This window comes from Leclercia sp. Marseille-Q4284 (assembly GCF_916618945.1).
In the GTDB taxonomy this organism is placed as follows: Bacteria; Pseudomonadota; Gammaproteobacteria; order Enterobacterales; family Enterobacteriaceae; genus Enterobacter; species Enterobacter tamurae.
Window position 1 is genome coordinate 1 of sequence record NZ_CAKAKG010000001.1, and the last position, 115343, is coordinate 115343.

General features: G+C 57.0%; 103 protein-coding genes, 2 tRNA genes, 2 rRNA genes, 3 pseudogenes and 1 riboswitch (1 of these 111 running past the window's edge). Of the genes and pseudogenes, 61 read left to right on the plus strand and 49 right to left on the minus strand.

Going from position 1 to position 115343, the window contains the following annotated elements:
- Together LG383_RS00005 and LG383_RS00010 are read left to right on the plus strand one after the other, a co-directional pair.
- Window positions 1-2112, plus strand: a 2112-nt coding sequence (locus LG383_RS00005) for a hemagglutinin repeat-containing protein (RefSeq protein WP_304608143.1), incomplete at its 5' end; no start/stop codon positions are given.
- Complete coding sequence (locus LG383_RS00010) at window positions 2112-2429, plus strand: hypothetical protein (RefSeq protein ID WP_225758033.1); 318 nt, start codon at window positions 2112-2114, stop codon at window positions 2427-2429. The genes LG383_RS00005 and LG383_RS00010, both read left to right, overlap by 1 nt.
- 45 nt (window positions 2430-2474) lie before the next feature.
- Here LG383_RS00010 and LG383_RS22950 read toward each other — a convergent pair.
- Window positions 2475-2651: pseudogene (locus LG383_RS22950) on the minus strand (SymE family type I addiction module toxin).
- A 126-nt stretch (window positions 2652-2777) separates the two neighbouring features.
- Here LG383_RS22950 and LG383_RS00020 point away from each other — a divergent pair.
- Complete coding sequence (locus LG383_RS00020; protein ID WP_225758034.1) at window positions 2778-2978, plus strand: hypothetical protein; 201 nt, start codon at window positions 2778-2780, stop codon at window positions 2976-2978.
- A gap of 36 nt (window positions 2979-3014) precedes the next feature.
- On the opposite strand, the gene LG383_RS00025 is transcribed toward LG383_RS00020, so the two are convergent.
- Window positions 3015-3152, minus strand: a complete 138-nt coding sequence (locus LG383_RS00025; RefSeq protein ID WP_225758035.1) for a SymE family type I addiction module toxin — start codon at window positions 3150-3152, stop codon at window positions 3015-3017.
- A 62-nt stretch (window positions 3153-3214) separates the two neighbouring features.
- Here LG383_RS00025 and LG383_RS00030 point away from each other — a divergent pair.
- Together LG383_RS00030 and LG383_RS00035 are read left to right on the plus strand one after the other, a co-directional pair.
- Window positions 3215-4023, plus strand: a pseudogene (locus LG383_RS00030) (hemagglutinin); the annotation flags it as partial.
- 590 nt (window positions 4024-4613) lie between these two features.
- Window positions 4614-4916 carry a hypothetical protein gene (locus LG383_RS00035; protein ID WP_225758036.1) on the plus strand — a complete coding sequence of 101 codons (303 nt, stop codon included), beginning with the start codon at window positions 4614-4616 and terminating at the stop codon, window positions 4914-4916.
- A 45-nt stretch (window positions 4917-4961) separates the two neighbouring features.
- On the opposite strand, the gene LG383_RS22955 is transcribed toward LG383_RS00035, so the two are convergent.
- Entirely contained in the window at window positions 4962-5069 is a 108-nt protein-coding gene (locus LG383_RS22955; RefSeq protein ID WP_225759487.1) for a SymE family type I addiction module toxin, read from the minus strand.
- A 92-nt stretch (window positions 5070-5161) separates the two neighbouring features.
- Here LG383_RS22955 and LG383_RS00045 point away from each other — a divergent pair.
- From LG383_RS00045 to LG383_RS00060, 4 genes and pseudogenes are all read left to right on the plus strand, one after another.
- Window positions 5162-5398, plus strand: a pseudogene (locus LG383_RS00045) (hemagglutinin repeat-containing protein); the annotation flags it as partial.
- Between the two features lie 16 nt (window positions 5399-5414).
- Window positions 5415-5834: a deaminase domain-containing protein gene (locus LG383_RS00050; protein WP_225759488.1), complete on the plus strand. Its 420-nt coding sequence runs from the start codon at window positions 5415-5417 to the stop codon at window positions 5832-5834.
- Complete coding sequence (locus tag LG383_RS00055; RefSeq protein WP_225758038.1) at window positions 5834-6202, plus strand: hypothetical protein; 369 nt, start codon at window positions 5834-5836, stop codon at window positions 6200-6202. Before LG383_RS00050 ends, LG383_RS00055 begins: the two co-directional genes overlap by 1 nt.
- A 603-nt stretch (window positions 6203-6805) precedes the next feature.
- A complete protein-coding gene (locus tag LG383_RS00060; RefSeq protein WP_225758039.1) occupies window positions 6806-7120 on the plus strand; it encodes a hypothetical protein in 315 nt (104 codons plus the stop codon).
- A gap of 45 nt (window positions 7121-7165) precedes the next feature.
- Here LG383_RS00060 and LG383_RS22960 read toward each other — a convergent pair whose 3' ends face one another.
- Window positions 7166-7291: a SymE family type I addiction module toxin gene (locus tag LG383_RS22960; protein WP_370635152.1), complete on the minus strand. Its 126-nt coding sequence runs from the start codon at window positions 7289-7291 to the stop codon at window positions 7166-7168.
- 577 nt (window positions 7292-7868) lie between these two features.
- Here LG383_RS22960 and LG383_RS00065 point away from each other — a divergent pair.
- From LG383_RS00065 to LG383_RS00110, 10 genes are all read left to right on the plus strand, one after another.
- Window positions 7869-8546, plus strand: coding sequence for a CsgG/HfaB family protein (locus LG383_RS00065; RefSeq protein ID WP_225758040.1), 678 nt, complete (start codon window positions 7869-7871; stop codon window positions 8544-8546).
- A gap of 12 nt (window positions 8547-8558) precedes the next feature.
- Entirely contained in the window at window positions 8559-8903 is a 345-nt protein-coding gene (locus LG383_RS00070; RefSeq protein WP_225758041.1) for a DUF4810 domain-containing protein, read from the plus strand.
- An 11-nt stretch (window positions 8904-8914) separates the two neighbouring features.
- Window positions 8915-9577, plus strand: coding sequence for a DUF799 domain-containing protein (locus LG383_RS00075; RefSeq protein ID WP_225758042.1), 663 nt, complete (start codon window positions 8915-8917; stop codon window positions 9575-9577).
- A gap of 474 nt (window positions 9578-10051) precedes the next feature.
- Window positions 10052-10657: a cellulose biosynthesis protein BcsO gene (bcsO, locus tag LG383_RS00080; protein WP_225758043.1), complete on the plus strand. Its 606-nt coding sequence runs from the start codon at window positions 10052-10054 to the stop codon at window positions 10655-10657.
- Window positions 10648-11454, plus strand: a complete 807-nt coding sequence (gene bcsQ, locus LG383_RS00085) for a cellulose biosynthesis protein BcsQ (RefSeq protein WP_106995877.1) — start codon at window positions 10648-10650, stop codon at window positions 11452-11454. The genes bcsO and bcsQ overlap by 10 nt, the downstream gene beginning before the upstream one ends.
- 20 nt (window positions 11455-11474) lie before the next feature.
- Complete coding sequence (gene bcsA, locus LG383_RS00090) at window positions 11475-13595, plus strand: UDP-forming cellulose synthase catalytic subunit (RefSeq protein WP_225758044.1); 2121 nt, start codon at window positions 11475-11477, stop codon at window positions 13593-13595.
- On the plus strand, window positions 13592-16057 hold the full coding sequence (bcsB, locus tag LG383_RS00095; RefSeq protein ID WP_225758045.1) for a cellulose biosynthesis cyclic di-GMP-binding regulatory protein BcsB: 2466 nt from the start codon (window positions 13592-13594) through the stop codon (window positions 16055-16057). Before bcsA ends, bcsB begins: the two co-directional genes overlap by 4 nt.
- Window positions 16058-16070: 13 nt before the next feature.
- On the plus strand, window positions 16071-19943 hold the full coding sequence (locus LG383_RS00100; RefSeq protein WP_106995874.1) for a cellulose biosynthesis protein BcsC: 3873 nt from the start codon (window positions 16071-16073) through the stop codon (window positions 19941-19943).
- A complete protein-coding gene (gene bcsD, locus LG383_RS00105; protein WP_106995873.1) occupies window positions 19943-20410 on the plus strand; it encodes a cellulose biosynthesis protein BcsD in 468 nt (155 codons plus the stop codon). The genes LG383_RS00100 and bcsD overlap by 1 nt, the downstream gene beginning before the upstream one ends.
- Window positions 20411-20419: 9 nt before the next feature.
- A complete protein-coding gene (locus tag LG383_RS00110) occupies window positions 20420-21409 on the plus strand; it encodes a glycosyl hydrolase family 8 (protein WP_106995872.1) in 990 nt (329 codons plus the stop codon).
- Between the two features lie 40 nt (window positions 21410-21449).
- Here LG383_RS00110 and LG383_RS00115 read toward each other — a convergent pair whose 3' ends face one another.
- On the minus strand, window positions 21450-22703 hold the full coding sequence (locus tag LG383_RS00115; protein ID WP_106995871.1) for a PTS ascorbate transporter subunit IIC: 1254 nt from the start codon (window positions 22701-22703) through the stop codon (window positions 21450-21452).
- 636 nt (window positions 22704-23339) lie between these two features.
- On the opposite strand from LG383_RS00115, the gene LG383_RS00120 reads away from it, so the two are divergent.
- A complete protein-coding gene (locus LG383_RS00120; RefSeq protein ID WP_225758046.1) occupies window positions 23340-23792 on the plus strand; it encodes a hypothetical protein in 453 nt (150 codons plus the stop codon).
- Window positions 23793-23859: 67 nt separating this feature from the next.
- Here LG383_RS00120 and LG383_RS00125 read toward each other — a convergent pair.
- Window positions 23860-23935 (minus strand) — tRNA-Ile (locus LG383_RS00125).
- A 125-nt stretch (window positions 23936-24060) separates the two neighbouring features.
- On the opposite strand from LG383_RS00125, the gene mug reads away from it, so the two are divergent.
- Window positions 24061-24567, plus strand: a complete 507-nt coding sequence (gene mug / locus LG383_RS00130; protein WP_225758047.1) for a G/U mismatch-specific DNA glycosylase — start codon at window positions 24061-24063, stop codon at window positions 24565-24567.
- A 100-nt stretch (window positions 24568-24667) separates the two neighbouring features.
- On the opposite strand, the gene rpoD is transcribed toward mug, so the two are convergent.
- From rpoD to rpsU, 3 genes are all read right to left on the minus strand, one after another.
- On the minus strand, window positions 24668-26557 hold the full coding sequence (rpoD, locus tag LG383_RS00135; RefSeq protein WP_225759489.1) for an RNA polymerase sigma factor RpoD: 1890 nt from the start codon (window positions 26555-26557) through the stop codon (window positions 24668-24670).
- 111 nt (window positions 26558-26668) lie between these two features.
- Entirely contained in the window at window positions 26669-28414 is a 1746-nt protein-coding gene (dnaG, locus tag LG383_RS00140) for a DNA primase (protein WP_370635108.1), read from the minus strand.
- 236 nt (window positions 28415-28650) lie between these two features.
- Window positions 28651-28866 (minus strand): 30S ribosomal protein S21, encoded by a 216-nt coding sequence (gene rpsU, locus LG383_RS00145; RefSeq protein ID WP_001144069.1) that lies wholly within the window; start codon window positions 28864-28866, stop codon window positions 28651-28653.
- A gap of 236 nt (window positions 28867-29102) precedes the next feature.
- Between rpsU and tsaD the strand changes: the two genes are divergently transcribed.
- Complete coding sequence (gene tsaD, locus LG383_RS00150; protein WP_225758048.1) at window positions 29103-30116, plus strand: tRNA (adenosine(37)-N6)-threonylcarbamoyltransferase complex transferase subunit TsaD; 1014 nt, start codon at window positions 29103-29105, stop codon at window positions 30114-30116.
- Window positions 30117-30133: 17 nt separating this feature from the next.
- Here tsaD and LG383_RS00155 read toward each other — a convergent pair whose 3' ends face one another.
- Complete coding sequence (locus LG383_RS00155; RefSeq protein WP_225758049.1) at window positions 30134-30781, minus strand: response regulator transcription factor; 648 nt, start codon at window positions 30779-30781, stop codon at window positions 30134-30136.
- Between the two features lie 263 nt (window positions 30782-31044).
- On the opposite strand from LG383_RS00155, the gene LG383_RS00160 reads away from it, so the two are divergent.
- Complete coding sequence (locus tag LG383_RS00160; RefSeq protein WP_225758050.1) at window positions 31045-32994, plus strand: S8 family serine peptidase; 1950 nt, start codon at window positions 31045-31047, stop codon at window positions 32992-32994.
- Between the two features lie 31 nt (window positions 32995-33025).
- Here LG383_RS00160 and ureG read toward each other — a convergent pair whose 3' ends face one another.
- The 10 genes from ureG to plsY form a co-directional block, all read right to left on the minus strand.
- Window positions 33026-33643: an urease accessory protein UreG gene (gene ureG, locus LG383_RS00165; RefSeq protein ID WP_106995862.1), complete on the minus strand. Its 618-nt coding sequence runs from the start codon at window positions 33641-33643 to the stop codon at window positions 33026-33028.
- 9 nt (window positions 33644-33652) lie between these two features.
- Window positions 33653-34324 carry an urease accessory protein UreF gene (locus tag LG383_RS00170; RefSeq protein ID WP_225758051.1) on the minus strand — a complete coding sequence of 224 codons (672 nt, stop codon included), beginning with the start codon at window positions 34322-34324 and terminating at the stop codon, window positions 33653-33655.
- Window positions 34324-34863, minus strand: a complete 540-nt coding sequence (locus tag LG383_RS00175) for a HupE/UreJ family protein (RefSeq protein WP_225758052.1) — start codon at window positions 34861-34863, stop codon at window positions 34324-34326. Before LG383_RS00175 ends, LG383_RS00170 begins: the two co-directional genes overlap by 1 nt.
- A 9-nt stretch (window positions 34864-34872) precedes the next feature.
- Entirely contained in the window at window positions 34873-35337 is a 465-nt protein-coding gene (ureE, locus tag LG383_RS00180) for an urease accessory protein UreE (protein ID WP_225758053.1), read from the minus strand.
- Window positions 35338-35346: 9 nt separating this feature from the next.
- Entirely contained in the window at window positions 35347-37050 is a 1704-nt protein-coding gene (gene ureC, locus LG383_RS00185) for an urease subunit alpha (RefSeq protein ID WP_225758054.1), read from the minus strand.
- Window positions 37043-37357 carry an urease subunit beta gene (locus LG383_RS00190; RefSeq protein ID WP_225758055.1) on the minus strand — a complete coding sequence of 105 codons (315 nt, stop codon included), beginning with the start codon at window positions 37355-37357 and terminating at the stop codon, window positions 37043-37045. The genes ureC and LG383_RS00190 overlap by 8 nt, the downstream gene beginning before the upstream one ends.
- A 9-nt stretch (window positions 37358-37366) precedes the next feature.
- A complete protein-coding gene (locus tag LG383_RS00195; RefSeq protein ID WP_103822891.1) occupies window positions 37367-37669 on the minus strand; it encodes an urease subunit gamma in 303 nt (100 codons plus the stop codon).
- A 10-nt stretch (window positions 37670-37679) separates the two neighbouring features.
- A complete protein-coding gene (locus LG383_RS00200; RefSeq protein ID WP_370635153.1) occupies window positions 37680-38492 on the minus strand; it encodes an urease accessory protein UreD in 813 nt (270 codons plus the stop codon).
- A 690-nt stretch (window positions 38493-39182) separates the two neighbouring features.
- Window positions 39183-40649, minus strand: a complete 1467-nt coding sequence (locus LG383_RS00205; protein ID WP_225758057.1) for an MFS transporter — start codon at window positions 40647-40649, stop codon at window positions 39183-39185.
- A 109-nt stretch (window positions 40650-40758) separates the two neighbouring features.
- Window positions 40759-41373 (minus strand): glycerol-3-phosphate 1-O-acyltransferase PlsY, encoded by a 615-nt coding sequence (gene plsY, locus LG383_RS00210; RefSeq protein ID WP_106995854.1) that lies wholly within the window; start codon window positions 41371-41373, stop codon window positions 40759-40761.
- 107 nt (window positions 41374-41480) lie between these two features.
- Between plsY and folB the strand changes: the two genes are divergently transcribed.
- Both folB and bacA read left to right on the plus strand, forming a co-directional pair.
- Window positions 41481-41849, plus strand: a complete 369-nt coding sequence (folB, locus tag LG383_RS00215; RefSeq protein ID WP_106995853.1) for a bifunctional dihydroneopterin aldolase/7,8-dihydroneopterin epimerase — start codon at window positions 41481-41483, stop codon at window positions 41847-41849.
- A gap of 106 nt (window positions 41850-41955) precedes the next feature.
- Window positions 41956-42774 carry an undecaprenyl-diphosphate phosphatase gene (bacA, locus tag LG383_RS00220; RefSeq protein ID WP_106995852.1) on the plus strand — a complete coding sequence of 273 codons (819 nt, stop codon included), beginning with the start codon at window positions 41956-41958 and terminating at the stop codon, window positions 42772-42774.
- A 13-nt stretch (window positions 42775-42787) separates the two neighbouring features.
- Here bacA and LG383_RS00225 read toward each other — a convergent pair whose 3' ends face one another.
- Both LG383_RS00225 and LG383_RS00230 read right to left on the minus strand, forming a co-directional pair.
- Complete coding sequence (locus LG383_RS00225; RefSeq protein ID WP_225758058.1) at window positions 42788-44029, minus strand: multifunctional CCA addition/repair protein; 1242 nt, start codon at window positions 44027-44029, stop codon at window positions 42788-42790.
- A gap of 61 nt (window positions 44030-44090) precedes the next feature.
- Window positions 44091-44711, minus strand: coding sequence for a TIGR04211 family SH3 domain-containing protein (locus tag LG383_RS00230; RefSeq protein ID WP_106995850.1), 621 nt, complete (start codon window positions 44709-44711; stop codon window positions 44091-44093).
- Window positions 44712-44949: 238 nt separating this feature from the next.
- On the opposite strand from LG383_RS00230, the gene LG383_RS00235 reads away from it, so the two are divergent.
- The 3 genes from LG383_RS00235 to hldE are packed head-to-tail and all read left to right on the plus strand — an operon-like array spanning window position 44950 to window position 50599.
- Entirely contained in the window at window positions 44950-46251 is a 1302-nt protein-coding gene (locus LG383_RS00235; RefSeq protein WP_225758059.1) for an inorganic triphosphatase, read from the plus strand.
- 18 nt (window positions 46252-46269) lie between these two features.
- Window positions 46270-49128 carry a bifunctional [glutamate--ammonia ligase]-adenylyl-L-tyrosine phosphorylase/[glutamate--ammonia-ligase] adenylyltransferase gene (glnE, locus tag LG383_RS00240; protein ID WP_225758060.1) on the plus strand — a complete coding sequence of 953 codons (2859 nt, stop codon included), beginning with the start codon at window positions 46270-46272 and terminating at the stop codon, window positions 49126-49128.
- A gap of 40 nt (window positions 49129-49168) precedes the next feature.
- Window positions 49169-50599: a bifunctional D-glycero-beta-D-manno-heptose-7-phosphate kinase/D-glycero-beta-D-manno-heptose 1-phosphate adenylyltransferase HldE gene (gene hldE / locus LG383_RS00245; RefSeq protein WP_225758061.1), complete on the plus strand. Its 1431-nt coding sequence runs from the start codon at window positions 49169-49171 to the stop codon at window positions 50597-50599.
- Between the two features lie 136 nt (window positions 50600-50735).
- Here hldE and LG383_RS00250 read toward each other — a convergent pair whose 3' ends face one another.
- Window positions 50736-51032 (minus strand): accessory factor UbiK family protein, encoded by a 297-nt coding sequence (locus LG383_RS00250; protein WP_225758062.1) that lies wholly within the window; start codon window positions 51030-51032, stop codon window positions 50736-50738.
- A gap of 120 nt (window positions 51033-51152) precedes the next feature.
- Window positions 51153-51303, plus strand: a riboswitch (FMN riboswitch).
- Between the two features lie 104 nt (window positions 51304-51407).
- Here LG383_RS00250 and ribB point away from each other — a divergent pair.
- Window positions 51408-52061 (plus strand): 3,4-dihydroxy-2-butanone-4-phosphate synthase, encoded by a 654-nt coding sequence (ribB, locus tag LG383_RS00255; protein ID WP_106995845.1) that lies wholly within the window; start codon window positions 51408-51410, stop codon window positions 52059-52061.
- Window positions 52062-52103: 42 nt separating this feature from the next.
- On the opposite strand, the gene zupT is transcribed toward ribB, so the two are convergent.
- Window positions 52104-52877, minus strand: a complete 774-nt coding sequence (gene zupT / locus LG383_RS00260) for a zinc transporter ZupT (protein WP_106995844.1) — start codon at window positions 52875-52877, stop codon at window positions 52104-52106.
- A gap of 196 nt (window positions 52878-53073) precedes the next feature.
- On the opposite strand from zupT, the gene ygiD reads away from it, so the two are divergent.
- The gene (gene ygiD, locus LG383_RS00265) at window positions 53074-53865 is read left to right on the plus strand and encodes a 4,5-DOPA dioxygenase extradiol (RefSeq protein ID WP_106995843.1); all 792 of its coding nucleotides are present in this window, start codon (window positions 53074-53076) and stop codon (window positions 53863-53865) included.
- 103 nt (window positions 53866-53968) lie between these two features.
- On the opposite strand, the gene LG383_RS00270 is transcribed toward ygiD, so the two are convergent.
- The 3 genes from LG383_RS00270 to tolC form a co-directional block, all read right to left on the minus strand.
- Window positions 53969-55129 (minus strand): glutathionylspermidine synthase family protein, encoded by a 1161-nt coding sequence (locus LG383_RS00270; RefSeq protein WP_225758063.1) that lies wholly within the window; start codon window positions 55127-55129, stop codon window positions 53969-53971.
- Window positions 55130-55131: 2 nt separating this feature from the next.
- Entirely contained in the window at window positions 55132-55797 is a 666-nt protein-coding gene (locus LG383_RS00275) for a DUF1190 family protein (RefSeq protein ID WP_106995841.1), read from the minus strand.
- Window positions 55798-55970: 173 nt separating this feature from the next.
- Window positions 55971-57401: an outer membrane channel protein TolC gene (tolC, locus tag LG383_RS00280; protein WP_225758064.1), complete on the minus strand. Its 1431-nt coding sequence runs from the start codon at window positions 57399-57401 to the stop codon at window positions 55971-55973.
- Window positions 57402-57604: 203 nt separating this feature from the next.
- On the opposite strand from tolC, the gene nudF reads away from it, so the two are divergent.
- The 5 genes from nudF to parE are packed head-to-tail and all read left to right on the plus strand — an operon-like array spanning window position 57605 to window position 62013.
- Entirely contained in the window at window positions 57605-58237 is a 633-nt protein-coding gene (gene nudF, locus LG383_RS00285) for an ADP-ribose diphosphatase (protein ID WP_106995839.1), read from the plus strand.
- On the plus strand, window positions 58234-58656 hold the full coding sequence (locus LG383_RS00290) for a DUF1249 family protein (protein ID WP_032614182.1): 423 nt from the start codon (window positions 58234-58236) through the stop codon (window positions 58654-58656). Before nudF ends, LG383_RS00290 begins: the two co-directional genes overlap by 4 nt.
- 27 nt (window positions 58657-58683) lie before the next feature.
- Complete coding sequence (gene cpdA / locus LG383_RS00295) at window positions 58684-59511, plus strand: 3',5'-cyclic-AMP phosphodiesterase (RefSeq protein WP_166184037.1); 828 nt, start codon at window positions 58684-58686, stop codon at window positions 59509-59511.
- The gene (gene yqiA / locus LG383_RS00300; RefSeq protein ID WP_106995837.1) at window positions 59511-60092 is read left to right on the plus strand and encodes an esterase YqiA; all 582 of its coding nucleotides are present in this window, start codon (window positions 59511-59513) and stop codon (window positions 60090-60092) included. The genes cpdA and yqiA overlap by 1 nt, the downstream gene beginning before the upstream one ends.
- Before the next feature lie 28 nt (window positions 60093-60120).
- A complete protein-coding gene (gene parE / locus LG383_RS00305; RefSeq protein WP_225758065.1) occupies window positions 60121-62013 on the plus strand; it encodes a DNA topoisomerase IV subunit B in 1893 nt (630 codons plus the stop codon).
- Window positions 62014-62067: 54 nt separating this feature from the next.
- On the opposite strand, the gene LG383_RS00310 is transcribed toward parE, so the two are convergent.
- Entirely contained in the window at window positions 62068-62904 is an 837-nt protein-coding gene (locus LG383_RS00310; RefSeq protein WP_225758066.1) for an AraC family transcriptional regulator, read from the minus strand.
- 166 nt (window positions 62905-63070) lie between these two features.
- On the opposite strand from LG383_RS00310, the gene LG383_RS00315 reads away from it, so the two are divergent.
- Genes LG383_RS00315 through LG383_RS00325 form a run of 3 tightly spaced genes read left to right on the plus strand, consistent with a single transcriptional unit; the run spans window position 63071 to window position 67371 of the window.
- The gene (locus LG383_RS00315) at window positions 63071-64879 is read left to right on the plus strand and encodes a DUF2264 domain-containing protein (RefSeq protein ID WP_225758067.1); all 1809 of its coding nucleotides are present in this window, start codon (window positions 63071-63073) and stop codon (window positions 64877-64879) included.
- A 31-nt stretch (window positions 64880-64910) separates the two neighbouring features.
- Entirely contained in the window at window positions 64911-66155 is a 1245-nt protein-coding gene (locus LG383_RS00320) for an oligosaccharide MFS transporter (RefSeq protein ID WP_225758068.1), read from the plus strand.
- Window positions 66156-66183: 28 nt separating this feature from the next.
- A complete protein-coding gene (locus tag LG383_RS00325; protein WP_225758069.1) occupies window positions 66184-67371 on the plus strand; it encodes a glycoside hydrolase family 88 protein in 1188 nt (395 codons plus the stop codon).
- 22 nt (window positions 67372-67393) lie between these two features.
- Here the strand turns inward: LG383_RS00325 and LG383_RS00330 are convergent, their stop codons facing one another.
- The 6 genes from LG383_RS00330 to qseB all read right to left on the minus strand — a co-directional run bounded on the left by LG383_RS00330 (window position 67394) and on the right by qseB (window position 71521).
- The gene (locus LG383_RS00330) at window positions 67394-67921 is read right to left on the minus strand and encodes a hypothetical protein (RefSeq protein ID WP_106995831.1); all 528 of its coding nucleotides are present in this window, start codon (window positions 67919-67921) and stop codon (window positions 67394-67396) included.
- A gap of 23 nt (window positions 67922-67944) precedes the next feature.
- Complete coding sequence (lysM, locus tag LG383_RS00335; RefSeq protein ID WP_106995830.1) at window positions 67945-68385, minus strand: peptidoglycan-binding protein LysM; 441 nt, start codon at window positions 68383-68385, stop codon at window positions 67945-67947.
- A gap of 98 nt (window positions 68386-68483) precedes the next feature.
- A complete protein-coding gene (locus LG383_RS00340) occupies window positions 68484-68798 on the minus strand; it encodes a putative quinol monooxygenase (RefSeq protein ID WP_225758070.1) in 315 nt (104 codons plus the stop codon).
- Window positions 68799-68827: 29 nt separating this feature from the next.
- On the minus strand, window positions 68828-69409 hold the full coding sequence (locus LG383_RS00345) for an NAD(P)H-dependent oxidoreductase (protein ID WP_166184023.1): 582 nt from the start codon (window positions 69407-69409) through the stop codon (window positions 68828-68830).
- A gap of 106 nt (window positions 69410-69515) precedes the next feature.
- A complete protein-coding gene (gene qseC, locus LG383_RS00350) occupies window positions 69516-70865 on the minus strand; it encodes a quorum sensing histidine kinase QseC (protein WP_225758071.1) in 1350 nt (449 codons plus the stop codon).
- Window positions 70862-71521 (minus strand): quorum sensing response regulator transcription factor QseB, encoded by a 660-nt coding sequence (gene qseB, locus LG383_RS00355; protein ID WP_225758072.1) that lies wholly within the window; start codon window positions 71519-71521, stop codon window positions 70862-70864. Before qseB ends, qseC begins: the two co-directional genes overlap by 4 nt.
- A gap of 138 nt (window positions 71522-71659) precedes the next feature.
- On the opposite strand from qseB, the gene LG383_RS00360 reads away from it, so the two are divergent.
- The 5 genes from LG383_RS00360 to LG383_RS00380 all read left to right on the plus strand — a co-directional run bounded on the left by LG383_RS00360 (window position 71660) and on the right by LG383_RS00380 (window position 79109).
- Window positions 71660-72061, plus strand: coding sequence for a YgiW/YdeI family stress tolerance OB fold protein (locus LG383_RS00360; RefSeq protein ID WP_106995826.1), 402 nt, complete (start codon window positions 71660-71662; stop codon window positions 72059-72061).
- A 119-nt stretch (window positions 72062-72180) separates the two neighbouring features.
- Window positions 72181-74439 (plus strand): DNA topoisomerase IV subunit A, encoded by a 2259-nt coding sequence (gene parC / locus LG383_RS00365; protein ID WP_225758073.1) that lies wholly within the window; start codon window positions 72181-72183, stop codon window positions 74437-74439.
- Window positions 74440-74561: 122 nt separating this feature from the next.
- On the plus strand, window positions 74562-75299 hold the full coding sequence (plsC, locus tag LG383_RS00370; RefSeq protein WP_106995824.1) for a 1-acylglycerol-3-phosphate O-acyltransferase: 738 nt from the start codon (window positions 74562-74564) through the stop codon (window positions 75297-75299).
- A 59-nt stretch (window positions 75300-75358) separates the two neighbouring features.
- Entirely contained in the window at window positions 75359-76771 is a 1413-nt protein-coding gene (gene ftsP, locus LG383_RS00375) for a cell division protein FtsP (RefSeq protein ID WP_225758074.1), read from the plus strand.
- A gap of 163 nt (window positions 76772-76934) precedes the next feature.
- Entirely contained in the window at window positions 76935-79109 is a 2175-nt protein-coding gene (locus tag LG383_RS00380; RefSeq protein WP_225758075.1) for a YgiQ family radical SAM protein, read from the plus strand.
- A gap of 100 nt (window positions 79110-79209) precedes the next feature.
- Here LG383_RS00380 and dkgA read toward each other — a convergent pair whose 3' ends face one another.
- Together dkgA and yqhD are read right to left on the minus strand one after the other, a co-directional pair.
- On the minus strand, window positions 79210-80037 hold the full coding sequence (gene dkgA, locus LG383_RS00385; protein ID WP_225758076.1) for a 2,5-didehydrogluconate reductase DkgA: 828 nt from the start codon (window positions 80035-80037) through the stop codon (window positions 79210-79212).
- A 105-nt stretch (window positions 80038-80142) separates the two neighbouring features.
- Window positions 80143-81306, minus strand: coding sequence for an alcohol dehydrogenase (gene yqhD, locus LG383_RS00390; RefSeq protein WP_225758077.1), 1164 nt, complete (start codon window positions 81304-81306; stop codon window positions 80143-80145).
- Between the two features lie 183 nt (window positions 81307-81489).
- Here yqhD and LG383_RS00395 point away from each other — a divergent pair, with 183 nt between their 5' ends.
- Entirely contained in the window at window positions 81490-82386 is an 897-nt protein-coding gene (locus LG383_RS00395) for an AraC family transcriptional regulator (RefSeq protein ID WP_106995819.1), read from the plus strand.
- Window positions 82387-82442: 56 nt separating this feature from the next.
- Here the strand turns inward: LG383_RS00395 and yghB are convergent, their stop codons facing one another.
- Both yghB and metC read right to left on the minus strand, forming a co-directional pair.
- On the minus strand, window positions 82443-83102 hold the full coding sequence (yghB, locus tag LG383_RS00400) for a DedA family general envelope maintenance protein YghB (RefSeq protein ID WP_106995818.1): 660 nt from the start codon (window positions 83100-83102) through the stop codon (window positions 82443-82445).
- Between the two features lie 141 nt (window positions 83103-83243).
- The gene (metC, locus tag LG383_RS00405) at window positions 83244-84431 is read right to left on the minus strand and encodes a cystathionine beta-lyase (RefSeq protein WP_225758078.1); all 1188 of its coding nucleotides are present in this window, start codon (window positions 84429-84431) and stop codon (window positions 83244-83246) included.
- 251 nt (window positions 84432-84682) lie between these two features.
- On the opposite strand from metC, the gene exbB reads away from it, so the two are divergent.
- A complete protein-coding gene (exbB, locus tag LG383_RS00410) occupies window positions 84683-85414 on the plus strand; it encodes a tol-pal system-associated acyl-CoA thioesterase (protein WP_106995816.1) in 732 nt (243 codons plus the stop codon).
- 6 nt (window positions 85415-85420) lie between these two features.
- The gene (gene exbD / locus LG383_RS00415; protein WP_106995815.1) at window positions 85421-85846 is read left to right on the plus strand and encodes a TonB system transport protein ExbD; all 426 of its coding nucleotides are present in this window, start codon (window positions 85421-85423) and stop codon (window positions 85844-85846) included.
- Between the two features lie 136 nt (window positions 85847-85982).
- Here exbD and LG383_RS00420 read toward each other — a convergent pair whose 3' ends face one another.
- The 3 genes from LG383_RS00420 to LG383_RS00430 all read right to left on the minus strand — a co-directional run bounded on the left by LG383_RS00420 (window position 85983) and on the right by LG383_RS00430 (window position 87848).
- Window positions 85983-86879 (minus strand): SDR family oxidoreductase, encoded by an 897-nt coding sequence (locus tag LG383_RS00420; RefSeq protein ID WP_225758079.1) that lies wholly within the window; start codon window positions 86877-86879, stop codon window positions 85983-85985.
- A gap of 119 nt (window positions 86880-86998) precedes the next feature.
- A complete protein-coding gene (locus tag LG383_RS00425; RefSeq protein ID WP_106995813.1) occupies window positions 86999-87451 on the minus strand; it encodes a cytoplasmic protein in 453 nt (150 codons plus the stop codon).
- The gene (locus LG383_RS00430; RefSeq protein WP_106995812.1) at window positions 87444-87848 is read right to left on the minus strand and encodes a hypothetical protein; all 405 of its coding nucleotides are present in this window, start codon (window positions 87846-87848) and stop codon (window positions 87444-87446) included. Before LG383_RS00430 ends, LG383_RS00425 begins: the two co-directional genes overlap by 8 nt.
- Before the next feature lie 105 nt (window positions 87849-87953).
- Between LG383_RS00430 and LG383_RS00435 the strand changes: the two genes are divergently transcribed.
- Together LG383_RS00435 and LG383_RS00440 are read left to right on the plus strand one after the other, a co-directional pair.
- On the plus strand, window positions 87954-88457 hold the full coding sequence (locus LG383_RS00435; protein WP_225758080.1) for an ESA_00282 family adhesion-associated protein: 504 nt from the start codon (window positions 87954-87956) through the stop codon (window positions 88455-88457).
- Between the two features lie 81 nt (window positions 88458-88538).
- A complete protein-coding gene (locus LG383_RS00440; protein WP_106995810.1) occupies window positions 88539-89027 on the plus strand; it encodes a TIGR00645 family protein in 489 nt (162 codons plus the stop codon).
- A gap of 39 nt (window positions 89028-89066) precedes the next feature.
- Here the strand turns inward: LG383_RS00440 and LG383_RS00445 are convergent, their stop codons facing one another.
- Complete coding sequence (locus LG383_RS00445) at window positions 89067-90107, minus strand: aldo/keto reductase (protein ID WP_225758081.1); 1041 nt, start codon at window positions 90105-90107, stop codon at window positions 89067-89069.
- An 83-nt stretch (window positions 90108-90190) separates the two neighbouring features.
- On the opposite strand from LG383_RS00445, the gene yghX reads away from it, so the two are divergent.
- Window positions 90191-91078, plus strand: coding sequence for a YghX family hydrolase (gene yghX, locus LG383_RS00450; RefSeq protein WP_225758082.1), 888 nt, complete (start codon window positions 90191-90193; stop codon window positions 91076-91078).
- 43 nt (window positions 91079-91121) lie between these two features.
- On the opposite strand, the gene LG383_RS00455 is transcribed toward yghX, so the two are convergent.
- A complete protein-coding gene (locus LG383_RS00455) occupies window positions 91122-93689 on the minus strand; it encodes an autotransporter domain-containing protein (RefSeq protein WP_225758083.1) in 2568 nt (855 codons plus the stop codon).
- Window positions 93690-94221: 532 nt separating this feature from the next.
- Between LG383_RS00455 and LG383_RS00460 the strand changes: the two genes are divergently transcribed.
- Window positions 94222-95769 carry a methyl-accepting chemotaxis protein gene (locus LG383_RS00460; RefSeq protein WP_225758084.1) on the plus strand — a complete coding sequence of 516 codons (1548 nt, stop codon included), beginning with the start codon at window positions 94222-94224 and terminating at the stop codon, window positions 95767-95769.
- Here LG383_RS00460 and fucR read toward each other — a convergent pair.
- The 3 genes from fucR to yghU form a co-directional block, all read right to left on the minus strand.
- Window positions 95766-96482: an L-fucose operon activator gene (gene fucR, locus LG383_RS00465; RefSeq protein WP_225758085.1), complete on the minus strand. Its 717-nt coding sequence runs from the start codon at window positions 96480-96482 to the stop codon at window positions 95766-95768. The two genes, LG383_RS00460 and fucR, sit on opposite strands and share 4 nt — an antisense overlap.
- Window positions 96479-97462 carry a sensor domain-containing diguanylate cyclase gene (locus LG383_RS00470; RefSeq protein WP_225758086.1) on the minus strand — a complete coding sequence of 328 codons (984 nt, stop codon included), beginning with the start codon at window positions 97460-97462 and terminating at the stop codon, window positions 96479-96481. The genes fucR and LG383_RS00470 overlap by 4 nt, the downstream gene beginning before the upstream one ends.
- Before the next feature lie 205 nt (window positions 97463-97667).
- Window positions 97668-98537 carry a glutathione-dependent disulfide-bond oxidoreductase gene (gene yghU / locus LG383_RS00475; RefSeq protein ID WP_225758087.1) on the minus strand — a complete coding sequence of 290 codons (870 nt, stop codon included), beginning with the start codon at window positions 98535-98537 and terminating at the stop codon, window positions 97668-97670.
- Between the two features lie 256 nt (window positions 98538-98793).
- On the opposite strand from yghU, the gene LG383_RS00480 reads away from it, so the two are divergent.
- Genes LG383_RS00480 through LG383_RS00500 form a run of 5 tightly spaced genes read left to right on the plus strand, consistent with a single transcriptional unit; the run spans window position 98794 to window position 104191 of the window.
- Window positions 98794-100383, plus strand: a complete 1590-nt coding sequence (locus LG383_RS00480) for an ABC transporter substrate-binding protein (protein ID WP_225758088.1) — start codon at window positions 98794-98796, stop codon at window positions 100381-100383.
- 58 nt (window positions 100384-100441) lie between these two features.
- A complete protein-coding gene (locus tag LG383_RS00485; protein WP_166183981.1) occupies window positions 100442-101395 on the plus strand; it encodes an ABC transporter permease in 954 nt (317 codons plus the stop codon).
- Between the two features lie 6 nt (window positions 101396-101401).
- Window positions 101402-102247 (plus strand): ABC transporter permease, encoded by an 846-nt coding sequence (locus tag LG383_RS00490; RefSeq protein WP_225758089.1) that lies wholly within the window; start codon window positions 101402-101404, stop codon window positions 102245-102247.
- Window positions 102240-103217: an ABC transporter ATP-binding protein gene (locus LG383_RS00495; RefSeq protein ID WP_225758090.1), complete on the plus strand. Its 978-nt coding sequence runs from the start codon at window positions 102240-102242 to the stop codon at window positions 103215-103217. Before LG383_RS00490 ends, LG383_RS00495 begins: the two co-directional genes overlap by 8 nt.
- On the plus strand, window positions 103214-104191 hold the full coding sequence (locus LG383_RS00500) for an ABC transporter ATP-binding protein (RefSeq protein WP_225758091.1): 978 nt from the start codon (window positions 103214-103216) through the stop codon (window positions 104189-104191). The genes LG383_RS00495 and LG383_RS00500 overlap by 4 nt, the downstream gene beginning before the upstream one ends.
- A gap of 62 nt (window positions 104192-104253) precedes the next feature.
- On the opposite strand, the gene LG383_RS00505 is transcribed toward LG383_RS00500, so the two are convergent.
- Entirely contained in the window at window positions 104254-104883 is a 630-nt protein-coding gene (locus LG383_RS00505; protein WP_166183973.1) for a DUF2238 domain-containing protein, read from the minus strand.
- A 119-nt stretch (window positions 104884-105002) separates the two neighbouring features.
- Window positions 105003-107885, minus strand: coding sequence for an autotransporter domain-containing protein (locus tag LG383_RS00510; RefSeq protein ID WP_225758092.1), 2883 nt, complete (start codon window positions 107883-107885; stop codon window positions 105003-105005).
- A 188-nt stretch (window positions 107886-108073) separates the two neighbouring features.
- Here LG383_RS00510 and LG383_RS00515 point away from each other — a divergent pair, with 188 nt between their 5' ends.
- Both LG383_RS00515 and LG383_RS00520 read left to right on the plus strand, forming a co-directional pair.
- Window positions 108074-108913: an alpha/beta hydrolase gene (locus tag LG383_RS00515; protein WP_225758093.1), complete on the plus strand. Its 840-nt coding sequence runs from the start codon at window positions 108074-108076 to the stop codon at window positions 108911-108913.
- 36 nt (window positions 108914-108949) lie between these two features.
- Window positions 108950-109669 (plus strand): GntR family transcriptional regulator, encoded by a 720-nt coding sequence (locus LG383_RS00520; protein ID WP_106996096.1) that lies wholly within the window; start codon window positions 108950-108952, stop codon window positions 109667-109669.
- Here LG383_RS00520 and LG383_RS00525 read toward each other — a convergent pair.
- Entirely contained in the window at window positions 109657-110856 is a 1200-nt protein-coding gene (locus tag LG383_RS00525; protein WP_225758094.1) for an enolase C-terminal domain-like protein, read from the minus strand. The two genes, LG383_RS00520 and LG383_RS00525, sit on opposite strands and share 13 nt — an antisense overlap.
- 274 nt (window positions 110857-111130) lie before the next feature.
- On the opposite strand from LG383_RS00525, the gene LG383_RS00530 reads away from it, so the two are divergent.
- The 4 genes from LG383_RS00530 to LG383_RS00545 form a co-directional block, all read left to right on the plus strand.
- Complete coding sequence (locus tag LG383_RS00530) at window positions 111131-112504, plus strand: PTS transporter subunit EIIC (RefSeq protein WP_106996098.1); 1374 nt, start codon at window positions 111131-111133, stop codon at window positions 112502-112504.
- A 441-nt stretch (window positions 112505-112945) separates the two neighbouring features.
- Window positions 112946-114485: ribosomal RNA gene (locus LG383_RS00535) — 16S ribosomal RNA — on the plus strand.
- An 87-nt stretch (window positions 114486-114572) separates the two neighbouring features.
- A tRNA-Glu gene (locus LG383_RS00540) sits at window positions 114573-114647 on the plus strand.
- 219 nt (window positions 114648-114866) lie between these two features.
- Window positions 114867-115343 (plus strand): 23S ribosomal RNA (locus tag LG383_RS00545); it runs 2429 nt beyond the window's last position.
- Together the 16S and 23S rRNA genes with 1 tRNA gene alongside form the textbook arrangement of a ribosomal RNA operon.

The window sequence follows — 115343 nt, forward strand, 5'->3', positions numbered from 1 at the left end:
GGGCTCAGTATCTCCGCGAACGCCAACAGCAGCAAAGGACACGAGAAAGGTAACGGGGTCTGGCAGAACGAGACCACGGTGGATGCGGGTAATCAGCTCACGATTAACAGCGGGCGTGATACCACGCTGGCCGGCGCCCAGGTGAGCGGCGAAACCGTGGTGGCGGATATCGGGCGCAACCTGACGATAACCAGCCTGCAGGACAGCGACCACTACGACAGCAGGCAGCACAGCGTCAGCGGCGGCGTGGGGTACACCTTCGGCGCGGGCGGATTCTCCGGCAGCATCAGCGCCAGCCGGGACAAAATATCCAGCGACTACGACTCGGTCCAGGAGCAGAGCGGGATTTTTGCCGGGAAGGGCGGCTTTGACGTGACAGTGGGCAACCACACTCAGCTCGACGGCGGGGTGATCGCCTCGACGGCGGAGGCGGGCAGGAACCGCCTCGACACCGGCACGCTGGGCTTCAGCGATATCCACAACCAGGCAGAGTTTGAGACCGGACATCAGGGGGCGGGGATCAGCTCCGGGGGCAGCATTGGCAGCCAGTTTGCCGGGAACATGGCGAACGGCCTGCTGGCCGGGGGCGGTAACAGCGGTGATGCAGAGGGCACCACCCGGGCGGCGGTGAGCGAAGGGACGCTGACCATCCGTGATACGGCGAACCAGCAGCAGGATATGGCGGACCTGAGCCGGGATACGGAACATGCGAACGGCAGCATCAGCCCGATATTCGACAAGGAGAAGGAGCAGCAACGTCTCCAGGAAGTGCAGCTGATTGGTGAGATTGGCTCGCAGGCGGCAGACATTGCCCGCACCCAGGGCGAGATAGAAGGCCTGAATGCGGCCCGGGCTAAGCTGGCGAAAGACGGGAAGCATGAGCCGGAGCCGGATGCCAGTGATGATACAAAAGCTGAGTATCAGAAGGCGCTGCGCGAGACGTCCGAATACAAGACGGCCATGGAGAAGTACGGCACGGGCAGCACCATCCAGCGGGGTATCCAGGCGGCGACGGCGGCGCTGTCGGGGCTGGCAGGCGGGGATATCGCCGGTGCCCTGGCGGGGGCGTCGGCACCGGAGCTGGCGCATATGCTGAAAGCCACCGAGGGTAATACGGCGGTTAACACTATTGCCCATGCCATTCTGGGCGGCGCGGTGGCGGCCATCCAGGGTAACAGCGCGGCAGCAGGTGCCGCAGGCGCGGCCACGGGCGAGCTGGCGGCGAAGGCGATAGCGGGTGTGCTGTATCCTGGCGTGACCGACCTGTCGAAGCTGACGGAAGAGCAGAAGCAGACGGTCAGCGCCCTGGCAACGATTTCGGCGGGGATGGTCGGAGGGCTTGCGGGGGACAGCACGGAGTCTGCGGTTGCGGGGGGACAGGCCGGGAAGAATGCGGCTGAGAATAACTTTTTGGGTGATAAGGACATCACGACCTTCACCGAACAGTACGCAAATGCGAAGACGGATGTCGAGAGAGAGCAGCTTCTGTCTGACCTGAAAAAACAAGATGTAGCGCAACAGGCGAAGGCGCTGGCGACAGGTATTCCAGTTAATGAGCAAAAGGCAGAGCTGGAGAAACTGAAGGTTCTACAAGCCTCGCCGGAGTGTAATGCCCAATGTCAGGGACTGGTTGCTTATTCGATTTCAGAACTGGAGCCAGTGGCGAATAATACTGAGCTGCACAAAAATAATCTGAGTAAGGCGGTACTGGCGGGTGTGATATTTGGATTAACGGTTGAGAAGCCGGCTGCAAATAATCCTATATCGCATCTGACAAGGGAGCAGCAGCAATTAATCTGGAGTGCTGAGACTATCACGACGGCTAAAGGGATACAGAATCCCTTCCCACGAGATCTGAATGAGAAAGTATTATGGAATCAGGTTAAGAAAAGCCCTTCACAGGGGCAGATATTAGACAATATGAATAAAGACTCGCGCTTTCCAAAAACTGCTGGGTTCCAAAAAATGCAGGTGAATCATGAGTTACCTGATGGTTCTAACATTACAATCCATTACCAATATAACTCTTTTACTGGTAAGGCTTATGATATGAAGATAACTACACCACAGCGGAATCCATTGCAGCCAGGCCCATCATTAAAGGATAAATAATGAAAATAAGACCTAACAAATCGGCCTATGTTATTGATGTTTATGCAATATATTGGGTGGGGAAAGAAACTTTATTTTTGGGCATGCCAAGAAAACATGGTGGTCTGATAGCATATAAAGCCCAAGATGTAGAACTCATAGACCCTGACTTATCGGGGAATTTTACGTACTTCGAAAATAACTGTAGAGGTATTTATCATTCGTCACTTATTAAAGAAAGATTACTTGATGATTTACTTGAAAATGATGAAGCAGCCTATAAACGCTTCCTTGAAATCCTGAAAGCAGAAGGCCGGATAGATCCAGATTTTTACTAACTGCAGAAGATCCCGGCCCCTGCGCCGGGATCTTCTTTTTAGCCGTCAGAACTTAAACTCAAGCTCAATAGTCAGCCGTCCCTTCTCAGCCGTCACAATCACCGGCTGCCCGGTCCGGAATCACAGTTCTTCCAGCCAGCGGCCCTTGATGGTGAGCTGGGGTAGCGGGTTGGGTCTGCCCTGGTTGGGGTGATAATCGACCTCTACTAAAGAGTTGAGCAATGGTCGTTCAGCTTATTGGGATCAATCTACTGGTAATGTTGTAATCCGCAATCCTAAAGCAGCAGATGGTGGAACAGCTTTAGGCCTGTAAACGGTAGGGCATACTTCGATAATTTGAGGTGATGAATGGATGTAATATCTGTTGCTGGAAAACAAGCTCAATTAACCATTGATGAAAATGAGTTATTGATCCTGAACTCAGCTTTGAATGAAATTTGTAATGGCATCTCTGTTCCTGAATTTGAAACCAGGATAGGGGCTTCTAAAGAAGATGTCTGTGCCTTACTTAATGATGTAAGCCATATTTTAGACAAAATGATGGCTTGAGAAGATTCCGGCCCCTGCGCCGGGATCTTTTACCCGTCAGCCCTTAACCGGCTCGATCACCGGTTTTCCCTGCTCAACGCTGACCATGACCGGCGTGTCGGTGCTGAATCCCGCTTCTGCCAGCCAGTTACCGTTCAGTCGCAGGCAGGGGCTGAATGAATACCAGATGGTCATGCAGATACAGGCTCTTTAACAGCTTTGGGAAAAATGGAACGCCGGGCATAAAACCGCGTATCGGGCGTGGGGTCACCTTCGGCAGTATGACCGGCTCGGGCTACGTCAGCGCCAGCCAGGACAAAATGAACAGCACCTTTGATTCGGTGCAGGAGCAGAGCGGGCTGTATGCCGGTGACGGTGGCTTCGATATCACGGTGGGCCGCCACACGCAGCTGGACGGGGCGGTGATAGCCTCCACGGTACAGGCGGATAAAAACCGTCTGGATACGGGCACCCTGGGCTTCAGCGATATCCATAACGAAGCCGATTATAAGGTCAGCCACAGCGGTGTCAGCATGAGCGGGGGCGGCAGCTTCGGCAAAGATACGTTCACCGGCAATATGCCGGGCGGAATGGTCTCCGCGGGTGGCAGCAGCGGCCATGCAGAGGGCACCACTCAGGCGGCGGTCGCAAACGGCACTATTACCGTGCGTGACACAGCGAACCAGCAGCAGGACGTGGCGGACCTGAGCCGGGATACGGCGCATGCGAACGACAGCCTCAGCCCGATATTCGACAAGGAGAAGGAGCAGAAGCGGCTCCAGGCCGTGAGCCTTATCAGCGAGATTGGCAGCCAGGCCATGGATATCGCCCGATCCAGCGGGGTATCCAGGCGGCCACGGCCGCGCTGTCGGGGCTGGCAGGCGGGGATATCGCCGGTGCGCTGGCGGGGGCGTCGGCACCGGAGCTGGCGCATATGCTGAAATCAACCGAGGGTAATACGGCGGTTAACACTATTGCCCATGCCATTCTGGGCGGCGCGGTGGCGGCCATCCAGGGTAACAGCGCGGCAGCAGGTGCCGCAGGCGCGGCCACGGGCGAGCTGGCGACAGGTATTCCAGTTAATGAGCAAAAGGCAGAGCTGGAGAAAATGAAGGTTCTACAAGCCTCGCCGGAGTGTAATGCCCAATGTCAGGGACTGGTTGCTTATTCGATTTCAGAACTGGAGCCAGTGGCGAATAACACGGAGCTGCATAAAAATAATCTGAATAAAGCGGTACTGGCGGGGGTGATATTTGGATTAACGGTTGAGAAGCCGGCTGCAAATAATCCTATATCGAATCTGACAAGGGAACAGCAACAGTTAATCAGAAGTGCTGAAACTATCACGACGGCTAAAGGGATACAGAATCCCTTCCCACGCGATCTGAATGAGAAAATCGTTTGGAATCAAGTACGGAGTAATCCGGCTTCTGCTGGAGAGCCGCTTAAGGGAATGAATAAGGATCTTCGTTTCCCAACATCTGCGGGATTCCAGAAAATGGAAGCCAAGCAAAAACTATCTGATGGCTCAACAATAACAGTGCATTATCAATATAATTCATATACTGGTAAGGCTTATGATATGAAAATTACTACACCCCAGCGACATGTTAGTGATCCGGCTAAGGTGATTGATTTTATTAAGGATGTTGTTAAATGAAAATAAAAGAAAATGACGGAACACTAATAGAAATCTACGCTATTTACTGGATGAAGGGGAAAACTTATTTTTATGGTCTAATCAAAGGATATGGCTTGTCTGTATTCAACGCGGATAAAGTAGAAATAATTGACCCTACAATATCAGGTGACTTTATTTTTTTTGAAGATGGTGTTTTTTTTAAACCCCTCATAGCAGAAAGAATATTGGATGATCTGGTTGAAGGGGATCCTGAAACTTATAAGCGTTTTATTGAAATCCTGAAAGCAGAAGGCCGGATAGGTCCAGATTTTTATTAACCGCAAAAGATCCCGGCCACTGCTCTGGGATTTTCTTTTTACCCATCAGCCCTTAACCGGCTCGATCACCAGTCGTCCCTGCTCCACGATGACCGTGACCGGCGTTTCGGTGCTTAATCCCGCGTCTGCCAGCCAGTTACTGTTCAGTCGCAGGCAGGGGCTGAATGAATATCAGATGGTCATGCAGATACAGGCTCTTGAACAGCTTTGGGAAAAATGGAACGCGGGTCATAAAACCGCGTATCGGGCGCGGGGTCAGCATCGGCGGCGGTACCAGCGGCTACGGTATCGGCGTCTTTGCCAACGTCAATGCGGCTAAGGGCCACGAGAAGGGGAGCGGTACTGCCTGGACGGAGACCACCCTCGACAGCGGCGGCACGGTCTCAATGACCAGCGGACGCGATGCCATCCTCGACGGCGCGCAGGTGAGCGGTAACGCCATCGTGGCGGATATCGGACGCGACCTCCTGATGCGCAGTCAGTAGGACAGCAACGATTATAAGTCGAAGCAGAACAGCGTGGCGGCGGGAGGCAGCTTCTAAGCGTTCGGGTAATGTTGCTGTTGCCGATGTGGATATCCCAGGTATGCCAGTGCAGATGGCGGCGCATAGTAGTTTTAATGAAGCAGGCAAAGGGTTAGTAGGTAAAGGAAGTCAGAATTTCCAATCCCAAACGTTGCCAAATAAAGAAGGCGCTTTGATTCCAAGAAATACGGATTCTGAATATAAAATTCTTGATAACTTGGCCGATCAGCTAGGCAATAACACATCAGCAAGAGGCACAGTTACAATTTTCACGGAACGTTCGGCATGTGGCAGTTGCTTAGGTGTAGTTGATCAGTTCCAGCAAAAGTATCCTGGCATTCGGGTCAATGTCCTCGATAACAATGGTGTGCTACTAACCCCGAGGAAGAAATAATGAATGATGAACGTATTGATTATTATGAAATTAAAAGAGATTTTTTAGAGTGTTGTTATGAAGGTTGTCGCGTGAAATTGGATGATATTGCCAGCGGAAACTCTCAGTGGCCAGAGGGTGCAGATGGAAGAGGTTATGCATCTTATCAATATGAAGGTGCCTATCAGCTCCCTATTGAACAATTAATGTTAGCTGTTATTAATTTAATACTAATGGCGGCGCGTGGCCCTGAACATGTTGAAGCGTATCACCAAAAAGAAATTAATCAGATCTTATCAGCTCATCCTCTTGAGGAACTGTTGAAAGAGTTGGGTGAAGAAGAGCGTAAAGATCTTCTTTACGATATGAAGTTATTAAAAATAATATGATGCCTGAATAAAAAACCCAACCTTGGTGGTTGGGTTTTTTTATCTATAACTTGACATATCCATTTTTCTAGAAGTGGCTTTTTTTTGATAATTATAATAAAATCATTGCATTGACTCTGATTTTGAGCGGAGATCTTAAGAGATTTTCAGCTTCTTCTTAACGTCCGGTTCCGGCTGAATTACCCATTCCTACCTCGCCAGCATCGTAAAGAGAACCGCTAATGACAGTGGAGAAAGCGTTGCTAAAATGCACTGTGCAGACAGGGACGTCACGGCAGGGCGGTAGCGTATCTACGGGGTAACGTGGTGGCAGATATCGGGCGCGACCTGACGATATCATCGATAACAAAATTCTGATCAGTGCCGCAGAGAAAATATCGACGGCGAAACCGGGTAAGCAATTTACAGCGCCCAGGGATTTGAATGAACAAATTGTATGGAAACAAGTGCAGGTAGTCCAGAAAAATGCCAAAGGAGAATCAATAACTATTCATTATCAGTACAACTCTACTACTGGTAAAGCTTACGATATTAAAATTTATACTCCACAAAGGGTTAGCTCTAATCCGGCAGATGTCATCGAAAATATTAAAGGGCTAGTTAATGAAAGTCAGAGAGAAAGATGGAACAGTTATAAATGTGTTTTCAATTTATTGGTTTGGTGAAGAAACATATTTTTATGGGCTTCCCAAAAACTATGGAGGCTTGACTGCATATAGAGCGAGTCAAGTGACTGTAATTGAATCAGAAATACATTTTAAGGCAATGTATTTTGAAAATAATGCTAAGAGCATTCATCATTGGGCACTGATTAAAGAAAAGTTGCTGGATGATATATTAGAACGAGATGAAGATGCCTATAAACGCTTCCTTGAAATCGTGAAAGCTGAGGGTCTGGTAGAGCCAGATTTTTATTAACTGCAATAGATCCCGGCCTTAGCGCCGGCATCTTCTTTTTACCCGTCAGTTCTTAACCGGCTGGATCACCAGTGGTCCCTGTTCCATGCTGACCGCAACCAGCGCGTCGGTGTTGAATTCCGCTTCTTCCAGCCATTTACCGTAAAAATGTGCAGGTTGGGCTGATGGAATACCAGACGGTCATGCAAGTACAGGCTCTTTAAAAGCTCTGGAGAAAATGGACGGTGCTCCAACACTGAATTGCCGTGTTTTTATACTTCCAGTGAAAGGATCCCTGTGGCTTCAAATAATATCTGTAGTTCATCTTTTTGACGCTTTTCGCTTTTATCAAACTCTTTTGGATACGTCTAAGCCGTTGCCTAAATTCATATCGTTACCTGTATAAGTCATTTTCTTCTGAAAAGGGATTAATTAGTCTGTTGTTTAGACTTGTCTCGTCACATCATTTTCATGGAGCGCATAATTGTTTTGCGTAGCCGATCCCGTTAAAAATGCGTTATTAACCTGACCAGGATTGAATGTACCTGGCCTCAGCATGTGCCCACGTTCAGGTCGTTAAAGTAAAAACACCGCACCGCTGCAAAAAATTCCCTCAAATCTAAAGAAAATCCAAAAAACACGATAAATATTAACTAATTGAATGACTTCCTGTCATAATGGATGCCGCTCTCTCCATAATAATACTTGAGAGAAAAGGTAATCAAATTACCCATCGTCTCGTCTATTTTTATAAGGAAATTCAAATATCATGGTCAATAAACGAATCGTCAGTTCGCTCTGCTTTAGCGCGTTATTACTCACGGGTTGTGCAACGGAATCCTCCCGTTCCGTCGAAGTCGCGAAAGTCGCTACCTATAACACCGCCTGGCAGGGCCAGCGCAGCCTGATATCGGTCGGCAAATTTGATAACCGCTCCAGCTATATGAATGGAATATTCTCCGACGGTGTCGACCACCTGGGGAACCAGTCCAAGACCATTTTGATCACCCACCTGCAGCAAACCGGCCGCTTCAACGTGCTGGATCGCGCGAACATGGAAGAGATCAAAACCGAGTCCGGCATCAGTGGTCAGCGTCAGCAGCTGAAAGGGGCAACCTACGTCATCACCGGTGACGTGACGGAGTTTGGTCGTAAAGAGACCGGTGACAGGGCGCTGTTTGGCATTCTGGGACGCGGCAAATCGCAAGTGGCTTATGCGAAAGTTGCCCTGAATGTGGTCAATGTCCGCACCTCTGAAGTGGTTTACTCCTCGCAGGGCGCGGGTGAATATACGCTCTCTAATCGTGAAGTGCTCGGCTTTGGCGGCACGGCCAGCTATGACGCCACGCTGAACGGCAAAGTGCTGGATCTCGCCATTCGCGAAGCGGTCAATAACCTGGTGGCCGGGACTGAGAACGGTGGCTGGAACCCGTCAAATACACATTAAAAGGAATTGATGATGGCAACTGTAAATAAGCTCGTAACTGGCGCAGCACTATTACTGCTGGCAGGGTGTGCAACCAACACGCCGCAAAAGATCTACACGTGGGGGGATTATCAGGAGTCGGTCTATGACTACTACACCAATAAAACCAGCCCGCAGGAGCAAATTGCCTCTCTACAGAAATTGATTGAAACGTCACGGGCAAGCAGCAAGCCTGTTCCTCCTGGCGTGCATGCCCAACTTGGGATGCTCTACAGCAATACGGGTAACAGAGAGCTGGCGATGGCTGAATTTAATGCCGAAAAAACGCAGTACCCGGAGTCGGCTTCATATATTAATTTCCTGACCACGAAAAAATAAAGGGACGTAACATGAAAGGAATTTCAGCCCTCCTGACTCTGGCATTGACGCTTATCGTTACGGGTTGCACCACTAATAAAACACCGCCCGCTGATTATTCTGCCTTCCGGGAAAGCAAACCGCGCAGCATCCTGGTGCTGCCGCCGAAAAATACGTCGCCGGACGTGAACGCCAGTCACGGCTTTCTGAGCAGCGTCACTCTGCCTCTTGCTGAATCCGGTTACTACGTGTTCCCGGTTGCGGTCGTGGAAGAGACGTTTAAACAAAACGGCGTAACTAACCCGGACGATATCAGCGCGGTGCCGCTGAAAAAACTGCACGATATCTTTGGCGCTGATGCGGTGATGTACATCACCCTCACCGATTATGGCACCTCATACCAGGTGATCAGCAGCGACACGCGCGTGAGCGCAGCGGCGCGTTTAGTGGATCTACGCACCGGGAAAGAGCTGTGGAAAGGCGTTGCCACGGCCTCAAGCAATGAGGGCCAGAGTAATAATGGCGGTGGCATAGTGGGGATGTTGATAAACGCGGCGGTGACCCAGATTGCGCATTCGGCCACGGATAAAGCGTATGATGTTGCTCAGGTGACCAGCGCTCGTCTGTTCAGCGCGGGCCCTGGTGGTTTGTTATACGGGCCTCGTTCGCCAAAATACGGACAGACTGCCCTGTAATGACCTCCGATCCCGGCCAGCGTGCCGGGATCATTTTCACTCCTTGCGGTTACCAACCCATCACCCGATCTTCTTAGTGTCCCTTAAAACGTCCGCTCCCACCCGAGGCGGATAATGTTTTTTCATAAACCCTGCTTATAGTTACTCTCCGGTATTTAACCGCAATCACATCATTTTTTTGGTCAAATGTTTCACTTAAGTAACGCAAAGCAAAATTTTATGTTTAAGTTGTAGGTTGTTAATGGCGAAAAGTGGAGAAATTGCGTTATCTGTCGATAAGCTTGTAGATAGTATTACCTCTACGTAATATGCATTAGAATATTCGGTAAACAAATATTAGCGCCAGCAATGGCGGGGGCGATGATGGTTGTTAACCCTTCACTCCCTTTACATGCTCGTAACCCCACAAACTGTTGTCCCTGGCAAAGTCATGCAGGAAACAAAAATACTGACTTGTGAATCAAGAGTAATACCATGAAAAATTATGATGATTTACAGCGTTTCAAGGATAAAACGCGCACCGGTGACATCCATTTCAAGGATCTGTCGGCGCAAAACAAACAGGCGTCGAACAGCGGCTGGGCGATTATCAACCAGCTGGCAGGTGTAGACAGTGACGCGGCGCTGGCGAAGGCCGGCAGCGTTGCGGTACCCGTGCCGCAGGCCGTTAAACCCGGCGAACTGGATGCGGCGTTTGCCAGCCTGACGAAGACGCCCGTGGCGGAGCCTGCCGGTTCAGCCCCGTCTATCATGCAGAGCTTACAGGTTGAAAGCGCAGATAACACCGCACAGACGCAGCTTAATCCGGCCGCACCTTCTCTGTTCGATCAGCTGCGCCCTGAGGCAACCCCCCACGCGACCGTGAAAGAGACGCCTGTCGCGGCGGCGCCATCTGCATTCCATCCAGCACCTGCGCTCGCGCCTGTACAAGCGCCTGCTGAGACAGTGACTCCGCCAAAACCGGCGGAGCCGGTTCGCTTTGAGCAGCTGTTCGCGACCAAAACCTCCGCGACGGCCAGCCATCCGGTCAAGGACCTTCCGTTACAACCGCTCCTGGAGAAAATCGCTTCATGCCGTTAGTGTGTATTTGCTCGCCAAAAGGCGGAGTAGGGAAAACCACGGTCACGGCCAACCTCGCTTATGCTCTGGCACGTGCCGGCAATAAAGTTCTGGCCATTGACTTCGATGTTCAGAACGCGCTGCGTCTGCATTTTGGCGTGCCGTTATCTGACGGGCGTGGCTACGTTGCGCGTGCCAATGAGTCGGCGGACTGGAGCCAGTCGGTGCTAACGGCGGGCAGCAATATGTTCGTCCTGCCCTATGGCGAAGTGACGGAGGAACAGCGCCTGATCTTTGAGCATAACCTCACCAGCGACAGCAATTTCCTGGCGCGAGGCTTAAGCTCTCTGCTGAACTATCCCGGGCTGATTATCCTGGCCGACTTCCCTCCAGGGCCGAACCCGGCGCTGAAGGCGATCTCGCCGCTGGCCGATCTGCATCTGGTGACCCTGCTGGCCGACACCGCCTCCCTGTCCCTGCTGCCCCACATCGAAAATCATCGGCTGACCGGCGGCGCACCGCCAGATAACAAGGCCGGATACTATTTCCTGGTGAACCAGAGTGACAACCGGCGCCATATCAGCCGTGATGTCACCGCCTTCTTACAGCAACGCCTCGGTGACCGCCTGCTGGGTGTGATCAACCGGGATGAAAGCGTGCCTGAGGCCAATGCCTCACAGCAATCGATACTGGATTTCAGTGCCACCTCGGCGGCGGCGTTTGATATCGAGCTGGTGAGTAAGCGTATCGCGGGTATTTTGGGTATCCAGGTCGGTGACGGCGCCGTGCACGCCAACCTGAGAACCTCCAGTTTCTGACGACAATTTCAGGACGTCCTATGAAAAAGGCGCTGTTTTATTTACTGCTATTGGTCTTAGCACCCATCGCCGTATTAATTATTATCACCCCAATGGATAGCCAGAAGCAGTATATCTTCGGCTTAATCAGCATTGGGGCGCTGATGCTGCTTGGCTTTAGCAAACATCACCGTGTGTCGGTCATTATGATGATTGTGGCGGTCTTAATGTCCACACGATATATCTGGTTCCGGGCCACACAGACGCTGCACTTTAATTCCGAAATAGAAGCCATACTGGGGATCGGGTTATTTCTTGCCGAACTCTATATCTGGATAACCATTATTTTGAGTTATCTGCAAAACCTGTTTCCTCTTCAGCGCAAAATCGTACCGCTGCCGGATGATATGGCGCAGTGGCCGACGGTGGATATCTATATTCCGTCGTACAACGAAAGCCTGGACGTGGTGCGCGATACGGTGCTGGCGGCGCAATGCCTGGATTACCCGGCAGACAAGCTCAAGATCTACCTGCTGGATGACGGTAAGCGCAACGAGTTTGCGGTATTTGCCGCCAACGTCGGGGTAGGGTACATCACGCGTAACGACAACTCCCACGCCAAAGCGGGTAACCTCAACCACGCCATGAAGCTCACCAAGGGCGAGCTGATCTGCGTTTTTGACTGCGACCACGTGGCGACGCGTATCTTCCTGCAGGCGACCGTCGGGGCCTTCCTGCAGGATCCGCGTCTGGCGCTGATGCAGACTCCGCACTACTTCTACTCGCCGGATCCGTTCGAGCGTAACCTCTCCGCGGGCCGCGATATTCCCAACGAAGGTCAGCTGTTCTACGGGCAGATCCAGCGCGGCAACGATAACTGGAATGCCACCTTCTTCTGCGGCTCCTGTGCGGTGATCCGTCGCAGCGCGTTAGAGGAGATTGGCGGCTTTGCAGTAGAGACCGTGACCGAAGATGCCCACACCGCGCTGAAGATGCAGCGTCTGGGCTGGAAGTCGGCCTATCTCGATATCCCTCTGGCGGCAGGGCTGGCGACCGAGCGTCTGGTGGTGCACGTCATTCAGCGTACCCGCTGGGCGCGCGGCATGACGCAGATTTTGCGTGTCGATAACCCGCTGCTGGGCCGGGGTCTGAAGTGGCAGCAGCGTCTTTGCTATCTGAACGCCATGCTGTCGTTCCAGTTTGCGCTGCCGCGCGTGGCGTTCCTCACCGCGCCGCTGGCGTACCTGCTGTTTAACCTGAACATTATCCACTCCTCGGCGAGCCTGATTTTCGCCTACATGTTGCCGCACCTGTTCCTCTGTATCTATGTGAACTCGCGGGTCAACGGGCGGTTCCGCTACAGCTTCTGGGGGGAGATCTACGACCTGGTGCTGGCTTTCCACCTGGTGTTGCCGACGGTGATTACCCTGATCTTCCCGAAACGCGGCAAGTTCAACGTGACCGATAAAGGCGCGCTGCTGGATGTGGGCTATTTCGATTTCAGCATTGTCCGCCCGCACCTGATCATCGCCGTGCTGCTGGCGGCAGGGGTTGTCGCCGGGATTGTGCGTGCTGTCGGCCATGACTACTTCGGGGTGGACCCGATGGTTATCGCCCTCAACGTCGGCTGGGGTCTCTACAGCCTGATCTTCCTGCTGGCCGCCATTGCCGTGGCGCGGGAGACCCGTCAGACGCGTAAAACCATCCGTATTGATGCCACCGTGCCGGTGGTAATTCACTACGCCAGCGGCATCTCCTCGCGCAGCCATACCCTGGATCTCTCCATGGGCGGCTGCCGTATTGCGGTGGTGGATGACCGTCACCTCAACGACGAGATCGAAGAGATAGAGCTGCAATTGCAGTCCGGGGCCATCAGTATTCCGGTGAGCGTGATTGCCCACGACGAGCAGTACATTCGCCTGATGTTTGACGAGATCCCGCTGGACCGCCGTCGCGAACTGGTGCGCGTAGTACTGGCCCGCGCCGATGCGTGGATCAACCCGCCAAAAGCGCAGGACAACCCGTTCCGCTCGTTGTTTATCATTATTCGCAGCGTATTCGATCTGTTCTGGCTGACCTGGAAGGACCGTCGTGAAAAGCGCCGTCATCGCCATGATGACGCCCGCCGCGGGAATAAAGTCAACGAGGATACCGCTGTATGAAAGGGATGACCCGTAAAGCGCTGCAGATGGCGCTGATGTTCGGCGTGCTGGTGCAGCCGGTGACGGCGGAAGAGCCGACCACCGTGGAATCGCTGCTGCCGGTGGATCTCCCGCCGCCGGTAACGGACGCGGCCCAGCCTGCGGCTGATGCAACGCCTGCTGCGGCTGACACGGCTCCGGCCACGCTGCCCGCCCCCGACACGCTGCCTGCCTTCCAGACCCCGCCGGTCGAGGAGACGACCCCGGTGCCTGAGGCTGCGCCTGCGATACCGACACCCGATGCCGCGTCTGCGGCACCGATGGGCATCACTCCCGGCACCACCACCAGCATCTCCGTTGCCCAGATGGGTCAGCCAAACGGCGTGATGCTGAGCGGCGGCCAGCTGCAGGGCGGGATCGACTTTACCCTCTCGGCGGACCAGGTGATCACTAATGCGCAGCTGGAGCTGAACCTCAAGGTCTCTCCGGCGATGGCGGCACGTAATACCACCCTGCAGCTGATGCTCAACGGCCAGCCGCTGGGGACGGTGCCGCTGGGCTCCGCCGACAGCAATGTCTCCAGCTATCAGCTTGATATTCCGGCGGCGATGGTGGTATCCCGCAACAACATCAGCTTCAAAATTAACGACGGCGATGCGCTGCTGTGCCAGCGCGATCTGTCCGACAGCTACCAGGTCACCATCATGCCGAACACGCGGCTGGACCTGGAGGCGCAGCAGCTGAACATTGCTGCGGATCTCAGCCACTTCCCGCGTCCGTTCCTCGACGAAATGCAGATGACGCCGACCACGCTGACCTTCGCGTTCCCGGCCAAAACCCTGCCGGAGCAGGTGGGTGCCGCGGCGCTGATCGCCTCCTGGCTGGGTATCGAAGCGGACTATCGCGGCATCGCCTTTGATGCATTACACGATCAGCTGCCGGAGAAAAACGGCATCCTGTTTGGTAAACCGGGCGAGTCCATCGGCGGCTTAACGCTGCCGGCCTCGAACGGAGCCACGCTGCAGGTGGTGGATAACCCCGGCAACCCGATCTACAAGCTGCTGCTGGTGGTAGGGAACAACGAGCAGCAGCTGAAAAGCGCCGCGTACCGTCTGACCCGCGGGCAGTTCAACGGCCAGACCACCAGCCTGCCGGTTGAGGCGCAGAACATCCCGGTCAGCAAACCTTACGATGCCCCGCGCTGGATCTCGACCGATCGCCCGGTGCTGCTGAGCGAGCTGATGCGTAAGGATCAGAGCCTGACCGTGACCGGCATCTGGCACGAACCGCTGACCCTGGCCTTCCGTGCTGCGCCGGATCTGTTTATGTGGGATGGGGACACCATTCCGCTGAAAGTGGCCTACCGCTTCCCGTCCGAAAGCTGGATTGACGAGCAGCGCTCATACCTGTCGATGACCTTCAACGGCGCGTTCCTGCGCAACCTGCCGGTCAACAAGCAGGGGCTGCTCGAAGGGCTGTGGCATAAGCTCGGCGGCGATGCGCGTCAGGAGAATGTGGAGGTGCCGCTGGAGCCGTACCTGATTTACGGCGACAACCAGCTGCAGCTCTATTTCAACATCCAGACCAAAGAGACTGCGCCGTGCAGCGTCCTGCTCAATAACAACATCAAGAGCCGTATCGACGAAGACTCGAGTATTGATCTGAGCAACACGCGCCACTTCACGCTGCTGCCAAACCTGTCGTACTTCGTGGGTGCCTCGTTCCCGTTCACCCGTCTGGCGGACTTCTCCCAGACGGTACTGCTCCTGCCGGAGAACCCGAGCGAAAGCGAGATCGGCACCCTGCTGGATCTCTCTGCCCGTTCCGGTAACGCCACTGGTACCGCGCTGAACAATAACCGCGTGATGTTTGGTCTGCCGTCCGGCGGCGCGAACCTGATGCGCCTGAGCAACAGCGACGTGCTGGCGGTCTCCTCGCTGGATCAAACCGCCTTTAACCGTGCCCTGCTGGCGCAGTCGCCATTTGTCAGCAACGAGCACACCTTTGGCGTGCGGGAACCGAAACTGTGGGAAAAAGCGCAGCGTCTGCTGGAGGGGGACTGGAACGCGTCCGGCGTCGATGCCGACCGCTACTTCTCGTCCAACGAATCCTGGCGCGGCTTTGTCAGCTTCCGCTCCCAGTGGAACCCGGAACGTCTGGTGGTGATGGCGATTGGCAGCGATGACGCCCAGCTGGCGCGTCTGCATACCGACCTCAACTCCGCCCGCATTAACGCCGGGATCCGCGGCGATACCGCGATCATCACCGATGAGAACGGCGTACGCAGTTTCCGCGTCGGCCCGCAGTTCCCGAGCGGCCAGATGCCCTGGTACATGATGGTGGTGTGGTATGCCACGCAGCACTCCGCCATGCTGGCGATTTTTGGACTGCTGTTCGCGACGATTATTGGCCTCAGCCTCTACTCGTTACTGAAAAAACGCGCGCACAAACGTCTTAACCCACAGGATTCAGATCGTGAGTAAGGGTGGTAACACTATGGAAAATAAAAACAAAACCGCCGGACATCTGCCTGTACTTTGCCTGGTCAGCGGGCTGGCGATCGGGGGCATCCAGGGTGCCCAGGCGGCGGATGCCGCCCAGTCGGCCAATAACCCGGCGCTGAAAGCGCTGTTCGATCAGGCCAACTACTGGCACGAAAAGTCTCACGATAATCTGGCGATGGAATCGCTGAAAAAAGTGCTGATGGTCGACGCCAACAACACCCAGGCGTTGTACCTGATGGCCCTCTGGTCGCAGCAGGCTGGCGACATCAAAGGGGCGGCCCAGTGGCGCGAGCGCTTAACGGCGGTCTCGCCGCAGGATGCGAATTTGCAGGCGCTGGATAACGCCAAACAGATGCAGCAGGTGCCGCGAGGGCAGCTGGAGCTGGCCCGTCAGCAGGCGCGCAGCGGCAACATTCCCGCCGCGCTGGCCACCTGGCAGAGCCTGTTTACCGGCAATCAGCCGCCGCCGAGCCTGGCCCCGGAGTACTATCTGACCATGGCGGGGGACAAGTCCCTCTATCCGCAGGCGGTGAGCGAGCTGCGTCAGCTGCGCGTCCAGTATCCGCAGGATAACAACGTCAAAATTGCGCTGGGTAAAGTCCTGACCTATCAGGAAAGCACCCGTCGCGAGGGGATGAACATCCTGCAGGATCTGGCGAGCGGCAGTCAGGATGCGGATAAATCCCTGCGTCAGGCCCTGCTGTGGCTGGGCCCGCAGGCGGGGGACGAAGCGTACTACCAGACCTTCCTCCAGCGTCATCCCAACGATACCGCGGTGCAGGATCACTACCGCAAGAGCATCGGTGGGGCGGCAAAAGGCGAAGGCTATGTGGCGCTGAACAGCGGCAATACCGATACCGCCCGCAACCAGTTTGAGCAGGTGCTGAAGGCCAACCCGGAAGATGCCGATGCGCTGGCCGGGATGGGCTATGTGGCCCTGCGCAAGGGCGACTATGCCGCAGGCGCGCAGTACCTGAACCGCGCGGCCAGCCTTGGCGGTGCCGCTTCTGACGAGCGTAAACAGCAGGCGCAGGACGCCGAATTCTACGGCCAGCTGGCCCAGGCGCAGGCGGCTTACAAGCAGGGTAACGTCAGCCAGGCCCTGGCGCTGAGCGCGCCCCTGACCCAACGCAGCGGCGAGCAGGGGGCGGCGGCGAAGCTGTTCCGGGCCGACGTCCAGCGGCATAACAAAGATTACACCGCGGCAGAGCAGACCCTGCGCGGCCTGCTGACCGAGCAGCCAAATAACGGCGCGGCGCGGGAAAACCTCTACTACGTCCTGCGTGAGCAGAACAAAACCGCCGAAGCCCAGGCGATGTTGCAAACTCTGCCTGCCAGCCTGCAGGCGAGGCTGCAGCCGCGCGTCTCCGGGGGCAACCCGACCGATCCGCTGCGCCGTCAGGCCCAGCAGGCGGTGGCCAACGGCGATCCGCAGCGCGCTATCGCCCTGTTACAGCAGGGTACGGCCCGCTATCCATCCGATCCCTGGCTGCGACTGGATTTAGCCCGACTGCTGCAGAAGCAGGGGCGCAGCGCGGAGGCAGCTAACGTTATGACGCCTGCCTTCCGCCCGAACGCCAGTAACAGCGAACTCTACGCGGCGGCCCTGTTCGCCAGCGAAAACAACGCCTGGCAGCAGTCGCAAACCCTGCTGTCGCGCATTCCGGCCTCCAGTCAGAACGGCGATATGCGCGAGCTGTCCCAGCGGGTGAATTACAACCTGCAGATGGATGTTGCCGAACGCTATCTGGCTCAGGGCGACCGGACCGCGGCGGCCAACACCCTGAAAGCCCTGGCGTCACGTCCGCCGCAAAGCCCGGCTGACGCCGGCAAGCTGGCGCGGATGCTGGCCCAGAGTGGCGATGTCACTACCGCGGTGAGCGTGGTCCACGACAACATGCGCCGCGGCGTGCAGGGTAACGCCGGGGACTATGCCGATCAGGTGGCGGTCCTGAACCAGGCCGGACTGGGCAGCGAAGCTCAGGCCTGGCTTGCTAACCCGGAACTGCAGTCGCGCAGTACCCCGACCCAGTTGGCGAGCATTCGCAACGGCTATGTGATCAACGAGGCCGATCGTCTGCGCGTGCAGGGCAACTATGCGGCGGCTTACGACAAGCTGATCCGCGCCATGCAAAACGATCCGCAGAACACCGATCTGATGTTCGCCATGGCCCGCGTCTATCAGTCCGGGAAGATGAACAAAGAGGCCGGGGTGGTTTACGACTACCTGATGACCCGCGACACGCCGCAGCAGGACGCGCGCGCCGGGGCCATCGACGTGGCGCTGGCCAGCAACAACGTGGATAAAGCGAAGCAGCTTTCCGCCGGGCTGACCAACGACAGCACCCCGGAACGCTTACTGCTGCTGGCCCGGGTCTCCGAGGCCCAGGGCAACCATCAGCAGGCGATGAGCTATCTGCGCACCGCCCGCGGCAAGCTGCTCGGCCTGCAGAACAACAACGGCGAAACCGCCCCGATGCTGGGTGGTCTGGCCCTGGCCGACAATCCGTTTGTCGGTACCTCCAGCCAGGGCGTGGAGGCGGCCTCACCGTCGCTCTACGGCCAGGCGATGCCGTGGCAGGTGGCCCAGCTGGCGCGTAATCCACAGACCGCGCCGCCGGGCACCGTGCGCACCGATCTGCCGGTAGAAACTGCCCAGGCGGGCACGCTGCGTCAGGTGGATAACATGATGGAGATGCTGGTTGACAAAACCGCCACCTGGGCGCGGGGTTCAACTGCCCTGCGCGCGCGTGACGGCGAAGAGGGGCTGAGCAAGCTGACGGAGATCAAGGCCCCGCTGCAGTGGTCCACCGTGCCGTTCGGCGATTCGCGTCTGGATGTTAACGTCACGCCGATCAGCCTCGATGCAGGCACCTCGTCCGATGAATCCAGCCGCCGGTTTGGTACCGGGGCGCTGATCCAGGGTGGGGTGGCCGAGGAGCTGTATAACGCCTCCACCACCACGCCGCCTGAGCTGCCGAACATCGACAAAATCAAGGTGCCGTCCCAGGGATCGCAAAGTGCCCAGGGCGTCGAAGTGGCGATGGCGCTCACCGGGGAGCAGTACAAAATTGATGTCGGCTCCACGCCGCTGGGCCAGGATCTGAATACCCTGGTAGGGGGCGTGCAGTGGTCACCGCAGCTGACGGATTACCTCAAGCTGATCCTGACCGGCGAGCGTCGCGCGGTGGTGGACAGCCTGCTGTCGTATGTTGGGGTGGAAGATAAGTACAGCGGCAAGAAGTGGGGCCAGGTCACCAAAAACGGCGGCAGCGCCCAGCTGAGCTATGACAATACCGATGCGGGCTTCTACGCCGGGTTTGGCGTGTATGACTATATCGGGGAGAACGTCCCGAGCAACACCAGCGTCAACGGTTCGGCGGGGGTCTATTTCCGTCCGTACTATGCTGCCGATCGCGAGTTAAAAGCCGGCATCAACATGAACTACATGAACTTTGACAAGAACCTGAGCTACTTCAGCTACGGTCAGGGGGGCTATTTCAGTCCGCAGGATTACATCAGCGTCTCCTTCCCGGTGGATTACACCCAGAAATATGACAACTGGAAGCTGGGCTTAGGGGCATCGGTGGGGTATCAGTCCTACTCTCAGGATGAGAGTCCGTACTTCCCGACGGATTCCGCCATGCAGCGACAGCTGGAAGATTACGTCTCCCGTGGTTTTGCCAAAGAGGCGTTCTACAAAGGCAGCAGTGAGAACGGCCTGGGGTACACCCTGCGCGCGTCAACGGACTACAAACTGAACAAAGACATGACCATCGGCGGACAGGTGGGTTATGACACCTTTGGTGATTACAACGAAAGTACCGCGAGCCTCTACTTCCGCTACCTTCTGGGGAATAAGTAATGAATGATCAACAGCTTTTGCAGTATTACCAGCATCAACAGACGCAGTCGGGTTGGTTTTCGCTGATCCACGTGATGATTGAGAGTATGGTAGCCAACGTCGGTGAGGCGCAGAGCCGCTCGTTCCTCGTGCAGATGGGCGACTCGCTGGGCGAGCGTTTCCCGCTGGCGCTGGCCCACACCGTGGGCGAGCTCGAAGCGCAGATCAATGCCCGGCTCGCGGCCTTCAACTGGGGCTATATTGATATTGACGCCAGCGAGACGGCGATCCGCATCGCCCATACGGCGTTGCCGGTACCACCGGAAGAGCCAAAGCAGATGGCGTGGAACCACGCCTTCAGCGCGGTACTGGAGGGGCTCTACGCCCGCTGGCTGCGCGAGCAGGGCGGCAAATCACACGTATCACTGTGGCGGGAGGCATCCCCCTCGGCTACGGTTATCCATTTCAGATATCAAAACAATCAATAAGGATCGGCCATGTGGCAGCGAAGTAAAACCCTGGTTCTGGTGCTGGGACTGTTGTTAAGTCATCAGGCCTTTGCCGGCCCCGCCTGGGACAGCTACAAAGCACGATTTTTGATGGCGGATGGTCGCATCATTGATACCGGCAACAACAGTGTGAGCCACACTGAAGGGCAGGGCTTCGCCATGATGATGGCGGTGCGTAACAACGATCGCGCCGGTTTTGACAAAATCTGGAACTGGACGAAAAAGAATCTGCAAAATCCCGAGACCGGACTGTTCTACTGGCGTTATAACCCGGTGGCACCGGACCCGATCGCCGACAGAAACAATGCCACCGACGGCGATACCTTTATCGCCTGGGCGCTGTTAAAAGCGGGTACCCAGTGGAATGACAACAGCTATCTGAACGCCTCGGACGCCATCACCAAATCGCTGCTGGCCCGCAACGTGATCAGCTTTGCCGGTTACCGCGTGATGCTGCCTGGCGCGAAGGGCTTTAACCTCAACAGCTACGTGAATCTCAACCCGTCCTATTTTATCTTCCCGGCGTGGGAGGATTTCGCGAAGCGCAGTCATCTGACGGTGTGGCGTGACCTGATTAATGACGGACAGAAGCTGCTGGTGAAGATGCGCTTCGGCAATACCCAGCTTCCCGCAGACTGGGTTTCATTGTACGCCGACGGTCGCGTGACCCCGGCCAAAGAGTGGCCGGCGCGCTTTAGCTACGATGCGATCCGCGTCCCGCTGTATATCAAGTGGGCGAATGCCTCCAGCCCGCTGATGGCGCCTTATACCGCGTACTGGGGACGGTTTGCCCGTACCCAGACGCCTGCCTGGGTGAATGTCACCACCGGCGATCCGGCGCCATATATGATGGCGGGCGGGTTGCTGGCGGTGCGTGATTTGGCGCTGGGGCAACTTCCGGCGGGCGATCCGCAGATCACGACGCAGGAAGATTACTATTCTGCGAGTCTGAAGATGCTGGTGTCGTTAGCGAAATAAAGGCAGGAAAAACCGGCCCGGGAACGGGCCGGTGAGAGGATTAATGGCCTAAGCCGAAGGTGTATTTGATGATGGCGGACAGGAAAGTGAAGTCCGGATCGGCAAAGGTCACCGCACTCACGCCCAGATGGTTAAACAGCGGCAGGACCAGCGCTGGCAGGAAGCACAGCAGCAGACCATTCACGAAACTCGCCAGTACCGCCCCACGGAACCCACCGGTTGCGTTACCAAAGATCGCCGCACTACCGCCGGTAATAAAGCTCGCCATAATGCCCGGGATAATGATCGGCAGACCGATGAACGGGAAGATCGCCACGCAGCACAGCTCCGCCACAAAGCTGACCAGGAAGCCCACCAGTACCGCGTTCGGGGATTTGTCGAACAGCACCATCGGATCCACGGCCGGAACAGAACCTGGCGCCACCACCTGAGAGAAACCTTTGAAGGCAGGCACGATCTCTTCGGTGAACATCACCACGCCTTTCTTGGCGATATATAACCCGCCTGCGAAGGTCGCAGATTTTTCCAGCAGCCAGACAAAATAAGGTTTATTCGCCAGTACATTGTTGAGGAAAGCCTCTTCCGCAAAGATGGAGGAGATGCCCAGCAGGAAGAACATGGTCACAAAGGTCGCTACGTCCGGGTTTTTCAGGAAACTGAATTTACCGCTGACTTTGACCTCTTCAACGTTGACCGAGGTATCACCAAACCATTTCCCGAGATACGAGCCGATAATATAGGAGCTGGACGCGGCGTGGGCGATGCAGTAATCGTTGTGGCCGATAATTTTACGGCTGAAGCGCGACAGGATCGTCGGGAACACTGCCATATAGGTGCCGATCACCAGCGAGCCGAAAATAATGGCGAACTGCTCGCTGTAACCTAATCCCACCAGCGCGGCGGTCACCGAGAAGGCCATAAAGACGATCAGGTGCAGTGACAGATAAATGGATTTAAAGCGGGTGTAGCGGGCCAGCAGCACGTTAATGATCATCGCGAAGAACAGGATGAACGCCGCCGGTCGGCCCAGCGTATCAATGGTCAGCGCCATAATCGCTTCGTTGCTGGGCACCACCCCGCGCAGACCAAATGCATTGGTAAATATGTCGCTGAACATGGTTAAGACGCCGCCGAGAATACTCCCGCCGGTTTTAATTAAGACAAAACCAATAAAGGCAAGAAGGGTGCCTTTAATAATATCGGTGAGGCTGCTTCTTTGTAACGCCAGACCTAAAAAAGCAATAAACGCGACAATAATCGCGGGTGTGCCAAGTATTTTAATAATGTAATCCACGATAGTTTTCCGTATTTAAGAGAGTATCAAAATAGTCAGTTAAAATTTTCAGGCCGAACGCATCCCCGAGAGTTATCCCGATAGTTATTTTCTGGCGCTGTAAAATAAAATGTTAAATCCGTGTGTTGGTTTTAAATAAAAGCGCTAATGCATGCTCCTCGTTTCTCACACCGGTTAGTTATCCACACAAAAACCTTACTGTTTATCTGGTCTGATATCTTAACGATTTCCGGGAAGTAAATTGTGATGAACATATCTAAAACGCCATTTCATTTTACAAAAAATGACGATTCGTTTTTGCTGGGGGCGTTGAGAGTGGGATTCTGGAAGGCGGCTCGCAGAGATGAAAACGAGGTTGGGATTTTGCTTTTGGCGGGATGGAGAGAGGAGTAGGGTGAGGGCGTTGCAGAAGAAACTGCAACCGGGCGTAGGAACCCGATTCAGTATAAGGTGACCCAGATTCACTTTCTGGTGTCCTGCCAGCGCGTATACCGATAAGATTACGGTGGCGCTGGCGGAGCAGCCGAAAGGCTGGCCGATCCCCTTGTACGTCGGCATTCCTACCTCCGTCAGCGTCACCCCCCGAGCGTAGGAACTCTGGCGGTGATCTCATTCTTTGTACAAGGAGGATGCCTTATGGCTACGATCCCAACCCTGTCTTATCCCGAATTTGACGAAAGCGTTATTCATCATCTGCTCACCGCGCCGCTCCCCGCCACCGCTGACCTGTTTGAGGTAACGGACCTGTGCACGGCCTATGTGAATGTCTTACTGGAAACAAAAGATCTGTCTGTGCGTCTTGCGCTTTGCGGACGGGTATCTCATGTGCTCGCTCGTCTGGCGCACCTGTGCGATGAAGATTTACCCCCGGAGCTGGTGGCGCAGCTTACGGTTGACGAGCCGCCCGAATCCGTCATGCCAGACTGCTGGCAGGACACGTATCTGATGGTGGGATATTTGCGCTCGCTGAATCAGGCGTTACTGGCGAATAAGCTGCCGGGTAAGGTGGCGGAGGATCTGGCGGGACTGCTGCATGACATGGTGTATATCCTGCGGGATTATGTAAGGGAGCCGTACCGGACACACTAATATTGCCTGAACAAAGGCTGAACGAAAAAGGCGTCAGATAATTTCTTATCTGACGCCTTTTTTTATCTGGTGGCCCCTGCTGGACTTGAACCAGCGACCAAGCGATTATGAGTCGCCTGCTCTAACCACTGAGCTAAGGGGCCGTGGCGGAGGATTATAAAGTAACTCCTCGCTGCAATCCAGACATACCCACCTGCCTGCTGTTTTTATAAACAACCCATTTTCAATCTCTTATACTTAGAGCCTGAACCATTAAGCGGGAGTAATCATGATCAACGACATCCTTGCGCCAGGCCTGAGGGTGGTGTTCTGCGGCATCAATCCGGGCAAGTCCTCTGCCCATACCGGTTTTCACTTTGCCCATCCGGGAAATCGCTTCTGGAAGGTGATCTACCAGGCCGGGTTTACCGAGAAGTTACTCAAGCCGGAAGAGGAGCAACAGCTGCTGGATACCCGCTGCGGCATCACCATGCTGGTGGAACGTCCTACGGTGCAGGCGAGCGAGGTGAACCTGCATGAGCTGCGCAGCGGCGGGCGGGAACTGATTAAGAAGATTGAGGACTATCAGCCGGCGGCGCTGGCGATCCTCGGCAAGCAGGCGTATGAGCAGGCGTTCAGCCAGCGGGGCGTGCAGTGGGGAAAGCAGAGCATTACCATCGGCGCGACCCAGGTGTGGGTGTTGCCTAATCCGAGCGGGCTTAACAGGGCGACGGTGGAGAAGCTGGTGGAGGCGTATCGGGAGCTGGATGAGGCGCTGGTGACGCGAGGGCTTTAAATACGGTGCGGCCTGATGCCCTCACCCTGACCCTCTCCCACAGGGAGAGGGAATAAACAAAAAAAGCTCCCGATTGGGAGCTTTTTGCTGTTTACCTGGGTTAGTCGTCCAGGAAGCTACGCAGCACTTCAGAGCGGCTCGGGTGGCGCAGTTTACGCAGCGCCTTCGCTTCGATCTGACGGATACGTTCGCGGGTAACGTCGAACTGTTTACCCACTTCTTCCAGCGTGTGGTCGGTGTTCATATCGATACCGAAACGCATACGCAGGACTTTTGCTTCACGGGCGGTCAGGCCAGCCAGCACGTCGTGCGTGGCGGCACGCAGGCTCTCGGTGGTCGCAGAGTCCAGCGGCAGCTCGAGGGTGGTATCCTCGATGAAATCACCCAGATGCGAATCTTCATCATCACCGATTGGTGTTTCCATGGAGATTGGCTCTTTGGCGATCTTCAGCACTTTACGGATCTTGTCTTCCGGCATCAGCATGCGCTCGGCCAGCTCTTCTGGCGTCGGCTCGCGGCCCATCTCTTGCAGCATCTGGCGGGAAATACGGTTGAGCTTGTTGATGGTCTCAATCATATGCACCGGAATACGGATGGTGCGCGCCTGATCCGCGATAGAGCGGGTGATAGCCTGACGGATCCACCAGGTTGCGTAGGTGGAGAACTTGTAACCACGACGGTATTCGAACTTATCAACCGCTTTCATCAGACCGATGTTACCTTCCTGGATCAGGTCCAGGAACTGCAGGCCGCGGTTGGTGTATTTCTTGGCGATAGAGATAACCAGACGCAAGTTCGCTTCAACCATCTCTTTCTTCGCACGGCGGGCTTTCGCTTCACCGATGGACATGCGACGGTTAATGTCTTTTACCTGCTCAATGGTCAGGCCGGTCTCTTCTTCAATCTGCTGCAGCTTCTGCAGACCACGGTGGACGTCGTCAGCCACATCACGCAGCTTTTCAGACCACGGCTTGTTCATCGCGATAGCCGCGTTGAACCAGGTTTCGCTGGTTTCGTTGCCGGTGAACAGGGTGATGAAGTTCTTCTTCGGCATTTTGCACTGTTCAACGCACATTTTCATGATGATGCGTTCCTGGGTACGGACGCGGTCCATCATGACGCGCATGCTGTTAACCAGGTAATCGAACTGTTTTGGCACCAGACGGAACTGCTTGAACACTTCAGAAAGCTTCAGGATCTCTTCCTGAGCGGCAGCATGGCTACGGCCTTTGGCTTTAATGGTGTCGCGGGTGACTTCATACTGTGTACGCAGCTCACCGAACTTCTCGCGCGCCAGTTCAGGGTCGATGCTGTTGTCATCGTCGCTGCTGTCGTCGTCGCTCTCTTCTTCTTCTTCGTCTTCGTCATCGTCCATCTCTTCCTGAGACAGCTCAGAGCCGACATGCGTCGCCGTAGGCGCCATGTCTTCTTCCGCGTTCGGATCGACAAAGCCGGTGATCAGATCGGACAGACGTGCTTCTTCCGCTTCCACACGATCGTACTGCTCGAGCAGATAGGTGATGGCTTCAGGGTATTCGGCAACAGAGCACTGAACCTGGTTGATCCCGTCTTCGATACGTTTGGCGATGTCAATTTCGCCTTCACGGGTCAACAGCTCAACGGTACCCATTTCACGCATGTACATGCGCACCGGGTCCGTTGTGCGGCCGATTTCTGATTCAACACTCGACAGAACCTGTGCAGCAGCTTCTTCTGCATCTTCGTCGGTGTTGTTTGAGTTTTCAGCAAGCAACAGATCATCGGCATCAGGGGCTTCTTCCATCACCTGAATACCCATGTCATTGATCATTTGGATGATGTCTTCGATCTGATCGGAGTCGACGATATCTTCCGGCAGATGGTCATTGACCTCGGCATAGGTCAGATAGCCTTGCTCCTTACCACGTTGGACAAGAAGTTTCAGCTGTGACTGCGGGTTTTGCTCCATAAGACGGTATCCACACTTATTCGTTTGATTGGTGTCGGCGATACGGCTGCCAACCTTTAAAGCGAGGGCGTACTTGTATTTGTGCCGCTGCCTCTCAGTGCGGCTGTCGGGATCTACCCGAACGATATTCGGCACTTAAGCCGTTAAATTCTTTTATTTCTTCGCCAGTTCCTGGTTAATCATCCAGAGCTCCCGGCGTTCTTCGCTGCTTAAACCGTGTGTGCGCTCGCGAGCTATCAACTCTTCCTGGCGCAGTTCAAGCATCGAATCAAACATATGGTTGAGCGAGTCGGTGAAGGTCTCTTCAGCGATATCTTTATCTGCTATATCGTCCCACATCGACAGTTTTTCAAGGGTGGCGGACGCTTTTGTTCCGCGATAGTGCTCTAAAAGTTGCCCTGTGGTCAGACCTGGCTGTGAGAGACAAGTGTTGACCAGTTCTGCAAATAAGCCAAGTCCCGGCAGCTTTTCGTGGTTCAAACCTTCCAGAGACGGCACTTTCGGTGCCAGTTCCGGGTTTTGCACCAGCAGTCCTATCAGTATACGCATGGTTGTGCGTTTTAGCTGTGGCGCCGGGCGAGCCGCTCCGCTATCCGCCAGCTTTGGCATTAAACGTTCAAGCTGACTGTCATCCAGAATGCCGAGTTTCTTACCCAACTCCTGACGCAGATAGATGCGCAACGTTTCGCCAGGCACCTGAGTAATCAGCGGTAACGCCAGCGTGCTCAGCTGGGCGCGGCCATCCGGGGTACTCAAATCGACCTGCGGCATCAGGCTGTTAAACAGAAACGTGGAGAGCGGCTGAGCCTGCTCCATCCGCGCTTCAAATGCCGCTTTGCCCTCTTTACGCACCAGCGTATCCGGGTCTTCGCCGTCGGGCAGAAACATAAAGCGTAACTGACGCCCGTCGGTCATATAAGGCAGCGCCGTTTCCAGCGCGCGCCAGGCGGCTTCGCGTCCGGCACGGTCGCCGTCGTAACAGCAAACCACGGTGTTGGTCACCCGAAACAGCAGCTGAATATGGTCGGCGGTCGTGGAGGTGCCCAGAGACGCAACGGCATAATTAATGTCGAACTGCGCCAGCGCCACCACATCCATATAGCCTTCGACCACCAACAGGCGCTGCGGTTCAGCGTTATCCTGCTGGGCTTCATACAGGCCATACAGCTGGCGGCCCTTATGGAAAATGTCCGTTTCCGGGGAGTTAAGGTATTTCGGCAGGGCATCGCCCAGCACGCGTCCACCAAAACCAATTACCCGGCCACGCTTGTCGCGAATGGGGAACATCACCCGCTCGCGGAAGCGGTCATAGCTGCGTCCCTTGTCATTAGTGACCAGCATGCCCGCGTCGATGAGGGATTTACGATCTTCGCTATTGCCGCCAAAACGCTTTAACACGTTATCCCAACCGGGAGGGGCGTAACCAATAGCGAAACGCGCAATAACATCGTCGCTCAGTCCGCGCTGGTTCAAATATTGACGCGCAGGCTCAGCGGCAGGTTGCTTAAGAGACTGTTGGTAAAATGCGTTCAGGCCGTCCATCAGCTGATACAGCGTTTGTCGTTGATGACGCTCTATCTGGCTGGGGCCACTGCCTGCTTCATAAGGCACTTCAAGATTGTGCATGGCTGCCAGCTCTTCGACGGTTTCAACGAACTCGAGCTTGTCGTAGTTCATCAAAAAGTCGACGGCGTTGCCGTGCGCGCCACAGCCGAAGCAGTGGTAGAACTGTTTTTCACCGTTAACGGTGAAAGAGGGGGTTTTCTCGTTATGGAATGGACAGCACGCGTGGTAGTTTTTGCCCTGCTTCTTCAGCTTTACCCGCGCGTCGATGAGATCGACGATGTCGGTTCTTGCCAGCAGATCATTAATAAATACACGTGGAATTCGTCCAGCCATAGGCCCCGCGATTACACTTCATCCTTCAAACTGTCTCTGCGTTGGCTGCGCTCGTTCACCCCTGTCACTTACTTAAGTAAGCTCCGGGGATTCACTCACTTGCCGCCTTGATACAGTGTGAATGATTTTGTGTAAGTCCTGATTCATAAACGAAAACAAGCCGCGCATTCCTTCCGGAAGCACGGCCTTACGACTATTACTCTGTCTGACAATTGAGGACGTGCGTCCTCAAAAGATTAGTACAGACGAGTACGGCGTGCGTTTTCGCGAGCCAGTTTCTTCGCGTGACGTTTCACAGCAGAAGCTTTAGCGCGCTTACGTTCGGTCGTTGGTTTTTCATAGAACTCACGACGACGAACTTCAGCCAGAACACCTGCTTTCTCGCATGAACGCTTGAAGCGACGCAGTGCTACGTCGAACGGCTCGTTTTCACGTACTTTAATTACCGGCATGTAACTCTCACCTTTATAAATTCGGTTTGCCGCTGGCATCAACGCCAGCTTATTTCAAAATGGTGCGGAATTTTACTGCAATTGCTGCTGCTTTGTAAAGCACCGCGGCCGTTTTTGAAAGGGACTTTTATAAGGGTGAGGAGTATACACGAAGAGAACTCCAGGGGTGAGGAAAGTTTTACATCAACCCGCCCAGGCTCTACACTGCGCGGTATCTGAGTGAGGTAAAACAAGTCATGCGTGTACTGGGTATTGAAACATCCTGCGATGAAACCGGCATCGCGATCTACGACGATGAAAAAGGGCTGATCGCCAACCAACTGTATAGTCAGGTGAAATTACATGCTGACTACGGCGGCGTGGTGCCGGAGCTGGCCTCCCGCGACCATGTGCGTAAAACGGTGCCACTGATTCAGGCGGCGCTGAAAGAGGCGGGCTTAACGGCAAAAGATATCGACGCCGTAGCCTACACTGCCGGTCCAGGGCTGGTGGGGGCGCTGCTGGTGGGCGCGACTATTGGTCGTTCGCTGGCGTTCGCGTGGGATGTCCCGGCAATCCCGGTTCACCATATGGAAGGGCACCTGCTGGCGCCGATGCTGGAAGACAATCCACCGGCGTTTCCGTTTGTGGCGCTGCTGGTTTCCGGCGGCCACACCCAGTTGATCAGCGTCACCGGTATTGGTGAATACGAACTGCTGGGTGAGTCCATTGACGATGCGGCGGGTGAAGCCTTCGATAAAACCGCCAAGCTGCTGGGTCTCGATTACCCGGGCGGCCCGATGCTGTCGAAGATGGCATCCCAGGGCACGGAAGGGCGCTTTGTCTTCCCGCGTCCGATGACGGATCGTCCGGGTCTGGATTTCAGCTTCTCGGGGCTGAAAACCTTCGCGGCGAATACCATCCGTAATAATGAAGATGACGATCAGACCCGCGCTGATATCGCCCGTGCTTTTGAAGATGCGGTGGTGGATACGCTGATGATCAAGTGCAAGCGCGCTCTGGATCAGACCGGCTTTAAGCGTCTGGTGATGGCGGGTGGCGTCAGCGCCAACCGTACCCTGCGTGCGAAGCTGGCGGAAATGATGCAAAAGCGTCGCGGTGAGGTGTTCTACGCCCGTCCGGAATTCTGTACCGATAACGGGGCGATGATCGCCTATGCCGGGATGGTACGTCTGAAGCCGGGTGCTACGGCGGATCTCAGCGTCTCCGTCCGTCCGCGCTGGCCGCTGGCAGAACTGCCTGCCGCCTGATGAAAGTGACCCGGATGTCAGAGTGCGATATCAAACATCCGGGTTTTCGCTAGCAGGCAGTAGAGCTGGCAACTGTTCTTCACCCCTAGCTTGTCCATCGCCCGCATTTTATGGGCGCTCACGGTTTTAATGCTCAGATGCATCCGCCGCGAGATATCCGTCAGGCTCAGTCCCCTACAGATCAAACGCAGCACGTCAGTCTCCCGGACGGACAGCGCCTCATTCATCATTTTCCCGCCTTTAAACAGGGCGTTCATCAGGGTGCGCTCGACGTACACTTCGCCATCGATCACCGACTGTAACGCCTGGCTGAGGATCTTTTCATCGCTGTGACGGCTGAGCCAGGCTTTCGCACCTGCCTCCAGCGCGAGGCGGATCAGCAGCGGGTTGGTATCGGGCGAGAGCATCATCACCTGCAGCGACGGGTAGTGGCGGGTTAACCACTTCACCAGCGCCAGCCCCTCCATGCCGTTCTGCGGATCCCGCAGCGTATAGCCCAGCAACAAAATGTCGGGGGTTTCGTGCGCCAGCAACGCCAGAAGCTCTCCGGTTGAGGCGGCTTCGCCACAGAATGAGAGCGCCAGAGAGGCGTTATCGCCGATCATGGCGCCGATCCCCCGGCGGATCACGGTATGCTCATCCGCAATCACCATTTTAATTGTCATTGGATTTTCCTTTAGCGGCGTTAATTAGAGTTTGCCCAGGATGTAATTTTATATTGTGTGCGCCCGGATGGATTGCAAAGGAATAAATATTTTTACCCGCAGCGAGGACTTGACAGATTTAAATAGCGCCGCTGCTAAGCCAACGTTTAATGACAAGAGATTTCTTATTTTTTAAAAGAGCGCTCTTATAGGTCCGCTTACTTTTTTAATTCATGCTGAAAAAGAAGGATTTTAATTAATGTCATAAAGGATCGTTGGCTAAAATGAAAAAATGTATTTTATCACTGTTAATTTGCGCAGCCGTTACCTGTTCCGCGCACGCTGCAACCCTGCCTCAGGCGGAGCTGGCTCAGGAAGGTATCTCTTACGCAGCGATCATCGTGACGCTGAAGCCGGGCACCGAGGGCACAACCGCTGCGGCCCGCAAGCTGACCCTGAGCGACCCGACCCTGGTCCTCACCCCCATGTTCCAGGCGGATAAGTCTGCCGAACTGAATGAGCTAAATACGCGTTACGGTTTTGACCGTTATTTGCGTGTCACCCTGCCGGAGAGTAAAGGGCAGGACAAAAACTTCATCAACACAATTATTACCGAGCTGGAACACAACCAGAATGTTGAATCTGTTTATCCTGAAACTATTCCCGTTTCGTTAGATGATACCCAGCAGGAAACAACCCAAAGCAAACCGAAATTAAAATCGTCGATAAACGGGAATCTCACCGCCTCATCTATTCCGGATTATCGCCACCTGCAGGATTATTTAAAATCACCTGGTGAAAAACGTGCTGGCTATTATATGGGTGGCGTTAACCGTGACAGTGTGAATTCCTATAAGGGCAATGAGGGTGAAGACATTACTATCGTCTCGTCCGAAAACTGTGGCTGGAATGATAAACATCTGAATTTACCGCCGATTGCTTTCCTGCAGGGGCCCAACAAAGAGACCTGCACCGAACGGCAACATAATACCGCTTCCGTCGGCATTCTGGCGGCGCGGGATATTGGCTCCGGCGTGCGTGGCCTGAGCTATAAAAGTAAAGTCGCCTATGCCGCCTGGCCATCGACCAACCTCTATAACATGATCCCTCAATTAAACGCGGGGGATGTGGTCTCGTTAAATATGCAGACCTGGGGCGGAGAAGTGGCCGGAACCTGTACCTCGGCCTGCTATATCCCTATCGAAAACGATGTCAGCTATTTCAACGTCATTAAGGCGCTCACCGACAAAGGCGTATTTGTGGTGACCTCCGCGGGCAATGGCAATATCAACCTCGACTCGCCAGCGTTCAATGGCAAATGGGATACCCAGGTGCGGGATTCCGGGGCGATTATCGCCGGGGCCTTCTGTGCGAAGACCGGTCAGCGGGCTCACTTCAGCACCTATGGCAAGCGGGTGACCAGCTCATCCTGGGGCTGCAGCGATGTCGTCACCACCGGCTACGGCACCCTCAATAATACCGTCAATGCCAACTACACCAATAACTTCGGGGGAACCTCATCGTCCACGCCAATCGTCGCCGGGGTGGTTGCCAGCCTGTCGGGGATTGCCAAAGCTCACGGTATTACGGTGACCCCGCTGCAGATGCGCCAGATCCTGCAGGAGACCGGTACCCCAGCCGCCAATGGCACCGGGGCGATCATCGGGACGCAGCCGGATATGGAGCGGGCCGTTGCCCGCATTATGGCCCTGAAGAACGGCGGTGAAACCCTGCCAGCCCCGACGGCGGTAGCCGGGGCGGATTACACCATGGTTTCGTCTGCCACGGGCGTCAGCACCTGGCCGCTGGATGGCAGCAAGAGCCTGAATGCGAAATCGTATAACTGGAGCGTGACCAAAGGGGCCGGTACCTTCTGGCTGCAGGAGAAGCTGAACGGCACCCTGGTTAACAGCCTGAACAGCGCCCATGCCTATGCGGCGATCCCGGCCAATAGCGAAGGTGAAGTGACCTATACCCTGACCACCACCGGGGCGGACGGTCGTACTGCGCAGGACAGCATGACCATTAAAGTGAGCAAACCGGCGGCACCGGCGCTGGATGCGCCGGCCTATAACGCGAAGATTGCCTATCCGACCAAATGCACCAAAGTGTCTTACGACGGCAAAATCTGGATGAACCAGTGGTACGTCAACCCGGGCCAGGAAACCCCGGGCAACGGCGGCACCTGGGGCGTGTGGCGTCAGCAGGGCGCAGCGGGCAACAGCTGTAAATAACGCCCACAGCCTGGCGTCATGCCAGGCTTTTTTACACCTTCAGCATCCCTTTCTCTTCCAGGAAGCCGATGATCGTCCCCAGCCCGTCGCCCGCTTTCAGGTTGGTAAAGGTCCAGGGACGCTCGCCGCGCATGCGGTTGGTGTCGCGCTCCATCACCTCCAGCGAGGCCCCCACGTACGGTGCCAGATCGGTTTTGTTGATCACCAGAAAATCGGATTTGGTGATCCCCGGCCCGCCTTTGCGCGGGATCTTCTCCCCTTCGGCCACGTCGATCACGTAGATCGTCAGATCCGCCAGCTCGGGGCTGAAGGTGGCGCTCAGGTTATCCCCACCGCTCTCGACAAAGATCAGATCCAGATTGCCGAACTTTTCGCTCAGCGCTTCCACCGCCGCCAGGTTCATCGAGGCATCTTCGCGGATCGCGGTGTGCGGACAGCCGCCGGTTTCTACCCCGACAATGCGCTCCGGCTCCAGGGCGCCTGCCTCGGTGAGGATGCGCTGATCCTCTTTGGTGTAGATATCGTTGGTCACCACCGCCAGCTGATACTGGTCGCGCATCGCTTTACACAGGGCTTCCAATAGGGCGGTTTTGCCCGACCCCACCGGGCCGCCGACGCCCACGCGCAGGGGATGTTTGTACTCAGACATAGAGACTCCTCAGGAACGGAATAACCGTGAATATTGGGTTTCGTGACGCGCCGAGGCGATGGCCGAGAGCGGCGTGGCCGCCCCCAACTGGTCATCGCGGCGCAGAAGGGCCTGCTCCAGCCCGTCGGCAAAGCGATCGCAGAGATCGATGATCAACAGTTGGGCCGCCTGCTGACCAAAGGGCACCAGTTTGACGCCCGCCATCACCGCGCTCTCAATCCAGCTGTAGCCGAGGCTTAACGCCATCTCGCGGAGATCGATCCCCCAGCGCACGCCGAGCCACGCCATGCCGCACAGCTGGCTTTGCGAGAACAGCGGCAGCCAGTCGGGTGGACAGTCCGTCTCCCAGCTTTTGATCAGCCGGGTGAAGGCTGCCCCGCGGTTGCGCTCCTCTTCCCGCAGCTCGCGGGTCTCGCGGCAGGCGAGGAGGTACGCTGTCCAGCGCGAGGCGGCGGCAATATCCTGCTGCTCGCAGGCGCGATACAGGCGGGCAAACAACGGCAGATCGACGCAGAAAAAGCTCTGCTCCATCTGCTGACATTGCCAGGCTTTGAACGCGGCCGGGGTGGTGACCCAGCCCGCTTCCGCTGCCCACTCCAGCCCCTGGGACCAGGTATAGGATCCCACCGGCAGGCTGCTGCTGGCGAGCTGCATCAGGCGCAGCTGGCGGGACAGATCCATCAGCTCATCAGCGCCAGCAGCGCAGAGGCGATCAGCCCCCCGCCAAAGGTTTTACGCAGCCCGTCGTGGCGGCGCAGCAGCAACCCGGCGGCAAAGCTGACGCACAGCACCGCAGCGCTGGCGAGCATAAAGCCGCTGGTGAACAGCCAGAAGCTGTGGCCTGCCATCTCGACGCCGTGCGCCCAGCCGTGGAACATCGCCAGCGCCGGGACGGCCAGCAACAGGCGGTTTTCGGTTTTGAACATCATCACGCCGCATACCGCCAGCGAGGCGATAATCAGCATCTCCATCCCGCTAAAACCGCCGAGCAGGCTGCCCGCGATCGCGCCGGTCAGCATCATCCCGAGGGTGGCAAAAGGCATCAGCAGTTTGCGGCCGCTCAGGGCGGCGAGCACGCCTGCGCCGGTTAACATCAGGAGATGATCCAGCCCGGTCAGGGGATGGAAAAAGCCAGCCTGAAAACTGTCGCTGCCGTGTCCCGGATGGGCCAGCGCGGGCAGGGAGAAGGCCAGCAGCAGCAGAGGTAACAACTTACGCATGATTAATCCTTAATGTGAATGAGCGTGAGAGTGCGAATGGGAATGACCTTCGCTGGCGTAGGCCCCTGCTTCCGGTTCAAACGGCAGCCTGGCGAACGTCACTTCCAGGTCGAACAGGTGCAGCATCTCGTCGAGGACGTGATCGTGGTGATAACGCAGCTCGCCGGGCAGAATTTGCAGCGGCACGTGGCGGTTGCCCAGGTGATAGCAGGCGCGCGCCAGCAGGAAAGGATCGGCGCAGCGCACCACCGACAGTGGCTCAGCGGCGGCAATAACTTCCACCACCTCACGGCCGTCGTCGCTGATGAGCAGGTCGCCGCCCCGCAGCAGCAGGCCGCGCGGCAATATCAGGCCTGCATCGCGCCCGTCGTCCAGCACCACGCGGGCGCGGCTCTTGACCCGGACATCAATCGGCAGCGTCACCCGGGTGGTGACGGGATGGGGATGGTCGAGGCGTTGGGTTAAGGTGATCATGATTTCTCCTCAGAACAGAAAATAGCGTTGTGCCATCGGCAGGACCTCTGCCGGCTCACTGGTGATCAGTTCCCCGTCAATGCGCACCTCGTAGGTTTGCGCATCGACGGTAATGTTCGGTTGCAGGGCGTTGTGGATCATGTCGGCCTTTTTCACCGTCCGGCAGCCTTTGACCACCGCGGTGGCGCTCTGCAGGTTCAACTCCTGCGCAATACCGTTATCGGCGGCGGCCTGCGAGAGAAACGTCAGCCGGGTGGCGTGGCGGGCGGCACCCAGCGACCCAAACATCGGCCGGTAGTGCACCGGCTGCGGGGTAGGGATCGAGGCGTTAATGTCGCCCATCGGCGCGCAGGCGATCATCCCGCCTTTGACGATGGTGGCCGGCTTGACGCCAAAGAAGGCGGGGGACCAGACCACCAGATCCGCCAGCTTGCCGGCCTCAATCGACCCCACCTCGTGGGCGATGCCGTGGGTCAGGGCCGGGTTGATGGTGTACTTGGCGATATAGCGCTTCACCCGCAGGTTATCGTTCTCGCCGGTCTCGTCCGCCAGCGGGCCGCGCTGCACCTTCATCCGGTGCGCCACCTGCCAGGTGCGGATAATCACTTCGCCTACCCGGCCCATCGCCTGCGAATCCGACGAGGTGAGGGAGAAGGCCCCGATGTCATGCAGCACGTCTTCGGCGGCGATGGTCTCCCGGCGAATGCGCGATTCGGCAAAGGCCACGTCCTCGGCGATATCCGGGTCGAGATGGTGGCAGACCATCAGCATGTCCAGATGCTCGTCGATGGTGTTGACCGTATAGGGCAGGGTCGGGTTGGTGGAGGAGGGCAGAATATTGGGGTGCGCGCAGGCGGTAATAATATCCGGCGCATGGCCGCCACCCGCCCCTTCGGTGTGGAAGGTGTGGATGGTGCGCCCGGCGATGGCCGCCAGCGTGTCTTCAACAAACCCGGCCTCGTTGAGGGTGTCGCTGTGCAGCGCCACCTGGATATCCATCTCATCCGCCACCGTCAGGGAGCAGTCGATAGCTGCGGGCGTTGACCCCCAGTCCTCATGAATTTTCAGGCCAATCGCCCCGGCGGCAACCTGCTCGCGCAGGGCATCCGGGTTGGAGGCGTTGCCCTTGCCCAGCAGGCCAATGTTGACCGGCAGGGTGTCGGCGGCCTGCAGCATCCGCGCGATATACCACGGCCCCGGCGTGCAGGTGGTGGCATTGGTGCCAGCGGCAGGGCCGGTACCGCCGCCGATCATGGTGGTGACGCCAGAGACCAGCGCCTCTTCGGCCTGCTGGGGGCAGATCCAGTGGATGTGGGTATCGACCCCGCCCGCGGTAACGATCTTCCCTTCGGCGGCGATCACCTCGGTGGCCGCGCCAATTGGGATGGTCACGCCGGGCTGAATGTCCGGGTTACCGGCTTTGCCGACGGCGACGATCCGTCCATCCTTCACGCCGATATCGGCTTTAACGATCCCCCAGTGATCGACGATCAGCGCGTTGGTCAGCACCAGATCGACGCAATCCTGCGCCGTCATCTGCCCCTGACCCATGCCGTCGCGGATCACCTTCCCGCCGCCGAATTTGACCTCTTCACCGTAGATCGTCAGATCCTGTTCCACCTCGATCCACAGCTCGGTATCGGCCAGCCGGACTTTATCCCCGGTGGTGGGGCCAAACATGTCGGCATAGGCCTGGCGCGAGATCTCAGCCATGGTTCACCTCGCCCATCACCTCGCCGCGAAAGCCGACAATACGCTGAGCGCCCGCCACCTGCACCAGCGTTACGGCCCGCTTTTGCCCGGGCTCGAAACGCACGGCGGTACCGGCGGCGATGTTCAGCCGGAAGCCTCTGGTAGGCTCACGATCGAACTTCAGGGCCGGATTCACTTCGTAAAAATGGTAATGGGATCCGACCTGGATCGGCCTGTCGCCGTGGTTCTCGACGATCACGCTCAGGGTGTTACGGCCTGCGTTGATCGCGATCTGGCCGGGTTTAATCTGGTATTCGCCTGGGATCATGCTGCCCCCTTACAGGATCGGATTGTGAACGGTGACCAGCTTGGAGCCGTCCGGGAAGGTGGCCTCCACCTGAATGTCCGGGATCATCTCCGGCACGCCCTCCATCACCTGGCTGCGGGTCAGGACGTGGCGACCGGCTTCCATCAGCTCCGCCACCGTCTGCCCGTCGCGGGCACCTTCCATAATGAAGGCGCTGATCAGGGCTACCGATTCCGGGTAATTGAGCTTCACGCCGCGGGCGAGACGGCGCTCGGCCACCAGCGCGGCGGTAAACAGCAACAGCTTGTCTTTTTCTCTGGGGGTCAGTTCCATCGTGCGTCTCTCAGGTGTGCCAGATACGGGGCGAGCAGGGGGCTTTGGCGGTGAGCTGCGGGCGCAGGCGCTGCCAGATCTCGCGCATCGCCTGCTGGCAAATCAGGTTGTCATGGGCCAGAAAACGCACCGACAGCAAGCCATCGGTGAGGGTTGCCCCGGCGAAATGCTCCAGCGGGGCCAGGGCCTCGCGGGCCTCCTCCAGTTGCGTTTCGCTGGCCGGGTAAAACAGCAGGGTGCCGATCCACGGGTGTTCCGCCACGGGGGTCAGATCGCCGTCGGCCAGGTGCTGACGCTCGATCAGCAGCGGTTCGCCGTCGATCCAGACCTCGAGGCGGCTTTCGATCTGCCCGTGGCTGAAGATCTCGCCGATCACCGGCCGGCCTAAGCAGAACAGCTCCCAGGCCAATAGCGTGCTGCTGCGCTGCAGATGAAACACCGAGCGCAGGGCGGCATTCGCGCCGGGGAAGAAAATGGTGTCCTGGGGTAGCCACTCCAGCGTGGCGTGCTCATCCAGGGTGAAGTGCTGATCCAGCCGCGCCAGCGCGCCGTTGCTGCGGTAGAACTTGCTGGCACCGGGCATGGTGATCAGCGCGTGGCTGTGGGCCTCAAGGTGGACGTCGATCGTCAGTTCATCCCCGCCAACAATCCCGCCCGGCGGGTGCAGCAGATAGAGGTGGCAGGTGTCGTCTTCGGGATAGAACGGGCGTTGTACGGTAAGGGGGCCGACATGACGAGCAGAGTGAAGGAGGGTTTTTTCAGGGGTGTGACAAAACTGCAAAGCAAGCGATGCCTGCCAGCCTTTTACTGTTTTATCAACCATCTGAGGTGCTGACATGCTTCATCCATCTGCTCGCCGTCGGGATTTTTTTAGTATGCCCTGGCGGAAATGAAGGCTGTCATATGAGTCACTTATGGATGGATTGGTAACGGTGGAATTTTCCGTTCACTATCATTCCTCTGCTCCCATTCCGCATATCTGCGGTGAACGTGCAAAGGGGGCTTGCCGCCGCCCCCTTTGCAATCCCCGCGGCCCCGCGAAGAAATCGGTGCTTCGCACTACGCTCACCTCCCGACCTGACGCCTGCGGTCGGCTCAACTCGACATCCTGTCTCGATTCGCCTCTGGCCGCCATCCCTGGCGTCCAGCCCTTGTCATCCGGTCTCCGGTTCGCCGATTTCAGCGGGGTTCAACACCGGTGCCACCTTCAAACCGCAGAGAAGGTTGAGGGAGCGAAAGTCCGGCTGAAAATCGCTGAGGCGTTGACCGCAGGCCGGGGCGAGGCGCATGGATGCGCCGAGAGGGCGTGACCTACATGGATGTAGGATCACGCCCGACCCGATAGCCGAAGGGAATAAGCCGAAGGCACCGCGAAGCGGCGATTTTCTTTGCCGGGAGCCGGGATTGTTAAGGGGGCGGCGGCGGCCCCCTTAACACGTTCACCGCAGCGGGTTATACATAAAGCAGAGGAGTGATAGTGAACGGAACGATTCCACTCCTTAAAAAGAGAAACTTACCGGTAATCCTCCGCATCAATATCATACCCGGACGGTTCCCAGCGGATCGCCAGCAGCGAAACCAACCCAATCAGCGGTGCCAGGGCAATCACCCAGAAAACAGCCGTATCCATCGAGGCCACCAGCAGCGGGAACATAAACAGCGACAGCGTCGAGCTGCTGCGCATCAGCGTCTGGTTCAGCCCCACACCCACACCGCGCAGCGAGGTCGGGTAACTGAGCGAAGCAAAGGTCATGGTATGCGCCCCCGGCCCAAAGCCCTGGCCGAACAGGAACAGCGCCAGCATCGCCACCGCCGTAACCCCCTCTGCGGCACCTTCCGGACGACCGATAATCGCCAGCACCAGCAGGGCAATCAGCTGGCAGGTATAACCTCCCAGTGACATCCGCCATGCGCCAAAACGCGGCACCAGCCGCACCGCCAGCAGACCGCCGACAAAGGCGAACAGCAGGTTCAGGGCCAGTGAGATCAGAATCGTGGTCAGCATCGACTGCACAAAGAAGCTGGAGATAATCACCGGCAGGCCAAAGGCCACGGCGTTATAGGCGAAGGACGAGACAATCGACAGCAGCGTGGCCAGGGTAGTGCGGCGCAGATAGACCCCGCGGAACAGATTCAGGTAGTTACCCCAGCTGGCTTTGTTCACCACCGGGGCGGGCTGATCGAGCGCCTCCTGCGGCACGTGGGCATTAATGTTATACGCCTTGCGCAGGATCGCTGCCGCCTCTTTCAGGTTGCCCTGATTCGCTGCCCACACCGGGGATTCGCTCATATACCGGCTGCGGATGGCAATGATCACCAGCGCGGGGATCGCCCCGAAGCCGAGGATAATTCGCCACAGCCAGTCGCTGTGCGTCTCTGGCAATACGCTATAGAAGAAGAGTACCAGCAGATACGAAATGCTGATCGCGGCATACCAGGTAGGGCACCACATGGCGACGCTGGCGGCTTTGTTGCCGGGGCCCTTCAGCTTCGCGAACTCGCTTAAGAAGGCCATCGCCACGGGCAGGTCGATCCCCACGCCCAGACCCATCACAAAGCGCGCTCCGGCCAGCACGTACTCGTTCGGGGCAAAGGCACAGGCGATGGCCGCGACCACGAAGAACACCATGTCGGCCATAAAGACCCGGTAGCGCCCGATTTTATCCGTCAGGTAGCCGCCAATCAGCGCCCCGACAATCGCACCGAAGGTGATGGCCGAGGCCACCATGCCGGTGCCTGCGGGGGTGAGGTTGAACTCGCGGGTAATATCTTTGATGCCGAACGCCAGCGCGCCCAGGTCATAGGCATCGAGAAAGATACCGCCAAGGGCAATCCCGATGACGATACGCGCATTGGCCCGGCCCTGTGAGCCTTCATTGACCAGTTGGGTGACATCCGCCGCGTTGCGGACCCATTTGATCTCCCCGTCGGGAGTGTTTCCTGCCGTTGCAAGTGAGGTTGGATCTGCGATCTCTGTCATTTTCTTATGTTGTGTTGGCTGTACGAACAAAAAGAGTACTCACAGCAAGAAAACGATCTAAATCACATTTGGTTATAAGGCATAACTAAGGGGCGAAGGCGAAAGGGCGCTACTGCGGCTCTTTCTTCTTTCTCTTCAGCTTCGACCAGATTTTAGTCTCCTGATGACGCCACAGGCGCTGGATGTTGTCATGATGACGCAGCAGGATCAGGCAGGAGAGCATCGACACCGGGAAGGTGAACTGGGGTTTGAACCACCAGACGTAAAACGGGGCAATCAGCGCGCTGACGATAGCGCCAAGGGAGGAGTAACCGCTGAGCAACACGCTGAGCAGCCAGGTGCCGGCCATCACGCCGGTGAGATCCCAGCCAATGGGGGCGATGGCACCAAATGCGGTGGCCACGCCTTTACCGCCTTTAAAACGGAAGAATACCGGCCAGATGTGGCCCAGACAGGCGGCGATAGCAATCAGCCCCAGCCAGAATGGCGTAACGCCCAGCGCATACGCGCCCCAGACGGGAAGCATGCCTTTCAGGACGTCAAAAATCAGAACCGCTACGGCTGCTCCTTTGCCGCCAATTCGTAGTACATTGGTCGCCCCCGGATTCCCGGAACCACTCTCGCGTGGGTCAGGTAACCCGGCGATACGGCAGACCAGAATGGCGCTGGAAATTGAGCCGCAAAGGTAAGCAAGGAGGATCATTCCAGGCGCGATTGCACTCATAACGCTGTTCCGTTTTGAAAATATCGTTTTGTACTTAGCATCTGTGGATAATACGCATAATTCGCCGGGAGTGGTATCCGGTTTAGCCAAAAACCAGGCAGGTCGTGATGGATATAGTATTTATAGAGCAACTTTCGGTAATCACCACTATCGGGGTGTATGACTGGGAACAGACCATCGAACAGAAGTTAGTGTTCGATATCGAAATGGGCTGGGATAACGTCGCCGCCGCGAAAAGCGATGATGTGAACGACTGTCTGAGCTATGCCGACGTCAGCGAAACGGTCATCAGCCACGTGGAAGGGCAGCGTTTTGCGCTGGTGGAACGCGTGGCGGAAGAGGTGGCGGAACTGCTGCTCAGCCGCTTTAATTCCCCGTGGGTACGCATCAAAGTCAGCAAGCCGGGCGCGGTGGCGCGGGCGGCCAATGTGGGCGTTATCATTGAGCGTAGCCAAAATCTGAAAGGAAATATTTAACGGTATCATCGTTAAACCAATTCCTGTTAAATCAGTCTTACAGCTGTTCATTCTGCGGTTACCCCCTGGGTAACCCGTTTTTTTCTGTCTTTTTAGGGGTTTATTGATGAGCGATATGCACTCCCTGCTGGTGGCAGCAATACTGGGTGTGGTCGAAGGATTGACAGAGTTTCTGCCGGTTTCCAGTACGGGCCATATGATTATTGTTGGCCATCTGCTGGGTTTCGAAGGCGAAACGGCGAAAACCTTTGAGGTGGTGATCCAGTTAGGATCCATTCTGGCAGTGGTGGTGATGTTCTGGCGCCGTCTGTTCGGGCTGATTGGTATTCACTTTGGCCACCCGCCCCATGAAGGCACCGGCAAAGGGCGCTTAACGCTGCTGCACATTCTGCTTGGGATGATCCCGGCGGTGGTGCTGGGGCTGGTGTTGCACGACACCATCAAATCGCTGTTCAACCCGATTAACGTGATGTACGCGCTGGTGGTGGGTGGTTTCCTGCTGATTGCCGCCGAGCTGTTCAAGCCAAAAGAGCCACGTGCGCCGGGTCTGGATGATATGACCTACCGCCAGGCGTTTATGATTGGCTGCTTCCAGTGTCTGGCGCTGTGGCCGGGCTTCTCCCGTTCCGGAGCGACCATTTCCGGCGGGATGCTGGTGGGCGTGAGCCGCTATGCGGCCTCGGAGTTCTCGTTCCTGCTGGCAGTACCGATGATGATGGGTGCGACCGCGCTCGATCTCTACAAGAGCTACCACTTCCTGACCGTGGGCGACATCCCGATGTTTGCCGTGGGCTTTATCACTGCGTTTATCGTGGCGCTGATCGCCATTAAAACCTTCCTGCAGCTGATCAAGCGCATCTCGTTTATCCCGTTCGCCATCTATCGCTTTATCGTGGCGGCCGCGGTTTACGTGGTCTTCTTCTGATGATTCACTGCCCTCAGTCTTTCGGCTGAGGGCAACGCTGTTCCTTCCAGTCCGCTACTGCCTGAATCCGCCGCTTTGTTAACTCTTCCCGAATCTCTGGCCCTTTAAATCCGGCCTCGATCACCCCTTGCGTCGGCACGGCTTTCGCCACCTCCCAGGCTTCACGCAACAGTCGCCCCTGCGGATAGTCGTTGGCTTCAAACCCGGTGCGCCCGCGCACGTCGGCTTCGCTGGTCAGGGCGATCTGCTCCACGCGCTGCGGCTTGCGCCAGGCGTCAATGCTGTCGAACAGCTTCACGATGGTGGCTGGTTTGAGGATCGGGAAGGTGTGGATCAGGTCATGGAACTCGGCGACCAGCTTCGCCAGATCGCGGATCTCGTTTGGCACCCGCATGCGCTGGCAAACCCGTTCAACCAGTCGGACCCCCGCCGGGCCGTGGCCGTGATGGCGTGGCCAGAGTTCGGGTGGCGTTAAGCCTTTGCCGAGATCGTGGCAGAGGGTGGCGAAGCGCACGTCCACCTCCGGGCTGAGCATCGCCGCCATGCTCAGGGTCATCAGGGTGTGGATGCCGGTATCAATTTCCGGGTGCCACTTCGCCGGGGCTGGCACGCCAAACAGCGCGTCCAGTTCCGGGAACAGCACTTTGAGCGCTCCGCAGTCGCGCAGCACCTGGAAGTAAACCTGCGGATTACGGGTGGTGAGCGCATTCTCCGTCTCTTTCCATACGCGCTCCGGGGTGAGGTGTTCCAGCTCGCCCGCGTCGGTCATCGCCGTCATCAGCGCCATGGTTTCGTCGGCGATGCGGAAGCTCAGATGGGCATAGCGGGCTGCAAAGCGCGCCACGCGCAGTACGCGGAGCGGATCTTCAGAGAAAGCCGGGGAAACATGGCGCAGGATGCGGTTTTGCAGATCCTGCTGACCGCCGTAGGCATCGATGATATGGCCGTTTTCATCCTGCGCGAGGGCATTGATGGTCAGATCCCGACGCTGCAAATCCTCTTCGAGGGTAACGTCAGGGTCGGCATGGCAGGTAAAACCGGTATAACCGACGCCGGATTTACGTTCGGTACGCGCCAGAGCGTACTCCTGGCGGCTTTGCGGGTGCAGAAACACAGGGAAATCGCGGCCTACCTGCTGGTAACCCGCGTCGAGCATTGCCTGAGGGGTGGCTCCCACCACCACCCAGTCTTTATCTTTGACCGGCAGACCTAACAACGCATCACGAACCGCACCACCGACCAGATAAATCTTCACGCCACACTCTCCCGTATCAAATATTGGCAAAATAATACGTAAGTGTGGCAGAGATGGCGACTTAGTTCATCCAACGGTCTTTACGTTTACGGCTCGGCACCAGATGTGGCAGCACCAGACCCAGCAGCAGACCCATACCCAGCACGCCGCCGCCATACATAAACCACTGCATGATGATGGTGCGCTGTTTGTCATCCAGCTGCAGGTTAGCCGCGCTCACCTTTTTCTGGGCGACGATCAGCTCGTTCTTCAGCTTCTGGTTCTCATCTTTGAGACCGTTGATCACCCCGTCGCTCTGAGCCACTTTCTGCTGCATTTCAGCGGTGCGCTGGTTCCAGGTGGCGTCGATATTGGTCAGCTTGTCGGTCAGGGTTTTGACCTGGTTTTCCAGATCCGGCACGCGGGTGCGCAGGCTCGGGTCGGTGCTAAGCTCTTTCAGGGGGATCCAGGCGGTACGGCCGCTGCTGTCGCGCACCTGGCCGTAGTTGGATTCCGCGTTGCTCTGCAACAGCACCACTTCCTCGCCGGCATTAATCGTACCCACGAGGCGATAATTGTCACCCGGACCACTGCGTACCCAGGTGTTCAGTTCGTCAGAAACGTAGCGCTTCTCTTCTGCGTGGACCACGGTCGCGGCGCTTAAAGCAAGTAATGTCAGTCCGATCAGGCGTAATTTAGGCATCAGGCAGTCGTTATTTTCATGAAAAGTGGAACGATATTAGTGGAAACAGACTTCAGGCTCAAAGGATTCGTCAGCATTCGGAATCCTCTGTGCTCTGTTGGCCACTGTAGCAAACTTTACGCCCGTCAAATTGCCCATTGCGTGGCAATCTGGCGCAAAATACTATCTACTGACAAAAAAGTGGCGAGTAAGTTCGCCGTAATTTACCCCACGATATTGCAATCAAAAGAACAAGGCCATGGCTCAGGAAATCGAATTAAAGTTTATCGTTGAAAACGGCAGCGTCGATGCGCTGCGAACTCATCTGCATCAGCTGACCGGCGAGCATCACGCTCCGGTGCAACTGCTCAACATCTATTACGAAACCCAGGACCTGTGGCTGCGCCGTCATGACCGGGGTCTGCGTATCCGCGGCGTGGACGGACGCTACGAGATGACCATGAAGATCGGCGGTCGCGTGGTCGGCGGCCTGCATCAGCGCCCGGAATACAACATCGATATCAGCCAGCCCGAGCTGGAGCTGGCGCGTTTCCCGGCGGAAGTGTGGCCGGAAGGCCAACTCCCTGACGATTTGGCGGAGCGCGTTAACCCGCTGTTCAGCACCGATTTCTGGCGCGAGAAGTGGCTGGTGAACGAAGGTAAAAGCCGAATTGAAATCGCCCTCGACCTGGGAGAAGTGAAAGCCGGTGAGTTCCAGGAGCCGATCTGCGAACTCGAGCTGGAGCTGCTGGAAGGCCACGCCGATGACGTGCTGAAGCTGGCCCGCAAGCTGGTGACGCTGAGCGGTCTGCGCCAGGGCAGCCTGAGCAAGGCCGCTCGCGGCTATCATCTGGCCCAGGGCAATGCTCCGCGTGTTCTGAAGCCGACCGAGATTCTGCGCGTTGCGCCAAAATCCTCGGTTGAGCAGGGCTTTGAAGCCTCGCTGGAGCTGGCGTTGAGCCAGTGGCAATACCACGAGGAGCTGTGGGTCCGCGGCGTGAAGGGGGCGAAAGCCGAGGTACTGGCGGCGATGGCGCTGGTGCGTCACAGCCTGACGCTGTTCGGCGGCATTGTGCCGCGTAAAGCTAGTGCTCACTTACGTGATCTGCTGACCCAGGTTGAAGCCCTGATGGCCTCTGAGGTCTCTGCTGAGACGGCGATCTACAGCCCGCAAACCGCGACGGCGAAACTGACCCTGACCGAGTTCCTGATCAATCGCGGCTGGCGCACCTTCCTCGATGCGAAGGCGCAGGCCAAAATCGACGACTCCTTTAAGCGTTTTGCCGATACCCACCTGTCCCGCCACGCCGCTGAACTGAAAACCATTTTCGGACATCCGCTGGGCGATCAGTATGGCGATCAGCTGATCCGTCTGGCGCGCAATATCGACAGCATCCTGCTGCTGGCAGGGGCCTATGACGGGCCGGTTGCCCGCGCATGGCTGGAGAACTGGCAAGGGCTGCTGTATGCCATCAAGACCCGCCAGCACATTGAAATTGAGCATTTCCGCAACGAAGCCATTTCGCAGGAGCCATTCTGGCTGCACAGCGGAAAACGTTAACGCAGGCAAGGAACCCCCATGATGCCGCTTTCTTCACCCTTACAGCAGCAGTGGCAGACGGTATGTGAACGTCTGCCGGAAGCATTACCCGCCTCGTCGTTAAGCGAGCAGACCCGGCAGGTACTGACCTTCAGCGATTTTGTGCAGGAGAGCGTCACCGCCCATCCTGACTGGCTGGCAGAGCTTGAAGCCTCGCCACCCCAAGCGGACGAGTGGCAGCACTACGCGCAGTGGTTGCAGGACGCGCTGGTGGATATCAGCGATGAACCCGCGCTGATGCGCGTGCTGCGCCAGTTCCGCCGTCGGGTGATGGTGCGCATCGCCTGGGCGCAGGCGCTGATGCTGGTGAGTGAAGAGAGCACGTTGCAGCAGTTAAGTCACCTTGCGGAGACGCTGATCGTCGCCGCCCGGGACTGGCTGTACGACGCCTGCTGCCGCGAGTGGGGCACGCCGTGCAGCGAGGAGGGTACCCCGCAGCCGCTGATGATTCTGGGCATGGGCAAACTGGGCGGGGGCGAACTTAACTTTTCCTCGGATATCGACCTGATCTTCGCCTGGCCGGAGAAGGGCGCCACCCGCGGCGGACGTCGCGAGCTGGATAACGCCCAGTTCTTTACCCGCCTGGGGCAGCGGCTGATTAAGGCCCTCGATCAACCTACTCAGGATGGCTTTGTCTATCGCGTGGACATGCGCCTGCGCCCGTTTGGCGACAGCGGCCCGCTGGTGCTGAGTTATGCTGCACTGGAAGATTACTACCAGGAGCAGGGCCGCGACTGGGAACGCTACGCGATGGTGAAGGCGCGGATCATGGGCGATACCGGCGATGCGTATGCCAACGAGCTGCGCGCCATGCTGCGCCCGTTCGTGTTCCGTCGCTACATTGATTTCAGCGTTATTCAGTCGCTGCGTAACATGAAAGGGATGATTGCCCGGGAAGTGCGTCGTCGCGGCCTGAAAGACAACATCAAGCTGGGGGCGGGCGGCATTCGCGAGATTGAGTTTATCGTCCAGGTGTTCCAGCTGATCCGCGGCGGACGCGAGCCCTCGCTGCAGTCCCGCTCCCTGCTGCCCACCCTGGCCGCCATCGCTCAGTTGAACCTGTTGCCGGAAGGCGATGACCGGATCCTGCGCGAGGCCTACCTCTTTTTACGGCGACTGGAAAACCTGCTCCAGAGCATCAATGACGAACAAACTCAGACCCTGCCGGGGGATGAGCTCAATCGCGCCCGTCTCGCCTGGGGGATGCGCGTTGACGACTGGCAGGCGCTGACCGACGCGCTGGATGCGCACATGGCGGCGGTGCGGCGCATTTTTAACGATCTGATCGGCGACGATGAGAGCGAATCCCAGGATGATGAGCTGTCCGAGCACTGGCGCGAGCTGTGGCAGGATGCGCTGCAGGAGGACGACACCACACCGGTGCTGACTCACCTCAGCGATGACGATCGCCATCGGGTTGTGGCGCTGATTGCCGATTTCCGCCTTGAACTGAACAAGCGTGCCATCGGCCCGCGCGGCCGCCAGGTGCTGGATCACCTGATGCCGCACCTGCTCAGCGACGTCTGCTCCCGCGCCGATGCGCCGGTTCCCCTGTCGCGCCTGACCCCGCTGCTGAGCGGGATCATCACCCGTACCACCTATCTGGAGTTGCTCAGCGAGTTCCCCGGGGCGCTGAAGCACCTGATCTCCCTCTGCGCCGCCTCGCCGATGATTGCCAGCAAGCTGGCGCGCTATCCGCTGCTGCTGGACGAGCTGCTCGATCCCAACACCCTTTACCAGCCGACGGCGACCGATGCCTATCGCGACGAGCTGCGCCAGTACCTGCTGCGCGTACCGGAAGAGGACGAAGAGCAACAGCTGGAAGCGCTGCGTCAGTTTAAGCAGGCGCAGCTGCTGCGCGTGGCGGCGGCAGATATCTCCGGAACCCTGCCGGTGATGAAAGTGAGCGATCACTTAACCTGGCTGGCGGAAGCGATTATTGATGCGGTGGTCCATCAGGCGTGGGTGCAGATGGTGGCCCGTTACGGCCAGCCGAAGCACCTGGCCGATCGCGAAGGGCGCGGCTTTGCGGTGGTGGGCTACGGCAAGCTGGGCGGCTGGGAGCTGGGCTACAGCTCCGATCTGGATCTGATTTTCCTTCACGACTGCCCGGTAGATGTGATGACCGACGGCGAGCGGGTGATCGACGGTCGTCAGTTCTACCTGCGCCTCGCCCAGCGCATCATGCACTTGTTCAGCACCCGGACCTCGTCCGGCATTCTGTATGAAGTGGATGCCCGCCTGCGCCCGTCCGGGGCGGCGGGGATGCTGGTCACCTCTACCGACGCCTTCGCCGACTATCAGAAGAACGAAGCCTGGACCTGGGAGCATCAGGCCCTGGTGCGTGCCCGGGTGGTGTATGGCGATCCGCAGCTGAACGCGCAGTTCGATACTATTCGTCGCGACGTGCTCACCGCCACGCGCGAGGGCCCGACGCTGCAAACTGAAGTGCGCGAGATGCGCGAGAAGATGCGCGCTCATCTGGGTAATAAGCACAAGGATCGCTTTGATATCAAAGCCGATGAAGGCGGTATCACCGACATTGAATTTATTACCCAGTATCTGGTGCTGCGGGACGCGCACAGCAAGCCGAAGCTCACCCGCTGGTCGGATAACGTGCGCATTCTGGAGCTGCTGGCGCAAAACGACATTATGGACGAGCACGAGGCGCTGGCACTGACTCGCGCCTACACCACGCTGCGCGATGAGTTGCACCATCTCGCCCTGCAGGAGCAGCCAGGCCATCTGCCGCTCGACTGTTTTAACCCCGAGCGAGAGCTGGTGCGGGCCTGCTGGCAGAAGTGGCTGGTGGAACCGTGCGTAACAAAACAAGTGTGATATTATCGCGCGCAAATTGTGAATCTTTCTGGAGTCAGGAATGAAAGTAACACTGCCAGAGTTTGAACGTGCTGGAGTTATGGTGGTTGGCGATGTGATGCTGGATCGCTACTGGTATGGGCCAACCAGCCGCATTTCCCCGGAAGCCCCGGTCCCGGTGGTGAAGGTGGATACCATTGAAGAGCGTCCTGGCGGCGCGGCAAACGTGGCGATGAACATTGCTTCCCTCGGCGCGCACTCGCGTCTGGTGGGGCTGACCGGTATCGACGACGCGGCGCGTGCGCTGAGCAAGACCCTGGCGGACGTGAACGTCAAATGTGACTTCGTTTCTGTTCCGACGCACCCGACCATCACCAAGCTGCGTGTGCTGTCGCGCAACCAGCAGCTGATCCGCCTCGACTTCGAAGAGGGCTTTGAAGGCGTGGATCCAGAGCCGCTGCACGAGCGCATCAACCAGGCGCTGGGCAATATCGGCGCGCTGGTGCTCTCTGACTACGCCAAAGGGGCGCTGGCCAGCGTGCAGCAGATGATTACGCTGGCGCGCGATGCCGGTGTGCCGGTGCTGATCGACCCGAAAGGCACCGATTTCGAACGCTATCGCGGGGCGACGCTGCTTACGCCGAACCTGTCTGAGTTCGAAGCGGTAGCGGGTAAATGCAAAACCGAAGAGGAGATCGTTGAGCGCGGCATGAAGATCATCGCCGACTTCGACTTCTCCGCGCTGCTGGTGACCCGCTCCGAGCAGGGGATGACCCTGCTGCAGCCGGGCAAAGCGCCGCTGCATATGCCAACCCAGGCGCAGGAAGTGTATGACGTCACCGGTGCCGGTGATACGGTTATTGGCGTGCTGGCGGCAACGCTTGCCGCAGGTAATACGCTGGAAGAGGCCTGCTACTTTGCTAATGCCGCCGCGGGCGTGGTGGTGGGTAAACTGGGTACCTCTACCGTTTCGCCAATCGAACTGGAAAACGCGGTGCGCGGTCGTGCCGATACCGGTTTTGGCGTGATGAGCGAAGATGAGCTGAAAGTGGCGGTTGCTGCCGCCCGCAAGCGTGGCGAGAAAGTGGTGATGACCAACGGCGTGTTCGACATTCTGCACGCGGGTCATGTCTCCTATCTGGCGAATGCGCGCAAGCTGGGCGACCGTCTGATTGTGGCGGTTAACAGCGATGCCTCCACCAAACGCCTGAAAGGCGAGACCCGGCCGGTGAACCCGCTTGAGCAGCGCATGATCGTACTCGGCGCGCTGGAAGCGGTGGACTGGGTGGTCTCGTTCGAGGAAGACACGCCGCAGCGCCTGATTGCCGGGATCCTGCCGGATCTGCTGGTCAAAGGCGGTGACTACAAGCCTGAACAGATCGCGGGTAGCGAAGAGGTGTGGGCCAACGGCGGGGAAGTGATGGTGCTCAACTTTGAGGACGGGTGTTCAACCACCAACATCATCAAGAAGATCCAGAAAGACAGTCAGTAATTCGTGCGGGCTGATGCCCTCACCCCAACCCTCTCCCACAGGGAGAGGGCGCAAACATTAAAAACGGCAACCTGGGTTGCCGTTTTGCTTTTGCCTCGTAGGCCCGGTAAGCGAAGCGCCACCGGGCGTTACAGCGTTATTCTACGTCGTTAACCGGTGGGATCGCCGGTGCCGGACGCACTTCTTCAACGACGTTGCGGTTTTCCAGCTCGGTCAGACGCTGCTCCAGCAGGGCGATTTTCTCGCGGGTACGCAGCAGCACCTGCGTCTGTACGTCAAATTCTTCACGGCTGACCAGATCCAGACGCATCAGCTGCGACTGCAGCACCTGGCGGATCTTCTTCTCAACGTCATCACCGAATTCACGCACGCCTTTCGGCATAGATTCATGGACCTGGCGGGCAAGTTGTTCAATTTTTTTTGGGTCGATCATGGTAGTTCCCTTGAAGAAAAGGTGTTAACGACCATTGTAGCGCGTAACTGCGATCCTTAAACCAGATTTGTGTGAAGCTTATGCGTTGCCGAACATAATCATTAGCGTTATAGTTATCCCGCTTATTCTCAGGGCGGGGCGAAATTCCCCACCGGCGGTAAATCAGCTCTACGCTGAAAGCCCGCGAGCGCTTTGGGTGCAAACTCAAAGGTCAGCAGATCCGGTGTAATTCCGGGGCCGACGGTTAAAGTCCGGATGGGAGAGAGTAACGAACCAGTCGGGCGAGGCCCGCTCACGTTATTTTTTTGCCGCACGACGGCGCTCCTAAGACTGCCCTGATTCTGGTAACCATAATTTTAATGAGGTTTTTTTACCATGAATCAGACGCTCCTTTCCTCTTTTGGCACCTCTGCTGACCGTGTAGAACAGGCGCTTGCTGCGCTTCGCGAAGGTCGCGGCGTGATGGTGCTTGACGATGAAGATCGTGAAAACGAAGGCGATATGATTTTCGCCGCCGAAACCATGACCGTTGAGCAGATGGCGCTGACCATCCGTCACGGCAGCGGTATTGTTTGCCTGTGTATTACCGAAGATCGCCGTAAACAGCTGGATCTGCCGATGATGGTAGAGAACAACACCAGCGCTTACGGGACCGGTTTTACCGTGACCATCGAAGCGGCCAGCGGTGTGACCACCGGCGTGTCTGCTGCTGACCGCGTGACCACCGTGCGTGCAGCCATTGCCGATGGCGCAAAACCTTCTGATCTGAACCGTCCGGGCCACGTGTTCCCGCTGCGCGCGCAGCCTGGCGGCGTCCTGACCCGCGGCGGCCACACCGAAGCGACCATCGATCTGGTGACGCTGGCTGGCTTCAAGCCTGCCGGTGTGCTCTGTGAACTGACCAATGATGATGGCTCTATGGCGCGCGCGCCGGAGTGCATCGAGTTTGCCGGTAAGCACAACATGGCGGTAGTCACTATCGAAGATCTGGTGGCGTATCGCCAGGCGCACGAGCGCAAAGCCAGCTGATAACGCATCAATAAAAAACGCCGGGATAACCCGGCGTTTTTTTTAGCCTATTCCGGCCGTCTGGAGTAACACCAGACTGAGCCCCATCACCGACATCCCGCACAATACGCCATAGCTGGGATTGTTATTCGGGTCGATCTCTTTGGCGAGCGGCATCAGCTCATCCACCGACAGCGCCACCATAATTCCTGCTACCGCTGCCATAATGGCTGCCATCACCACCGGCGAAATCAGGCTGCCGAGGATCAACCACGCCAGCACCCCGCCGAGGATCTCCGCCATGCCGGAAATGCCTGCCCAGAACACCGCTTTACGCTTTGATCCGGTAGCCGCATAGACCGGGCCCGCCACTGCCAGCCCCTCAGGGATATTGTGCAGCGCCACTGCCAGCGCAATACCAAAACCTAACTCCAGATTGTTGCTGGCGGTCACGTAGGTGGCAACGCCTTCCGGAAAGTTATGCAGGCTGATGCCCAGGGTCAGGAGCAGGGCGGTGCGCCGAAGGTTAGCGGGCAGCGGCTGACTCCCTTTTTGCATCAGGTCCTGCGGGTGCGCGTGGGGCAGCATTCTGTCCAGCGCAAAGTAGCCCAGCAGGCCAACGACAAACATCCCGTAGCCGAGCACCGGCGACATGCCTTCCGTGCCGAGGGCGGCGGGCAGCATCTCCATCAGGGAGATGAGCAGCATAATCCCGGCCGCAAAGCCGAGGGAAAAGGCCAGCACGCGGTTAGAGGGCTTCTGGCCCAGGACGCCGAGCATGGCGCCGATAAACGTGGCAGCACCAGCAAGAATAGTCAGAATCAGCGGAACTGACATTCACCTCTCCTTATGATAATGATTCTCATTAATATTAAAGGCTAAACTCGCACAATGCGAGAGGGTACAGTCGCCTTTACAGATCCCTTACATTCAAATTTCCTGATGATCTTCATCATGGTTATCTGAGTTCATCTTATCGGGTTAACGGTTAAGGTAAAGCTATCAAATCGACACCTTGTGTAAGGATATCATCATGACTTCTTCTCGTATGCCAGCGCTGTTTGTGGGTCACGGCAGCCCAATGAATGTGCTGGAAGATAACGTCTACACCCGCGCCTGGCGGCATCTGGGCGAGACGTTGCCGCGTCCGAAGGCGATTGTGGTGGTCTCCGCACACTGGTTTACCCGGGGCACCGGCGTCACCGCGATGGAAACCCCGAAAACCATCCATGATTTCGGTGGATTCCCGCAGGCGCTGTACGACACACACTATCCGGCACCGGGCTCCCCGGCGCTGGCGCAGCAGCTGGTGGATCTGCTGGCCCCGATCCCGGTCACTCTCGATAAAGAGGCGTGGGGCTTTGACCATGGCTCCTGGGGCGTGCTGATCAAGATGTATCCGGATGCCGACATCCCGATGGTGCAGCTCAGCATCGACAGCACCAAACCTGCGGCCTGGCACCTGGAGATGGGGCGTAAGCTCGCGTCTCTGCGTGACGAAGGCATTATGCTGGTGGCCAGTGGTAACGTAGTGCATAACCTGCGCACCGCTCGCTGGCACGGGGAAAGTACGCCTTATCCCTGGGCGACGTCATTTAATGATTACGTGAAAATGAACCTGAACTGGCAGGGGCCAGCAGAGGAGCATCCGTTGGTCAATTACCTGGCACACGACGGCGGCTCGCTCTCGAACCCGACGGCGGAACACTTCCTGCCGCTGCTCTATATCCTGGGCGCGTGGGATGGTCAGGAGCCGATTACCACACCGGTAGAGGGCATCGAGATGGGCAGTTTGAGTATGTTGTCGGTGCAGGTGGGGAAATAAAGGCAAAACGGTAACTCCTGTTACCGTTTTTAGTGTTTGCACCCTCTCCCTGTGGGAGAGGGTCGGGGTGAGGGCATCAGGCCGCACAATCCCGGCAATACGGCTATTCCACGAAGATATGCGGGTAGAACCGTGACAGATCCTGGGTGATCAGCGCCCGATCTTCACGAATACCAATCCCGGCTGGTTGATCGTTGATCAACCAGCTGCCGATCAGCATATAGCTGTCGCCATACTTCGGCAGTTGATAGAACTGCTGGACGATCATCCCCTCTTCGCCATACGGGCCTTCTACCGCTTCCACGGTGCTACCGTTTTCGATAATCGACACGTTGGCCCCCTCGCGGGAGAAAATCGGCTTTTTGACGTACTTATCCATCTGCGGATAGTCATCTTCCGCGAAGTACGCTGGCAGCAGATTCGGATGGTCCGGGAACATCTCCCACAGCAGTGGCAGCAGGGCCTTGTTGGAGATAATGCTCTTCCACGCCGGTTCCAGCCAGCGCACGCCAGCATCTTCCAGTTTGGTGGAGAACACTTCGCGCAGCATGTATTCCCACGGATAGAGCTTGAACAGATTACTGATAACCTGATCCTGCGTATCGGTGAACTGGCCTCTTTCGCCCAGCCCGATATCTTCTATATAGAGAAACTCGCTGGCAACCTCGGCCTCGGCTGCGCAATCCTGCAGATACTGCACCGTGCCGCGATCTTCAACCGTGTCACGACAGCAGGCGAAGTGCAGCAGGTTGAAGCCGTGCTGCTCGCGCAGCTCAGCGAAACGCTCAATCAGCTTTTCCTGCAGGCTGTTGAACTGATCGCTGCCTTCAGGCAGGTTGCCCGCTGCGACCTGATCTTCGAGCCAGATATACTGGAAGAAAGCCGCTTCGTACAACGAGGTTGGCGTATCGGCGTTATTCTCGAGCATCTTCGGCTCACCGACGCCATCCCACGCCAGATCGAGGCGCGAATAGAGCGACGGCTGATGCGTCTGCCATGACTGACGCACAAAGCCCCAGGTGTGCTTCGGAATGCGGAATTTAGCCAGCAGCTCATCGCTGGCAATGACCTTCTCCACGACCTTCAGGCACATCTGATGCAGTTCAGCCGTCACCGCTTCCAGCTTTTCAACCTGGTCGAGGGTCAGCTTGTAATAAGCATCTTCACACCAGTATGGCTCGCCGTACATGGTGTGAAAGTTGAAACCGTATTCGGTGGCTTTTTCGCGCCAGTCCGGGCGCTCAACAATACTGACTCGTTCCATTATCAGCCGCCCATAGAGCGTGTTGAGGTGCCGGTCGCGCTACGCTGCATGGTGTTCTGTTTAGCAACAGAGTCACCGAAGCCGCCGCGGGTAACGGTATTCGTGGTCGCTGGTTTTGGTGCCATGGCGGTCTTAGGCACGTTCATGGTGCGGCCTGGTTGAGCAGCGCCGTAACCTTTGCCGCTGGCATCGGTGTACTGGCCGTAAGCCGGGCTGGCCGGGTTTTTCGAGCTGAACAGCGGCTGCTGTTTATAACCCGCGCCACCACCCATCAGACGGCCCATCATATAACCCGCCATCAGCGGCATCCAGAAGCTGCCGCTGGACTGTGCCTGGGCCTGGTTTTCCGGGGCGGTACCCGCCTGAGCCGGTGCCTGCTGGCACTGACCTTCGCCAAATTCTGCCACGCAGTCTTCACGGCTGGCGTATTTCGGCGCGGTGCGTTCCGCTTCCTTCAGGGCGTTGTTGTAAGAGGCGGTACACTCCGCGCTTTTACCGGTGGCTGCAGCACAGTCATCGGCATTCTGATAGAGCGAAACCGTTTCGTCAGTTTGTTCACAGCCTGCCAGCATAAAAACAGCGGTAAACGCCAGGGCGACAGGGGTGAGATGACGCGCGTTCCAGCTTTTGCGGAACGAAGCGTGATTAATGGATTTTGTCCGTTTCATAATTGTCTTCCAGGACCCAGTGGTAAAACACAGAAAATAACGCTCAGAATAGAGGATGAGTGGTGGAAATTGAAGCGATCGGCGTCAAACAGGGGGATCTTTACGTTGGCTTACGTTTTTTTGTCGGGCAGGCAGGATTTAACCGGCCTGGTGAACCCAGGCCGGTATCAATATCAGTTGCTGGTAGTGCGTGCAGCGGCGGCAGTGTAACCGTCAGCAGAGGCATCCTGCTGTGGGTTTTCCGGGGCCACGGCTTCCGGGGTAGTGGAGATCGGTTTACCCAGGGCACCGTTCAGCGCCAGCAGATCCTGCTCGTTCAATGTACCCAACGCTTGCTTAATGTTCAGCTGGTTAATCAGGTAGTTGTAACGGGCGTTTGAGAGCTGTTGTTTGGCGTTGTACAGCGTGGTGGTCGCGTCCAGCACGTCAACGATGGTACGGGTACCGACAGAGTAACCGGCTTCCGAGGCATCCAGTGAGCTCTGGGCAGAGACCACGGCCTGTTTGTAGGCATTGATGCTGCTGACAGAGGCGTTCACGTTGTTGAAGGAGGAACGCACGGTCTGTACTACGCTGCGGTGCGCGCTTTCGAGCTGCTCGCTGGCACCAACAAAGTTGTACTGCGCCTGTTTGACCTGCGAATTCACCTGGCCGCCCTGATAGATTGGCAGGGAGAAGTTCAGGCCGATTTTATTCTGGCCAACATCGCTATCGTTGTACTGGCCGGCGTTGGCACCGCTGGTTCTGGAACCGCTGTAGCTGGTGTTAGAAATGCTGCTGGAGGCGCTCAGGCTCAGGGTTGGCAGATGACCATCCTGTGCCAGGCGGATCTGCTCGCGGGCCAGATCCTGGCTCAGACGCGCCTGCAACAGGCTGAGGTTACGGTTTTCAGCTTCTTTCAGCAGGGCATTCACCGCCTGCGGCTTTTCGGCTTTGAAGTGATCAACGTTCAGCGAGGCCAGTTGCGGGTAGTAATTACCGGTTACCTGACGCAGCTCTTCGACGGCATTATCCAGGTCGTTACGCGCGGTAACTTCGTTCGCCAGCACGTTGTCGTATTGTGAACGGGCGTTCTGCACGTCAGTGATCGCCACCAGGCCCACGTTGAAACGCTGGGTGGTCTGATCGAGCTGACGATAGATAGCTTGTTTCTGTGCTTCAACGTAGGAGAGCGTATCGATGGCGCTCAGCACTTTGAAGTAGGCGGTTGCCGTATTAAGGATCAGCGTCTGCTGGTCGGTCTGATAGGTGACATCCTGAATACCGGCAGATTTCTCCTGCAGGCTCAGGTTACGCCATTTAGACATATCAAACAGCGTCTGGGTTAACTGGAGTGAACCGCTGGTGACGTTAGAGTCGACACCGTTAGCATCACGGTAACCGTTGTTATAGGTATAATCTGCACCTAAACCCAGCTGCGGTAATAATGGGCTGCGTGCTTCATTAATCTTTTCAAAGGCAGCATCACGATCGGCGGCGGACCTACGCAGTTCCGGGTTGCTCAGACGTGCCTGCTTATAAACCTGCATCAGGTCCTCTGCCTGACTCAACGCGCTGAAACCCGTCAGGCTCAGGCCGATGAGGATGGGGAGCAATTTCTTCATTTGCTTTCCTTGTTGTGAAGCTTAGTTAGCGCTGATCTAATTAAAAAATATCTACCGATTCTAGCAGACTTCGCCACTGCAAAAGGTTGGCGTTCCGTGCCATGCGGCAGTAACTTGCATCAATTTACCATACTGTAGTAGAAACCGCAGTTTAGCTGAATTGAATTTCACCTTGACGCCACCATTTATATCAGGATGCAAACATGGATAAACCAGAAAAGTTGCCAGTGACTTTCACAAAAAACGATGTAGAAATTATTGCACGAGAAACGCTCTACAGCGGATTTTTTTCACTGGAATTATACCGTTTTCGCCATCGTCTGTTTAACGGTGAAATGAGTGGCGAAGTCAGACGCGAAATTTTTGAGCGCGGGCATGCTGCAGTCTTGCTACCCTTTGACCCAGTGCGTGACGAAGTGGTACTGATAGAGCAGATTCGCATTGCCGCCCTGGATACCAGCGAAAGCCCGTGGTTACTGGAGATGGTGGCCGGGATGGTGGAAGAGGGCGAGACGCCGGACGATGTCGCCCGCCGCGAGGCGATGGAAGAGGCCGGGCTTGATGTCGGTCGTACAAAACCGATCACCAGCTATCTGGCAAGCCCTGGTGGCACCAGCGAGCGCCTGTCAGTTCTGGTTGGCGAAGTGGACGCCACGACCGCGCAAGGGATTCACGGTCTGGTTGATGAAAACGAAGATATTCGTGTTCATGTGGTAAGTCGGGAGCAGGCTTATCAATGGGTAGAAGAGGGGAAAATCGACAACGCGGCTTCTGTCATCGCTTTGCAATGGCTCCAGCTGCATTATCAGGACTTACGAAACGAGTGGAAAAAATGAAGCGTTATACACCTGACTTCCCTGAAATGATGCGCCTGTGCGAGACCAATTTCGCCCAATTGCGCCGATTACTGCCGCGTAACGATGCGGTGGGTGAAACAGTGAGCTATCAGGTGAGCAACGCGCAGTATCGATTAACTATTGTTGAATCAACCCGTTACACTACACTGGTGGAAATTGAGCAAACCGCGCCCTCCATCAGCTACTGGAGCCTGCCGTCGATGACGGTGCGGCTCTACCATGACGCGATGGTCGCTGAAGTGTGTTCAAGTCAGCAGATCTTCCGCTTCAAAGCGCGTTATGATTACCCAAATAAAAAGTTGCATCAACGTGACGAAAAGCATCAAATTAATCAGTTTTTGGCCGATTGGCTACGATACTGTTTAGCACATGGAGCGATGGCGATTCCGGTTTGTTAGCGTCGTAAACCTACCTAAGGACACCATTTGGAAAGCCTGTTGAACCTGACTGTTGCTGGTGGGGCGCCAGTCAGGGTATTGCAAATTACTGATACTCACCTGTTTGCCAATAAGCATGAAACCCTGTTAGGTGTGAATACCTGGGAGAGTTATCAGGCTGTTCTGGAAGCCATTCATGCCCAGAAGCGCGAGTGCGATCTGATTGTCGCCACGGGCGATTTGGCGCAGGATCAAACCTCCGCGGCTTATCAGCATTTTGCTGAAGGTATCGCGAGCTTTAACGCGCCCTGTGTCTGGTTACCCGGTAATCACGATTTTCAACCTTCAATGTATAGCGCGCTTCAGGATGCGGGGATTTCGCCTGCGAAACGGGTCCACACGGGCGACAACTGGCAAATTATGCTGCTCGACAGCCAGGTTTTCGGCGTGCCGCACGGCGAGCTGAGCGAGTTTCAGCTGGAGTGGCTCGAAGCAAAACTTGAGGCCAATCCTGAGCGTCATACCCTGCTTTTACTGCACCATCATCCGCTGCCGGCAGGATGCAGCTGGCTCGATCAACACAGCCTGCGTAACTCCGCTGCCCTCGATCGGGTGCTGATGAAGTTCCCGCGGGTGAATAACTTACTCTGCGGCCATATTCACCAGGAGCTGGATCTCGACTGGAACGGTCGTCGCCTGCTGGCTACGCCCTCTACCTGCGTGCAGTTCAAACCGCACTGTGCGAACTTCACCTTAGATACCATTGCGCCTGGCTGGCGCTGGCTGGAACTGCATGCTGACGGCTCGTTAACGACCGAAGTCTGCCGCCTGCAAAGCACGCAGTTCCGCCCGGATACTGCGTCAGAAGGCTACTGATGTCTGCGCTCCTTTATCTGCACGGGTTCAACAGCTCCCCGCGCTCCGCAAAAGCAACGCTGTTTCGACAGTGGCTGGAGGTGCATCATCCCCACGTCGAGATGATCGTCCCGCAGCTGCCGCCATACCCGGCCGAGGCCGCCGACATGCTGGAGGCGATTGTCCTGGAGCACGGCGGCGAGCCCTTTGGTGTAGTGGGGTCATCCCTCGGCGGTTATTACGCCACCTGGCTGTCTCAGTGCTTCATGGTACCTGCGGTGGTGGTCAATCCGGCGGTGCGGCCTTTTGAGCTGCTGGTGGGCTATCTGGGGCACAACGAGAACCCCTACACCGGACAGCAATATGTGCTAGAGTCACGCCATATTTACGACCTCAAAGTTATGCAGATTGACCCGCTGGAAGCACCAGATCTTATCTGGCTGCTGCAACAGACGGGTGATGAAGTGCTGGATTACCGCCAGGCGGTGGCGTACTACGCCTCCTGCCGCCAGACTATAGAAGAGGGCGGTAATCATGCCTTCACGGGCTTTGAGGATCATTTCACCCAGATTGTCGATTTTCTTGGTCTGCACAGCCTCTGACAATCGCTGCGAATTGCTAGTTTAAATCATGACGCAAACCTATAACGCTGATGCCATTGAGGTACTCACCGGGCTTGAGCCGGTTCGCCGCCGTCCGGGGATGTACACCGATACCACGCGCCCAAACCATCTGGGCCAGGAAGTAATTGATAACAGCGTCGACGAAGCGCTGGCGGGCCATGCCAAACGCGTCGACGTTATTCTGCACGCCGATCAGTCGCTGGAAGTCATCGACGACGGTCGCGGCATGCCGGTGGATATTCACCCGGAAGAGGGTGTCCCGGCGGTGGAGCTGATCCTCTGTCGTCTCCATGCGGGCGGCAAGTTCTCCAACAAAAACTACCAGTTCTCGGGTGGCCTGCACGGGGTAGGTATCTCCGTGGTCAACGCCCTGTCAAAACGGGTTGAAGTCACCGTGCGCCGCGACGGCCAGGTGTACAACATCGCCTTTGAGAACGGCGACAAAGTGCAGGATTTGAAGGTGATCGGTACCTGCGGTAAACGCAATACCGGCACCAGCGTCCACTTCTGGCCGGACGAGAGCTTCTTCGACAGCCCGCGTTTCTCGGTCTCGCGCTTAACGCACATTCTGAAAGCGAAAGCGGTCCTCTGTCCTGGGGTGGAGATCACCTTCAAGGACGAGGTCAACAACAGCGAGCAGCGCTGGTGCTACCAGGACGGTCTGAACGACTACCTGGGCGAAGCGGTCAACGGTCTGCCAACCCTGCCGGAAAAACCCTTTATCGGGACTTTTGCCGGTGATACGGAAGCGGTGGACTGGGCGCTGCTGTGGCTGCCGGAAGGCGGCGAGCTGCTGACCGAAAGCTACGTCAACCTGATCCCGACCATGCAGGGCGGGACCCACGTTAACGGCCTGCGCCAGGGGCTGCTGGACGCGATGCGCGAGTTCTGCGAATACCGCAATATCCTGCCGCGCGGCGTGAAGCTGTCGGCAGAAGATATCTGGGATCGCTGCGCCTACGTGCTGTCGGTCAAAATGCAGGACCCGCAGTTTGCCGGGCAGACCAAAGAGCGTCTCTCCTCGCGCCAGTGTGCGGCGTTTGTGTCGGGCGTGGTGAAAGATGCCTTCAGCCTGTGGCTGAACCAGAACGTACAGGCCGCAGAGATGCTGGCCGAAATGGCCATTTCCAGCGCCCAGCGCCGTCTGCGTGCGGCGAAGAAAGTGGTGCGTAAAAAACTGACCAGCGGCCCTGCGCTGCCGGGCAAGCTGGCGGACTGTACCGCGCAGGATCTGAACCGCACCGAGCTGTTCCTGGTGGAAGGGGATTCCGCAGGCGGATCGGCCAAGCAGGCGCGCGATCGTGAATACCAGGCGATCATGCCGCTAAAGGGTAAGATCCTGAATACCTGGGAAGTCTCTTCCGATGAGGTGCTGGCCTCGCAGGAGGTGCACGACATCTCCGTGGCGATCGGTATCGATCCGGACAGTGAGGACCTGAGCCAGCTGCGTTACGGCAAGATCTGTATCCTCGCGGATGCGGACTCCGATGGCCTGCACATCGCCACCCTGCTGTGCGCGCTGTTTGTGAAGCACTTCCGTGCGCTGGTGAAAAACGGTCACGTTCACGTGGCATTGCCGCCGCTGTACCGTATCGATCTCGGCAAAGAGGTCTATTACGCTCTGACGGAAGAAGAGAAAGCGGGCGTGCTGGAACAACTCAAGCGCAAGAAGGGCAAACCGAACGTGCAGCGCTTTAAAGGGCTGGGCGAGATGAACCCGCTCCAGCTGCGTGAAACCACCCTTGATCCCAATACCCGCCGTCTGGTGCAGCTGACCATCAGCGATGAAGACGAGCAACAGACCAACGCGATGATGGATATGCTGCTGGCCAAGAAGCGCTCGGAAGACCGCCGCAACTGGCTGCAGGAGAAGGGCGACCTGGCGGATATCGAAGGTTGATATAACGACAGGTTTTGTAGGCCGGGTAAGGCGTAGCCGCCACCCGGCATCTCCTCAGGCCGCATGATTCTTCCGGTACTGCAAGGGCGTCTCTCCGATGCCCTTTTTAAATGCGCTAATAAAATACGTCACATCCGAAAACCCCACCCGCGCGGCAATCTCCCGCACGCTCGCCTCACTGTGCAACAAACTCTCGCAGGCCTTACGCAGGCGCAACGTATTCAGGTAATCGTGAATTTTCTCCCCCGTTTCGGCATGAAACTTCCGTGACACGTAGCTGCGGGATTTCCCCAGCTCGCCTGCCAGCGCATCGAGGCTGAACTTTTGCTGGTAATGCTCATCCAGCCAGAACATCACCTGGCTGGCGATCCCCTTGCTGTTACCGGGCTGGCCTTCGTCATCGGGCGGCAGCATGGCAAACAGACCGATCAGCAGGCTGGCGACGCGCTCGCTGTTCATCGGCGGCGGATAGCAGCTGAACAGATGATCGAGATGGCTGTGGCAGTGCGCCATATCCGCCACCCAGGCTTCGCCTCCGCGCCGGGACAGCTTCTGCAGCCGCTGCTGCGTCTGGGGAAAATCGCGCAGCGCCTTCAGAACCGCATGCTGATCGAGATGAATAATGGTCCGCCGGTAGTTCGCTTCGGCCTGCGGGTCGACCATCACCTTGTGCAGGGTAAAAGGCGGAAAGAAAAACAGCCGTCCCGGGCGCATGGTGTAGTGGCGGTTATCGACAATCGCCACGCCAAACCCTTCTTCAACATAGAGAATTTCCAGACACTGGTGCCAGTGGTGGTAGCGCACGGTGTTGGCAAACAGGCGGCTGAACGACACGATGGTATCGTTCAGGGCAATCAGCTCAAGGTGTTCCGCCGTCGGTGTCTCGCGCATAGTGCAATAAAACTCAACTTTTCCCTTTTCCTGCTTCTTTATAAACCACCTTTTTAAATTTCCTTAACTGCCTGTTTATTCATCTCTCACTCCTGTGACCCGGGTAACATTTCTGCCCCTCACTGATTAACTATTCTTTGCCGCAGTTGATTACGAGGACCAGCCTATGTGCGCGGCAAATAAAGAAAAATCAAATCCGTTGTCATCCCGCCAGGATCTGGTGGCGGCCCTGAATACCCTGCTGGCGGCGGTAGACACCCAGTTCCCGGCGGGCAGTTCCCGCTTTTCGCTGGGGGATACCAGCGCCCATTACGCCACGGATGTCGCGCAGATGGAGGGGCTCTCCCGGGTGTTGTGGGGACTGTTTCCTCTGCTGGCCGCGGGCGACAGCACGCCGTTCAGCGACAAATACATCGCCGCCATTAAGCAGGGCACCGACCCGCAAAGCGCAGGCTACTGGGGCGAAGCCGGGCCTTACGATCAGCGACTGGTGGAGATGGCGGCCTATGGCCTCGGGCTGGCGCTGCTGCAGGACAAACTCACTGAGCGGTTTAGTGAACGCGAGCTGATGAACCTGCACGCGTGGCTGAACCAAATCACCGACGCGACGATGCCGGACAGCAACTGGAACTACTTCGCCATCATGGTGCAGTTGGGCTTTAAGCGTGCCGGACTGCCGTATGATCAACAGGCCATCGATCGCCGCTTCGCGATGATGGATGCCTACTATCTGGGGGAGGGGTGGTACTCCGACGGCCCGGGTCGGCCAAAGGATTACTACATCTCGATGGCGTTTCACTTCTACGGCCTGATCTACGCTACCCTGAGCGGGGATGAGGCGCGGGCGAAAGTGCTGCGCCAGCGTTCGCGTCTGTTTGCCGAAGACTTTATCTATATGTCCGCTGCGGATGGCGCTTCGGTGCCTTTTGGCCGCAGCCTGACCTACCGCTTCGCGATGGTCGCCTTCTGGAGCGCAGTGGCCTTCTCCGGGCTGGAGGTGTTCACGCCAGGTATTGTGAAGGGGATTATCCTCCGTCATCTGCGCTGGTGGCAGCAGCAGCCGATAACCGATCGCGACGGGATCCTGACCCTCGGGTTTGCCTACCCGAATCTGGCGATGTGCGAGGACTATAACTCCCCCGGCTCGCCGTACTGGGCGCTGAAAACGTACCTGATCCTGGCCCTGCCGGAGAGCCATCCGTTCTGGCAGGCCGACGAGCAGCCGCTGCCTGCGCTTGCTGAGAAGCGCGTCATTCACCATGCCCAGCAGATCCTTATCCACACCGACCATGTGACCCTGCTTACCGCCGGACAGCTGGAGCTGAACAACTACGTCAACACCGAGGCGAAATACACCAAATTTGCCTACTCCAGCCGGTTTGGTTTCACCATTGAGCGCGGACGCTTCGGCCTCAAGCACGCCGCCTGTGATTCGATGCTGCTGCTGGCCGATGGCGATAACTACTTCCGCGGACGCCGCGAGTGCGAGACGGTACGTGTGGACGAGAATTACATCTTCTCGCGCTGGTCGCCGTGGCATGACGTTCACATTGATAGCTGGCTGGTGCCGTTCGGCGAGTGGCATCTGCGTCTGCATCGCATCACCAGCGCGCGCACCTTACAAACGGTTGAGGGTGGCTTCGCGGTGATGAAGACCGAACCGCAGCTTCATGGGCGGGGCAGTTACCTGAGCGCCGATAACGGCAGCAGTGCCATCGTCGATCTTTCGCCTGCCATCAGCCGCCAGCCGGACAGCGTGGTGACGCCACCGAACAGCAGCATCATGTTTGCCGGGTGCGCCACCATCCCCGTGCTCACCAGCACCCTCCCGCAGGGCGAAAGCTGGCTGTGCTGCGCGGTGATGGCCTCGGCTGAGAATAAAAACCGGGCGGAAAGCCCCCAACTGCAAATCAACAATAACCAGGTGGTGATTCGCGCACCTGGAAGCGAACGTCAGCTGTCGTTCATTTTATAAAGCCCTTACCCTGGATATCGGCGAGGATGGTATGAATAACAAAACTGAATATTACAAAATCAGCAGTTTTATCTTTCTCTATTTCTTTACCTGGTCGGCAAGTATTGGTCTGCTGGCGATCTGGCTTGGACAAAAAGCTAATCTCAGCGGGTCGGTGATCGGCACCGTCTTTGCGGTGAACGGCATCTTCTCCGTTATTCTCAAACCGATCTACGGCTATATTCTGGATAAGATCGGCATGAGCAAATACCTGCTCTATTTTGTAGTGGCGATGTCCGCCCTGATGGCGCCGTTCTTTATTTACGTTTATCAGCCGCTATTAATGTCCAACACCATGCTGGGGATTATTATCGGCGCGCTCTATTTAAGCTTCGCCTGGTACGCGGGTGTGGCGGCGTGCGAATCCTATTCCGACCGTTTCAGCCGCCTGAACGGCATGGAGTTTGGTCAGATCCGCATGTGGGGTTCATTGGGCTGGGCGGTGGCGTCGTCGTTCTCTGGCCTGCTGTTTAACCTCTCTCCCTCTTACAACTTTATTATGGGCAGCGTGGCATCGGTGATTATGCTGATTGTCCTGCTGAACCTGAAGGTGAACACCAACTCCGAGCATGCCGGTGAGGTGCTGGCCAAAGAGAAAATCGCCCCGGCGGATGTCTATGCCTTACTGCGCAGCCGCAAGTTCTGGGCCTTCTGCCTGTACGTGGCGGGCGTGGCGTGGATGATGTTTATCGCCGAGCAGCAGTTCTCCCGCTATTTCGTCACCTTCTTCGATGATATTCACCAGGGCAACGCGGTGTTTGGCTATCTCGGTACCGTGCAGTCGGGGATGGAATTCGTGATGTATATGGTGATCCCGCTGTTCGTGAACTTTATCGGGGCTAAGCGTGGATTGTTAATCGTCGGCCTGATTGTCGGCGCGCGACTGATTATTTCCGGGATGTGCGACTCGCACCTGTTAATTTCGGTGCTGAAACCGCTGTACGGTCTGGAAATCTGTCTCCTGCTGGTGTCGGTATTTAAATATATCGCCGAGCATTTCGATAAACGCGTGAATGCCACCATGTACCTGCTGGGCTACCAGGCGATGCTCTACGTCGGCAACGTCGTGGTGTCGTCACCTGCCGGGTATATGTATGACCGCATCGGCTTCGAGCAGACCTATATCATCATGGGCGCCACGGCGCTGACCTTTACCCTTATTTCTGCGTTTACCTTATCCGCCTGCCAGAGCAAATGGCGCGGGGCTAAAACGCTGAACGTTGCAGAACACCACTAATTTACGCCGTCAAAGAAGGAATCGAATTATGTTAAGTCATATCACCGAGGAACGTCTGGCCGATATTCCCGCGCCCGTGGATGAACGCGCCTTCCGGGATGAATTAAGCTCGGCGCGCAGCCATGTCCTCGATCTGATTAGCCGTCATTTAACGGAGTTCGGTGAACAGTTCCCGGCGGAAACCTGCAAGGACGGATTTTACCCGCTGACGGAAAACGTCGAGTGGACTACCAGCTTCTGGACCGGGCAGCTGTGGCTGGCGTGGGAGATGAGCGGCGAGGAGAAATTCCGCGCCATGGCCGAGAAACACACCCGCTCGTTTGGCCTGCGCATCGCCGGGCGCAATGACACCAACACCCACGATCTCGGCTTCCTCTACACGCTCTCCTGCGTGGCGGACTGGCGTCTGACCGGCAGCCGCGAGGCGCGCGGCTTCTCGCTGCTGGCCGCCGAAGCGCTGCTGGAGCGCTTCCACGAGAAAGCGAAGATTATCCAGGCGTGGGGGGATCTGGCGGATCCGGAGCAGGCCGGGCGGATGATCATCGACTGCAACATGAACCTGCCGCTGCTCTACTGGGCAACCGAGCAGAGCGGGGATCCACGCTTTGCCGAAGCCGCCAGAGCCCACGTGATGCAGGCCGCGACTTACCTGATCCGTGAAGATGCCTCGACCTTCCACACTTACTATATGGATGTGGTGACCGGCGCGCCGCGCTACGGCAACACCCAGCAGGGCTATGCGGATGACTCCTGCTGGTCGCGCGGCCAGGCGTGGGGGATTTACGGCTTCCTGCTGAGCTACATCTATACCGGCGACGCGACGATGATCGCCCTGTCAAAACGGCTGGCGAACTACTTCCTCAACCGGCTTCCGGAGGATCACGTCTGTCACTGGGATCTGGCCCTGGTGGGCACCGATGCCTTGCGCGATTCGTCGTCGGCGGCGATTGCGGTATGTGGCCTGCTGGAGCTGGTGAAGCACCTGCCGGTAACCGATCCGGATCGCGAGCGCTATCTGGCGTGGGCGAAAGGGATCATGTCCTCGCTGACGAAGCACTATCTGATGGGTAAAGAGGAGAAGGGCAACGGCCTGCTCAAGCACTCGGTTTATCATCTCGCCAGCAACAAGGGGGTGGATGAGTGTGCCAGCTGGGGGGATTACTTCTACGTTGAGGCGCTGGTGCGCTTTACGCAAAGCTGGAAATTATACTGGTAAGAAAAGCGCTGGGGTGCGCTTATCACCACCCCAGCACTTCAGTAATGACCCGCCGATAGGGGGTGTCGATTTGTTGCGGCACCTGATCAATATAGTCCCGCGCGTGCTGGCGGGCCTCACCGCTCAGACTGTCCAGATAAACAATGGCTTCGTCCACGGTGGGTACCCGTCCCTCCAGCGAGGCGCTTCGCGGTGGCAATCCGGTCCAGATCACCGCCTCGATGCCTCTCTCCACCGCCCATCCCGAGAGCAGGCCGGTGTGGCGACCGGCGATCGGCAGCGAGCCGATGCCGTCGCAGCGCTCCTCAGGGATCCCTTCGCGCTCGCGCAGGGCCTGACAGGCCACACTCAGCGTTTCCGCGTTGAGCCACGCCCAGAGCACCGGCACGGCAGGGGCATTCATACAGATGGCGGTAGCCAGCTCACCGCCGTCGCTGACCCGACAAAATTCGATGGGCAGCGACGGTCCGTCGGTGTGCCACTCCCCGGCGACGGGGAGTGAGCCGCTTTTCCATATCAATGAGCCCCAGCCCAGGCAGGCTATCTTCATCCTGTTCTCTCTGTGCGTTGCTATCAGGCTTCAGGGATACGCAGCGTCTGCCCTGGATAAATTTTATCCGGGCTGGAGAGCATAGGGCGGTTGGCTTCAAAGATTTTGTTGTATTTCGACGCGTCGCCGTAGACGGTTTTGGAGATGGCGCTCAGGGTGTCGCCCGATTTAACCGTATAGTAGGTGGCCTCATGCTGGGTGTCAGTGGCGTTGATGGTGTTCTCCACCTCGCTGACGCCCGCGATATTCCCCACCGCGACCTGGATTTTTTCTTTCTGTTCCTGAGTGAGCCCGTCACCGGTCACCACGGCCTTACCGTCGTTGACGTTGACCTGCACCTTTTCAGCGCCCGGTATGTTGAGCTTTTTGAGATGCTCAGAGACTTTATCGCTTTGACCTTTGTGATCGGTCAGGTTGTCCCACAGCTTTTCACCGGCTTCTTTAACGAAGTTAAAAATTCCCATCCTGAATCTCCTGTAAGATATGAATTCAGAATAAGCATAGCAGGCAGATGGCAGGTATTCAGTCTTCCCCGGTCCGAAGAAGACTGAATCGGATTTTATTAAGACGCGGGCTCAAGAATACGAATATGCGTTTCCAGAACATCACCTTTCACCGCCTCGCTCCACGCTTTCATGTGCGGGGTCTGCAGGTGCGCTTCGAGGTGGGCCACGGTTTCCCACTGCTCAACCATGACGATGGAGTCCGGGGCAGTGGTCTGGAAGCTGACGCCAGCGGCGGTATCCACCATTGGCGCGTAGCCGTGGCAGCCTGCTTCTTCTAAAACGGTCGGGATAATCTTCGCAAACTCATCCAGCACCGCCTGACGGTGATGTTGACCTGGGCGGGTGCGGATTTCAGCAATAACGGTAAGCATGGTCATTTCTCCTGATAACATGCCACCAGTTAAGCAAAAATTTCCGCGAGATGCTTGCGATATTCTGCGATATAGCGTGGCACATCCGGCATTTTGATCACGTCATTGGTGATAAAAGTCGGCAGCGCCTCCATCCCCAGGAACTGGTTGGCCTTGTGGAATGGGAGATACACACCGTCAACGCCCACGCCGTGGAAGAACTGATCTTCGTCGGTGAAGGCCTCCATCGGGGCGTTCCAGGTCAAGGAGAGCATATATTTTTTCCCCTGAATCAGGCCGCCGGAGCCGTACTTCTTCGAGGCATCAGAGCGGGTGCGGCCGTCGCTGGCATACAGCGCGCCGTGACCTTCGGTAAAGACGTCGTCCATGTACTTTTTCACGGTCCATGGCGCGCCCATCCACCAGCCAGGCATCTGCCAGATAACCACGTCAGCCCAGAGGAAGTTCTGCACTTCGGCCTGGATATCGTACTCACCGTCGGTGCGCACGACCTTAACATCATGCCCGGCGTCGCGCAGGAAGCCGTCCGCGACCTCGGTCAGGGTGTCATTCAGTTGGCCATTAGAGTGGGCGAATTTTTTCGCGCCGTTGATAATCAGAATATTGCTCATTACGTTGTCCTCAGAGTAGCGAGTCTGAGGGCCATTCTACGCGCGACAGCGGTGCGGTGAAATTAGCAAAATGTGCAAAGTCTTTTGCTGAAACGGCAATAATCCCTTACCAGCCGATCCTGACCTCAAACCCGCCATCCTGCCCGTTGCGGAGAGAAACCTGCATCCGGTGCAGCGTGGCAATGCGCTTGACGATCGACAGACCCAGGCCGCTGCCGGTCTGATCCTGGCCGGGCGGGCGATAAAAACGCTCCCCGATCCGCGCCAGGGCCTCGGGCGCAATACCCGGGCCGGTATCGCGTACGGTAAAGCTGTGGGTATCCAGCGTCACCTCCACCACACTGCCGCGCGGACTGTAGCGCACGGCGTTATCCAGCAGGTTACGCACCAGCAGGCTCAGGAGCAGCTGCTGCCCGGTGCGGGTGACCTGCGGGTCGTGAATATGGAGGCGGATCTCGATTCCGGCCTGCTGCGCCGGGTGATAGATATCCATCACCGCCGACTGGAGTAAATCGGCCATCTTAAGGGGTTCGACATCGTCCAGATTTTCCAGCGAATCCAGGCGCGACAGCGTCAGGAGCTGCTCAACCAGCCTTGATGCCCGGTCGATCCCGGCGTGTAGCTGGTCCAGGGCTTTCGCCTGCGCCTGCGGGTCGTCCAGCGAGAGCTGCGCGACGTCGGTCTGCACTTTCAGGGCGGTTAGCGGGCTGCGCAGCTCGTGGGCAGCATCCGAGGTAAAGCGGCGCTCGCGGGCCATCATCTCCCCGGTGCGGGCGAAAAGCTGATTCAGCGCCTCCACCAGCGGGCTGACCTCCGCGGGCACCCCGTGCGTCGGCAACTGGTCGGTGGCATCGGGGGAGCGGGCGCGCAGGGTTTGCGCCAGCTTTTTCAGCGGCCAGAGTTCACGGCTCAACAGAACGATTAGCACCAGCAGCATCACCGGCAGGGCCACCAGCCATGGGGTGAGCTGGGATCTCACCACGTCCAGCGCCATCTCCTGGCGGTACTCCCGCTCCTGGCCGACCACCACCCGGTACTTGCCGTCCGGTGCGGTAAGCCATAAGAAGCGCCAGTCGTCGTTATCGTCGTTGAGCTGGCCGTTATCAAACCCTTCCCGACGATAGTGATACGGGATCTCGCGCCCGTTTTCGCCGTCGTTAAGCACCATTTTGCCGTCGGGGGTGTAGATGGCGAAGGCCAGCGCATCGTCATCCAGATGCCCGTGTTTCGCTTTTTTTGGCACCTCGCGCATCCGCTCCGGGGCGCGGATCTCATCCAGATCCATGGTCAGGAGCCGTTTAGCAAACAGCATCTGCTGGGTGTCGAACAGCTTATCGAGCTTCTCGCTGGTCTGCTGCCAGGCGACCAGGCTGGCGGCAAACCACGCCGTCAGCGACAGGACGAGGAACAGCAGCGTCAGGCGCAGCTTGAGGCTCAGGCGTTGGGTCAGTTTCATGCATCACCCAGGGTATAACCGATGCCGTGCACGGTGCGGATAAAATCGCTGCCGAGCTTGCGGCGCAGATGGTGGACGTGGACCTCTATGGCGTTGCTGGAGACATCGTCGTCCCAGGTATAGAGCTTCTCTTCAATCAGCTTGCGCGGCAGCACCCGGCCCGCGTTGCGCATTAACAGCTCCAGCAGGGCGAACTCTTTCGGCTTGAGCACCAGGGTGTCGCCATTAATGCTGGCCACCAGCCGGGTGGGATCGAGCGTGACGCCGCCGTGGCGCAATTCGCTGTGCGCCTGACCGTGGCTGCGGCGAACCAGCGCCTCAAGGCGGGCGGCCACTTCGATCAGCGCGAAGGGTTTACAGAGATAGTCGTCGGCCCCGAGACGCAGCCCCTCGACGCGCTGGTTAAGCGCATCCCGCGCGGTGAGGATCAGTACCGGCTCGCTGCGGCCCTGTTCCCGCCATTCACGCAGGATCTGCAACCCGTCGATGCCGGGCAGGGTCAGGTCGAGCACCACCGCGTCATAGGGGGCGCTGTAGAGCGCCGCTCTGCCGGTTTCACCCTCGGTGAACCAGTCCACGCTGAAGCCCAGTTTTGTCAGCCCGGCCTTGATACCGTCGCCGATCAGCTTGTCGTCTTCTACCAGTAAAATGCGCATGTTCCCTCCCTGTTGCGGCCAGTAAACCCTCTGTCACGCCCGGCTGTACAGTAAAAAAATTTAAATTTTCCGCTTAAGAAGTTGTTAAGGTTTACCCTGTTTAATGGATTGCGAAACGACATTAAAGGGAGAGTTAAGATGAAAAAATATGCTGCGATTGCTGCCATCATGATGATCACCACCGCGCCGGTGTTTGCTGCTCAGGGCGGGTTCAACGGCCCGTCAGCGACGGCAACCCAGACGCAAACCCAGCAGGGCGGTTTTGTCGATAACGACGCCAACCTCACCACCGCCGCCAAGGTCAAGGATCTGAAGGACGACAGCTGGGTAAAACTGCGCGGGAACATCACCGAGCGCCTGTCCGACGACCGCTACACCTTCCGCGATGAGAGCGGCACGGTGAACGTTGAGATCGACAACAAACACTGGAACGGCCAGACCATTTCCCCGCAGGATAAGGTTGAGCTGCAGGGCAAGGTCGATAAAGAGTGGAACGATTTCGAAATCGACGTGAAACAGGTTATCAAGCTCAGCAAATAACCCGGGAAGGGGCCGCTATTCGGCCCCTTTTTCTTTGTGACTCGACTCGCCAGATAAGGTAGTATCTGCGGCAATATTGCCTGAAACCAACTGGTTTCTGAGTTGAGGAATCCCATTTAATGAGCGATATGGCAGAGCGCCTCGCGCTACATGAATTCACGGAAAACGCCTACCTGAACTACTCCATGTACGTCATCATGGACAGGGCGTTGCCGTTTATCGGTGATGGGCTGAAACCCGTTCAGCGCCGCATCGTGTATGCGATGTCTGAGCTGGGTCTGAATGCCAGCGCCAAGTTTAAAAAATCCGCCCGTACCGTCGGTGACGTGCTGGGTAAATACCATCCGCACGGCGACAGCGCCTGTTATGAAGCGATGGTGTTGATGGCCCAGCCATTCTCGTACCGCTATCCGCTGGTCGACGGCCAGGGGAACTGGGGTGCGCCGGACGATCCGAAGTCGTTCGCGGCGATGCGTTACACCGAATCCCGCCTCTCTAAATATGCCGAATTGCTGCTCAGCGAGCTGGGCCAGGGCACCGTGGAGTGGGTACCAAACTTCGACGGTACGATGCAGGAGCCGAAAATGCTGCCTGCGCGTCTGCCGAACATCCTGCTGAACGGCACCACCGGCATTGCCGTGGGGATGGCGACGGATATCCCGCCGCACAACCTGCGTGAAGTGGCGAAAGCGGCGATCACCCTGATTGAACAGCCGAAAACCTCGCTGGATGAGCTGCTGGATATCGTCCAGGGGCCGGACTACCCGACCGAAGCGGAGATCATCACCTCCCGCGCGGAAATCCGCAAAATCTACGAGAACGGTCGCGGCTCGGTGCGCATGCGCGCGGTGTGGACCAAAGAGGACGGCGCGGTGGTGATCACGGCGCTGCCACACCAGGTCTCCGGCGCGAAAGTGCTGGAGCAGATCGCCGCCCAGATGCGCAATAAAAAGCTGCCGATGGTAGATGACCTGCGCGACGAATCCGACCACGAAAACCCGACCCGTCTGGTGATCGTGCCGCGCTCTAACCGCGTGGACATGGAACAGGTGATGAACCACCTGTTCGCCACCACCGATCTGGAAAAAAGCTACCGTATCAACCTGAACATGATCGGCCTCGACGGTCGTCCGGCGGTGAAAAACCTGCTGGAGATCCTCACCGAATGGCTGACCTTCCGTCGGGATACGGTGCGCCGTCGTCTGAATCACCGTCTGGAAAAAGTGCTTAAGCGCCTGCATATCCTTGAAGGTTTGCTGGTGGCGTTCCTCAATATCGATGAAGTGATCGAGATCATTCGTACCGAGGATGAGCCGAAGCCGGCATTGATGTCGCGCTTTGGCATCAGCGAAACCCAGGCTGAAGCGATCCTCGAGCTGAAACTGCGCCATCTCGCCAAACTGGAAGAGATGAAGATCCGCGGTGAGCAGAATGAGCTGGAAAAAGAGCGCGATCAGCTGCAGGCGATCCTCGCCTCCGACCGTAAGATGAACAACCTGCTGAAGAAAGAGCTGCAGGCGGATGCCGAAGCCTTCGGTGACGAGCGTCGTTCTCCGCTGCACGAGCGCGAAGAAGCGAAAGCGATGAACGAGCATGACATGCTGCCGTCCGAGCCGGTGACCATCGTGCTGTCACAAAGCGGCTGGGTACGCAGCGCCAAGGGTCACGACATCGACGCCCCGGGCCTGAGTTACAAAGCGGGGGACAGCTTCAAAGCCGCGGTTAAGGGTAAGAGCAACCAGCCGGTGGCCTTTATCGACACCACCGGACGCAGCTACGCCATCGATCCGATAACGCTGCCGTCGGCGCGCGGGCAGGGCGAGCCGCTGACCGGCAAGCTGACGTTGCCGCCGGGTGCCACGGTTGAGCACATGCTGATGGAAAGCGATGAGCAGAAGCTGCTGCTGGCCTCCGATGCGGGCTACGGCTTCATCTGTACCTTTAACGATCTGGTATCGCGTAATCGCGCGGGCAAGGCGTTGATTAGCCTGCCGGAAAACGCCCGGGTCATGACGCCGCTGGTGATTGAAAACGAGAGCGATATGCTGCTGGCGATCTCCGCCGCAGGCCGCATGCTGATGTTCCCGCTGAGCGATCTGCCGCAGCTGTCGAAAGGGAAGGGCAACAAGATCATCAACATCCCGACGGCGGACGCGGCCGCAGGCGAAGACAGCCTGGCGCACCTCTTTATTCTGCCGCCGCAGAGCACTCTGACCATTCACATGGGCAAACGCAAAATCAAAATGCGTCCGGAAGAGCTGCAGAAAGTGGTCGGCGAACGTGGACGCAAAGGGTCGCTGATGCGTGGCCTGCAACGCATTGAACGCGTGGAGATCGACTCGCCGCACCGCGTTAAAGCGGGCGATAACGAAGCGTAACAGAGCACCTCCCCCTCCGTTCAGGAGGGGGTCTCGCGTAAAACATCCGTTATAAAAACAAAAGAGTTACCCGCTTACAGTTGCAGTATAATCGTCAGCTGTCAGGGGTTTTTGAGGTCGCTATGCTATTAATTGTTCGTTCCATTCTTGCCGTGATTTACTGCATTCTGGTCTGTATTTTCGGCTGTATTTACTGCTTGTTCAGCCCGCGCAATCCAAAGCACGTTGCCACCTTTGGCCACATGTTTGCCCGTCTGGGGCCGCTGTTTGGTGTGAAAGTCGAGACGCGTCTGCCGGAAGGGGTAGAGAAGCACGGCAACGCTATCTATATCGGTAACCATCAGAACAACTACGATATGATCACCGCCGCCAAAATTGTCCAGCCGCCAACCGTGACCGTGGGCAAAAAAAGCCTGCTGTGGGTGCCGTTCTTTGGCCTGCTCTACTGGCTGACCGGCAACCTGCTGATCGATCGTAACAACCGCGCCAAAGCGCACGGCACCATTGCCGAGGTGGTGAACCACTTCAAAAAGCGCAGGATCTCCATCTGGATGTTCCCGGAAGGGACCCGCAGCCGCGGTCGCGGCCTGCTGCCGTTCAAAACTGGCGCGTTTCACGCCGCAATTGCGGCAGGTGTACCGATTATTCCGGTGTGTGTTTCCAACACATCGAATAAGATTAACCTCAACCGCCTGCGTAACGGCCTGGTGATCGTCGAGATGCTGCCGCCGGTCGATGTCAGTAAATATGGCAAAGATCAGGTGCGTGAGCTGGCGGCCCATTGCCGCGAATTAATGCTGAATAAAATCGCTGAGCTCGATAAAGAAGTCGCAGAGCGCGAAGCCGCTGGCAGGGTTTAAGCCGGCCTGAAGGGAAAACGAATTCCCGCGTTGTTAGTACGTTTATCCATGGAGCTAATATGTCACTCAGTCGCCGTCAGTTTATTCAGGCATCGGGTATCGCCCTTTGTGCAGGTGCGGTTCCGCTGAGGGCAAACGCCGCCGGGCAGCAACAGCCGCTGCCCATCCCGCCGTTACTCGAGTCCCGTCGTGGTCAGCCGCTGTTCCTGACGTTACAGCGCTCCCACTGGTCATTCACCCAGGGGACGCGGGCTAACGTCTGGGGCATTAACGGGCGCTATCTTGGCCCGACCGTGCGCGTCTGGAGCGGCGATGACGTCAAACTGATCTACAGCAACCGTCTGGCGGAGAACGTTGCCATGACCGTCAGCGGTTTGCAGGTGCCGGGCCCGCTGCTGGGCGGCGCGCCTCGCATGATGTCCCCGAGCGCCGACTGGGCGCCGGTTCTGCCGATTCGCCAGAACGCCGCCACCCTCTGGTATCACGCCAACACACCTAACCGCACCGCGCAGCAGGTCTATACCGGCCTGGCGGGGATGTGGCTGGTGGAAGATGAGGTCAGCAAATCTCTGCCGATCCCGAATCACTATGGGGTCGACGACTTCCCGATCATCATTCAGGACAAGCGGCTGGATAATTTCGGTACGCCGGAGTACAGCGAGCCGGGCAGCGGCGGCTTTGTCGGTGACACGCTGCTGGTGAACGGCGCGCAAAGCCCGTATGTCGAAGTCTCCCGCGGCTGGGTGCGCCTGCGCCTGCTGAATGCGTCCAACTCGCGCCGCTATCAGCTGCAGATGAGCGATGGCCGGGCGCTGCACGTGATTGCCGGGGATCAGGGCTTCTTACCGGCCCCGGTACCGGTTAAGCAGTTGGCGCTGGCGCCGGGCGAGCGACGCGAAATCCTGGTGGATATGACCAACGGCGATGAAGTGTCGATCACCTGCGGCGAGGCGGCGAGCATCGTTGACCGCCTGCGCGGCTTCTTTGAACCCTCGAGCATTCTGGTGTCGACCCTGGTGTTGACCCTGCGACCAACCGGGCTGTTGCCGCTGGTGACCGATACCCTGCCGATGCGCCTGCTGCCGGACGAGGTTCTGAGCGGGACGCCGGTGCGCAGCCGGGATATCAGCCTCGGTGACGATCCGGGCATTAACGGCCAGCTGTGGGATGTGAACCGCATTGATATCACCGCCCAGCAGGGCACCTGGGAGCGCTGGACGGTGCGCGCCGACATGCCGCAGTCATTCCATATCGAAGGGGTGAAGTTCCTGGTGCGCAACGTCAACGGCGCCATGCCGTTCCCGGAAGACCGGGGCTGGAAAGATACCGTCTGGGTCGACGGGCAGGTTGAACTGCTGGTCTATTACAGTCAGCCCTCCTGGCCGCACTTCCCGTTCCTGTTCCACAGCCAGACGCTGGAGATGATGGACAGGGGCTCGGTAGGACAAATGTTGGTCAATCCGGCACCGTAGAACGTGCCGGGTGGCGCTGCGCTTACCCGGCCTACGGGCTTGTAGGCCGGGTAAGGCGAAGCCGCCACCCGGCGTTAAAAACCCCGCACAATACTCCTTCATTTCCCACATTGTTCCAGCGTATAATCCCGCTCCTTTTGTCTATTTTTTCTTCGGAAGCATTATGAGCGCAATTTCCCTGATCCAGCCGGATCGTGACCTCTTCTCCTGGCCCCAGTACTGGGCGGCCTGCTTTGGACCGGCGCCGTTCCTGCCGATGTCCCGCGAAGAGATGGACCAACTTGGCTGGGACAGCTGCGACATTATTCTGGTGACGGGCGATGCCTATGTCGATCACCCGAGCTTTGGCATGGCGATCTGCGGTCGTATGCTTGAAGCCCAGGGCTTCCGCGTCGGGATCATTGCCCAGCCGGACTGGAACAGCAAAGAGGACTTCATGCGCCTCGGTAAACCGAACCTGTTCTTCGGCGTCACCGCGGGCAACATGGACTCGATGATCAACCGTTACACCGCCGACCGCAAACTGCGTCACGACGATGCCTACACCGCGGATAACGTGGCGGGCAAGCGTCCGGACCGCGCGACGCTCGTCTACACCCAACGATGCAAAGAAGCATGGAAAGACGTGCCGGTCATCCTGGGTGGCATCGAAGCGAGCCTGCGCCGTACCGCCCATTACGACTACTGGTCTGATACCGTGCGCCGCTCGGTGCTGGTGGACTCCAAAGCCGACATGCTGATCTTCGGCAACGGTGAGCGTCCGCTGGTGGAAGTGGCGCACCGTCTCTCTCAGGGCGAGCCGGTAGGCAACATCCGCGATGTGCGTAACACCGCGATCATGGTAAAAGAGGCCCTGCCGGGCTGGAGCGGGGTGGATTCCCGTATCATCGATATGCCAGGCAAAATCGACCCGATCCCGCACCCGTATGGCGACGATCTGCCGTGTGCCGATAATAAGCCCGTCGAGCCGAAGAAAGCCGAAGCTAAAGCGATCACCGTTCAGCCGCCGCGTCCGAAGCCGTGGGAAAAGACCTACGTGCTGCTGCCGTCCTTTGAGAAAGTCAAAGCGGACAAAGTGCTTTACGCTCACGCTTCCCGAATTCTGCACCACGAAACCAACCCGGGCTGTGCCCGTGCGCTGATGCAAAAGCACGGCGAGCGCTATATCTGGGTCAACCCGCCAGCCATCCCGCTCTCTACCGAAGAGATGGACAGCGTCTTTGCCCTGCCGTACAAGCGTGTGCCGCACCCTTCATACGGTGACAGCCGCATTCCGGCCTATGAGATGATCCGCTTCTCGATCAACATCATGCGCGGCTGCTTCGGCGGGTGCTCCTTCTGCTCCATCACCGAGCACGAAGGCCGTATTATCCAGAGCCGTTCCGAAGAGTCGATTGTTAACGAGATCGAAGCTATTCGCGACACGGTTCCGGGTTTTACTGGCGTGATCTCCGATCTGGGTGGCCCGACGGCCAACATGTATATGCTGCGCTGTAAGTCGCCGCGTGCGGAGCAGACCTGCCGTCGTCTCTCCTGTGTCTATCCGAGCATTTGCGAGCACATGGACACCAACCACGAGCCGACGATCAACCTCTATCGCCGCGCCCGCGACCTGAAGGGCATCAAGAAGATCCTTATCGCTTCCGGCGTGCGTTACGACATCGCCGTGGAAGATCCGCGCTACATTAAAGAGCTGGCGACCCACCACGTGGGCGGCTACCTGAAGATTGCCCCTGAGCATACTGAAGAAGGCCCGCTGTCGAAGATGATGAAGCCGGGGATGGGCAGCTACGATCGCTTCAAAGAGCTGTTCGATACCTATTCCAAACAGGCCGGGAAAGAGCAGTATCTGATCCCGTACTTCATCTCCGCGCACCCGGGTACGCGTGATGAGGACATGGTGAACCTGGCCCTGTGGCTGAAACAGCGCCGCTTCCGTCTGGATCAGGTGCAGAACTTCTACCCGTCACCGCTGGCGAACTCGACCACCATGTATTACACCGGCAAGAACCCGCTGAGTAAGATTGGTTACAAGAGTGAAGATGTGGTGGTGCCGAAGGGAGACAAACAGCGTCGCCTGCATAAAGCCCTGCTGCGCTACCACGATCCGGCTAACTGGCCGCTGATCCGCCAGGCGCTGGAAGAGATGGGTAAAAAGCACCTGATCGGCTCGCGTCGTGACTGCCTGGTACCTGCGCCAACGCTGGATGAGATGCGCGAAGCGCGTCGCCAGAATCGCAATACGCGCCCGGCGCTGACCAAGCACACCCCGATTGTGCACCAGCGTTCGAACGCAGGGGCGACGGCGAAAAAAAATGTAAAACGTAAGCTCGGTTAAATCTGTAAAAATGCCCGGTGGCGCTGCGCTTACCGGGCCTACAACACCTTTAACCGTAGGCCGGGTAAGGCGAAGCCGCCACCCGGCTTTTTAAACGCAATTACCCGCCAAACTGGTCCGGATCCGGGCCTAAACGCTTGCCTTTATCCAGCTTCGCAATTTCACCTAACTCATCTTTATCCAGACGGAAATCCCACACCGCGAAGTTCTCTGCGATACGCGCTGGAGTAACGGATTTCGGGATCACCACCAGGCCGCAGTCCAGATGCCAGCGAATGACAATCTGTGCCGGGGTTTTGCCGTACTTATCGGCCAGGTCGCGGATGATTTTCTGATCGAAGACCCCTTCGCCGCCCTGTGCCAGCGGGCTCCAGGATTCGGTCTGGATCTTGTGGGTCGCATTCCATGAGTGCAGTTGACGCTGCTGCATCAGCGGGTGCAGTTCAATCTGGTTAATCACCGGGGCGACGCCCGTCTCATCAATCAGACGCTGCAGATGGTGGACCTGGAAATTACAGACCCCGATGCTCTTCACCAGCCCGGCTTTCTGCAGGTCAATCATCCCTTTCCAGGCGTCAACATAGTGATCGATTGCCGGAACCGGCCAGTGCATCAGATAGAGATCGACGAAATCGAGTTGCAGCTTGTCCAGGCTCTCCTGGAGTGCTTCCGCTGGACGTTTCTGGTCGTCGTTCCACAGCTTGGTGGTGATGAATAACTCATCGCGTGACACACCGGCGCTGGCCAGCGCGTTGCCCACGCCGTCCTCATTTTTGTAGGCGGCTGCGGTATCAATAGAGCGATAGCCGACTTCCAGTGCTTTGTGAATGGCGGACACGACCTCGTCGTTACCGGCTTTCCATACGCCGAGCCCCAACTGGGGCATTACGTTGCCGTCCTGAAGCTTGATTACGGTTTGGTTTGCCATCTTTCCTCCTTCATGGGACATCCACCAGAGGTAATCCTCTGGTGGCGTATGTGCATTAAGCCTGGCCTAAATGCCGAAAAACGAAAGGTAAGCGCGCAAAATCGCTTAGCGAGCAGCCTCGTAAATACGGCGGCTCACGTCGAGGGTAATGTCGTGATGCTCACCGATCTGGGTCATGCCGTGCTCTTCGAGTTTCGCCAGCAGGGCAGGGATGGAGCTTCCGTCCAGGCCGTAGCCGGAAAGACGCGTTGGCACGCCCATCTGCTCGAAGAAGTTACGGGTCGCGGCGATAGCGGCATCGATACGCTCGTCGTCCGATCCGTCGGTGATACCCCAGACGCGCTCAGCGTACTGCAGCAGTTTGCCGCGCTTGGTGTCGCGTTTTTCATTCCACAGCGCAGGCAGCACCACCGCCAGGGTCTGGGCATGATCGAGACCGTGCATCGCCGTCAGCTCGTGGCCCAGCATGTGGGTGGCCCAGTCCTGCGGCACGCCGGCACCAATCAGGCCGTTCAGCGCCTGAGTCGCGGCCCACATCACGTTGGCACGCACGTCGTAGTTCTCTGGCTCTTGCAGGGCCAGCGGGCCGTCTTCGATCAGGGTCAGCAGAATGCCCTCGGCGAAACGATCCTGAATTTTGGCGTTCACCGGGTAAGTAACGTACTGCTCAACGGTATGAACAAAGGCATCCACCACGCCGTTCGCCACCTGACGCGGCGGCAGGGTGTAGGTATAAACCGGATCCAGCACCGCAAATACCGGCTGCACGTGCTCGTTCATAAAGGCCTGTTTGTCGCCGGTGGTTTTACGGGAGATCACCGCGCCTTTGTTGGATTCAGAGCCGGTAGCAGGCAGGGTCAGCACGGAGCCCATCGGGATGGCGCTTTTGATGTCGCTGCCGCCGGTCTGCAGGATGTGCCACGGGTCGATGCCGTCAGCGTAGTGGGCCGCCGCAGCGATAAACTTGGTGCCGTCCAGCACCGAGCCGCCGCCCACTGCCAGCAGGAAGGTGATCTTCTCGTCGCGGGCGATTTTCACCGCGTTCATCAGGGTTTCGTAAGACGGGTTCGGCTCAATGCCGCCAAACTCACGCACGTCCAGACCTTGCAGGGCGCTATAGACCTGATCCAGCACGCCGTTTTTCTTCACGCTGCCGCCGCCGTAGGTGATTAGCACGCGGGCATCGGCCGGGATCTGCTCGCGCAGATCGGCGATAGCGTCTTTACCAAACAGAATGCGGGTCGGGGTATGCAGATTGAAATTGTTCATTGTTCGTTCCCTTAGGTGGGTGAAAATACCGGGCTAACTGATGGTGCCCATTGTGGCGAGCACCAGCGATCCTCTCAATGCACATTTCTGCCGTTGTCTTGCCCATTTCTACAGGGTGCTGGAGAAACTGCGAAAAACCGCGCACACTGCAAACGTCGGAAACCTTACCCGGATTGAGCAAAGATGAACCGCGATGAAACCTGCCTGCAGCTAACGGCGCAAATTAACAGGCTGAAAGATAATGCAAATAAGCTCAGTGAACTGCTGCCGGATGTACGTCTGCTGTACGGTACCCAGCCCGGCACCCGCACGCCGGTGATGTATCAGCCTGGTATCATTTTTCTCTTTTCCGGGCATAAAATTGGCTATATCAATGAGCGTGTATTCCGCTATGACCCGCGCGAATATCTGCTCCTGACAGTACCTTTACCCTTCGAATGTGAAACCTTCGCGACAGAAGCCGTGCCGCTGGCAGGTATTCGTTTGAATGTGGATATCCTGCAGCTGCAGGAGCTGCTGATGGATATTGGCGAGGACGAGCTGTTTTGCCCGTCGATGGCGGCAAGCGGGATCAACTCCGCCACGCTGACGGATGAGATCCTCTGCGCCATTGAGCGCCTGCTGGACGTGATGGAGCGCCCGCTGGATGCGCGCATTCTCGGAAAGCAAATTATTCGTGAGATCCTCTACCACGTGCTGCTGGGACCGGGCGGCGGGGCGCTGCTGGCGCTGGTCAGCCGGCAGACCCACTTCAGCCTCATCAGCCGGGTGCTGAAGCGCATCGAGAGCCAGTACACCGAAAACCTGAGCGTCGATCAGCTGGCGGCCGAGGCCAATATGAGCGTCTCGGCGTTCCACCATAACTTCAAATCGGTGACCAGCACCTCACCGCTGCAATATCTCAAGAGCTACCGCCTGCACAAGGCGCGGATGATGATGATCCACGACGGGATGAAAGCCAGCGCGGCGGCGCTGCGGGTAGGCTATGAAAGCGCGTCGCAGTTCAGTCGGGAGTTCAAACGTTATTTCGGGGTGACGCCAGGGGAAGACGCGGCGCGGATCAGAATGATGCAGGGGTAGGGTGTTCACGTTCCCTCTCCCCTATGGGGAGAGGGTTAGGGTGAGGGGTATTACTGTCAGGCGCGACAGTATTTCTTACGGATCACCACGACGATAGTACCCACCAGACCAGCCACCAGCAGGAACACCGGCAGGATCATCAGGAAGGTCATGACCTGATCTTCGTGGCGTTTCACGAACGGGATCATGCTCAGGGCATAGCCGAAGGTGGTCACCACGCCGACCCACAGCAGCGCGCTCAGCCAGTTAAAGAACTGGAAGCGGCGGTTAGAGAGCCCGGAGATGCCCGCCATGGTCGGCAGCAGGGTGCGCACAAAGGCCAGGAAACGTCCGGCGAGCAGCGCCAGCAGGCCGTGGCGATCAAACATGCAGGCCGCGCGCTGGTGATACTTATGCGGCAACTGCGCCAGCCAGCCTTTCACTACCCGCGTATTGCCCAGCCAGCGGCCCTGCAAATAGCTGAGCCAGCAGCCCAGGCTGGCGGCGGAGGTCAGGATCACCATCGTCGGCGCAAAATCCATCACCCCTTTCCCGATTAACGCCCCCGCCAGCAGCAGCAGGCTGTCGCCCGGTAAAAATGAGGCAGGCAGTAACCCATTTTCCAGAAACAGCGTGGCGAACATCACGAGATAAACAACCCCAACCACGTGAGGGTCCGCCAGTGCTGCAAAATCGTGTTGCCAGAGTGCAGCGATAATATCTTGAATAACAGCCATGGGCTTTCCTGTGGAACAGCGTATATGGGCCTATTGTACTCCCTATTTCGCCTGCGGGCTTTGATCGCAGGCGCAACAAATCAGACTTTTCTGCATCGATTGAGGAGAAAAGTGTCCGCGGAGTGCTTTTATGACCCGGTGTTATTCGATACGCGCAAACCCGGCCTCTAAATCGGCAATCAAATCCTCGACGTTTTCCAGGCCGATATGCAGACGGATCAGGGTCCCGGTAAAGTCTACTTCTCCGCCCGGACGCAGGGCAGCAATCTGCTCTGGCTGGTTGGGCAGGATCAGCGACTCAAAGCCGCCCCACGAGTAGGCCATGCTGAACAGGGAGAAGTTATCGAGGTAGTTTGCCAGCTCGTCATTGCTCAGACGCTTGTTGAGCACAAACGAGAACAGACCGCTGCTGCCCGTAAAATCACGTTGCCAGAATTCATGCCCGATGCTGCCCGGCAGGGCAGGATGGTTAACCCGCGCCACCTGCGGATGCTGCGCCAGCCACTGGGCGACTTTCAGGCTGCTTTCATGATGCTGGCGCAGGCGGACGCTCAGGGTTCGCAGGCCGCGGCTGGTCATGTAGGCGGTATCGGCATCCACCATCTGTCCCATCAGATAGGCGTTTTCACACAGCTGGTCCCAGCAGCGGGCGTTGGAGACCGCCGTACCGATCATGCCGTCCGAGTGGCCGATCAGGTATTTGGTCGCCGCCTGAATAGAGATGTCGATACCAAAATCAAGCGCCTTAAACAGCACGCCTGCCGCCCAGGTGTTATCGATCATGATGATGGCGTCCGGCGCTTTGCTGCGTACCGCCTGTACGATGGCCGGCACATCATGCACTTCCATGGTGATGGAGCCCGGCGATTCGAGGAACACGATCCGGGTATTGGGCTGGATCAGATCGGCAATCTTCGCGCCGATCTGCGGATCGAACCAGCCGGTGGTCACGCCCAGCTTGCTGAGGATTTTGGTGCAGAAGTCCTGGCTCGGCTCGTAGGCGGTGTTGGTCATCAGGATATGGTCGCCCTGTTCAACAAACGCCAGAATAGTATTGGCCACCGCCGCCGCACCGCACGGGAACAGGGCGCAGCCTGCGCCGCCTTCCAGCTCGCACATCGCTTCCTGTAATGAGAAGTGGGTCAGCGTCCCGCGACGCCCGTAAAACAGCTCGCCCTTCGCCCGGTTGCGGGTGGCGTGCTTTTTCGCCTCGACGGTCTCAAACACCAGCGACGAGGCGCGCTGAATCACGCTGTTCACCGAACCGAGGGTATATTTCTTGCTGCGTCCCGCCTGGACAAGGGTGGTATCAAGATGCTTCTCTTTCATGTCTGCGCAACCTGTTTTTATACGTCTGGACGTCCACACTATCACGAAAGTAAAAATGGTCGCGAGAAGGGTGGTGGGATCAGCGGAATATTTTTTAAAATATGTTTCCGGGAAATTTTTCCTGCGTAAGCGCAAGGAAAATGAAACGAATTTACGGCACTATGTAAATACTAATGAGAACTACTATCAATTCGACGTTGTTTTGATATTATTATGCTCAGATTTTGTGATTTGCGTCCTGGAGATACCGAGTGGGTAATAATTTGATGCAGACGGATCTCTCCGTCTGGGGTATGTATCATCATGCCGACATCGTGGTGAAGATTGTGATGATCGGCCTGATTCTGGCGTCCGTCGTCACCTGGGCTATTTTCTTTAGCAAGAGCGTGGAGCTTATCTCTCACAAGCGCCGTCTTAAGCGCGAGCAGCAGCAGCTGGCCGAGGCCCGCAACCTGAATCAGGCGAGCGACATGACCTCTTCCTTCCAGGCCAAAAGCCTGACCACCCAGTTAATCAACGAAGCCCAGAACGAGCTCGAGCTTTCTGCAGGCAGCGAAGACAACGAAGGGATTAAAGAGCGTACCGGCTTCCGTCTGGAGCGTCGCGTGGCGGCCATCGGTCGTCATATGGGACGTGGTAACGGCTACCTGGCGACCATCGGTGCGATTTCACCGTTCGTCGGTCTGTTCGGTACGGTCTGGGGCATCATGAACAGCTTCATCGGCATCGCCCAGACCCAAACCACCAACCTCGCGGTTGTGGCCCCCGGCATCGCAGAAGCCCTGCTGGCGACGGCGATTGGTCTGGTTGCCGCTATCCCGGCGGTGGTCATCTACAACATCTTTGCCCGTATGATCGGTAGCTACAAAGCGACCCTCGGTGACGTTGCCGCTCAGGTCCTGCTGCTGCAAAGCCGCGATCTGGACCTCAGTGCCAGCGCCGTGAAGCCGGTCCGTTCTGCTCAGAAATTACACTTAGGTTGATTCGTCATGGCAATGCGTCTTAATGAAAATCTGGACGATAACGGCGAAATGCACGAAATCAACGTGACGCCGTTTATCGACGTCATGCTGGTTCTGCTGATTATCTTCATGGTTGCTGCGCCGCTGGCGACGGTAGACGTGAAGGTCAATCTGCCTGCATCATCCAGTCAGCCGCAGCCGCGCCCGGAAAAACCGATTTATCTGTCCGTGAAAGCCGATAAATCCATGTTCCTGGGTAACGATCTGGTAACGGATGAGTCGGTGATCCCGGCGCTGAATACCCTGACTAACGGCAAGAAAGAGACCACCATCTTCTTCCGTGCTGACAAGACCGTCGACTACGAAACCATGATGAGGGTAATGGACACGCTGCATCAGGCGGGTTACCTGAAGATTGGCCTGGTAGGCGAAGAGAAGACTGTGGCGAAATAAAACGCAAAAAGGCAACGTAAGTTGCCTTTTTTAATGTTTGTTCCCTCTCCCCGTGGGAGAGGGTCAGGGTGAGGGCATCAGCCCGCAAAGAATCGGTAGGCCGGGTAAGGCGAAGCCGCCACCCGGCACTGCACAACTATCCCAGATGTTCCCCGCCGCACACGCCGTGCACTTCCGCCGTCACATAGCTTGATTCCTGGCTCGCCAGATAGACGTACACCGGTGCCAGCTCCGCAGGCTGCCCTGCGCGCTTCAGTGGGGTCTGCTGACCAAACTGCGGGATCTTCTCCTGCGGCTGACCGCCGGAAATTTGCAGCGCCGTCCAGACAGGGCCTGGAGCGACCACGTTAACGCGCACGCCGCTCTCCGCCACCTGCTTCGCCAGCCCGCGACTGAAGTTAAGGATGGCCGCTTTGGTAGACGCATAGTCCAGCAGGTGCGGACTTGGCTGATAGGCCTGAATCGACGAGGTGGTGATGATGCTCGCCCCGGCCGGCAGCAGCGGCAGCGCCTCCTGGGTTATCCAGAACAGCGCAAACACGTTCACGGTAAAGGTCTGTGTAAACTGCTCCGTTGTAATATCAGCAATATTCTCGACTGCCACCTGCTTACCGGCCACCAGCGCCAGCACATCCAGTCCGCCGAGTTCCTGATGGGCTTTATGCACCAGCGAACGGGCAAATTTTTCATCGCTCAGGTCGCCGGGGATCAGTACCGCTTTGCGTCCGGCTTCTTCAATCAGCTGCTTAACCTGCTGCGCGTCTTCTTCTTCGGCAGGCAGATAGTTAATCGCAACGTCTGCGCCTTCACGCGCGTAAGCGATGGCGGCAGCGCGTCCAATACCGGAGTCGCCCCCTGTCACCAGTGCCTTACGATCCTGTAGTCTGCCGCTGCCTTTGTAGCTCTTCTCGCCGCAATCCGGGACCGGATCCATCTTGCTCTGCACCCCGGGGATGGGCTGTTTTTGCTTCGGGAATTCGCCAGTGTAGTACTGGGTGGTTGGGTCCTGAATTTTGCTCTGGGAATTTGCCATTGAGGTTCTCCTTGAGTGGGTGATCAGGCTTTAAGCTTAGAAGAATCAACCGGGAAGTGAGGATCATTCAGGATAATCCTTAAACCAATAGCAACAGGCGGAGCGGGACGCGCTAGGGGTTACGGCTTTTGCGCAGGGGGTGTCGTTTTCGCGGCGAGTACATCTTCATTCAGCGCGACGGTGGTCACGCTGGTGGTACGATAGCCTTCATCGGCCAGTTTACGGGTAACGCGCAGGGTGGCGGTTTCACGGGCCCGCAAATACTGATAATTGGTTTCCAGCCGGGCCAGTATTTTCTCTTTTAAGTCTGGCCGCTGCTGCATAATGGCATTAATTGCCGCACCGTAGATCTCTTCTTTAACCTGTAACGGATAAATTTCACGGCGGTTCTGCCATTTCAGCCGCACCAGACCTGCCGGAATCGAGAGCAATTCTTTGGCAATACGTTGTATTTCAGCGTTTTTAATCTCTTTCAGCGCAGCCAGATTTTGCTCTAAGATAAATTCATCGCTCTTTTTATCATCTAAAGCTAAATAAACGTTGTTGTTATCAACATCCTTCACGTTATTCATCCTCTAGCTTATAAAAAATGGGCGTGTTTTTTTCACAGGTAATTAGATTCAGCCAGATATCATTACCGGCTTCGTTTATCTCAGCGGTTTTTTCCGACAATATTTGACTTAGTGCCTGGGCATCTATTTCCCCTTCCGCTTGCAGGTCATTGAGCAGGCGGGCGAACACCTCGATTTTAACCACCCGGAATAACCGGTCCTTTATATGGCGGTCGTGCTCTTCGAGCAACATATTGCGGGAGTTACCGGTACGGGTAACACCAATTAATATATCAGGCTCGTAATCAGCGAGTGTTCTTTTCCCCTTAGTGAAATTTGCATTGCTTTCTGCTTCTGGTGGTTTCGGTTCCACGGTAGAAATGTGAAACTTAGCCGGGACCAGATTGTCGGGCAACATTTTATATTTCCTTTAATTTCAACGGGGTGGGCTTGTCTGGAGTGTGAGATTCGTTGACAATAACATGAGGCAAATTTAAAATCAAAAAAAATGGAGCCTGCCTATATGAACAGCATTTTTTATACTGTCATTACTTTGTTATTGCTTACTGCCGTGGTTCTTTTATTGATGCGCGAGTTCAATAAAAGTAGCGAAGCGGATAACGCGCACCCCCATGCGCAGCCAGAACGGATGTCAAAAGAAGAGGGCGAAGACCATTTTTCTGTGTTAATGAATGCGATTACGCCGGTCTGGTACTGGCGTGTTAATCATGAATATATTGATTTCCTTCATGCCACAATTAAACGAATGAATATGGTGGAAATAAATAGTACGCCTGACCTTTTTGATGCGCAGCGTCGTTGCAGCGATCTCAACTCGGCGGTGTACAAATATTACGACAATATCAAGAAGCGCTGCCTGAATGGTGAGAAAGTGTCGCATTCCGATCTGGAGGTGATGAACCTGCGCCAGTGTTTTCGTGAGTTCAGCCTGGAGGCCTATCCGGCGCTGGTGGTGCTGGTGTGGCCGGAGTATCAGCGGCCTGAGGTGAAGCCGGAGCAGGTATAGGGTCGGTGTTGTTTAGTTGTTGCAAACACTTTGTCGCGTTGCGATATACTGCACGCTGGTTTCGTTTGCAGACAGGACTCTATGGAACGCTTTTTTGAAAACGCAATGTATGCCTCCCGCTGGCTGTTAGCCCCGGTCTATTTTGGCCTCTCGCTGGCGCTGGTGGCCCTCTGTATTAAATTCTTCCAGGAAATTTTTCACGTCCTGCCGCACATATTCAGCGTCGCGGAATCCGACCTGATTCTGCTCCTGCTGTCGCTGGTGGATATGACCCTGGTGGGCGGCCTGCTGGTGATGGTGATGTTCTCTGGCTACGAAAACTTCGTGTCGCAGCTGGACATCGCCGCGGATAAAGAGAAGCTGAGCTGGCTGGGCAAAATGGACGCCTCGTCGCTGAAAAATAAAGTGGCTGCCTCGATTGTGGCGATCTCGTCGATTCACCTGCTGCGGGTGTTTATGGATGCCAAAAATATCCCGGATAACAAGCTGATGTGGTATGTGATTATCCACCTGACGTTTGTGCTGTCAGCGTTTGTGATGGGGTATCTGGATAAGCTGAGTCGCAAGTAATAAAAAAGCCGGGTAAGCGCAGCGCCACCCGGCATTTAACTACTTATCTGACGACGCCTGCCACAGATTGAGCTGCCCGTCAGCCACATGCTGATCGATCCGCTGCAGCTCATCCTCGCTAAAGTGCAGATTATTCAACGCCTGCACGTTCTCCTCCAGCTGCTCTGTCCGGCTGGCACCAATCAATACTGACGTCACGCGATCGTCTTTCAGCAGCCAGCTCAGGGCCATCTGCGCCATCGTCTGACCGCGCGCCTGCGCCATTACGTTCAGCAAGCGCAGGCTGTTGAGGTTGGCCTCGGTCAGCATGTTTTCGGTCAGGCCGCGCGCCTTTTTGCCTTCGCGCTGCATGCGGGAGCCGTCAGGAATGCCGTTCAGATATTTGCCGGTCAGCAGGCCCTGCGCCAGCGGCGTAAAGGCGATACAGCCGGTGCCGTTGGCGGCCAGGATATCCAGCAGGCCGCTCTTGTCCACCCAGCGGTTAAGTAGATTGTAGGAAGGCTGATGGATCAGCAGGGGGATCTTCCACTCGCGCAGCAGCTCCGCCATTTTCTGAGTGCGTTCCGGCGAATAGGACGAGATGCCAACGTACAGCGCCTTCCCGCTCTGCACCGCCTGCGCCAGCGCCGAGGCGGTCTCTTCCATCGGCGTATTTTCATCTACCCGGTGCGAGTAGAAGATATCCACATACTCCAGCCCCATCCGCTTCAGGCTCTGGTCGAGACTGGCGAGCAGATACTTGCGCGAACCGCCCGCACCGTACGGGCCCGGCCACATGTCATAGCCCGCTTTGGTGGAGATAATCAGCTCGTCGCGATACGCCGCGAAATCATCCCGCAGCAGGCGGCCAAAATTTTCCTCCGCACTGCCCGCCGGTGGGCCATAGTTATTGGCGAGATCAAAGTGGGTGATGCCGCAGTCAAAGGCTTTTCGCAGCAGGGCGCGCTGCGAGTCGAGGGCGTGAACGTGGCCAAAGCTGTGCCACAAACCGAGCGACAGGGCGGGTAAACGCAGGCCGCTTTTTCCACAGTACCGGTACTGCATATTCTCGTAGCGTTCAGGGGAAGCGTTCCAGGGCATGATGTCTCCTTTCAAGGTTTTTGATTTTCGAAACAGCGTTTCTATTCTAACCTTACTCAGTGCACAATTCATGGAGATATGCGATGACGCGTATGACCGCCAAAGACTTTCCTCAGGAATTGCTCGACTACTACGATTATTACGCTCACGGCAAAATCAACAAACGTGAGTTCCTCAATCTGGCTGCCCGCTATGCTGTCGGCGGCGTGACGGCGCTGGCACTGTTCAATATGCTCAAGCCGAATTACGCCCTCGCCGAGCAGGTGAAGTTCACCGATCCCGATATTCGGCCTGAATACATCACCTATCCTTCGCCAGACGGTCATGGTCAGGTGCGTGGCTATCTGGTGAAACCCGCCCACGCTACCGGCAAAGTCCCGGCGGTGGTGGTGGTGCACGAAAACCGCGGCCTCAACCCTTACATCGAGGATGTGGCGCGTCGGGTGGCGAAAGCAGGATACATCGCCCTGGCGCCGGATGGTTTAAGCTCGGTGGGGGGGTATCCCGGCAACGATGAGGAGGGGAAAGTCCTGCAGCAGAAGGTCGATCCAACGAAGCTGATGAACGACTTCTTTGCCGCGGTCGGGTTTATGCAGAAACACCCGGACGCCACGGGCAAGGTGGGGATCACCGGCTTCTGCTATGGCGGTGGGGTCTCTAACGCCGCGGCGGTGGCCTGGCCAGAGCTGGCGTGCGCCGTGCCGTTTTATGGCCGACAGGCTCCGACCGCCGACGTCGCCAAAATTAAGGCACCGTTGCTGCTGCACTATGCGGAAAACGACAAGAATGTTAACGAGGGATGGCCTGCCTATGAAGCCGCGTTGAAAGCGAACGGTAAGGTGTATGAGGCCTGGATCTACCCTGGCGTAAACCACGGGTTCCACAACGATTCGACCCCGCGTTACGACGAACCCGCTGCCGAATTAGCCTGGAAACGAACCCTGGGATGGTTTGAGAAGTATTTAAGCTAACAAAAATGCCCGGCAGCCTGAGGCTGCCGGGCAGGCGTGGTCATCAGAAGCTGTAGCTCATACCTGCCTGAACACTGGCGTCGTTATCGACATCGCCTGTGCCATAGTAAATGCCGGTATTCACCGAGAAGTTGTGCGCGATAGTGGCATTCACGCCCGCACCAAACATTCCCATGCTGTTGTTATGACCTTCAGTGTTGTGATAATCCGCTGCCTGGATATCGGTATCATCGCTGAACTCTTTCTGCACGCGGACATCCAGCCACGGCATGATCGCCACGTTTTTGTTCAGATCGGTCAGGGTGGTGGTCAGACGCAGACCCGCGCCGCCGTTCCAGGAAGAGACCTGGCTGTCAGCAAAGGTCACTTCTCTGTCGGAGAAGCCGTTAGCTTTGGTCTGATCCCAGCCGAGAATGGCGTACGGTTGCAGCACGGTTTCGCCCGGCAGCAGTACGTTCACCCCGGTACGGGCCTGGGCCATATACAGGCTACCGTCTGTGGAGCCGTGCAGCGCTTCGGTCATGCCGCTGGTGTCGCCGGTGACGTTGTGGGCGGAGAGGGAGTAGCGCATATCGCCATAGCTGAAGCTGGCGTCGGCGAACATTCCCCACTGACGACCGTTCAGCGCCTGCTGCCAGCCGCCGTACAGGCTGTAGTAGTTACCATAGACGGTGTCCTTAAAGCTGTCCGGGCCGTTGTCGGTATCTTCAACGCGGCTGCGGGTCCAGGCCAGCGCCACGCCTCCGGTCAGACTGTCCCCGTTAGCGAGGTAAGCCGTCCAGTCAACGCCGCCCTGCGCGCCCTGAGTGATGCTCTTGTAATCCACATCGTTGCTGAAGTTACCGTTCTGATAGAGGAAATCGCCCCACAGCTGAGCCCCTTCCTGCCGATCGCCCATCAGGCCAGCAAAGTGCAGGCGATCCAGATGGCTGGTGATGTCATCGGTGACCTGATGGCCCGCCTGTTCGGCCGCATCCAGCCCGGCAATCATCCCCTGGACATCGCTGGCCAGTGCGCCGCGTGAGCTGCTAAAGACAATATTCCAGTTCTGGCTACTATCAGCGGTGAGCAGGCTCTGCGGCGCCGTATCAGCGGCCACGATGCTCAGGTCATTGTTGTAGTTGTAGGCTGCGCTGCGGTTTTCAACCTGCTGCTGACCGTTGCTGAAGGTCGCATTGGCGGCCGTTTGCGGCGTGGTGGTTGCCGTCGTGGTGGTAAAGGTTCCCAGCACGATGTTTTGCTGATTGATCGCCGAAGCGGTGATGTTATTGACCACTACAGCGTTACGGGAGCCGGTGATTTGGCCGAAGTTAACCCTGCTGTCGGTGCTCATGTTCACTTCGGCATTGCTGCCGGTCGTGGCGGCGGTCAGGGTAGAACCGTTCTGCAGACTCCAGGTGGTGGAATCATTAATGGTGTCGAGAGTGATGCTGTTGTCGCTGGTGGTATTTACGGTTTCAAACTGATTAATTTGCCCGGAAATAGAGCTGCCTGCATCCATCGACAGGGTATCGGTGCCGTCCCCGCCGGTAACATTGCCGGTGACATGGGAATCATTCACCAGGACCACGGTGTCATTGCCTGCGCCGGTCGTAATATTGCCGTCAACGTTGGCGCCGTTTTGCAGGGTGACGGTGGTATCGCCGCTGTTCTGGCTGGCGTTCAGATCGCCATTGATGGTGCTGTTATCCACCAGAAGGGTATTGGTGGAGTTACCGCTCAGCGTAACGTTGCCGTTCACGACGCTGTTATTGGTGAAGGACAGGTTGGTCTGGCCTTTTTCGTTAATGACGCCGATGTCGCCGGTCACGGTGCTGTTATTCAGTGCCAGCGTATCCTGAGTGGTGCCATACAGGGCCACGGCGAGGTCGCTAAAGGCATCAACGTTGATATCCTGGAAAGGTTTGTACTGACTCAGGCTTTCAACGATGGTATCGAGATTTTGCGCCACCTGGCTGTTGGTCGCATCCACGCTGGCGTTAGTCAGGGTAAGGGAGGTATCTGATTTGTCGCTACCGACATAGATGCCACCGTTATCCATGATGCTGTCGCTCATGGTGATAGTTTGGGTACCCTGGCCAGCGCTGATAATACTGCCATGCAGGGCGCTGCCGTTGCTGATGTTCACATCGTGGTAGCCCGCATCGAGCGGATCGAGATAGATGGCGGCACCCATCATATAATCTTTGTCTCGCTGATAGGTTCCGTCGCTGTTCTGGCCGTTCAGGGTGGAGTCATTGACGTTGATGGTGGTGTTGGTGGTCTTAAGTGCAGAACCTGCTTCGATCATATCCACCTTGGCATTGTTGGTGACGTTAATATTCACCGTACCGCCATTGCTTCCCTGAATATAATGACCTGACATGTCAGAGCCTGTAACGGTCAGGGTCTGCGTATCTCCCGCTTCACGGTGGCCATCCATATAAATATTGGACGCCGTTTCATTCGCCATTACCGCATCAGTGACGCCCGGGTCCTGATAGAAGCTGCCGTCTTTATATTCTGACAGGCCGCAGGTCTGGGTGGTGTCACCATTCTGGCAAGCGGGGGCATCGGTAGCACCTGCCTGAGCAGCAAACGACGCAAGTGACAGTAATACACATTGTGACAACAAGGTCCTTTTCATTGAAATACGCATTTTTTCATCTCTTATAACCGGATCAAAGTGAGCTCTTTTTAAATGAAATTTGCGTAATTAAGAACTTTCCCAAGGGAAAAGGGTGTAATGAAATTTGAAGTGATATCAAGCGATTAAATGGCCATTTTAATAAAGGGGGCTAATTGGTTTTTTTAAATACATTCATTTTATGAATGTTGCATTTTTATTAACGCACTAAAAGTAAGACTTTTCTTGTAGAAAAAGGAATATTCCTTGTTGGTAAAAAACAGACGCCTAATCCTTTAGAATTATGAGGGTAATGAATGGAGAATGTGATTTACATTTGTAAATTGTATGAAATCTAATAACACGTTATTTGAAGGGGTATTTGCCCCAGCGTGATTATCATTTCCCGGTCCGGTAAACAGAAATGAAAAGGTTTATAAAATTAACCGATAAAAGGTATTGCTTTGCATTTTATTGCCGATAACGAGGGTAATACTCGCCCTCCAGGCGATATCTCCCCCATGGCAAGGAAATAACTATGCACGTGTTTCGTAATTTCACTATCCGGTTCGTCATGCTGACGATTCTGGGGATTTTCTGTTTAATGTGGGCGGCAGCCGGGCTCTACAGCTCCTGGGCACTTTCACGCGTGGCTGATGGCAATGAGGTTGATCGCCAGCTGGTCAAACAGATGACGGTGCTTAGCCAGGGTAACGATCAGTACTTCCGCTTCGTCACCCGCCTGACCCGGGCGATGGACCTGCAGGCGGCAGGTGGTACGGCAGATCTCACCGCCGTACAGCAGGCGCTGGAGACGATGAGCAGCAAGCTCGATGAGATGAAAGCCATGTCTCCGGGGCCGATGGATGCGCAGATTTCCTCCCAGGTGATTGCCAACTGGCAGGCGCTGCTGGAGAACGGCGTAAAGCCCCAGTTCCAGCTGGCGCAGCAGGGCAATCTCGACGCTTATCGTCAGCAGGCGAATAACGTTACTCCGCCACTGAGCCGCGCCTTTGGCGAAAGTGCCGGGCAGTTCAATAAAGCCGCCGACAGCATTCTCGACAGCACCCGCGTGACGGTGGACGGCATGACCAGCACCACCCGCACGGTGATCATCACCGCAACGATTATAGGCCTGCTGATCCTGCTGTTCGCCGATCGCTACCTGGTCGCGATGCTGGTGAAACCCCTGGATCAGATCCGCCACCACTTTCGTCAGATTGCGCAGGGCGATCTCAGCCAGCCGATCGTTCCCTTTGGCCGGAACTGCGTGGGCCAGCTGGTGCCGCTGCTGACAACGATGCAGGACAGCCTGCGCGAAGCGGTAAGCACCATCCGCGCCGGCAGCGAGAATATCTGGCGCGGTGCCACGGAGATCTCCACCGGTAATAACGATCTCTCGTCGCGTACCGAAGAGCAGGCTGCCGCCCTGGAAGAGACGGCTGCCAGCATGGAGCAGCTCACCGCCACGGTGAAGCTGAATGCCGACAACGCCCGTCAGGCCAGCGAGCTGGCGGATGTAGCCTCTGTCACCGCCAGCCGCGGCGGGGTGCTGGTGGAGAACGTGGTCAACACCATGACCGGGATCTCCGTCAGCTCGAAGAAAATCGCGGAGATCACCAGCGTCATTAACAGCATCGCCTTCCAGACCAATATTCTGGCCCTCAACGCGGCAGTGGAAGCGGCCCGGGCGGGCGAGCAGGGGCGTGGCTTTGCGGTGGTGGCGGGGGAGGTGCGTAATCTCGCCAGCCGCAGCGCCAGTGCAGCAAAAGAGATCGAAGGGCTGATCGCTGACTCCGTCTCCCGCGTGGCGGAAGGGGCCCGGCTGGTGAACGATACCGGCACCACCATGGAGGCGGTGCTGCGGGATATTACCGGCGTGACCACCATCATGAAGCAGATTGCCGCCGCCTCGGAAGAGCAGAGCAAAGGCATTTCGCAGGTGGGAGTGGCCATCACCCAGATGGACGGTGTGACCCAGCAGAACGCCTCCCTGGTGGAGCAGGTGTCAGCTGCGGCCTCCGCCCTGGAGCGTCAGACCGAGGAGCTGCAACGCTCGGTACAGAAGTTCCGTCTGGCAAGCTAGCGGCGGGCGAGCTGTACGTCGCTGATCAATTGGGTCACCTGTGACAGGTGGCCTATTTTCACTTCGCTGGAACGCTGGAACTTGCTCCTGTCGATCAGCAGCAGCGACTGGCTGGCGCGGCTGAGCAGCTGCGACTTAAACCCGGCGCTGTGCGGGGTGGGATCCCACATCACACCCTGCTCATCCACCCCTTCACACGAGAAAATAAACAGGTCGATCTCCAGCGCCTTCAGCTGCGTCACCAGGGCCGGGTTTACATAGCAGCGATATTTGCGCTCCAGCGTCCCGCCCGAACAGATCAGGGTGATGCGTTCGCGCTTCGCCATTTCATGGCAGATCGGCAGGCTGTTGGTAAACACCGTCAGGGCGATATCCGGCAGCTGCCGCGCCAGATGAAAGCAGGTTGAGCTGGCATCCAGGGCCAGGGTCATCCCCTCGCTGACCCAGTCGAGGGCGTGGCGGGCAATGTCGGCTTTATCGGCGTAATGGCTTTTCAGCCGCGCGCCAAAGGGTTCCCCGCCGTCGCGGTGGTCCGGGTGGATCGCCCGCGCTCGCCCATGATGGCGCACGATCTTACCCTGCTGCTGAAGCTGTTTCAGATCGCGACGAATCGTCTCTTTGCTGACGTTAAGCTCCGCGGCAAGCGCATCCGTCGTCAGCCAGTCAGACGCCGACAGCAGGCGGATAAGATCCTGATGACGGGTGCTTTTCATGGATGCGTGCCGCTGCGGGAGTGGGAGATCAGCGTCTGGCCAATCGCCACCCCATTCTTACCGGTGTGTTTAATCTGATACATCGACCGATCGGCGCGGCGCAATGCATTGACGAAATCATCCTGCTCCTGCACTTCATCGATCCCCACCGAGGCGCCCACCTGTGCCTGGCCGTTATCCAGTTCGAACGGCGTCAGGGCCGCATTCAGGCACTGTTGCGCGGTGCTGCTCACCAGCAGACTGGTGAGCGGGAAGGGCAGCAGCAGGACAAACTCGTCCCCACCCAGACGCCCGACCACGGCTCCCGGCGGGCAGGTGTCGCGCAGACGCTGGCTGAGCTGGATCAGCAGTTCATCGCCGCTGCGGTGACCGAAGGTGTCGTTCACCGTTTTAAAATCATCCAGATCGATAAAGGCAATGCACAGCGGGCCCTGGGCTTTGAGCTGCGCGAAGTGGGTGATCAGCGCATGGCGATTCGCCAGGCCGGTGAGCGGATCGTGATTCGCCAGCAGGGCGAGCTGCTCCTCGTACTGCTTCTCTTTGGTCATGTCGATGTGCGTGCCGGTGACCTTCAGCGGGTTTCCTTGCTCATCCCATTCGCTCACACGCCCGCGATCCAGCACCCAGGTGACGGTGCCGTTTTTGTGCTGCATGCGGTGCAGCGCTTCGTAGAAGGGGGTTTTGCCGTGCAGATGATCGTAGAAGGCGTCGAGCACGCTCTGTTTGTCATCGGGATGCAGATGTTCGCGCCAGATCTCAAACTGCGCGTTGAGCTCTTTGGGCTGATAGCCCAGCATTGAGCCCCAGCGGCGGTTATAGATAATCAGCTTCCCGGTGGGAACGTCGAGCTGCCATAAACAGAGACCCGTCCCGTCGAGCGCCGCGCTGAGCTTGCTGCGGGCGTCGCGCGCCAGCCTGGCAAGCCGGGCATTATGCTTTTTGAGAATCTGAATCTGATGTTCCAGCGCCTTTTCTGACATGCGAATAATCTGAAGAAAGAAATTATTGATGCCAGTTTACCGGATGGTTGTAAATATGCTGTTGAAAAAAGAGAGGGATTTACTATGTGCGGTGATAATGGCACCAGCAGAGTAATTCTGCCGGGTGGCGCTGCGCTTACCCGGCCTACAAAAACCAATCCGTAGGCCCGGCAAGCGTAGCGCCGCCGGGCAAGGGGTCAGCACATTAACCCTGACGTTTGTCTTCGGTATTGGTATCAAAATCGCTCGCCGCATGACGCTCATGCAGCTGTTCGTTCAGCTCGCCGTTGGTGCGATTGACGATACGCCCGCGCTTCACCGCCGGACGGCTGGCAACATCCTTCGCCCAGCGCTGGACGTTCTTGTAGCTCTCCGCGTCGAGGAACTCCGCCGCGCCGTAGACCTGGCCGAGCGCCACGCTGCCGAACCACGGCCAGATAGCGATATCCGCGATGCTGTACTCTTCTCCCGCCACATAGCGACCGCGCGCCAGCTGCTTATCCAGCACGTCGAACAGGCGTTTGGCTTCCATGGTGAAGCGGTCAATCGCGTACTCAATTTTCACCGGGGCATAGTGATAGAAGTGGCCGAAACCGCCGCCGAGGAACGGGGCTGAGCCCTGCAGCCAGAACAGCCAGTTCAGGGTTTCCACCCGGCCAGCCGGATCTTTTGGCAGGAAGTGGCCGAATTTTTCTGCCAGATAGAGCAGGATATTGCCCGATTCAAACACCCGGGTTGGCGGCGTGGTGGAGTGGTCACGCAGGGCCGGGATTTTGGAGTTCGGGTTCACCTCAACAAAGCCGCTGGAGAACTGATCCCCCTCGCCGATGCGGATCAGCCAGGCGTCATATTCCGCCCCGGTCACGCCCAACGCCAGAAGCTCTTCCAGCATGATTGTTACCTTCTGGCCATTTGGCGTGCCCAGAGAGTAGAGCTGCAGCGGATGCGAACCCACCGGCAGTTCTTTTTCATGCGTGGCGCCCGAGATCGGACGGTTGATGCTGGCGAACGCGCCGCCGTTGGGGTTCTGCTTCCATTCCCAGACTTTCGCTGGCTGGTAGTTGTTGTCGGACATGTTGATCTGCCTTTTTGGGATGTGTTGAGGCAGTTTAGCAGGCATTCCGTGAACGGTTTAACGAACTGAGCGCATAAGCATATGCACTATTCCTTCTGGCGCTTATATATATAAATTCCGCATAAGCTTAATCAAAAATGGCATTTTCATTGTTAATGCGAAAGGGCTTAAAGCTGAATATGATGCGCAAACAGATATCTGTAAAAAATAAAAATGAGCAGTTAAAAAAACTTTCAAGGCAAGGAGTTAGTGAGATATGCGTAAGCCATTAGTATCTGCTGTTCTGGTCGCGCTGGCGCTGGTTGCCGCGGGCTGTGATGATGCCAAAAATAAAGAGACCGCGTCGGCCCCGGCGGCCAAAAGCGATACGCCGAAAGAGGGCGGTTCACTGATTATCGGCATTACTTCAGGCGACCCGCTGGCGGTTAACCCATTATATGCCAGTGACCGCACCACCCTGACGATCATGCAGGCGCTTTATGCCCCGCTCTACAGCTTTAACGATGGCAAAATCGAATGGGGTCTGGCCGAAAGCCTGACGCCATCCGCCGATAACCTCAGCTACACCCTGACCTTAAAACCGAATCTGAAATGGCAGGACGGCCAGCCGCTGACCGCCGACGACGTGGTGTTCACCTTCAATAAGCTGCTGGAGGAGAAACAGCACAGCTTCTTCCGCAGCATGTTCACCTTCGGCGGCAAGCCGGTGGCGGTGAGCAAGGTGGACGATCGCACCGTGAAGTTCACCCTCCCACAGGTGAGTGCCGCCTTTACCGGCACCCTGGTGCAGATCTACCCGATCCCGCAGCATGTCTTCGCCAAGGAAGCCGATCTGGAAAAGAGCACCAAAAACGATGCGCCGGTCGGTTCCGGGCCATTCAAATTTAAAGAGTACCGCGCCGGGCAGTATTACGCCCTGACCCGCTTTGACGACTACTGGAATGGCAAAGCGAAGCTCGACTCCGTGACCTACCGTTTCGCCAAAGACAGCAACTCTGCCAACCTCGCGCTGCAAAACGGCGAGATCAACCTCAAGATGGTCGATCCGCAGGATGTGTCGCGCCTGAAGAATACCGGCAAGTTTGATTTCGTGGTCTACCCGGAAGGGCGTCTGGCCTACATGACCTTTAACCAGAACGTACCGGTGATGAAGAGCAAGGAGCTGCGTCAGGCCATCGCCTACGCCATTAATAAGGACGAGCTGACCCAGACCGCGTTCACCTCGCTGGATTACGCCAAACCGGCGACCTCGTTCCTGACCCCGGATACGCTCTACCAGAGCAACGACGTTGAGCAGTACAAGTTCGACCAGCAGAAAGCCAAAGATCTGCTGAAGGCTTCCGGCGCACCGGCAAACCTTAAGCTGCGTCTGGCCTACGTGAACACCAACAAAACCCAGGAGAGCCAGGCGCTCTACATCCAGCAGGCGTTGAAGGGCATTGGCGTGAACGTGGAGCTGATGCCGCTCGACTCCAACGCCATGTCCCAGCGCAGCCTCGACATGAACAACACCGCCTGGGAGCTGAACCTCGGCGGCTACATCATGGGTGCCGAGCCGGATGGCTACAAATCGCTGTTCATGAGCAACGAAGCCTATAACTACGCCCACTATAAGAACCCGCAGTTCGATGCCCTGTGGGATAAAGGTGCCGTAGAAACCGACACTGGCAAACGCGCGGAGATCTACAAGCAGATCCAGCAGACCGTGGCCAACGACATGACTTACTACCCGATCGCCTACACCAACGCCACCGTGGCCGTGGATAAACGCTTTGGCGGCACCCAGGAAGCGGAACCGAAGCCGGTGTATCTGTTCCAGGACCTGTCAAAAATCTACCAAAAATAAGCTGTCGCCCCGGTCAACCGATCGGGGCTTTTTGTTGGGTAAGTCGTAAGGGCATGTCGTGAACACATTACTGATGCGTCGGCTGCTGCAACTGGTGCCGATGCTGTTCTTTATCTCGCTGGTGGCGTTTTTGCTGGTCAAACTCGCTCCGGGCGATCCGGTGGCGGCGTACATCACCCCGCGCATGGCACCAGAGGACATCGAGCGTATTCGCCAGAGTCTGGGCCTGGATAAGCCGCTGGTGACGCAATATTTCCTGTGGCTGAAAAACATTCTGCAGGGCGATCTGGGCTATTCGCTGATCTACCACCGACCGGTGCTGGTGATGATTGGCGAGCGCATTCCGGCCACCCTTGGGCTGATGGGGGCCTCGCTGCTGATGGCAATTATCCTCGCCATTCCGCTGGGGCTGCTGGCCGGAGCCTTTAAGCACCGCTGGCTGGATCATGTCCTGAACCTGTTCGCCTATATTGGCATCTCGGTGCCGATCTTCTGGTTTGGTATCCTGCTGATCACCGTCTTTGCCGTGCAGCTCAACTGGTTCCCCAGCATGGGGATGCGCACCATCGGCATGGAGGATAACTGGCTGGACGTGGTGCGCCACGGCGTGCTGCCGTGCATTGCGCTCACCTTCTATAACCTCTCCAGCTATGTGCGCTACATCCGCTCCAATACTATTTCGCAGCTCTCGGCCGACTATGTGCAGACCCAGCTGGCCTATGGGGCCACCCGTTCCAGCATCCTGTTCCGCCATGTGCTGAAAAACGTGCTCCTGCCGGTGATCACCCTGTTTGGCCTGTCGTTTGGCGAGCTGGTTGTCGGAGCCTATGTCACCGAGAGCGTCTTCTCCTGGCCGGGAATGGGGCTGCTGGGGATCCAGTCGATCACCTCCCTCGACTACCCGCTGATTATGGCGATCATCATGCTCTCGTCGCTGATGCTGATCGTCGGTAACCTGATCGCCGATCTGCTCTATCGCTTCGCCGATCCCCGCATACGTACCCTGAGGTAACCCCGGATGAGCAGACGCTGGCAACAGGTTCGTCACCAGCTGCGCCGCAATCGTCCGGCGCAGTTCTCGCTTTTTGTCCTCTTTATTTTTGTCGTCGCCGCGCTCTGTGCGGGGCTGAGCCCTTACGATCCCGATCAGATGTCGCTGGGGGCGCGCACCCTGCCGCCTGATGGCGCCCACTGGTTCGGCACCGACGAGTACGGACGCGACTACTTTACCCGCGCCCTGTACGGCGGGCAGATCTCGCTGATGGTCGGCTGTCTGGCGATGGTCTTTTCAACTCTGATTGGCACCGTCGTCGGCACGGTGAGCGGCTACTTCGGCGGCTGGCTCGATAACCTGATGATGCGCGCGGTGGATATCCTGATGGCGATCCCGGCCTTCTTCCTGCTGCTGGTGCTCAACGCTTACCTCAAGCCCGGCGTGGATAACATCATCATGATCATCAGCCTGCTGACGTGGATGAATATGTCCCGTCTGGTGCGGGCCGAAACGCTCTCAGTAAAAGAGCGCGAGTATGTGCTCTATGCCCGCGCCTCCGGGGAGCATCCGCTACGGATTATTCTGCGTCATATCATTCCCGGCGTGCTGCCGACCATTATCGTCGCCGCCACCCTGAATATCGCCTCGGCGATTCTGATGGAGTCGACCCTCAGCTTCCTCGGGCTCGGGGTGCAGGCGCCTGCCGCCTCCTGGGGCAGTATGCTCAACAACGCCCAGTCGTATATCGGGGAGGCCTCCTGGCTGGCGATGTTCCCCGGCATTTTGATTTTGCTGACGGTGTTCAGTTTTAACGTGTTAGGCGACGTGTTCCGCACCGCCTTTGAGCCGGGAGCGAACCGCGATGAATAACTTACTTGAACTCGACAACCTGCAAACCACCTTCCGCACCCGGGATGGCGATGTCCACGCGGTGCGCGGGGTGAGCTTTCACGTTCAGCCGGGCGAGCTGGTGGGCATTGTCGGGGAGTCCGGCTGCGGCAAGAGCGTCACCTGCAAATCCATTATCCAGCTGCTGGGCAGCAACGGGCGCATCACCGGGGGGCAGATCCGGTTCGACAATGACGATCTGGCGCAGAAAACCCCGGAGCAGATGCGCGCCATTCGCGGGAATCAGATCGCGATGATTTTTCAGGATCCGATGACCGCGCTAAACCCGGTGGTGACCATCGGCAGGCAGATGTCCGAGATCCTGATCCGGAATAAAGGCTTAAACAAAAAAGCGGCCCGCGCGGCGAGCATCGCCATGCTGGAGCAGGTGGGCATTGCCGAAGCGGAGCGCCGTTACGACCAGTACCCGCACGAGTTCAGTGGCGGGATGCGCCAGCGGGTGATGATCGCCATCGCGCTCTCCTGCGATCCCAAACTGTTGATCGCCGATGAACCCACTACCGCGCTGGACGTCACCATTCAGGCGCAGATCCTGCGGCTGTTAAAAAGTTTGCAGCAGAAAACCCACACCGCCATCCTGCTGATCACCCACGATCTGGGCGTCGTCGCCCAGGTGTGCAGCCGGGTAGTGGTAATGTACGGCGGGCTGGTAATGGAAGAGGGCAGCGTGGAGGACATCTTTTATCGTCCGGCACATCCTTATACCCAGGGGCTGCTGGCATCGCTGCCGCATCCGGAGCAGACCAGCCATCGCCTGTCGCCTATCGAAGGATCGCCTCCGGGCCTGCTCAATCCGCCCCCGGGCTGCCCGTTTGCTGAACGCTGTCCGCAGCGGATGCCGCAGTGCGAGCGTCAGCCCGCGTTTTACCGCCCCGAACCGGGGCATCGCGCGGCCTGCTGGCTGCTGGCCGATAAGGAGATTCAGGCATGAGTGAACACCATTCCCCGCTGGTCAGCGTGCGGGACCTGCATAAGCACTTCACTCTCAGCGGCGGCCTGCTGCGCAAAGGGGTGGCGGTGAAAGCGGTGGACGGCGTCAGCTTTGATATCCGCCAGGGGGAGACCTTTGGCCTGGTGGGCGAGTCCGGCTGCGGCAAATCGACCCTCGGGCGCGCCATTCTGCGGCTGTTTGATATCACCTCCGGCGAGATTGATTTTGCCGGACAGGCGATCGCCCAGGCCAGCGAAAAGCAGCTCAAGCCGCTGCGCAAGCGGATGCAGGCCATTTTCCAGGACCCATATTCATCGCTGAACCCCGGAATGACCGTCCAGCAGCTGGTGGCAGAGCCGATGCAGATCCACGGTTACAGCCGCGAGGAGCAGCGGGAGCGTACTGAAACCCTGCTCTATAAAGTGGGACTCAAGCAGGAACACCTCCAGCGCTTCCCGCACGAGTTCAGCGGCGGCCAGCGCCAGCGCATCAGCATTGCCCGGGCGCTGTCGGTGCGTCCGGAGTTTGTCCTGTGCGATGAGCCGCTGTCGGCGCTGGATGTCTCGGTGCAGGCGCAGGTGGTGAACATTCTCCAGGATCTGCAGCAGGAGCTGGGGCTGACCTATCTGTTTATCGCCCACGATCTGTCGATGGTGCGCCACATCTCGACCCGCATCGGGGTGATGTACCTCGGCAAGCTGGTGGAGGTGGCACCTTCTGACACCCTGTATCAGCATCCGGCGCACCCCTATACCCGGGCCCTGTTAGCCTCGGTACCGCAGCCCGATCCGCGGATCCGCAATCTGGAGCAGGCGACCCTGCGCGGGGAGATCCCCGGCCCGACCTCCGTGCTGCCGGGCTGTAAGTTCTGCAGCCGTTGCCCGCACGTGATGCCGGTATGCCGACGCGAAGCGCCCGCGATGCAGGAGATTGCCCCGGGTCATTTGGCGGCATGTTGGTTGTTTAAGGTTTGAGGGTAATGCGCCAGCATCCGCCGGGTGGCGGCTTTGCCTTACCCGGCCTACAAAACCTGGTCTCAAATATTATGTACGACTGAATGCGTAATCTGGCGCTGATGCCAGCGCCCGAGGAGCAGCACCGTTGTGAGCGCCCCGAGCAGGGCGCAGAACATATCGGACTGGGTATCCCACTGATCGCCCTGAGTGCCGAGGAAATCATCCGCGCCCTGGCCCATCGCCAGCGCCGCCCACCACTCGATCAGCTCGTAGGTGGCGCTGATCGCCAGCGCAATACAGCACACCACAAAGGCCGTCATTTTGCGGCCATTGATGTAGCCGCCGCGGACCAGGATCTCCCGGGCCGCCAGCGCAGGCACCAGCCCCTGGAAAAAGTGTCCCAGCTTGTCGTACGGGTTACGGCTCAGGTTAAACATCTCCTGTACGTCAAAGCCGATGGGCACTTTGGCGTAGGTGTACATTCCGCCCACCATCAGGATGATGGCGTGCCAGAAGATCAGCGTGTAGAGCAGGGGGGTCAGCGGATAGCGCCGTTGGGTGGCAAGCAGCAGCGGCACGATGATAATGACCGGCGTCACCTCCATCAGCCAGGTGATGCGGTCCGAGGTATAGAGACCGGTATAAATCAGGATCAGCAGCAGAAGCAGCGCGCCGACCTTCAATCCAGAGGAGAGTGCAGTTTGCGTCATGTGAGTTAACTGTTGAGTAAAAACAGACACTATCGACCGACGCGGCGAAAAATACAATGTTTGCCAGCGGAGCATAAAAAAACGGGGCCATTCGCGGCCCCGTTGATCATTTACAACAATCAGAACGACTTGCGTAAACGCAGACTGAAGGTGTGCGCCTGGTAGCGGTCGCCGGCCTGCAGATCGTAACGCGCGTCGAGACTCAGTTCGTTGGCGTCATACAGGGTGGTGCCCACAGCCACGCCCGCCATATCTTCCACCGGAGAGGCCCCTTTGGTGATAAAGCTGGTTTCACCGATAGCATCAGCGGCGTAGGTCGCATGGCTGCTGACCTGACGGTTATCGTACTGGTGGATCCACGAGACCTGGGCGAACGGCGTCAGGTTACCCAGACCGGTGGCGAAGCTCTTCTCGATGCGGACACCGATATCGCTCATGACAGACTGCGCATGGGTGCTGCTGACATCCAGCGCCATACCGTTGCCGCCGGTTTCACTGTAGCCATCCACATGCTGGTAGCCATAGGTCAGGCCCGCCAGCGGAGTCAGTACCACGTCAGCCGGCAGGGCGATTGGATAGCCCAGTTCGCTTTGCAGGGTGATGGACTGACCGTTGAACTTGCCGTGAGCAGCGCCGGAGAAGCCGGTGAAATCAGCGCGACGCACGGAGCTGTAGTTCTGACGGTTGAGACCCGCAGAGAGGTTCAGGTACCACGGATTGCCGGTGTAACCCGCGTAACCAATCACCCCGTAGTTATCGGCGGTGGAGTTGTTGCCGCTCAGGTTGTCTTTGCCGTGGACGGAGGTGTTGCTGTAGTTCAGGGCTGCCCCCAGACGCCAGTTGTCACCCAGCGCACGGTCGGCACCGATGATCAGGCCGCCAAATTTCGCGGTATAGCCACTGATGTTGTCGGTGCTGTCCTGGCGAGCATAACCGCCGAACGGCTGACCCCAGACGATCCAGTTGTTGGCGTAGTCGTCGCCGGTGGCCACACCGCTGGTGCCGGAGGCCTGCGGGTTACGCACGGCATCGATGTGAGCACCCACTACTGCCTGAGCGGTAGAGGTAGCAACGGTGGCCGCGGAGCTGGTATTGAGGTTCTGGCTGGTAGAGAGACGCTCGCCAGCACGGTTCGCTTCCTGTTTACCTTCGATTGCCAGCGAGGCGTTATACAGATCCAACAGCTGCGGAGACGAGATACCGGAGTAGTGCGCGAGCCCGCCCAGTGCCGCCGTGGCGCTCGGGATGGTGGCATAACCCCGTTTGGTCGGCTGAGCAGGTGCAGGTTCTGCTGGCGCAGGCTGCGTCGGCGTTGGCACCGTGACAACCGGAGGGGTGACCTCGGGTTCGGTCACTACCGGCGGCGTGACGTCTGGCGTTGGCTCAGGCTGAGGCTCTACCGGATCGGGGATCACCGGCTCTGCACCCAGGGTTAACACCAGGGCCTTGCTTTCAGCCTCTTCATAGACGCTGCCGTTAACCACACCGCGATAGCCGAAAGCTTTGTACTTCAGCTGGTCGGCGTGGTAGTCGGTCTCTGCGCCTGCGGCATTGATCACCACATAGCGCTGGCCTTCGGCAAACTGGTAAGTGCTGCCGGTACGCAACAGATTAACGCTGGAACCCGCATCGATAGTGGCATTGCCGCTAACGTTCAGGCGGCCATAACCGGTATCGGCAAGCAGGTCGCCGTTAGCAGTTGCCAGATCGGAGACACCGGAAATCAGCGTTGCGGCCGCTTTCTGATGGTAATCCCCGGCGATATTGATGCTGTTGTTCACCTGCAGGGAGGCCGCTTCGTTCACCACGCTGCCGTTTGACACAGGCCTTTCATCGCTCATCTGGAGTGACATCAGGCCGTATTCAGGCAGGCTGGTAACGATATTATCGTTCAGCAGCAGCGAGCCGGTGTTGAATACCACGTCGGAGCCCATGATAGTGCCAGTCGCGCCATCGATGCCGCTCAGCGTGCCCGTGGTGGTGGTGCCGCCATTGATGATTAATCTTGTCGCATTTAAGGCGTCAATATTACCGGCAATATCGCCCGTGTTGGTCAGGGTCACGCCATCGCTGTTATTGCTCCCGACCATCAGAGCATAATTACCGCCGGTTAACAGGCCATTGTTAACGATCAAGCCAGAGGGACCATAACTATAGATTGCGACGTAATTTCCGGTAATTTGGCCGTTATTTTCAATGGAACCGACGGTGCCATAGTTAATGATACCGGCGAAGCTGCCATTAATCTTATTATCATTGACGAGGGTAGTAATGTTGCCCTGGTTAGAGATCCCGGAACGGCCGTAATTATCAGACGTCCCCCCGTCAATCGAACCGGTATTGTGCAACGTGCCAATCGTACCCATGTTAAAAATGGCACCGTTATGGCCAATGTAGTTGTTATTCTCAGCATCCGTGGCACCGATAAGGCCCGCATTGATTAAGTTATCAATGGTTCCCTGATTACTGATGCCGAGGGAGCCGAGGATCTTGCCATCAGCGGTATTGTTTAAGGTATGAATTGTCCCGGCATTGTTGAGCGTGCCGGTGTTGTAATTACCGCTATAGTAATTATTCGAATTTCCCTTAATGGTACCGGTGTTGGTTAAGGTATTCACCACCCCGGAAGTACCCACCGCAAACACGCTGTTAATCTGGTTTTCATTAACGCTGGCAATGGTGCCGTTATTATTAAGCTGATCGACTGTTCCATCTATCTGAACAAGATTTTTACTTAAAAATAAAGGCATACCATTCTGATCGTTAATAACGCCATCATTGGTAAGGGTTGTTACAGTCACCCCCGCATTTACCGCCAGGGCAGAAACTGGCATGCCAGTCACAAATCCATTCTGGGTGATATGCACTACTTCTTTAGCGTCGGCAATCTGCACGTTGCTTGTCGGGGTATCAATAATTAACTCTGGAGATGTGGCGTAGGCCTGGGCGGTCGTTGATGCCACCAGCAGAGAGATCAGCTGGCTAAGACGTTTCTTTTCCATGGTGTACCATCATAACGTTGCGATGTTTATGCAAAATGCAGTTGTGATTTCTTCGGATTAATCCGATATCTTCGGGCGCAGAATATACAATTCGTTGCCGAAAACAATAAGCGATGCTTAATTATTTCCGGTTGAATTTATTTCACATATTTGGTCATGTTGATAATTTGAGTTAAGGCTGGTGCGGTATGAGGATATATCCTCACTTTTTGCAGGGAACCGTATTGATTAGTTTATCTTTATTATTGGTAGGGTGTATTACCGACGATCCGCACCGCTCTGCGCAAAAAATAGCCAGTGAAAGTGGTCTGATCAGTGAGAAATTTGACACAGATCCGTTCCCGATTGTGACATGGCAGCGAATCGCCCCTCCGGTTCATTCCCTGCGGGTCTACATCGAAGGGGATGGCTTTGCCTGGAAGAGCCGCACAACGCCCTCTGATGATCCGACCCCGCGTAATCCGACCGGTCTGAAGTTGGCTGCGGCGGATAAGCAGGCAAATGTGTTTTACCTTGCCCGACCCTGCCAGTTCATCGGGCCGCCGCTACCGGCCACCTGCCGCGTAAATGTCTGGACGCAGGATCGTTTCTCACCGGCGGTTATTGATGCAATGAACGAGGCGCTCAGCCAGATAGTGCTGCGCTATCCGGGGGTGAAAATCGATCTGGTTGGCTACTCCGGGGGTGGCAATATCGCCGCGCTGCTGGCGGAACGCCGGGATGATGTGCGCTCCCTGCGCACGGTGGCAGGCAATCTCGATGTTGCGTATGTCAATGCCCTGCATCATGTTACCCCGATGCCCGCAGCCCGCAGCGCTATCGATCGCGCTGCTGCACTGCGTGACCTACCGCAGATCCATTACAGTGGCGACGCCGACACCACCGTGCCACCCGCTGTCGCCCGACGTTTTCAACAGGCGGTAGGCGGGAAGTGTGTGCGAACGGAGGTGGTCAGCGGGATGGGGCATGGCTCGGACTGGGCGGCAGTCTGGCCGCGATTGCTGGCGCAGGGTATGCCGGACTGCTGAGGGATGATCAACATTGAATGACTTCAGGACCGAACAATGAAAAAGAAAGAGTTTGTGACTCAGGATCTGCTAAGCAAAATCTATCAGGACACCACGGCGGGGCCACGCAAACTTCCCCCTGAACGGCAGCTGGCCGAAGAGTATGGCGTGTCGCGTTTCACGATCCGCCAGGCGCTGGAGAAACTGGTCAGCATTGGCGTGGTGCGGATCGTGCAGGGCTCGGGGATCTGGATCAACGAGCATGCGCGCAATAATCCGCTGATCTACAACTCGATCACCGAGAAGCGATTCGATCAGATGCGCTACCGGATGATTAGCCTGCATAAGAGAAGGCCCGATCGCGCGGCGCAGCAAATTTTTGGTATCGATGAAGAGAGTTTTATCTGGCACTTTTGCCGCCTGCGCTACGTCGATGACCAGCCCGTACAGCTGGAAGTGTCCAGCATGCCGGTTGCCGATTTCCCCGACCTCAATCAGCAGGCGATTGAGCGTTCCATTCAGCAGTACGTATTAAGCAAAGGATTGATCATTTCCCATATGCTGACCACCTATCGGGCAGTCAGCGTCAGCCGTGAGCAGGCGGTAATACTGGGCTGCAAAAAAGGCAGCCCGGCAATGCATATTAATAATCGCGGAATACTGGAGGGGGGCCGGGTTTTTGAGGTGAGCGATATTATCGATATCAACTACACCTGCACCTGGGTCAGCCCCTATAACCGCGATAATTTAGCCTGGCGACAAAATCAGGGCGTATGAATCGTCCCGTCCGGTAGGCGGCTCTGCGTCCACTCGTGTGGGCGATAGGCCACCGGATGCGCCAGAGCCAGCTCTTCATTAAAGCCTGTACCGATGCCGGGCGCGGTCGGGGGATAGATAAACCCGTCCTTTACCTCAGGCGCACCGGGGAAGACGCCGTCGGTGGCCGTGGAACGCGGAATAAACTCCTGAATGGCCGCATTGTGCAGGTGAATGTTCAGGTGCGTATTCACCGCCACGCCGATGGGCGTCATATCGCCGGGGCCATGCCAGGCGAGACGCACGCCGAAGGCCTGACACAGGTGCGCCAGTTTTAATGCTGGCGTAATGCCGCCGATCTGCGAGATGTGGCAGCGAATAAAGTCGATGCGACGATTGACGATCAGGTCGTGCCATTCAGCTGGATTATTGAAAAGCTCGCCCATCGCCAGCGGCACGCAGCTCTGCTGGCGAACCTGTTCCAGCCAGGCACTTTGCTGTGGCGGCAGAATATCTTCGATAAAGTAGGGCTGGTAGGGCTCAAGTTGTTTTGCCAGCTGCATGGCCTGCTGCGGGAAGAGACGCTCGTGGACATCATGTAAGAAATGGAGTTTCCAGCCATATTTTTCGCGCAGGGCGCGGAACATCTCCACGGTATTCGCCATGTATTCATGCTGATCGAACCAGGCACCCGCGGTCGGGTTTTCCGGGGCATGCAGCGCCGACGGCGTGCCGCCATAAAAACCGAGCTGACAACGGATATGACGATAGCCTTGCGCCACCAGTTTATCGACGGAGGCAAAGAGTTCCTCCAGCGTCTCGCCGCTGGCGTGGCTGTAAGCCGGGATCGCGTCGCGGGATTTTCCACCCAACAATTGGTACAGCGGCATACCGGCCAGCTGCCCTTTAATATCCCACAGGGCCATGTCCACGCCGGAAATGGCGTTATTCATCGCCGGACCGTTACGCCAGTAGGCGTTAACGTTCATCATTTGCCACAGATCTTCGATGTTACTGGCATCCCGGCCGATCAGCAGCGGCTTGAGATACTCATCCACCAGGGTTTTAACCGCCAGCGGGCGCTGCTGGAAGGTGGCACAGCCGTGTCCGACGGGGCCATGCTCCGTGGTAACGCGAACGGTCACCAGGTTATGTCGATCCGGGCGGGTAATAAAGCACTCGATATTAGTGATGATCACAGGCGTCACGAAAAACTCCTTTGCTGCTCTGTGGAAATACGGAATGGGAATATCATCGCCCTAAAAATGTTTACCGGTAAACCGTTTTTTTATTATTTATTTTGGTCAGTTATTTGATTCTATTTTAATTAAAAACCGTACCAATTTTGGTTTGTTAGCTGTTTTTTGCCTCCCTGAATAGCTAAGTGTGAGCGATATCAACTTTTATTGGTTTGTTTTGTAGTGTGGGTTTATCTATTCTCGTGGCATCAATAAAACAACAACCCTACCGGCAGGAGTCTTTATGGGGACGCAAGAAGCCATCAATAATATTATTCGTCTGGTCGGCGGCCAGGGGAATATTAATAAAGTCTGGCACTGTATGACGCGGCTACGGTTTGATTTAATCGACGATAATAAAGTTGACCAGGCTGCGATCAAAAATCTGCCTGGGGTGCTGGGCGCGCAACTGCAGAGCGATCAGTTTCAGGTGATCATTGGGCCGAAGGTGAACAGCTGGTACGAGCAAATGCTGGATGTGCTCGGCCAGGGCGCTGATAAATCACCGACGGCGACAAAAGGGCGTAAAAGTCTGGTCTCCCTCTTTATGGATACCGTCTCGGGCGTTTTTGGTCCGATTGTCCCGGCCATTGCCGGTGCCGGGATGATAAAAGGATTGCTCGCCGGGCTGATCGCCTTAAAGGTGGTCTCGGCGAAAAGCGATACCGTCATGGTTATCGACCTGATTGCCAGCGGCGTCTTCTACTTCTTGCCGTTCTTCCTTGCCGTGTCGGCGGCGAAGATCTTCAAGACCAATGAGTATCTTGCCGCGGCGGTTGCCGCCTGTCTGATGTATCCCTCCTTAATAGAAGCAGCGAAAGCCCTGGCGACGCATCAGGAAGGGGCGGTCAGTGCCATCTGGTTAATGAATGCGATCCCGGTATCCGTCTTTAACTATTCTTCGAGCGTCATTCCGGTGATCTTCTCGGTACTGGCATTAAGCTATATCCATCGCTGGGTAGACAGCATCATGCCCGATGTCCTGAAAACCGTCTTCACGCCGACGCTCACCCTCTTTATAGGTGCCCTGGCGGCGCTGGTGGTGATCGGCCCGATTGGTATCTGGCTGGGTAAAGGACTCGCCTTCTTTATAGAAGGACTGTTTAGTGTGTCGGCCAGCTTTGCCGGGCTGGTGGTCGGTGCCATCCGACCGGTGGCGATCCTGACCGGGATGCACCATGCGATGACGCCAATTGCCCTGCAGAACTTCAGTGACCGTGGCTACGATATGCTGATGCCGATGATGTTTATGGCCAATATGGCGATTGCGGGGGCGACATTTGCTATCTGGCGTCTGAGTCGGGACCGTCAGGAGAAGACCGTTACGCTGTCGGCAGGCATCTCTGCGCTGCTGGGCATTACCGAACCGGCACTCTTTGGTGTCCTGACGCGCTATAAGAAAGCTTTTATCGCCGCCACGGTGGCCAGCTCGCTGGCTTCAGCCTTTATTGCTTTCTTCGGCGTGCGTCTTTATGGCTACATTCTGTCGAGCATCTTCAGTTTGCCTGCTTATATAGGCCCGTATTTTGTCTTTGCTCTGGCGGGAGTAGCGATATCGCTGGTGCTTTCCTTTACGTTAACCACCATCCTGGTGGGAAAAGAGCAAGCCGCAGAGTGATTTTGACCCCGTCTTAGAGGGCGTGCTGCAGAGAATATCAGTCAGTTTGTGGATAACTCTGTGGGCAAATGCGTATAAGACGGGGTTTTGCTGGGGAATGCAGCAGTCAGTCATTTTTCTGTCATTTAAGGGTTGCGGCCCCGGGAGAACTCCCTATAATGCGCCTCCATCGACACGGAACAACGGCAAACAAGCCGCCGGGTCAGCAGAGAAAAGCGTGAAATTATCGCTTGACTCTGAAAGAGGAAAGCGTAATATACGCCACCTCGCAACGGTGAGCGAAAGCCGCGTTGCACTGCTCTTTAACAATTTATCAGACAATCTGTGTGGGCACTCAAAGTGACATGGATTCTTAACGTCGCAAGACGATAAATGAATACCAAAGTCTCTGAGTGAACATACGTAATTCATTACGAAGTTTAATTCACGAGCATCAAACTTAAATTGAAGAGTTTGATCATGGCTCAGATTGAACGCTGGCGGCAGGCCTAACACATGCAAGTCGAACGGTAGCACAGAGAGCTTGCTCTCGGGTGACGAGTGGCGGACGGGTGAGTAATGTCTGGGAAACTGCCTGATGGAGGGGGATAACTACTGGAAACGGTAGCTAATACCGCATAACGTCGCAAGACCAAAGAGGGGGACCTTCGGGCCTCTTGCCATCAGATGTGCCCAGATGGGATTAGCTAGTAGGTGGGGTAATGGCTCACCTAGGCGACGATCCCTAGCTGGTCTGAGAGGATGACCAGCCACACTGGAACTGAGACACGGTCCAGACTCCTACGGGAGGCAGCAGTGGGGAATATTGCACAATGGGCGCAAGCCTGATGCAGCCATGCCGCGTGTATGAAGAAGGCCTTCGGGTTGTAAAGTACTTTCAGCGAGGAGGAAGGCGGTGAGGTTAATAACCTCATCGATTGACGTTACTCGCAGAAGAAGCACCGGCTAACTCCGTGCCAGCAGCCGCGGTAATACGGAGGGTGCAAGCGTTAATCGGAATTACTGGGCGTAAAGCGCACGCAGGCGGTCTGTCAAGTCGGATGTGAAATCCCCGGGCTCAACCTGGGAACTGCATTCGAAACTGGCAGGCTAGAGTCTTGTAGAGGGGGGTAGAATTCCAGGTGTAGCGGTGAAATGCGTAGAGATCTGGAGGAATACCGGTGGCGAAGGCGGCCCCCTGGACAAAGACTGACGCTCAGGTGCGAAAGCGTGGGGAGCAAACAGGATTAGATACCCTGGTAGTCCACGCCGTAAACGATGTCGACTTGGAGGTTGTTCCCTTGAGGAGTGGCTTCCGGAGCTAACGCGTTAAGTCGACCGCCTGGGGAGTACGGCCGCAAGGTTAAAACTCAAATGAATTGACGGGGGCCCGCACAAGCGGTGGAGCATGTGGTTTAATTCGATGCAACGCGAAGAACCTTACCTACTCTTGACATCCAGAGAACTTAGCAGAGATGCTTTGGTGCCTTCGGGAACTCTGAGACAGGTGCTGCATGGCTGTCGTCAGCTCGTGTTGTGAAATGTTGGGTTAAGTCCCGCAACGAGCGCAACCCTTATCCTTTGTTGCCAGCGGTCCGGCCGGGAACTCAAAGGAGACTGCCAGTGATAAACTGGAGGAAGGTGGGGATGACGTCAAGTCATCATGGCCCTTACGAGTAGGGCTACACACGTGCTACAATGGCGCATACAAAGAGAAGCGACCTCGCGAGAGCAAGCGGACCTCATAAAGTGCGTCGTAGTCCGGATTGGAGTCTGCAACTCGACTCCATGAAGTCGGAATCGCTAGTAATCGTAGATCAGAATGCTACGGTGAATACGTTCCCGGGCCTTGTACACACCGCCCGTCACACCATGGGAGTGGGTTGCAAAAGAAGTAGGTAGCTTAACCTTCGGGAGGGCGCTTACCACTTTGTGATTCATGACTGGGGTGAAGTCGTAACAAGGTAACCGTAGGGGAACCTGCGGTTGGATCACCTCCTTACCTTAAAGAACCTGCCTTTGTAGTGCTCACACAGATTGTCTGATGAAAAGTAACGAGCAAGACGGCTGCGAAGTCGCGACACATCGTGTCCCCTTCGTCTAGCGGTTAGGACTCCGCCCTTTCACGGCGGCAACAGGGGTTCGAATCCCCTAGGGGACGCCACTTGCTGGGTGTGAGTGAAAGGCACAACCAATCAGTATCTCAAAACTGACTGTTAAGTCATGTTTGAGATATTTGCTCTTTAAAAATCTGGATCAAGCTGAAAATTGAAACGACACACTGTGTCTGCTCTCCGTAATAAGAGCAGATGAGCGGTGTGTTCGAGTCTCTCAAATTTTTGCAAAACGATGATGAATCGAAAGAGACATCTTCGGGTTGTGAGGTTAAGCGACTAAGCGTACACGGTGGATGCCTAGGCAGTCAGAGGCGATGAAGGACGTGCTAATCTGCGATAAGCGTCGGTAAGGTGATATGAACCGTTATAGCCGACGATTTCCGAATGGGGAAACCCAGTGCAATCCGTTGCACTATCGTTAAGTGAATACATAGCTTAACGAAGCGAACCAGGGGAACTGAAACATCTAAGTACCCTGAGGAAAAGAAATCAACCGAGATTCCCCCAGTAGCGGCGAGCGAACGGGGAGCAGCCCAGAGTCTGAATCAGCATGTGTGTCAGTGGAAGCGTCTGGAAAGTCGCAGGGTACAGGGTGATACTCCCGTACACGAAGATACACCTGCTGTGAACTCGAAGAGTAGGGCGGGACACGTGGTATCCTGTCTGAATATGGGGGGACCATCCTCCAAGGCTAAATACTCCTGACTGACCGATAGTGAACCAGTACCGTGAGGGAAAGGCGA

Bases quoted from the DNA above. Each gene is read 5' to 3' on its own strand.
- LG383_RS00010 (WP_225758033.1), top strand. From the start codon at position 2,112: ATGAAAATAAGACCTAACAAATCGGCCTATGTTATTGATGTTTATGCA.
- LG383_RS00020 (WP_225758034.1), top strand. From the start codon at position 2,778: ATGGATGTAATATCTGTTGCTGGAAAACAAGCTCAATTAACCATTGAT.
- LG383_RS00025 (WP_225758035.1), bottom strand. From the start codon at position 3,152: ATGACCATCTGGTATTCATTCAGCCCCTGCCTGCGACTGAACGGTAAC.
- LG383_RS00035 (WP_225758036.1), top strand. From the start codon at position 4,614: ATGAAAATAAAAGAAAATGACGGAACACTAATAGAAATCTACGCTATT.
- LG383_RS00055 (WP_225758038.1), top strand. From the start codon at position 5,834: ATGAATGATGAACGTATTGATTATTATGAAATTAAAAGAGATTTTTTA.
- LG383_RS00060 (WP_225758039.1), top strand. From the start codon at position 6,806: ATGAAAGTCAGAGAGAAAGATGGAACAGTTATAAATGTGTTTTCAATT.
- LG383_RS00065 (WP_225758040.1), top strand. From the start codon at position 7,869: ATGGTCAATAAACGAATCGTCAGTTCGCTCTGCTTTAGCGCGTTATTA.
- LG383_RS00070 (WP_225758041.1), top strand. From the start codon at position 8,559: ATGGCAACTGTAAATAAGCTCGTAACTGGCGCAGCACTATTACTGCTG.
- LG383_RS00075 (WP_225758042.1), top strand. From the start codon at position 8,915: ATGAAAGGAATTTCAGCCCTCCTGACTCTGGCATTGACGCTTATCGTT.
- bcsO (WP_225758043.1), top strand. From the start codon at position 10,052: ATGAAAAATTATGATGATTTACAGCGTTTCAAGGATAAAACGCGCACC.
- bcsQ (WP_106995877.1), top strand. From the start codon at position 10,648: ATGCCGTTAGTGTGTATTTGCTCGCCAAAAGGCGGAGTAGGGAAAACC.
- bcsA (WP_225758044.1), top strand. From the start codon at position 11,475: ATGAAAAAGGCGCTGTTTTATTTACTGCTATTGGTCTTAGCACCCATC.
- bcsB (WP_225758045.1), top strand. From the start codon at position 13,592: ATGAAAGGGATGACCCGTAAAGCGCTGCAGATGGCGCTGATGTTCGGC.
- LG383_RS00100 (WP_106995874.1), top strand. From the start codon at position 16,071: ATGGAAAATAAAAACAAAACCGCCGGACATCTGCCTGTACTTTGCCTG.
- bcsD (WP_106995873.1), top strand. From the start codon at position 19,943: ATGAATGATCAACAGCTTTTGCAGTATTACCAGCATCAACAGACGCAG.
- LG383_RS00110 (WP_106995872.1), top strand. From the start codon at position 20,420: ATGTGGCAGCGAAGTAAAACCCTGGTTCTGGTGCTGGGACTGTTGTTA.
- LG383_RS00120 (WP_225758046.1), top strand. From the start codon at position 23,340: ATGGCTACGATCCCAACCCTGTCTTATCCCGAATTTGACGAAAGCGTT.
- mug (WP_225758047.1), top strand. From the start codon at position 24,061: ATGATCAACGACATCCTTGCGCCAGGCCTGAGGGTGGTGTTCTGCGGC.
- dnaG (WP_370635108.1), bottom strand. From the start codon at position 28,414: ATGGCTGGACGAATTCCACGTGTATTTATTAATGATCTGCTGGCAAGA.
- rpsU (WP_001144069.1), bottom strand. From the start codon at position 28,866: ATGCCGGTAATTAAAGTACGTGAAAACGAGCCGTTCGACGTAGCACTG.
- tsaD (WP_225758048.1), top strand. From the start codon at position 29,103: ATGCGTGTACTGGGTATTGAAACATCCTGCGATGAAACCGGCATCGCG.
- LG383_RS00155 (WP_225758049.1), bottom strand. From the start codon at position 30,781: ATGACAATTAAAATGGTGATTGCGGATGAGCATACCGTGATCCGCCGG.
- LG383_RS00160 (WP_225758050.1), top strand. From the start codon at position 31,045: ATGAAAAAATGTATTTTATCACTGTTAATTTGCGCAGCCGTTACCTGT.
- ureG (WP_106995862.1), bottom strand. From the start codon at position 33,643: ATGTCTGAGTACAAACATCCCCTGCGCGTGGGCGTCGGCGGCCCGGTG.
- LG383_RS00170 (WP_225758051.1), bottom strand. From the start codon at position 34,324: ATGGATCTGTCCCGCCAGCTGCGCCTGATGCAGCTCGCCAGCAGCAGC.
- LG383_RS00175 (WP_225758052.1), bottom strand. From the start codon at position 34,863: ATGCGTAAGTTGTTACCTCTGCTGCTGCTGGCCTTCTCCCTGCCCGCG.
- ureE (WP_225758053.1), bottom strand. From the start codon at position 35,337: ATGATCACCTTAACCCAACGCCTCGACCATCCCCATCCCGTCACCACC.
- ureC (WP_225758054.1), bottom strand. From the start codon at position 37,050: ATGGCTGAGATCTCGCGCCAGGCCTATGCCGACATGTTTGGCCCCACC.
- LG383_RS00190 (WP_225758055.1), bottom strand. From the start codon at position 37,357: ATGATCCCAGGCGAATACCAGATTAAACCCGGCCAGATCGCGATCAAC.
- LG383_RS00195 (WP_103822891.1), bottom strand. From the start codon at position 37,669: ATGGAACTGACCCCCAGAGAAAAAGACAAGCTGTTGCTGTTTACCGCC.
- LG383_RS00200 (WP_370635153.1), bottom strand. From the start codon at position 38,492: ATGGTTGATAAAACAGTAAAAGGCTGGCAGGCATCGCTTGCTTTGCAG.
- LG383_RS00205 (WP_225758057.1), bottom strand. From the start codon at position 40,649: ATGACAGAGATCGCAGATCCAACCTCACTTGCAACGGCAGGAAACACT.
- plsY (WP_106995854.1), bottom strand. From the start codon at position 41,373: ATGAGTGCAATCGCGCCTGGAATGATCCTCCTTGCTTACCTTTGCGGC.
- folB (WP_106995853.1), top strand. From the start codon at position 41,481: ATGGATATAGTATTTATAGAGCAACTTTCGGTAATCACCACTATCGGG.
- bacA (WP_106995852.1), top strand. From the start codon at position 41,956: ATGAGCGATATGCACTCCCTGCTGGTGGCAGCAATACTGGGTGTGGTC.
- LG383_RS00230 (WP_106995850.1), bottom strand. From the start codon at position 44,711: ATGCCTAAATTACGCCTGATCGGACTGACATTACTTGCTTTAAGCGCC.
- LG383_RS00235 (WP_225758059.1), top strand. From the start codon at position 44,950: ATGGCTCAGGAAATCGAATTAAAGTTTATCGTTGAAAACGGCAGCGTC.
- glnE (WP_225758060.1), top strand. From the start codon at position 46,270: ATGATGCCGCTTTCTTCACCCTTACAGCAGCAGTGGCAGACGGTATGT.
- hldE (WP_225758061.1), top strand. From the start codon at position 49,169: ATGAAAGTAACACTGCCAGAGTTTGAACGTGCTGGAGTTATGGTGGTT.
- LG383_RS00250 (WP_225758062.1), bottom strand. From the start codon at position 51,032: ATGATCGACCCAAAAAAAATTGAACAACTTGCCCGCCAGGTCCATGAA.
- ribB (WP_106995845.1), top strand. From the start codon at position 51,408: ATGAATCAGACGCTCCTTTCCTCTTTTGGCACCTCTGCTGACCGTGTA.
- zupT (WP_106995844.1), bottom strand. From the start codon at position 52,877: ATGTCAGTTCCGCTGATTCTGACTATTCTTGCTGGTGCTGCCACGTTT.
- ygiD (WP_106995843.1), top strand. From the start codon at position 53,074: ATGACTTCTTCTCGTATGCCAGCGCTGTTTGTGGGTCACGGCAGCCCA.
- LG383_RS00270 (WP_225758063.1), bottom strand. From the start codon at position 55,129: ATGGAACGAGTCAGTATTGTTGAGCGCCCGGACTGGCGCGAAAAAGCC.
- LG383_RS00275 (WP_106995841.1), bottom strand. From the start codon at position 55,797: ATGAAACGGACAAAATCCATTAATCACGCTTCGTTCCGCAAAAGCTGG.
- tolC (WP_225758064.1), bottom strand. From the start codon at position 57,401: ATGAAGAAATTGCTCCCCATCCTCATCGGCCTGAGCCTGACGGGTTTC.
- nudF (WP_106995839.1), top strand. From the start codon at position 57,605: ATGGATAAACCAGAAAAGTTGCCAGTGACTTTCACAAAAAACGATGTA.
- LG383_RS00290 (WP_032614182.1), top strand. From the start codon at position 58,234: ATGAAGCGTTATACACCTGACTTCCCTGAAATGATGCGCCTGTGCGAG.
- yqiA (WP_106995837.1), top strand. From the start codon at position 59,511: ATGTCTGCGCTCCTTTATCTGCACGGGTTCAACAGCTCCCCGCGCTCC.
- parE (WP_225758065.1), top strand. From the start codon at position 60,121: ATGACGCAAACCTATAACGCTGATGCCATTGAGGTACTCACCGGGCTT.
- LG383_RS00310 (WP_225758066.1), bottom strand. From the start codon at position 62,904: ATGCGCGAGACACCGACGGCGGAACACCTTGAGCTGATTGCCCTGAAC.
- LG383_RS00315 (WP_225758067.1), top strand. From the start codon at position 63,071: ATGTGCGCGGCAAATAAAGAAAAATCAAATCCGTTGTCATCCCGCCAG.
- LG383_RS00320 (WP_225758068.1), top strand. From the start codon at position 64,911: ATGAATAACAAAACTGAATATTACAAAATCAGCAGTTTTATCTTTCTC.
- LG383_RS00325 (WP_225758069.1), top strand. From the start codon at position 66,184: ATGTTAAGTCATATCACCGAGGAACGTCTGGCCGATATTCCCGCGCCC.
- LG383_RS00330 (WP_106995831.1), bottom strand. From the start codon at position 67,921: ATGAAGATAGCCTGCCTGGGCTGGGGCTCATTGATATGGAAAAGCGGC.
- lysM (WP_106995830.1), bottom strand. From the start codon at position 68,385: ATGGGAATTTTTAACTTCGTTAAAGAAGCCGGTGAAAAGCTGTGGGAC.
- LG383_RS00340 (WP_225758070.1), bottom strand. From the start codon at position 68,798: ATGCTTACCGTTATTGCTGAAATCCGCACCCGCCCAGGTCAACATCAC.
- LG383_RS00345 (WP_166184023.1), bottom strand. From the start codon at position 69,409: ATGAGCAATATTCTGATTATCAACGGCGCGAAAAAATTCGCCCACTCT.
- qseC (WP_225758071.1), bottom strand. From the start codon at position 70,865: ATGAAACTGACCCAACGCCTGAGCCTCAAGCTGCGCCTGACGCTGCTG.
- qseB (WP_225758072.1), bottom strand. From the start codon at position 71,521: ATGCGCATTTTACTGGTAGAAGACGACAAGCTGATCGGCGACGGTATC.
- LG383_RS00360 (WP_106995826.1), top strand. From the start codon at position 71,660: ATGAAAAAATATGCTGCGATTGCTGCCATCATGATGATCACCACCGCG.
- parC (WP_225758073.1), top strand. From the start codon at position 72,181: ATGAGCGATATGGCAGAGCGCCTCGCGCTACATGAATTCACGGAAAAC.
- plsC (WP_106995824.1), top strand. From the start codon at position 74,562: ATGCTATTAATTGTTCGTTCCATTCTTGCCGTGATTTACTGCATTCTG.
- ftsP (WP_225758074.1), top strand. From the start codon at position 75,359: ATGTCACTCAGTCGCCGTCAGTTTATTCAGGCATCGGGTATCGCCCTT.
- LG383_RS00380 (WP_225758075.1), top strand. From the start codon at position 76,935: ATGAGCGCAATTTCCCTGATCCAGCCGGATCGTGACCTCTTCTCCTGG.
- dkgA (WP_225758076.1), bottom strand. From the start codon at position 80,037: ATGGCAAACCAAACCGTAATCAAGCTTCAGGACGGCAACGTAATGCCC.
- yqhD (WP_225758077.1), bottom strand. From the start codon at position 81,306: ATGAACAATTTCAATCTGCATACCCCGACCCGCATTCTGTTTGGTAAA.
- LG383_RS00395 (WP_106995819.1), top strand. From the start codon at position 81,490: ATGAACCGCGATGAAACCTGCCTGCAGCTAACGGCGCAAATTAACAGG.
- yghB (WP_106995818.1), bottom strand. From the start codon at position 83,102: ATGGCTGTTATTCAAGATATTATCGCTGCACTCTGGCAACACGATTTT.
- metC (WP_225758078.1), bottom strand. From the start codon at position 84,431: ATGAAAGAGAAGCATCTTGATACCACCCTTGTCCAGGCGGGACGCAGC.
- exbD (WP_106995815.1), top strand. From the start codon at position 85,421: ATGGCAATGCGTCTTAATGAAAATCTGGACGATAACGGCGAAATGCAC.
- LG383_RS00420 (WP_225758079.1), bottom strand. From the start codon at position 86,879: ATGGCAAATTCCCAGAGCAAAATTCAGGACCCAACCACCCAGTACTAC.
- LG383_RS00425 (WP_106995813.1), bottom strand. From the start codon at position 87,451: ATGAATAACGTGAAGGATGTTGATAACAACAACGTTTATTTAGCTTTA.
- LG383_RS00430 (WP_106995812.1), bottom strand. From the start codon at position 87,848: ATGTTGCCCGACAATCTGGTCCCGGCTAAGTTTCACATTTCTACCGTG.
- LG383_RS00435 (WP_225758080.1), top strand. From the start codon at position 87,954: ATGAACAGCATTTTTTATACTGTCATTACTTTGTTATTGCTTACTGCC.
- LG383_RS00440 (WP_106995810.1), top strand. From the start codon at position 88,539: ATGGAACGCTTTTTTGAAAACGCAATGTATGCCTCCCGCTGGCTGTTA.
- LG383_RS00445 (WP_225758081.1), bottom strand. From the start codon at position 90,107: ATGCCCTGGAACGCTTCCCCTGAACGCTACGAGAATATGCAGTACCGG.
- yghX (WP_225758082.1), top strand. From the start codon at position 90,191: ATGACGCGTATGACCGCCAAAGACTTTCCTCAGGAATTGCTCGACTAC.
- LG383_RS00460 (WP_225758084.1), top strand. From the start codon at position 94,222: ATGCACGTGTTTCGTAATTTCACTATCCGGTTCGTCATGCTGACGATT.
- fucR (WP_225758085.1), bottom strand. From the start codon at position 96,482: ATGAAAAGCACCCGTCATCAGGATCTTATCCGCCTGCTGTCGGCGTCT.
- LG383_RS00470 (WP_225758086.1), bottom strand. From the start codon at position 97,462: ATGTCAGAAAAGGCGCTGGAACATCAGATTCAGATTCTCAAAAAGCAT.
- yghU (WP_225758087.1), bottom strand. From the start codon at position 98,537: ATGTCCGACAACAACTACCAGCCAGCGAAAGTCTGGGAATGGAAGCAG.
- LG383_RS00480 (WP_225758088.1), top strand. From the start codon at position 98,794: ATGCGTAAGCCATTAGTATCTGCTGTTCTGGTCGCGCTGGCGCTGGTT.
- LG383_RS00490 (WP_225758089.1), top strand. From the start codon at position 101,402: ATGAGCAGACGCTGGCAACAGGTTCGTCACCAGCTGCGCCGCAATCGT.
- LG383_RS00495 (WP_225758090.1), top strand. From the start codon at position 102,240: ATGAATAACTTACTTGAACTCGACAACCTGCAAACCACCTTCCGCACC.
- LG383_RS00500 (WP_225758091.1), top strand. From the start codon at position 103,214: ATGAGTGAACACCATTCCCCGCTGGTCAGCGTGCGGGACCTGCATAAG.
- LG383_RS00505 (WP_166183973.1), bottom strand. From the start codon at position 104,883: ATGACGCAAACTGCACTCTCCTCTGGATTGAAGGTCGGCGCGCTGCTT.
- LG383_RS00510 (WP_225758092.1), bottom strand. From the start codon at position 107,885: ATGGAAAAGAAACGTCTTAGCCAGCTGATCTCTCTGCTGGTGGCATCA.
- LG383_RS00515 (WP_225758093.1), top strand. From the start codon at position 108,074: ATGAGGATATATCCTCACTTTTTGCAGGGAACCGTATTGATTAGTTTA.
- LG383_RS00520 (WP_106996096.1), top strand. From the start codon at position 108,950: ATGAAAAAGAAAGAGTTTGTGACTCAGGATCTGCTAAGCAAAATCTAT.
- LG383_RS00530 (WP_106996098.1), top strand. From the start codon at position 111,131: ATGGGGACGCAAGAAGCCATCAATAATATTATTCGTCTGGTCGGCGGC.